85 protein-coding genes, 1 other RNA gene and 1 pseudogene (1 of these 87 cut by a window edge) are annotated in these 115,343 nt (G+C 43.9%); 45 read left to right on the top strand and 42 right to left on the bottom strand.

The genetic code is table 11. From position 1 onward, the window contains the following. Positions 1-132 precede the first annotated feature (132 nt). Together COR50_RS12805 and COR50_RS12800 are read right to left on the bottom strand one after the other, a co-directional pair. Positions 133-1,029 carry an SDR family oxidoreductase gene (locus COR50_RS12805; protein ID WP_232516163.1) on the bottom strand — a complete coding sequence of 299 codons (897 nt, stop codon included), beginning with the start codon at positions 1,027-1,029 and terminating at the stop codon, positions 133-135. A 24-nt stretch (positions 1,030-1,053) separates the two neighbouring features. After that, positions 1,054-3,132 carry a prolyl oligopeptidase family serine peptidase gene (locus tag COR50_RS12800; protein WP_232516162.1) on the bottom strand — a complete coding sequence of 693 codons (2,079 nt, stop codon included), beginning with the start codon at positions 3,130-3,132 and terminating at the stop codon, positions 1,054-1,056. Between the two features lie 196 nt (positions 3,133-3,328). On the opposite strand from COR50_RS12800, the gene pfkA reads away from it, so the two are divergent. Continuing rightward, positions 3,329-4,312 carry a 6-phosphofructokinase gene (gene pfkA / locus COR50_RS12795; protein WP_098194351.1) on the top strand — a complete coding sequence of 328 codons (984 nt, stop codon included), beginning with the start codon at positions 3,329-3,331 and terminating at the stop codon, positions 4,310-4,312. Positions 4,313-4,322: 10 nt separating this feature from the next. Further along, complete coding sequence (pyk, locus tag COR50_RS12790; RefSeq protein WP_098194350.1) at positions 4,323-5,813, top strand: pyruvate kinase; 1,491 nt, start codon at positions 4,323-4,325, stop codon at positions 5,811-5,813. Between the two features lie 150 nt (positions 5,814-5,963). Here the strand turns inward: pyk and COR50_RS12785 are convergent, their stop codons facing one another. Continuing rightward, a complete protein-coding gene (locus COR50_RS12785; protein WP_098194349.1) occupies positions 5,964-7,139 on the bottom strand; it encodes an MFS transporter in 1,176 nt (391 codons plus the stop codon). 167 nt (positions 7,140-7,306) lie between these two features. On the opposite strand from COR50_RS12785, the gene COR50_RS12780 reads away from it, so the two are divergent. The 3 genes from COR50_RS12780 (at position 7,307) to COR50_RS12770 (ending at position 9,806) form a co-directional block, all read left to right on the top strand. Then, positions 7,307-8,668: an NAD-dependent succinate-semialdehyde dehydrogenase gene (locus tag COR50_RS12780; RefSeq protein ID WP_098194348.1), complete on the top strand. Its 1,362-nt coding sequence runs from the start codon at positions 7,307-7,309 to the stop codon at positions 8,666-8,668. A 19-nt stretch (positions 8,669-8,687) separates the two neighbouring features. Next, on the top strand, positions 8,688-9,266 hold the full coding sequence (locus tag COR50_RS12775) for a Crp/Fnr family transcriptional regulator (protein ID WP_098194347.1): 579 nt from the start codon (positions 8,688-8,690) through the stop codon (positions 9,264-9,266). 69 nt (positions 9,267-9,335) lie between these two features. Continuing rightward, positions 9,336-9,806, top strand: a complete 471-nt coding sequence (locus COR50_RS12770) for a DoxX family protein (protein WP_098194346.1) — start codon at positions 9,336-9,338, stop codon at positions 9,804-9,806. 28 nt (positions 9,807-9,834) lie between these two features. Here the strand turns inward: COR50_RS12770 and COR50_RS12765 are convergent, their stop codons facing one another. The 3 genes from COR50_RS12765 to dnaK form a co-directional block, all read right to left on the bottom strand. Continuing rightward, positions 9,835-10,851: a dipeptide epimerase gene (locus COR50_RS12765; protein WP_098194345.1), complete on the bottom strand. Its 1,017-nt coding sequence runs from the start codon at positions 10,849-10,851 to the stop codon at positions 9,835-9,837. 45 nt (positions 10,852-10,896) lie between these two features. Continuing rightward, positions 10,897-13,551: a 4-alpha-glucanotransferase gene (locus tag COR50_RS12760; RefSeq protein WP_098194344.1), complete on the bottom strand. Its 2,655-nt coding sequence runs from the start codon at positions 13,549-13,551 to the stop codon at positions 10,897-10,899. A 120-nt stretch (positions 13,552-13,671) separates the two neighbouring features. Then, complete coding sequence (dnaK, locus tag COR50_RS12755) at positions 13,672-15,579, bottom strand: molecular chaperone DnaK (RefSeq protein WP_098194343.1); 1,908 nt, start codon at positions 15,577-15,579, stop codon at positions 13,672-13,674. Between the two features lie 431 nt (positions 15,580-16,010). On the opposite strand from dnaK, the gene COR50_RS12750 reads away from it, so the two are divergent. The 3 genes from COR50_RS12750 to argS all read left to right on the top strand — a co-directional run bounded on the left by COR50_RS12750 (position 16,011) and on the right by argS (position 20,278). Beyond that, positions 16,011-17,369 (top strand): OmpA family protein, encoded by a 1,359-nt coding sequence (locus COR50_RS12750; RefSeq protein WP_232516161.1) that lies wholly within the window; start codon positions 16,011-16,013, stop codon positions 17,367-17,369. Positions 17,370-17,505: 136 nt separating this feature from the next. Next, positions 17,506-18,090, top strand: coding sequence for a porin family protein (locus COR50_RS12745; protein ID WP_098194342.1), 585 nt, complete (start codon positions 17,506-17,508; stop codon positions 18,088-18,090). Between the two features lie 199 nt (positions 18,091-18,289). Beyond that, entirely contained in the window at positions 18,290-20,278 is a 1,989-nt protein-coding gene (gene argS, locus COR50_RS12740) for an arginine--tRNA ligase (protein WP_098194341.1), read from the top strand. A gap of 1,171 nt (positions 20,279-21,449) precedes the next feature. Here argS and COR50_RS12730 read toward each other — a convergent pair. From COR50_RS12730 to lepB, 4 genes are all read right to left on the bottom strand, one after another. Beyond that, positions 21,450-22,319, bottom strand: coding sequence for a tetratricopeptide repeat protein (locus COR50_RS12730; RefSeq protein WP_157760813.1), 870 nt, complete (start codon positions 22,317-22,319; stop codon positions 21,450-21,452). 117 nt (positions 22,320-22,436) lie between these two features. Beyond that, positions 22,437-22,922 (bottom strand): cytidine deaminase, encoded by a 486-nt coding sequence (locus tag COR50_RS12725; RefSeq protein WP_098196217.1) that lies wholly within the window; start codon positions 22,920-22,922, stop codon positions 22,437-22,439. Positions 22,923-22,989: 67 nt separating this feature from the next. Continuing rightward, positions 22,990-24,297, bottom strand: coding sequence for a sulfatase-like hydrolase/transferase (locus COR50_RS12720; protein ID WP_157760811.1), 1,308 nt, complete (start codon positions 24,295-24,297; stop codon positions 22,990-22,992). A gap of 117 nt (positions 24,298-24,414) precedes the next feature. Then, positions 24,415-25,638, bottom strand: coding sequence for a signal peptidase I (lepB, locus tag COR50_RS12715; protein WP_098194337.1), 1,224 nt, complete (start codon positions 25,636-25,638; stop codon positions 24,415-24,417). Positions 25,639-25,757: 119 nt separating this feature from the next. On the opposite strand from lepB, the gene COR50_RS12710 reads away from it, so the two are divergent. Further along, complete coding sequence (locus COR50_RS12710) at positions 25,758-26,657, top strand: MerR family transcriptional regulator (RefSeq protein ID WP_098194336.1); 900 nt, start codon at positions 25,758-25,760, stop codon at positions 26,655-26,657. 28 nt (positions 26,658-26,685) lie between these two features. Here COR50_RS12710 and COR50_RS12705 read toward each other — a convergent pair whose 3' ends face one another. Then, positions 26,686-27,342: an alpha/beta fold hydrolase gene (locus COR50_RS12705; RefSeq protein ID WP_157760809.1), complete on the bottom strand. Its 657-nt coding sequence runs from the start codon at positions 27,340-27,342 to the stop codon at positions 26,686-26,688. A gap of 44 nt (positions 27,343-27,386) precedes the next feature. Continuing rightward, complete coding sequence (locus tag COR50_RS12700; RefSeq protein ID WP_098194334.1) at positions 27,387-28,562, bottom strand: sigma-54-dependent transcriptional regulator; 1,176 nt, start codon at positions 28,560-28,562, stop codon at positions 27,387-27,389. 345 nt (positions 28,563-28,907) lie between these two features. On the opposite strand from COR50_RS12700, the gene COR50_RS12695 reads away from it, so the two are divergent. Then, the gene (locus COR50_RS12695; protein ID WP_232516160.1) at positions 28,908-29,726 is read left to right on the top strand and encodes a serine O-acetyltransferase; all 819 of its coding nucleotides are present in this window, start codon (positions 28,908-28,910) and stop codon (positions 29,724-29,726) included. A 10-nt stretch (positions 29,727-29,736) separates the two neighbouring features. Further along, positions 29,737-30,633, top strand: coding sequence for a cysteine synthase CysM (gene cysM / locus COR50_RS12690; protein WP_098194333.1), 897 nt, complete (start codon positions 29,737-29,739; stop codon positions 30,631-30,633). Positions 30,634-30,731: 98 nt separating this feature from the next. Here the strand turns inward: cysM and COR50_RS12685 are convergent, their stop codons facing one another. The 3 genes from COR50_RS12685 to COR50_RS12675 form a co-directional block, all read right to left on the bottom strand. Then, positions 30,732-31,292, bottom strand: a complete 561-nt coding sequence (locus tag COR50_RS12685; protein WP_098194332.1) for a hypothetical protein — start codon at positions 31,290-31,292, stop codon at positions 30,732-30,734. Positions 31,293-31,361: 69 nt separating this feature from the next. After that, positions 31,362-32,345, bottom strand: a complete 984-nt coding sequence (locus COR50_RS12680; RefSeq protein WP_098194331.1) for a pyruvate dehydrogenase complex E1 component subunit beta — start codon at positions 32,343-32,345, stop codon at positions 31,362-31,364. 212 nt (positions 32,346-32,557) lie between these two features. Beyond that, a complete protein-coding gene (locus tag COR50_RS12675) occupies positions 32,558-33,730 on the bottom strand; it encodes an acetyl-CoA C-acyltransferase (protein ID WP_098194330.1) in 1,173 nt (390 codons plus the stop codon). A gap of 200 nt (positions 33,731-33,930) precedes the next feature. Here COR50_RS12675 and dnaG point away from each other — a divergent pair, with 200 nt between their 5' ends. Further along, positions 33,931-35,880: a DNA primase gene (dnaG, locus tag COR50_RS12670; protein ID WP_098194329.1), complete on the top strand. Its 1,950-nt coding sequence runs from the start codon at positions 33,931-33,933 to the stop codon at positions 35,878-35,880. Here the strand turns inward: dnaG and COR50_RS12665 are convergent. From COR50_RS12665 to COR50_RS12655, 3 genes are all read right to left on the bottom strand, one after another. After that, on the bottom strand, positions 35,873-36,382 hold the full coding sequence (locus COR50_RS12665; RefSeq protein WP_098194328.1) for a dihydrofolate reductase: 510 nt from the start codon (positions 36,380-36,382) through the stop codon (positions 35,873-35,875). The genes dnaG and COR50_RS12665 overlap by 8 nt on opposite strands. 33 nt (positions 36,383-36,415) lie before the next feature. Beyond that, positions 36,416-37,210: a thymidylate synthase gene (locus COR50_RS12660; RefSeq protein WP_098196215.1), complete on the bottom strand. Its 795-nt coding sequence runs from the start codon at positions 37,208-37,210 to the stop codon at positions 36,416-36,418. Positions 37,211-37,350: 140 nt separating this feature from the next. Then, positions 37,351-38,532, bottom strand: a complete 1,182-nt coding sequence (locus tag COR50_RS12655; protein WP_098194327.1) for a proline dehydrogenase family protein — start codon at positions 38,530-38,532, stop codon at positions 37,351-37,353. Between the two features lie 227 nt (positions 38,533-38,759). Between COR50_RS12655 and COR50_RS12650 the strand changes: the two genes are divergently transcribed. Next, positions 38,760-39,587 (top strand): FecR family protein, encoded by an 828-nt coding sequence (locus COR50_RS12650; RefSeq protein ID WP_098194326.1) that lies wholly within the window; start codon positions 38,760-38,762, stop codon positions 39,585-39,587. A 138-nt stretch (positions 39,588-39,725) separates the two neighbouring features. Here COR50_RS12650 and COR50_RS12645 read toward each other — a convergent pair whose 3' ends face one another. The 3 genes from COR50_RS12645 to recQ all read right to left on the bottom strand — a co-directional run bounded on the left by COR50_RS12645 (position 39,726) and on the right by recQ (position 43,677). Beyond that, positions 39,726-40,073, bottom strand: a complete 348-nt coding sequence (locus COR50_RS12645; protein ID WP_098194325.1) for a hypothetical protein — start codon at positions 40,071-40,073, stop codon at positions 39,726-39,728. A 178-nt stretch (positions 40,074-40,251) separates the two neighbouring features. Further along, complete coding sequence (locus tag COR50_RS12640; protein WP_098194324.1) at positions 40,252-41,274, bottom strand: sugar phosphate isomerase/epimerase family protein; 1,023 nt, start codon at positions 41,272-41,274, stop codon at positions 40,252-40,254. A gap of 174 nt (positions 41,275-41,448) precedes the next feature. Continuing rightward, positions 41,449-43,677 (bottom strand): DNA helicase RecQ, encoded by a 2,229-nt coding sequence (recQ, locus tag COR50_RS12635; RefSeq protein WP_098196214.1) that lies wholly within the window; start codon positions 43,675-43,677, stop codon positions 41,449-41,451. A gap of 341 nt (positions 43,678-44,018) precedes the next feature. On the opposite strand from recQ, the gene COR50_RS22450 reads away from it, so the two are divergent. The 6 genes from COR50_RS22450 (at position 44,019) to COR50_RS12605 (ending at position 49,257) form a co-directional block, all read left to right on the top strand. Continuing rightward, a complete protein-coding gene (locus COR50_RS22450; protein ID WP_098194323.1) occupies positions 44,019-44,204 on the top strand; it encodes a hypothetical protein in 186 nt (61 codons plus the stop codon). Positions 44,205-44,311: 107 nt separating this feature from the next. After that, complete coding sequence (locus tag COR50_RS12625) at positions 44,312-45,049, top strand: response regulator transcription factor (protein ID WP_098194322.1); 738 nt, start codon at positions 44,312-44,314, stop codon at positions 45,047-45,049. Further along, positions 45,033-46,394 (top strand): HAMP domain-containing sensor histidine kinase, encoded by a 1,362-nt coding sequence (locus tag COR50_RS12620; protein WP_098194321.1) that lies wholly within the window; start codon positions 45,033-45,035, stop codon positions 46,392-46,394. The genes COR50_RS12625 and COR50_RS12620 overlap by 17 nt, the downstream gene beginning before the upstream one ends. Before the next feature lie 125 nt (positions 46,395-46,519). Continuing rightward, complete coding sequence (locus tag COR50_RS12615) at positions 46,520-47,011, top strand: hypothetical protein (RefSeq protein ID WP_098194320.1); 492 nt, start codon at positions 46,520-46,522, stop codon at positions 47,009-47,011. A gap of 52 nt (positions 47,012-47,063) precedes the next feature. Beyond that, positions 47,064-47,984, top strand: a complete 921-nt coding sequence (locus COR50_RS12610) for a bestrophin family protein (RefSeq protein WP_098194319.1) — start codon at positions 47,064-47,066, stop codon at positions 47,982-47,984. Between the two features lie 259 nt (positions 47,985-48,243). Next, a complete protein-coding gene (locus COR50_RS12605; protein WP_098194318.1) occupies positions 48,244-49,257 on the top strand; it encodes an LLM class flavin-dependent oxidoreductase in 1,014 nt (337 codons plus the stop codon). Between the two features lie 67 nt (positions 49,258-49,324). On the opposite strand, the gene COR50_RS12600 is transcribed toward COR50_RS12605, so the two are convergent. Next, positions 49,325-49,888: a hypothetical protein gene (locus COR50_RS12600; protein ID WP_157760807.1), complete on the bottom strand. Its 564-nt coding sequence runs from the start codon at positions 49,886-49,888 to the stop codon at positions 49,325-49,327. 520 nt (positions 49,889-50,408) lie between these two features. Here COR50_RS12600 and COR50_RS12595 point away from each other — a divergent pair. Beyond that, positions 50,409-50,816 carry a Dabb family protein gene (locus COR50_RS12595; RefSeq protein ID WP_098194316.1) on the top strand — a complete coding sequence of 136 codons (408 nt, stop codon included), beginning with the start codon at positions 50,409-50,411 and terminating at the stop codon, positions 50,814-50,816. 47 nt (positions 50,817-50,863) lie between these two features. After that, on the top strand, positions 50,864-52,804 hold the full coding sequence (locus COR50_RS12590) for a gamma-glutamyltransferase family protein (RefSeq protein ID WP_098194315.1): 1,941 nt from the start codon (positions 50,864-50,866) through the stop codon (positions 52,802-52,804). A 13-nt stretch (positions 52,805-52,817) separates the two neighbouring features. Here COR50_RS12590 and COR50_RS12585 read toward each other — a convergent pair whose 3' ends face one another. Then, positions 52,818-53,795, bottom strand: coding sequence for an ABC transporter ATP-binding protein (locus COR50_RS12585; protein ID WP_198405641.1), 978 nt, complete (start codon positions 53,793-53,795; stop codon positions 52,818-52,820). Between the two features lie 196 nt (positions 53,796-53,991). Continuing rightward, positions 53,992-56,316 (bottom strand): T9SS type A sorting domain-containing protein, encoded by a 2,325-nt coding sequence (locus COR50_RS12580; protein WP_098194313.1) that lies wholly within the window; start codon positions 56,314-56,316, stop codon positions 53,992-53,994. 789 nt (positions 56,317-57,105) lie between these two features. Between COR50_RS12580 and COR50_RS12575 the strand changes: the two genes are divergently transcribed. The 3 genes from COR50_RS12575 (at position 57,106) to COR50_RS12565 (ending at position 62,179) form a co-directional block, all read left to right on the top strand. Continuing rightward, positions 57,106-58,458: a hypothetical protein gene (locus tag COR50_RS12575; protein WP_098194312.1), complete on the top strand. Its 1,353-nt coding sequence runs from the start codon at positions 57,106-57,108 to the stop codon at positions 58,456-58,458. A 2-nt stretch (positions 58,459-58,460) separates the two neighbouring features. Next, a complete protein-coding gene (locus COR50_RS12570; RefSeq protein WP_098194311.1) occupies positions 58,461-60,848 on the top strand; it encodes a WG repeat-containing protein in 2,388 nt (795 codons plus the stop codon). A gap of 134 nt (positions 60,849-60,982) precedes the next feature. Continuing rightward, complete coding sequence (locus COR50_RS12565; RefSeq protein ID WP_098194310.1) at positions 60,983-62,179, top strand: IS256 family transposase; 1,197 nt, start codon at positions 60,983-60,985, stop codon at positions 62,177-62,179. Between the two features lie 73 nt (positions 62,180-62,252). Here the strand turns inward: COR50_RS12565 and COR50_RS12560 are convergent, their stop codons facing one another. Further along, a complete protein-coding gene (locus COR50_RS12560; RefSeq protein WP_098194309.1) occupies positions 62,253-63,233 on the bottom strand; it encodes an SRPBCC family protein in 981 nt (326 codons plus the stop codon). A 36-nt stretch (positions 63,234-63,269) separates the two neighbouring features. Beyond that, positions 63,270-63,575, bottom strand: a pseudogene (locus COR50_RS22760) (putative polyvalent protein kinase domain-containing protein). Here COR50_RS22760 and COR50_RS22610 point away from each other — a divergent pair. Further along, complete coding sequence (locus COR50_RS22610) at positions 63,546-63,698, top strand: hypothetical protein (protein WP_232516159.1); 153 nt, start codon at positions 63,546-63,548, stop codon at positions 63,696-63,698. The pseudogene COR50_RS22760 and the gene COR50_RS22610 overlap by 30 nt on opposite strands. Positions 63,699-64,080: 382 nt before the next feature. Here COR50_RS22610 and ssrA read toward each other — a convergent pair. The 4 genes from ssrA to COR50_RS12535 all read right to left on the bottom strand — a co-directional run bounded on the left by ssrA (position 64,081) and on the right by COR50_RS12535 (position 68,695). Then, positions 64,081-64,455: a transfer-messenger RNA gene (ssrA, locus tag COR50_RS12550) on the bottom strand. 89 nt (positions 64,456-64,544) lie between these two features. Beyond that, the gene (gene rseP / locus COR50_RS12545; protein WP_098194307.1) at positions 64,545-65,891 is read right to left on the bottom strand and encodes an RIP metalloprotease RseP; all 1,347 of its coding nucleotides are present in this window, start codon (positions 65,889-65,891) and stop codon (positions 64,545-64,547) included. Between the two features lie 41 nt (positions 65,892-65,932). Next, entirely contained in the window at positions 65,933-67,096 is a 1,164-nt protein-coding gene (locus COR50_RS12540; RefSeq protein ID WP_098196213.1) for a 1-deoxy-D-xylulose-5-phosphate reductoisomerase, read from the bottom strand. Between the two features lie 105 nt (positions 67,097-67,201). Continuing rightward, the gene (locus COR50_RS12535) at positions 67,202-68,695 is read right to left on the bottom strand and encodes a GH3 auxin-responsive promoter family protein (RefSeq protein ID WP_098194306.1); all 1,494 of its coding nucleotides are present in this window, start codon (positions 68,693-68,695) and stop codon (positions 67,202-67,204) included. 337 nt (positions 68,696-69,032) lie between these two features. Here COR50_RS12535 and rplU point away from each other — a divergent pair, with 337 nt between their 5' ends. From rplU to COR50_RS12505, 6 genes are all read left to right on the top strand, one after another. Then, positions 69,033-69,335, top strand: a complete 303-nt coding sequence (rplU, locus tag COR50_RS12530; RefSeq protein ID WP_098194305.1) for a 50S ribosomal protein L21 — start codon at positions 69,033-69,035, stop codon at positions 69,333-69,335. Between the two features lie 57 nt (positions 69,336-69,392). Continuing rightward, positions 69,393-69,641, top strand: coding sequence for a 50S ribosomal protein L27 (gene rpmA, locus COR50_RS12525; protein ID WP_098194304.1), 249 nt, complete (start codon positions 69,393-69,395; stop codon positions 69,639-69,641). 96 nt (positions 69,642-69,737) lie between these two features. After that, positions 69,738-70,217, top strand: coding sequence for a histone (locus COR50_RS22755; RefSeq protein ID WP_098194303.1), 480 nt, complete (start codon positions 69,738-69,740; stop codon positions 70,215-70,217). Between the two features lie 340 nt (positions 70,218-70,557). After that, the gene (locus COR50_RS12515) at positions 70,558-72,246 is read left to right on the top strand and encodes a DNA polymerase/3'-5' exonuclease PolX (RefSeq protein WP_098194302.1); all 1,689 of its coding nucleotides are present in this window, start codon (positions 70,558-70,560) and stop codon (positions 72,244-72,246) included. Next, on the top strand, positions 72,243-72,962 hold the full coding sequence (locus tag COR50_RS12510) for a PrsW family intramembrane metalloprotease (RefSeq protein ID WP_098194301.1): 720 nt from the start codon (positions 72,243-72,245) through the stop codon (positions 72,960-72,962). Before COR50_RS12515 ends, COR50_RS12510 begins: the two co-directional genes overlap by 4 nt. 9 nt (positions 72,963-72,971) lie before the next feature. Then, positions 72,972-73,604, top strand: a complete 633-nt coding sequence (locus COR50_RS12505; RefSeq protein ID WP_098194300.1) for a DsbA family protein — start codon at positions 72,972-72,974, stop codon at positions 73,602-73,604. Positions 73,605-73,611: 7 nt separating this feature from the next. Here COR50_RS12505 and COR50_RS12500 read toward each other — a convergent pair whose 3' ends face one another. The 3 genes from COR50_RS12500 to COR50_RS12490 all read right to left on the bottom strand — a co-directional run bounded on the left by COR50_RS12500 (position 73,612) and on the right by COR50_RS12490 (position 88,463). Beyond that, the gene (locus COR50_RS12500; RefSeq protein ID WP_098194299.1) at positions 73,612-73,827 is read right to left on the bottom strand and encodes a PLDc N-terminal domain-containing protein; all 216 of its coding nucleotides are present in this window, start codon (positions 73,825-73,827) and stop codon (positions 73,612-73,614) included. A 1,003-nt stretch (positions 73,828-74,830) separates the two neighbouring features. Beyond that, complete coding sequence (locus tag COR50_RS12495; RefSeq protein WP_157760805.1) at positions 74,831-75,745, bottom strand: PorP/SprF family type IX secretion system membrane protein; 915 nt, start codon at positions 75,743-75,745, stop codon at positions 74,831-74,833. Between the two features lie 43 nt (positions 75,746-75,788). Then, on the bottom strand, positions 75,789-88,463 hold the full coding sequence (locus COR50_RS12490) for a Calx-beta domain-containing protein (protein WP_098194297.1): 12,675 nt from the start codon (positions 88,461-88,463) through the stop codon (positions 75,789-75,791). 520 nt (positions 88,464-88,983) lie between these two features. On the opposite strand from COR50_RS12490, the gene ahcY reads away from it, so the two are divergent. Together ahcY and COR50_RS12480 are read left to right on the top strand one after the other, a co-directional pair. Then, on the top strand, positions 88,984-90,312 hold the full coding sequence (gene ahcY / locus COR50_RS12485) for an adenosylhomocysteinase (protein WP_098194296.1): 1,329 nt from the start codon (positions 88,984-88,986) through the stop codon (positions 90,310-90,312). Between the two features lie 114 nt (positions 90,313-90,426). Next, a complete protein-coding gene (locus COR50_RS12480) occupies positions 90,427-91,158 on the top strand; it encodes a pyridoxine 5'-phosphate synthase (RefSeq protein ID WP_098194295.1) in 732 nt (243 codons plus the stop codon). Between the two features lie 27 nt (positions 91,159-91,185). Here COR50_RS12480 and COR50_RS12475 read toward each other — a convergent pair whose 3' ends face one another. The 5 genes from COR50_RS12475 to COR50_RS12455 form a co-directional block, all read right to left on the bottom strand. Beyond that, positions 91,186-92,871: a hypothetical protein gene (locus COR50_RS12475; protein WP_098194294.1), complete on the bottom strand. Its 1,686-nt coding sequence runs from the start codon at positions 92,869-92,871 to the stop codon at positions 91,186-91,188. A 21-nt stretch (positions 92,872-92,892) separates the two neighbouring features. After that, a complete protein-coding gene (locus COR50_RS12470) occupies positions 92,893-93,690 on the bottom strand; it encodes an ABC transporter ATP-binding protein (protein ID WP_098194293.1) in 798 nt (265 codons plus the stop codon). A 259-nt stretch (positions 93,691-93,949) separates the two neighbouring features. After that, complete coding sequence (gene lon / locus COR50_RS12465; protein WP_098194292.1) at positions 93,950-96,352, bottom strand: endopeptidase La; 2,403 nt, start codon at positions 96,350-96,352, stop codon at positions 93,950-93,952. Positions 96,353-96,575: 223 nt separating this feature from the next. Then, positions 96,576-97,175 carry a porin family protein gene (locus COR50_RS12460; RefSeq protein WP_098194291.1) on the bottom strand — a complete coding sequence of 200 codons (600 nt, stop codon included), beginning with the start codon at positions 97,173-97,175 and terminating at the stop codon, positions 96,576-96,578. Between the two features lie 410 nt (positions 97,176-97,585). Further along, positions 97,586-98,857: a metallophosphoesterase gene (locus COR50_RS12455; RefSeq protein WP_098194290.1), complete on the bottom strand. Its 1,272-nt coding sequence runs from the start codon at positions 98,855-98,857 to the stop codon at positions 97,586-97,588. Positions 98,858-99,176: 319 nt separating this feature from the next. Here COR50_RS12455 and COR50_RS12450 point away from each other — a divergent pair, with 319 nt between their 5' ends. From COR50_RS12450 to COR50_RS12410, 9 genes are all read left to right on the top strand, one after another. Then, the gene (locus tag COR50_RS12450; RefSeq protein WP_098194289.1) at positions 99,177-99,857 is read left to right on the top strand and encodes a metal-dependent hydrolase; all 681 of its coding nucleotides are present in this window, start codon (positions 99,177-99,179) and stop codon (positions 99,855-99,857) included. 34 nt (positions 99,858-99,891) lie between these two features. Next, positions 99,892-100,713, top strand: a complete 822-nt coding sequence (locus COR50_RS12445) for a ParA family protein (RefSeq protein ID WP_098194288.1) — start codon at positions 99,892-99,894, stop codon at positions 100,711-100,713. Beyond that, the gene (locus COR50_RS12440; protein WP_098194287.1) at positions 100,697-101,611 is read left to right on the top strand and encodes a ParB/RepB/Spo0J family partition protein; all 915 of its coding nucleotides are present in this window, start codon (positions 100,697-100,699) and stop codon (positions 101,609-101,611) included. Before COR50_RS12445 ends, COR50_RS12440 begins: the two co-directional genes overlap by 17 nt. 10 nt (positions 101,612-101,621) lie before the next feature. Next, positions 101,622-102,359, top strand: coding sequence for a DUF5683 domain-containing protein (locus COR50_RS12435; RefSeq protein WP_157760803.1), 738 nt, complete (start codon positions 101,622-101,624; stop codon positions 102,357-102,359). 49 nt (positions 102,360-102,408) lie between these two features. Then, positions 102,409-103,125, top strand: coding sequence for a 4-hydroxy-tetrahydrodipicolinate reductase (gene dapB, locus COR50_RS12430; RefSeq protein WP_098194285.1), 717 nt, complete (start codon positions 102,409-102,411; stop codon positions 103,123-103,125). 133 nt (positions 103,126-103,258) lie between these two features. After that, positions 103,259-103,681, top strand: a complete 423-nt coding sequence (locus COR50_RS12425; RefSeq protein WP_098194284.1) for an RrF2 family transcriptional regulator — start codon at positions 103,259-103,261, stop codon at positions 103,679-103,681. Between the two features lie 161 nt (positions 103,682-103,842). Next, on the top strand, positions 103,843-104,529 hold the full coding sequence (locus COR50_RS12420; RefSeq protein WP_098194283.1) for a phosphoadenylyl-sulfate reductase: 687 nt from the start codon (positions 103,843-103,845) through the stop codon (positions 104,527-104,529). A 35-nt stretch (positions 104,530-104,564) separates the two neighbouring features. Continuing rightward, complete coding sequence (gene cysD / locus COR50_RS12415) at positions 104,565-105,470, top strand: sulfate adenylyltransferase subunit CysD (protein WP_098194282.1); 906 nt, start codon at positions 104,565-104,567, stop codon at positions 105,468-105,470. A gap of 57 nt (positions 105,471-105,527) precedes the next feature. Then, the gene (locus tag COR50_RS12410; protein WP_098194281.1) at positions 105,528-106,775 is read left to right on the top strand and encodes a sulfate adenylyltransferase subunit 1; all 1,248 of its coding nucleotides are present in this window, start codon (positions 105,528-105,530) and stop codon (positions 106,773-106,775) included. 139 nt (positions 106,776-106,914) lie between these two features. Here the strand turns inward: COR50_RS12410 and COR50_RS12405 are convergent, their stop codons facing one another. Continuing rightward, complete coding sequence (locus tag COR50_RS12405; RefSeq protein ID WP_098194280.1) at positions 106,915-107,871, bottom strand: NAD-dependent epimerase/dehydratase family protein; 957 nt, start codon at positions 107,869-107,871, stop codon at positions 106,915-106,917. Positions 107,872-108,093: 222 nt separating this feature from the next. Between COR50_RS12405 and kdsA the strand changes: the two genes are divergently transcribed. Further along, complete coding sequence (gene kdsA / locus COR50_RS12400) at positions 108,094-108,930, top strand: 3-deoxy-8-phosphooctulonate synthase (RefSeq protein WP_098194279.1); 837 nt, start codon at positions 108,094-108,096, stop codon at positions 108,928-108,930. Positions 108,931-109,082: 152 nt separating this feature from the next. After that, on the top strand, positions 109,083-109,484 hold the full coding sequence (locus COR50_RS12395; protein ID WP_157760801.1) for a tudor domain-containing protein: 402 nt from the start codon (positions 109,083-109,085) through the stop codon (positions 109,482-109,484). Between the two features lie 445 nt (positions 109,485-109,929). Here the strand turns inward: COR50_RS12395 and COR50_RS12390 are convergent, their stop codons facing one another. After that, positions 109,930-110,151 (bottom strand): PspC domain-containing protein, encoded by a 222-nt coding sequence (locus COR50_RS12390; protein ID WP_098194277.1) that lies wholly within the window; start codon positions 110,149-110,151, stop codon positions 109,930-109,932. A gap of 213 nt (positions 110,152-110,364) precedes the next feature. On the opposite strand from COR50_RS12390, the gene COR50_RS12385 reads away from it, so the two are divergent. After that, entirely contained in the window at positions 110,365-112,629 is a 2,265-nt protein-coding gene (locus COR50_RS12385; protein WP_098194276.1) for an aconitate hydratase, read from the top strand. A gap of 126 nt (positions 112,630-112,755) precedes the next feature. Here COR50_RS12385 and COR50_RS12380 read toward each other — a convergent pair whose 3' ends face one another. Next, on the bottom strand, positions 112,756-114,303 hold the full coding sequence (locus COR50_RS12380) for an IS1182 family transposase (protein ID WP_098194275.1): 1,548 nt from the start codon (positions 114,301-114,303) through the stop codon (positions 112,756-112,758). 159 nt (positions 114,304-114,462) lie between these two features. Continuing rightward, positions 114,463-115,343, bottom strand: the end of a protein-coding gene (locus COR50_RS12375; protein WP_098194274.1) for an RHS repeat domain-containing protein. 2,254 nt of this gene lie beyond the right edge of the window; only the last 881 of its 3,135 coding nucleotides appear in the window; its start codon lies beyond the right edge, outside the window; it ends in the stop codon at positions 114,463-114,465.

The following is a 115,343-nucleotide window of genomic DNA, read 5'->3' as shown; positions in this document are numbered from 1 at the left end:
ATCTGAACAGATGATTCTGACCAGCTGACCCATTCTGACCAGCTGATTCTGACCAGATGAATCTGAACAGCTGATTCTGACCAGCTGATTCTGACCAGATGATTCTGACCAGCAGATCTGGATCTACAATTGCTACAATTGCTCCAATAACCGAATCCCCTCATTAAATGAAATCGGTTGATAACCGAGTACAGCCTTCGCTTTTTCAATTATAAAACCAGTTTTGGCAGGTCGCATAGCGGGTTGTGTGAAAGAATCGGCATCAACAGGAATCATTAACCCTGCATCCAAACTGTAATATTTTGCAACCTGCTGAGCCATTTCGAATGGGGTAAGCATTTCCTCTCCACTGATATGAAAAATGCCTCCAGCCCTCTTCCCGGCAATTAAACGGCAAGCTTCCGCCAGATCTCCTGCATAAGTGGGCGTTCTCCATTGATCCGTTACCACCTTGATATTTTTTCCGGAGCGAAGGTTATCCCTCACCCAGGTAATGATATTGCCCCTTTTAGGATCATCGGCCAAACCGTATACCAATACGGTTCTTACGATAGCCCAATTCTTAGCGGTTTGCATGACGACCCTCTCGGCTGCCACTTTGGATGCCCCGTAATAATTAACCGGGTTTACCAGGTCTTCTTCACGGTAGGGTCCTGATAGCCCATCAAAAACAAAGTCTGTAGAGAGAAATACTAGGAATGCACCAACCTCGTTCGCAATCTTGACAATTTGTTCCGTTGCCGTAACATTCGTATTCCAACAAGCTTCCTTATTTCTTTCGCAATCGTCGGCTTGCGTCATCGCCCCGGCATGGATAATAACTTGTGGCCGGTGCTTTCTAACAAGGGTTTGAAATGCTTCTTCGCTTGTAAAATCGACCGGTTCGTAAACATACCCCTCGGTTTGTTTCAAACGGTTAGCTCCCCTGCTACAAGCGATGCAGCGGATCTCCTTCTGTTGGCTATATAACTGCACCAAGTATTTTCCTAGCAAGCCGTTACTCCCGGTAATCAATACTTTTTCCATCATTCAATTTATTATAGCTTTTTCTTATTAATCTTTATACTCCATTCCAAGGTTGTACATCGTGAATGCCCAAACATCCGTCGCTTCATCGATAACTTTGGATACCGGTTTACCGGCGCCATGCCCTGCTTTTTCCTCTATCCTAATAAGTACCGGGTTATTACCTGCTTGGTCAGCTTGTAAAGTGGCGGCGAATTTAAAAGAATGTGCAGGTACAACGCGATCATCATGATCTGCCGTAGTAATCAACGTCGCAGGATATTCAACGCCTTTTTTCAAATTATGAAGAGGGGAATATTTATATAAATATGGAAATTGATCAGCTTTATCACTCGAACCATATTCCACTACCCAGGCCCAGCCGATCGTAAACTTTTGAAATCTCAGCATGTCCATCACACCTACTGCGGGCAATGCCACTTTAAACAAATCGGGGCGTTGCGTCATACAGGCGCCTACGAGCAATCCGCCATTTGACCCTCCCCTGATGGCTATTTTATCTTTGTTGGTATATTTTTCTTGAACCAAGTAGCTGGCAGCGGCAATAAAGTCATCGAATACATTTTGTTTCCGTTCCAACATGCCCGCTTTATGCCAAGCTTCGCCGTATTCACCCCCACCCCTCAAGCAGGCAACGGCATAAATTCCTCCCTGCTCCATAAAAAACAGGTTCGATGTACTGAAGCTAGGCGTTAACGAGATATTAAATCCCCCGTAAGCATATAATAAAACCGGGTTATTACCATCTTGGACTAACCCTTTCTTATATGATATGAATAAAGGAACCTTCGTGCCGTCTTTACTGGGATAAAAAACCAATTTCGTTTCAAAATCAGCCGGGTCAAACTTTACTTCAGGTTGATAGAATAGGGATGATTTGCCGCTGGCGATTTCATATTTATACACTGTAGTCGGAGCGGTATAGGTCGAAAAGGAATAAAATACGATATCATCTTCAATCTTCCCGCTGAAACCGTTTGCTGTACCGAGACCCGGAAATTTGATCTCCCTTTCGCGGGTACCGTCTTTTTGATACTGCACCACTTTACTTACCGCATCCTTCATGTAACTAGCGAATAATTTCCCGCCGGATGATTGCACCCCGCTTAAAGTTTCTTCTCCCTCCGGAATTATTTCCTTCCATTGTTGCTTGCCTGGATTTCGCGGGTCAATTTGGACTAATTTATAATTAGGGGCATCCTCATTTGTATAAACAAGTAACTGATCACCAACATTATCAACAGCGGAAGGGTCATATTTAAATCCCGGCACCAGCACTTTCAGCGACTCTTGGGCAGGATTTTGTAGATCGCGATACAATAATTCGACACCCGAAGTACCCTCCGACGCCGATACAAACAGGAATCGCTCATCTTCAGTCACCCCTGCATACGCCGTGCGCAAAGGGTGTTCATTATCGACATATATTAATAGATCTTGTTCCTGTGCGTCACCGATCCTGTGGTAATACACTTTGTGGAACTCATTTTTCCCGGATAATTGACTTTCTTCCGAAGGTTCGTCGTAGCGGCTGTAATAAAAACCATCTCCTTTCCAAGCGATACCGCTAAACTTGATCCATTCGAGATGATCTTCGAGCAAAGTCTTGGTATTGACCTCCATTATAAAGGCCTCCTGCCAATCGGAGCCGGATTTTGAAATAAAATATACCATATATTTCCCATCCTTGGAAAAGCCCAGGTTCCCGAGTGCAACAGTACCGTCGTTTGACAATTTATTGGGATCTAAAAAAATTTCGGGTTCCCCCTCTAAACCCTCTTGCCGGTAAAGGATGGATTGATCTTGCAAACCATCATTTTTAAAATAATAATAATATTTACCTTCCCTCCAAGGATTGCCAAGCCGGGGAAAATTAATCAGTTCGGCCAAGCGCTTCCTAATTTTATCTTTAAAAGGGATTTGTGCCAAGTACGAATCGGTAACTTTATTTTGAGCATTAACCCATTCCTTGGTCGCTTCGCTATTATCATCTTCTAACCAACGGTAAGGGTCTTTTACGACTGTTCCATGGTAATTATCGACCGAATCTACCTGTTTTGCCTGTGGATATGCCAGTCTAATTTGCGCAAAATTGTTGCTAGTCATGAGAATCAAGGTTATACAACCAAATAAAAAGAATTTCATGCGAATATCACACATAGGGTTAAAATTTTAAAAATTTAAGTGACTTATTTGATTATTTTTAAAAATTACGGTTATTTCATGAGATAAAAATTAGAAACAGAAGTAAAAAATGTTATTTTTGTGCGCCCTGTCCGGGTATCATATATTAACGTAGTCTATGAAAAAAGTGAATAACATCGCGGTTCTCACTTCCGGTGGCGATGCACCGGGCATGAATGCTGCCATACGTGCAGTGGTGAGAACGGGAATATACCATCAGTTGAATGTTTATGGCGTAATGTACGGTTATAGGGGAATGTTGACTGGAGATATTTTTCCCATGGAAAATCAAACTGTGGCCAACATTATCCAACGCGGGGGCACCATCCTTAAAACTGCCCGCTGTAAAGAATTTTACGAGTATGAAGGTAGAAAAAAAGCTTATGAGAATTTAAAGAAATTCGGCATTGATGGTATTGTGGTGATCGGTGGTGACGGTTCTTTTAAAGGAGCCCAGAAATTCAGTACCGAGTTCGATATCCCTTGTATCGGTTTACCCGGCACTATCGATAAAGACATTGCAGGTTCCGACTTCACAATTGGTTTTGATACGGCCGTGAATACTGCGGTTGAAGCCATCGATAAGATCAGGGATACCGCGGATGCGCATGATCGCTTATTTATTATAGAAGTAATGGGACGTGATGCAGGCTATATTGCTTTGCATAGCGGGATTGCCACCGGCGCTGAAAATATCCTGATGCCGGAACGTAAAACAAATATTGAAGATATTATCGACGACCTCCAAGCTAACGAACGTCGTCAAAAATTGGTAAACTTAATCGTTGTAGCGGAAGGAGATGAATTTGGCGGTGCCAACGAAGTTGCCAAAGCTGTTAAAGAAAGATTACCCCACTTAGATACACGCGTTTGTATATTAGGCCACATCCAACGTGGTGGCAGCCCTACTTGCCTGGATCGCCTCGTTGCCAGCAGGATGGGCTACGCAGCCGTAATGGCGCTGCTTGATGGCGAACACCACAACAACATGATCGGTATCGTCAATAATCAAATTGAGTATACACCTTTAGACCATGCTGTAAAAGCTACACAAAAAATTGATCCTGAATGGTTCAAGATCGTTAAAATACTTGCGAGTTAAATTTTATGCTATGAGTACAAAAGATTTGTCTAAATACTATCACAAGCAAATGGACAATGCTGCCGCGCGCCAACACTCTTCCCACAAAACGAAGATCGTTGCCACGGTAGGTCCCGCCTGCGATACTTATGAAAAATTGTTGGAACTGGTACAAGCCGGGGTGAATGTTTTCCGTTTGAATTTCTCGCACGGAGATCATGAGAATAAATTAAAAATCATTTCTTACATCCGCCAAATAAATAATACCGAACCTTATAATATCGCCATCCTGGCCGATTTACAAGGCCCAAAATTACGCGTGGGTGAAATCGAAAATAATGCCCTTCCCCTGGTAACAGGTGATATATTGACTTTCGTCAACGAGAAGGTTGTTGGTACCAAAGAAAAGATCTACGTGTCTTACCATGATCTTCATAAAGATGTAAAACCGGGCCAGAAAATCTTGTTGGATGATGGTAAGATCGAAACCATCGTTCGAGAAGTTACCCCGAACCATGAAATTAAAGCGGAAGTTTTACTAGGCGGTATCCTTTCCTCCAAGAAAGGGTTTAACCTTCCTGATACAAAGGTGAATTTGCCTGCCCTGACGGAAAAAGATGAAATTGACCTACAATTCATCATCGATAACGAATGTGATTGGGTCGCCTTATCCTTCGTACGCAGCGCCAAGGATTTGATCCACCTCCGCAAGAAGATCGAAGAACGCAATTCAAAGATCAAGATCATCTCCAAAATCGAAAAGCCGGAAGCAATTCAAAATTTGAAAGAGATCATCTGGGAAAGTGATGGCGTGATGATTGCCCGCGGTGACCTCGGTGTTGAACTGCCGGTTGAACAAGTGCCGATGATCCAAAAAGATATCATCCGCAAATGTATCCACCGCGCGAAACCGGTAATCGTTGCTACGCAGATGATGGAAAGTATGATCGATCGTACCCGCCCCAACCGTAGCGAAATCACCGACGTTGCTAATGCCGTGCTGGAAGGCGCCGATGCGGTAATGTTGAGCGGGGAAACAGCTACCGGTCAACACCCGACCCTGGTTATTGAAACGATGACAAAAATCATCCAGGAAGTAGAAAAAGAATCTATTATTTATAACAGGAATTTGATTCCTCACCGTCACTCCCCTACATTCTTAAGTGATGCACTTTGCTACAATGCATGTAAGATCGCTGAAGATCTAGAGGCCGATGCATTGATCGGGATGACGCAATCGGGATACACGGGCTTCATGTTGAGTAGCTACCGTCCTAAATCACCGTTGTACGTATTTACCAAGGAGCAATCACTGGTAAACCAATTGAGCTTAAGTTGGGGAGTACGTGCCTTCTATTATGCAGAAGAACACAGTTTGGACGAAATTATTTTCGATCAAATCAATATCCTGAAAGAACGCGGCTTCTTGAAAACAGATGATGTAGTTGTAAATACAGGTAGCACACCTGTAAAAGAACATTTACCTACAAATATCATCAAGATTACCCGTGTAGAGCAATAGTTGACATTTTTAGATGGTAATAAAGATAAACGCACACCTTCAACCGGTGTGCGTTTTATTTTTTATGCCCAATCCAGGTATTTATTTTAATGCTGGGGGCAATACTGTTTATATCCTTAAAGACATTAAAAAAATGTTACCGCTGCGTAGCTATTTTAACGCCAATTTATTGCCGGGCTTATAAGTCAAGAAATAAATAAGAAATGCGCATCCGGCAAGTAAAAGCGCCGCAATACAAACACCGCCCCATTTAGCGATTCCCCAAACCCATAACCCGATCCCTGACCCCGCAGCAGTACCGAGGAAACTAATCGTCATAAAAACGGTATTCATCCTGTTACGTGCTTCCGGAAGTATCGCGTATATCCTCGTCTGATTCGAAACATGGATGCCTTGTAATCCCAAGTCTAAAAGGATAATACCTATAATAATTCCAATAACATTGGTCCTGGAGAACCAAAATAATACGAACCCGGCTATCATAAATGTAATCCCGTACCCGATCGCGATCCTGGGATTTTTATTATCTGCAATTTTGCCGATCAACGGAGCGCCCAAGGCGCCGAATGCAGCGGCTAATCCCATCAAACCGATTACTTCACTGCCATAATTAAATGGTGGCGCTGCTAATAAAAACACGACTGTAGTCCAGAATAACCCGAAAGTAGCGAAACTACAGGCATTGATAGCAGCCGCTTCCCTTAATAACGGCTGTTCTTTCGTGAGTGTCAGCAAAGATCGCATTAAGCTACCGTAGGTACCTTCGAACCGCGGCTTACTTAACGGGAAAGTCGCGAACATAACGATCAATAATACGGTCGAGATTCCACCGGCGATCCAAAACATGGCCCGCCAGCCGAAATGCGCACCGATGATACCACTTACGGTTCTCGATACCAATATACCCACCAATAGCCCGCTCATGATTGTACCGATAACCTTACCCCTCTTCTGCGGTTCTGCCAAATGCGCAGCCATCGGCAAGATTAACTGCGGCACTACCGATGTAAAGCCAATGAAAAAGCTTACAACTTTAAGGATAAGAATATTTCCGGACAATGCAGCGGCGAACAATGATACTACCGCCAGTGCCGTCATAATCAATATCTGCTGCTTACGCTCTAATTTGTCGCCCAAGGGTACGCAAAACAGCAAGCCCATCGCATAGCCAAATTGATTCAAAAATGTAACTTGTCCCGCATTGCTTTCAGATACGCCAAAATCTTGGCTGATCAAGACGAGCAATGGCTGGCTATAATATATATTCGCTACGATCAAGCCTGTCGATAAGGCCATGATCATGATATTAGATCTACTTAAACTCATAACTTATACTTTATTCCCCTTCTTTTTTGGATATGCAAAATTACGTAACTCCCGGATCTATAATTGTGTTATTTATACGACAACTTGTAGGATTGGTGACATTAAAGCTATAATTGCCGTAAATTTATAGTCTTGTAGCACCATTTCACTTAAAAAACCCTTGATTTATGAGTTTTAAAAGTATTAACCCGTATACGAATGAAGTTGTTGCGAATTATGTAGCGGATACTGCCGCCTCGATTGAAAAAAAACTCGGCCTGGGGCATCAACAATTCCTCGAATTCCAACATTCTAGCCTTGATTTGCGTAAATCTATGATGCTTTCATTGGTTAAACACCTGGAAGATCATGCAGATGAGCACGCGGCTATCATCGTTACCGAAATGGGTAAGACACATAAAGAAGCAAAGGCAGAAGTGCTAAAATGTGCAGCTACAGCTAAATATTACGTGGAGCATATCGCGGAAATGTTGCAACCGAAACCGCTACCATCCGATGATTCCGTCAAAAGTTATATCTCCTACGAAGCAAAAGGCATCATCTTAGCAATAATGCCGTGGAACTTCCCATTTTGGCAGGTTTTCAGGTTCGCGATACCCAATATCCTTGCCGGGAATACTGCCGTATTAAAACATGCTAGCAATGTGAGCGGTTGCGCATTAGCTATTGAGCAGATCTTCCTGGATGCAGGTTTCCCACCGGGAACATTCCAAACGCTACTCGTATCATCGAAAGACATTGAACCTGTTATCGCGGATGTGCGCGTACAAGGAGTAACAATAACCGGAAGTACCCCGGCGGGCATGAGCGTGGCTTCCTTGGCAGGAAAATACCTGAAAAAATCGGTATTAGAACTCGGTGGCAGCGACCCTTTCATCGTATTGAAAGATGCCGATATCGCCCAAGCTGCAAAGGTAGCAGTACAAGCAAGGATGCAAAATGCAGGACAGTCTTGCATCGCGGCAAAAAGGTGGATCGTTGAAAAAAGTATTTTAGCTCCCTTTACCGAACAGGTAACGAACATTATTCAAAATATTAAACAGGGAGATCCTACCAGTACCGGGACAGATATGGGGCCAATGGCCAGGCTGGATTTAGCCAACGATTTAATGAAACAACTGCAACAAAGTATAAGGCAAGGTGCAAAATTAGTTACCGGCGGACAACAGCAAGGCTGCAATGTGTTACCGGCGCTCTTAACCGGCGTACAACCGGGTATGACAGCCTTCGATGAAGAAACCTTCGGCCCTTTAGCTGCTATTACTTCCGCTAATGATGAAACACATGCTATACAACTTGCCAACACTACTAATTTCGGGCTCGGCGCATCCTTATGGACAAACGATTTGGAAAAAGCAGCCGCGCTGGTCAAGAGAATCGAAAGCGGGAACGTATTTGTAAACGCGATGGTTCGCTCCGATGCTAGGTTGCCCTTTGGCGGCATTAAACAGTCGGGGTACGGAAGGGAGCTTTCGGAAGTAGGCGCCCATGAATTTTTAAACATTAAGACGGTGTATTTGCAAGAATAATACCGTCAAAACAGGATCTATGAGCACCGCGATAGTTAAAGAACAAATACGGAAACTAACCAATTTGGAGGAGCAGGATTGGCAAGATTTTGAATCGATCTTGCAAGCTTTTGAATACCGTCAAGGTCATACCCTTGTAAAAATAGGCCATCCCGTTCACGCAATCTATTTTATAGCGGAAGGCGCTGTCAAGGTTTTTACTTTAAACGGCGAAGAGGAGATCAACTTGGACTTTGCATTTCCCAACATGTTTGTAACGGCTTACCATTCATTTATTACACGCACCCCCTCCCTTGTTGGCTTGGAAACATTGACCGATGTAAAAGGTTACTATTTTGAATATCAACATTTGCAGGAACTTTATCAAAAATCGCATACCGCGGAAAGAATCGGCCGGCTATTAGCCGAGCAGCAATACATACGCAAATACTTACGGGAGTTATCATTCCTAAAATTCACGGCGCAAGAACGCTACGTTCAATTATTATCCGAACATGCCGAGATTGCCCAGCAGATCCCAATTAAATACATTGCCAGCTACCTGGGCATCGCCCCCGAAAGTTTAAGCCGTATCAGGAAACAATTAAGCGGGAAATAATTCCTAACATTTGTTAGTTCGACCGGGTCCACATTTGATGGATATTTGTTTTTATAAAAACAAATATCCATGGTATTTTTTATCGGTTTATTGGCTATCAGTTCATTTTCGTGGTTAATAGGGCTTACCGGTTCGATTCCCTATTTGAAAGCATTCCCTAACTGTATGAAAATAGCAGTTGCAATATTATTTGTCATCATCGGGTTTATGCACTTATTAAAGCCGGAAAAATTTCTTTACATGCTTACTTGGACAAAGTATGCTCCTGCTTGCGTATTGATTTCCGGCGTTTTGGAAATTCTATTCGGCCTCTCCCTTTTCGTGCCAAGCTTGCAGACTGTTGCTGCTTGGGGAATCATCATTTTGCTGGTATTGATGTTTCCGGCTAATATCTATGTTGCGATAAAACAATTACCTGCTCCCGGCGGCTTGCCTGCAAAGCCCTGGTATACTTGGAGCCGGTTACTATTTCAACCTATCTATATTTTATGGGTATATTATGCAGCTATCCTGCCATTAGCGCAATTCAAAGCAGGTTAATTTTACCGGGTTATAGATTGATTTCATATTATGAACGGAGCAATGTGGCGCCGGTTCCCGGTAAATCTGCATAAAAAATTTTTCCGTTTTCAATGCGAACGCCCGTAGCGGTATCTTCTGCAAGTAATAGCGGGCCATCCATATCAACATGGTCAAGGTAGGGTAATAAATGCGCTACAGCCGAGGTCCCCACGGTACTTTCGTTCATGCTCCCGGTCATTACTTGCATTCCCAATGATTTGGCTTCAAATATCATTCTCCGCGCAGGCGTGATGCCGCCACATTTAGTCAATTTAATATTGATACCGTGAAACAGCCCGAAACATTTGCGCACATCTTGCTCCACGATGCAGCTTTCATCTGCAAATAACGGCAGCGCAGATTCGCGGTAGACTTTTTTCATACCTTCCCAATCTTCTGCCGGCATTGGTTGTTCTATAAACTCTACCCCTAGCTCCTTGAGTGCAGCGGCATTACGCAAGGTTTCATCTACGCCCCAAGCGCAGTTTGCGTCTACCCTGAAAACAGAATCCGTATGTTTTCTCAGCTCCCGGATAATTTTTATATCGTCCTTCGTACCTAGCTTAACCTTATAAATCGGCCATGGAAATTCAACTAATTTCTTCACCATGTTTTCCACTGAATCAATACCGATGGTATAATCTGTCAGCGGGTTATTTGAGATATCGAGATTCCATACTTCGTATAATTTCTTCCCGAGTAACCTTGCATGCAGATCATGTGCGGCGATATCCAGGGCACAAAGCGCAAACATATTATCTTTAAACTTGGGGTATAATTCTTCCCAAAATACTTCGGGACTTCTTAATTTATAAGATTCTATAAAATCGCGATGTTGCTCGATGGCATTCATCAGTATGGGGACGGTCATGTTATAATAACTATTGTCTGCTGTCTCGCCTAGACCGGTTTGTCCATTTTCTGACAAAGCTACTACCAATAATGGTTGCACATCTTTTGATTTCCTCGAGATGGTAAAAGTGTGCCGAAATTTTAATTCGTATGGATATAGATTCAGTTCCATGATACTTTCAATCTTATAATACTAACTATAACGACTAAACGACAATTATAGCCTACCTACATTTTTCAGTTTAGCCTGCCAGGTAGCCTGAAAATCCTTATCGGCAATTAATGAATCCAAGTTTACATGAACCCTGTATTTCCAATAATGCTCCGCATTCGACGGGATATTAATCCGCTCTCCCGACGGATCCGGGAACTGCCATTTAGAAGAGATTGCCAGGATATCTTGTATAGGAAAGATACACCACATTGCCGGTGATTGCAAGTGCTGTTGCAAGATGGTATCCAGGTGATTGACTTCGAGCTCCGCGGGTACTTCTCCTGTTAACTTTAGGAAATCACGCGAATACCTCGCTCTTTCTGTTGGCGTCAATTCCTTCCACCAGGCCCGTAATACGCTTACATCGTGCGTACCCGGCGCTACTACGGCGAGATAATCACTTTCCGAGAGGTTGGCGAATACCTGCCCTTCATTTTTGGGCATCCGCTGGATGTCTAAGCGTAAAATTCCTAAGCTGTTCAATACGCCGGTTACAGATTTCGGTATCATACCCAGGTCCTCCGCGCACATTAGCATATCGGCGGCATGGTATAAAGCCGGTAGTTTTAATAATGCGGAACGTCTCCAAGTCGCATCCGAACGTTGATAGTAATAATCATCGTGCATCTGCTTTAGCTTGTACCGGGTCGGGATATCCAGTTCATCGAAACCCAATGTATCTTCCAATTGAAACCTAGGATGGTAACGAAAGCCATTTTCATCTACCGACTCAATGAATAATACATTAGACAACAGCTGTAATATTCCGCTCAATAAAGATCCGGGGATATTGCCTTCATCGAATTGATCCAATACGCTCCGCTGGTCACTTAAACCGGGTTTAAGCTGGAAGGTGCCATCATATTGCTCTATCAAATATGCTTTTTTCACCTGCCCGGCAGCATTTCCAAAGATGCCCGTTAATACTTTGCCATTGATATACGGCTCACAAAATCTTTTCCTATCGAAAATGATATTAGCAGCTTCGAAATCTTCGTATTTAAAAGCATCCGCGGGAGAGAAATAACCCAGTATACCTTCTACCTGCTTGGCAGGTATTTGCCAAATCCTAAAAAAGCCTAGGATATGATCTACACGGTAAGCATCGAAATAGCTTGACATAAGCTGTAACCTCCGCCTCCACCAATGGTATCCATCTTTAGCCATTTCATCCCAATTATAAGTGGGGAATCCCCAATTCTGCCCCTTTTCGGCAAATAAGTCCGGTGGCGCACCCGCTTGGAAGCCACGGTTAAATAACTCGGGATGCGTCCATACATCGGCGCTTTGCGGATGCACTCCTATCGCGATATCTCCTTTTAGGATGATCCCTTTTCCATGCAAATACTTCGTGGCCAGCTCCAGTTGTAAATGTAATTGGTACTGGATAAAGGCATAGAATAATTGCCCCGTTGTATAAGCTGTTCCATGATTGTCGATATATTCCCGGTAAGTTCTAAACTCCCATAGATCGAACTTCGTATCACCCACTTGGTCGCGTAACACGCAAAAAGCAGTATAAGCATGGAGCCAATCCTGTGCTTCCAACCACGTTAAAAAGGCAGGCTCTTTTACGATACTTGCCATGTTTATATCAAAATAAGCCCTTAAATATTGCATCTTGAAGGACATCACCGCCTCGTAATCCAAACTATCCATTTGATTCAGCCTATCCTTGGTAGCAGTATAATCCTTCTGAAGCGGATGATCTTCCGGTAATAAACCGACCGCATGTAAATCCAGGTAGATCGGGTGTAATGCAAACACGGAGATCGCGGCATAAGGATAGGAATCTTTCCAATTCAAATTAGCCCCGGTATCATTAACCGGTAAAACCTGGATCAATTTGAAGCCACATGCAGCCGCCCAATCACCCAGCGGAATTAAATCAAGGAACTCCCCGCAACCGGAAGCATTGCTAGTACGTAAACTGAATACCGGGACAACGATCCCCGCGCCTTTCCAGGGATATTGCGGCACACGTATAAACCCGTCATGCGCAGAAAGGCTCATTCCACCCGGCAACATCAAATCCAACTTACGGTTCTCCCCTTCTTCATACCGTAGCAATTTAGCTTCCTTGGTATCGAAGAGAGCGTATTTATATTGCATTCCAGGATGATACTTATCAATGTAAGCGCGGTATTTGCCATTGCCGGCATGTTGCATCATTAGGGGATGATTTACATCCCAAGGAATGGCATCTTGTAGTTCCCCTAGCACGCATACATTTATATGCGCAGGTAATAAAGGGGCGATGATTTCCAATGTAACTTTCGCAGGTTCCTGCTGTGAAAGCACTTCCCTGGGTTGCAAGATACCGGGAAACATTTTCTTCGTGAGCGTATTCCTAAAATCACGGGGAGCGATCCAAGTATCCAGCAATACCATTCCCTCTTTTTCATGCCCCGGCAACCGGCATGAGAACTGTTGGCCGGATGGTAAAATTTCGCCCTGCTCTAATAATGCAAATTGATATACCAATTCTTCCCCTGCAAGGGTCTCCACATTACATTCTATGTACCAGGTATTTTCATCAAGGTATTGCATCGTCTTGGCATAATGCCAATTCATATTCCCGAGCCCGGGATCGGAGCCGACGAGCAGCATTTGCTGTCCCCATTTGGAAGAAAACCGGAGGTAAAATTTTATCAACATGAAATAAAACGCAGATTCAATAAGTTTCAACGAATATACTTTTTTCCACGCTGAATAGGCTGCAAAAAAAAGAACCTTCCACTGGGGAAGGTTCCTGTATTATTAACGGTCAATACCGTATTATTTCACTTCTTCAAACTCAGCATCCGTTACACCGGGATCAGCGCCTTGCTGACCGCCGCCAGCATTTTGTTGAGCGCCGTCAGCACCAGGTTCAGCTTGACCTTGCGTAGCTTTGTACATTTCTTCGGAAGCAGCAGTCCAAGCAGCATTCAATTCAGCAGTTGCCGCATCGATTTCTGCGAAGTTTTGAGCTTTATGTGCTTCTTTCAATTTGTTAGCCGCAGTTTCGATTACCGTTTTCTTTTCAGCCGGGATTTTATCACCATATTCTTTCAACTGTTTTTCAGTTTGGAATACTAAGCCGTCGGCTTGGTTCAGCTTCTCAATTTGCTCGCGTTGTTCCTTATCGGCTGTTTCGTTTGCTTTAGCTTCTGCCTTCATTTTTTCCACTTCCTCTTTGCTCAAACCGCTACCTGCTTCGATGCGGATATTTTGAGATTTACCGGTGCCTTTATCTTTAGCGGTAACGTGCAAGATACCGTTGGCATCGATATCGAAGATCACTTCGATTTGAGGAACTCCACGTGGAGCAGGTGGAATATCATTCAAGATAAAGCGGCCCAAGGTACGGTTTTGATTCGCCATTGGCCTTTCACCTTGCAATACGTGAATTTCCACGCTAGGTTGATTATCCGCAGCAGTTGAGAATGATTCGGATTTCTTGGTAGGGATCGTAGTGTTGGACTCGATCAATTTAGTGAATACACCGCCCATGGTTTCGATACCGAGAGACAATGGAGTCACATCGAGCAACAATACATCTTTCACCTCACCTGTTAATACACCACCTTGGATGGCAGCGCCGATAGCAACTACCTCATCAGGATTCACACCTTTATTCGGTTTTTTGCCGAAGAATTTTTCAACTACTTCCTGGATCTTAGGAATACGTGTAGAACCACCTACCAAGATCACTTCGTCGATATCGGAAGTAGACATGCCGGCATCTTGTAAAGCTTTACGGCAAGGTTCCAATGTTCTTTCAACCAAGCTATCGCTTAATTGCTCGAACTTGGCACGGGTTAATTTCTTCACCAAGTGCTTCGGAACACCGTCTACAGCCGTGATGTAAGGCAAGTTAATTTCTGTTTCAGCAGAAGAAGACAACTCGATCTTAGCTTTTTCTGACGCTTCTTTCAAACGTTGCCAAGCCATCGGATCTTTATGCAGATCTACCGCTTCATCTTTCTTAAACTCTTCAGCCAACCAGTCCATGATCACTTTATCGAAGTCATCACCACCTAAGTGAGTATCACCATTGGTAGATTTTACTTCGAATACACCGTCACCTAATTCCAAGATGGAGATATCGAATGTACCACCACCGAGGTCAAATACGGCAATTTTGCTATCCTGGTGTTGCTTTTCCAAACCGTAAGCCAAGGCAGCAGCGGTAGGTTCGTTGATGATCCTGCGAACGGTAAGGCCAGCGATCTCACCGGCTTCCTTGGTAGCCTGGCGTTGCGCATCGTTAAAGTAAGCAGGCACGGTAATTACCGCTTCTGTTACTTCTTGACCTAAATAATCTTCCGCAGTTTTTTTCATTTTTTGAAGGATCATAGCCGAAATCTCTTGCGGCGTGTACAACCTTCCATCGATATCAATACGAGTTGTATTATTTTCACCTCTCGCCACTTTGTAACTCCAGTGGGGGATTTCATTTGATACTTCATCGAAATGACGGCCCATAAAGCGTTTTACTGACATTATGGTATTAATTGGGTTGGTAATAGCCTGGCGTTTTGCCGGATCACCCACCTTTCTTTCACCGTTTTTCAAGAAAGCCACAACCGAAGGCGTGGTTCTACGTCCTTCGTCGTTTGCAATTACTACCGGTTCGTTACCTTCCATTACGGCAACGCAAGAGTTGGTAGTACCTAAGTCAATGCCTATGATTTTTCCCATAATTATAAATATTCTCCTTGTGTATGTTGTAAGATTTACCCCGCTAAAGGGTATGTCACTCAATAGTCAATGATTATGCCAAGCGAACAAATGTGCAATTATGACAGTTTTCAATAAAAATTAAGTTCTTCGATCAACAATCTGTCTGTTTTCTCCATGCATAGCTGCCTAATTTTCAGCATTTTTTGTCGTTAATACCCCCAAACACCCCAATTTTCATATGAAATGCCTACAATTTCAACTATTATGAATAGCCTTCCCATTTATTCAAACAGCCTAAATTTTCAATTTGTTGCTTCCCTGCCAAGTATGCAGCAACCTGTCATTTTCTCAAATAAGGCTGTTAATTATATACCAGGGACCAAGCGAGATGAACATTTTCGACAGATGATTGTTGCTTGATTATAAATAATTAATTGAATATCACAACTATGATGAAACCTTTTTTAAAGAATTTAGCAATCATTGTTGGTTTGGCCCTTGCTCCAAGCATCCTCTTTGCCCAAAACATGAACAATGATAATGACAATGCCAATGGCGGTGTATTTAAAGGCACCAAGGATTTTAGGAAATGGTCTATCGGTGTAAATGCAGGGTTACTGGCCCCGGTAGCAGTTACCGGTGGCAGTAATGATTTCACCAAGTGGAAGGTTTCCTATGGTTACGGCGCTTACGTGAAGTACCAAGTAATTCATTCATTTGGTTTGAGAGCCAATTTTACCGCCGGCGAATTGCAGGGAAATAATGATAACAAACTGGGTAATGGCCAAGCTCCCAATAGCCCTTACCAATCGTTTACAACCAAGCTCAACTGGTCCGGAAGCTTGAATGCCGTCGTGAACGTGTTTACCCTGAATTGGTTGCAACGCAGGAGCTACGTGCAACTTTATGCTTCCGTTGGGGGCGGACTGGCCGGTTATAAACCCAAAATAACCGACAACATGAATAACGAGATGGACTACAATGCGAACGGTGACGGCATCACGGAATTTTTCATCCCGGTAGGCGCAGGCCTAAAATTTAAATTGAACGATTTCATGAACCTCGACCTGGGCTATACCATGCACTACGTGGATGGTGATAACCTCGATGGTTACGTTAAAGGCCCCGATAAGGATAAATTCTCATACGGGTATGCCGGGCTAGAATTTAGCCTGGGAAAGAAAAACAAGCCGCAACTCGCTTGGACAAACTCCGCTGCCGTAGCATACGATGAATTGAAAGCTGAAAGGGACAACGTAATGCGGGAGCTGGATAACGTGAAGAAGGAAAATGCTCACCTTAGTAGCCAAATTGATAAGTTAAGCCAGGATAGCGATAATGATGGTGTCAGTGATATGTTTGATAAATGTCCCGATACGCCGCCAAATACCAAGGTTGATGGCTCCGGCTGCGAACTGCCCAAGCCGCCGCCTGAAAAAGTGGAAGTACGCGTTACGGAAGAAGATAACCGTATTGTAAGGGATGCCATCCATAACTTGGAATTCGAAGTTGGTAAAGCCGCGATTCATCCCTCGTCCTACCCAACGCTTAACAAGGTAGCTGAATTATTAAAAACTAAAGGTTTGAGTTTACGCCTGAGCGGACATACGGATAACACGGGTAATGCCCAGAAAAACATGATCCTGTCAAGGCAACGTGCCGAGGCCGTGAAGAGTTACCTGGTATCGCAAGGGGCTAACCCGAGCCGCATTGAGGCGATCGGTTTCGGGGAAACACAACCGATTGCTACAAATAAAACAGCGGCGGGCAGACAACAAAACCGCCGTGTTGAATTTACCTTGTATTAACTTAACATGTTGTTTTAGAAATTAAGATAAAATTAGATCAATTAAATTAAGTTGTTGTGGCGCCGCCTAGATTTTGGGCGGCGCTTTTTTATAGGCATATTTTTTGCCTTGAAGCGGTCATTAACCTAAACTTAATATGAAAAAACTGGGATTTTTATTTTTATCTATTTGTTTTGCTGGCCTTTCCGTTGCTGCACAAGAAATGCATTTCGGGCTGAAAGCGGGTCTTAATATCGCCAATATTACCAATACATCCAGCGACGGCAGCCGCGCTGCATTCCATATCGGTGCTTTCGCGAGGACTTACCTGGATGAAAAATGGGCGTTCCAGCCTGAAATCTTGTATTCCGGTCAAGGAAATAAATACGAGGTACTGGATGAAAAATTTAAAACGGCCTTGGGTTATCTTAATGTGCCCTTGATAGTGCAATACTATATTGTTCCTGCCTTTAACTTGGAAATAGGCCCCCAAGTGGGTTTTAAATTGGGCGCCAAAATTAAACATGAAGGAGATAGCGAGGATGTGGGCGAACAGTTCAAGACCGCTGATTTAGGCTTGGGATTGGGTTGCGGGTACGAAATATCCAGGGGATTAGGAGTTTCCTTCAGGTATGTATTCGGGCTGACCGATATTGCGGAGGCTTCATTTTTCGGCTTGGTAAACGATGGCTGCCAAAGTAACTCCTTGGCTCAATTCAGCCTATTTTATAGATTTAAATAATCGCTACATATTTATCACAACTAAAGAAACGCATCTCGGAACCTAGCTCCGGATGCGTTTCATCTTTCGGGCGATAGAAACTTTGAGCGGAAAATTATCCCCAGAACTACATTGTAGCCTCCCCTCCAGAGATAATGCTGCTTAAATTAGAATTTCGAATTACCTTTGCAATCCGCATTTAATGGATTAAATTCAATACATGAGTATAGTTACAGCTATAAGAAAAGCTGCCGTTGAGGCAGTACAATCGCTTTATCAACAAGCAGTTGGTGAACAGGACATCGCCGTAAATATTACTAAACCGGAATTTGAAGGGGAATATACCATCGTGGTGTTCCCATTCACAAAAATGAGCCGCCAAAAGCCGGAAGAAACGGGCCAGGCCATTGGCGAAACGCTGCTGCGCATTGCCCCCGGGCTGTTTAGCGGATTCAACGTGGTAAAAGGATTTTTAAACCTAAATATAGCCCATCAATTTTGGGCAACATTCTCCCAAAAGGCGCATTCAATTGAGCAATTAGGTCAAAAACCTGCTAACGGGAAGAAAATCATGGTCGAGTATTCATCGCCCAATACCAATAAACCGCTTCACCTCGGCCACTTGAGGAATAACTTCCTGGGCTACAGCGTAGCTGAAATCTTGAAAGCGAACGGTTACGAGGTGATTAAAGCGAACCTGGTAAATGACAGGGGCATACATATTTGTAAGTCAATGCTGGCTTGGCAATTATATGCCCACGGAGATACCCCGGCATCTACCGGTATCAAGGGAGATCACCTCGTAGGTGATTATTACGTGAAGTTTGAATCTGTATTGAGAGACCAGGCAGAAGGATTAAAAATCCGCGTGTTCGATGGTGATTTCAAGGATTTTGATGGGGACGACCGGGAGAAGATTGAAAAGTTGACCGCCGCTTTCCAAAAACTGGAAACAGAAAAAAGCAAGCTCGAAAAAGCCGGCAATGCCGATGATTCCAAAAACCCGGAGATCAACAAGCTGAAGGAAAAACTATCAAAGCTAAAAGACGAGATCAACGAGATGTGCCGCAACCGCACCGAAATTATGCAACAAGCCAAAATCATGTTGCAACAGTGGGAAGCCGGTAATCCAGAAGTTCGTTCTTTATGGGCAATGATGAACCAGTGGGTTTATGATGGTTTCGAAGAAACCTATACCCGCATGGGCGTAGATTTCGATAAATATTACTTTGAAAGCGATACTTACTTGCTGGGTAAAGACCTGGTTGAAGAAGGGTTGCGTAAAGGGGTGCTCTTTAAAAAAGAAGATAACTCTGTTTGGATCGACCTTACCGCCGATGGCCTGGATGAAAAATTACTTCTCCGCGGTGACGGCACATCCGTCTATATGACGCAAGACCTTGGTACAGCGCGGTTAAAATACAATGACTACCATATGGATCAAAGTATTTACGTGGTAGCCGACGAACAGAATTATCATTTCAAAGTCTTAAAATTAATCCTTGAAAAGTTAGGAGAACCCTGTGCCGCCGGTATTTACCACCTCTCTTACGGAATGGTAGAACTGCCTTTCGGGAAGATGAAAAGCCGTGAAGGCACCGTTGTGGATGCTGATGACTTGGTTGAAGAGATGATTGCAACAGCTGCACAACAAACTCAAGAACTTGGAAAAGTAAAGGATTTCAATAAAGACGAGCTGGATCAACTTTATTATACGATCGGGGTTGGCGCGATGAAATTCTTCTTGTTAAAAGTAGATCCTAAAAAGCGTATCGTATTTGACCCGAAAGACTCCATCGACTTACACGGATTTACGGCTCCATTTATACAATATTCTTACGCGAGGATTAAATCTATATTGCGAGATATCCCATCAGCAGAAATTGAGAAAGCGAATAGCTTCGTATTCGAAGGTAATTTATTACCGATGGAAAAGGAACTCATAATGATGTGCGAACAATTTGAAAGCATCATAGAAGATGCAGCCAAAGAAATGAGTCCATCTGTAATCGCAAATTATACATTTAACTTAGCGCAAAGCTTTAACTCCTTCTATGCAAAAAAGGAGCAAGGTAAATATGTTTATTCAATTGTTGATGCTGAAAATGAAGCAGCCAAATTACTAAGGATCCAGATAGCTATTTTAACCGCAAAAACGATCCAAAGAGCATTACAACTAATGGGCATCCTTGTTCCGGAAAGAATGTAATTTACTCTAGACATTAAAAAAAGCACATACCAATTGATAAACAAAAAATATAGAAAAACATTATTGTCCGACTAAATTTTAACCGGGGAGAACTTTTGATCCCTCAATAGTTCGATTCAATGTTCATCTGCTCGTTTCTTGTACTTTTTTGCTTGCCCAAAAAAGGTACCAAAAAAGGGCACAAATTGGCCATTACGGCCGCCAATTTGATTGCTCGATCCAGCTTTTGTACTACTGTATAGCCAAGCTGTGGTTCGCTATCAACAGTGCGAAGCTCCAGGGTTATTTTTGCAGGAGCCAGATTTTGAATTTATCATCCTTCGCTTATGTCCTTGACCAGGTAAGGAATCCAAGTTAATTTAATGCAATTTTAGTCGGAGAAAAATTATAGAATAGACGATAAAAAAGGGAAGGAAGAAATAGAAGATAGAAAAACATTATTGTCCGACTAAATTTTAGCCGGGGAGAACTTTTGATCCCTCAATAGTTCGATTCAATGTTCATTTGCTCGTTTCTTGTACTTTTTTGCTTGCCCAAAAAAGGTACCAAAAAAGGGCACAAATTGGCCATTACGGCCGCCAATTTGATCGCTCGATCCAGCTTTTGTACTACTGTATAGCCAAGCTGTGGTTCGCTATCAAGGGTGCGAAGTTCCAGGGTTCTCTTTGCAGGGGCCATATTTTGAATTTATCATCCTTCGCCTATATCCTTGACCAGGTAAGGAATCCAAGTATTTTAGCCGGACAACAAGGATAGAAAAATTATAGAATAGAAGATAAAAAAGGTAAGGAAGATTTAGAAGATATAGAATATAGAAAAGATAAAAAACCTTTGAGATCATTAAAAAAGTTCACAATCGCTTACATCACCGTGAAATCTGTAAATCCGATAAATCCGTGAACAAAGAACCAGGTGTTAGTGGAAGAAAGAAGTTGCTGGAACATTTCTCGAAATGTTGTTCTGCGCATGCTTCCCGGTTATAAGCAATATTAATTAATGATTGCAAAAATCGAAATGGCGTTTCAAGCCACTGCTAACACCTGGCAACAAATACCACAGCCAACACAAAGCAGTTTTCAAGTAAAAATGCTTGCCTTATTCCTACTCCACCTTGTGTTAAACAACTGCGGCGATATCATTTAAAGATCTTTATCAATATTTAACCTATCAACTACCTTGCATCTCCCAAATTCAGGGCTTGATCACAAATCAGTTGACCTTTTTCCACTTCGCCGTTTCCCATTAAAGATTTGCCAAGCATAAACATGGCAAAAGCATTCTGGGGTTGCAAAATTAAGATATTCTTCCATAGATGCACAGCCTTGGAAAACATTCCTTGCTTGAAATAAGCATCCGCCAAAACCTGCATTACCCGGATATCGTTTGTACGCAAAACTTGTGCCGATTCTAAGTTGGCAATACCTTCTTTGAAATTATTTTGATTAATTTGAGTTAGTCCCAGGTGGTAGAAATAATCGGCATCTTTCATCCTCCCCCAATTGGCGGCTTGTATAAAAGCCGGGGCTGCACCTTGATAGTTTGACATAAGAAAATACATCTTTGCCAACTGGTAACAAGCTTCTGCACGTAAGCTACTGTCTGCCAGGGCGGTTAAATAATAGGGTATGCTAAAAGCAAATTCTTGTTGCTTTGCATAAAGTGAAGCGAGGCGAAAAGCGATATGCGCATCTGATGGTTCTCTTTGTAAAGCTAGGGTATATTGCTGCAAGGCTAATTCAGCCTGTTGCATTGCCTCGTAACAATTCCCGAGAAAAGCTGTAGCAGGTTTACAATTCATCCTACCGGCCACTTTCCCGTAAGCCAAGGCCATGTCAAACTGTTCCCGTTCAAAATACAATTGCGCCAACTCGAAATAAGCGGCTGCAAATTGATTATCTTCATGAATGGCCGCTTCAAACTTGGCAATCGCCGCCCCTAACTTGCCTTCTTTATGCAAGAGCTGTCCTTCCTCGAAATATTCTCGTGCTTTATCTTCCCGCGGTATAGCGTGGAGTGATTGCCATTGACTGAACAATAGCATAATGCATAGGATATAGGTATTTCTCATGTAAGGATAAGGGGAAACCTCTTGGGGTTTCAATATCAAATATAATAAAATTTTAATTTAAAATCCGCGGGAGGGTAAATTTTCCAGGTATTATTTCATATCTGTAACCGAGAAAGTTAAGGGCAATAAATCTTCGGCATCATCTATTACGTACACTTCACCGCTTAAGCCTGCCAGTATTAAACGGATGGGATGGCCAAATCTCAACTGGTATTCCGTCAACGTTTGCCGGCAAATGCCGCAGGGTGAAATCGGGTGGGTACTTTGCCCGTCTAGGTTGCGGTAGCTGATGGCAATCGTCAGAATTGGAATACCGGGGTACAAAGATGCGGCTGCGGATAATGCTACGCGCTCGGCGCAAATTCCCACCGGAAAGGAAGCGTTCTCCTGGTTGGTACCTGCTACTATTTCCCCGTTAACCAACTTGATCACGGCCCCAACCTGGAAATGCGAATATGGAGCATATGCATGTTCTGTCACTTCCCTAGCTTCATTCAACAACCATGCATCATCCGGATCCAATTCGCTGCTATCCGGGTATTTTGTATAACTAAACGATTGCAGTACTTTTTCCATATGCACTCCGTATTTATCCTTGAATATAAGCATATTCCATGATAAATACGGGGCGCTAATAGAACAATTAATAACCGGTTTCTTCCTGGTGTTTCAATAATGCCGTAAGCTCTTCAACTTTTCCAGGATAACGGTTAGCGACGTTATGCCTTTCAGAAATATCGGATTTAAGATTAAACAATTGCACTTCGGCATCTTTAACTTTTGCAATTCTCAGTTTCCAGTCGCCCTTGCGTACGGCTTCATATTTTCCGCCGGCATTCAGGTAATAAATCGTGCGATCGCCACCTTTACTTTTTCCTGAAATTACAGGCCAATTGTTTACACCATCCAAGTCTCGGGGCAACTGGTTTCCGGGGAAACCGATCACATCTGCCAAAGTTGGCATCATATCAAACATCACCAATGATTGTAATGAATATTGCGCGGCAGGGATATGCCCAGGCCACCTGGCGATAAAAGGTACCCGGTGCCCACCTTCGTAGGTATTGGCCTTACCGCCGCGTAAAGGTCCCACGGAACCGTGATCCCAAGGTTGCACGATATTTTCCCCGAACATACGTTCCGGCATTTCGTTCCAGGGGCCGTTATCACTAGAAAACATGACCAATGTATTTTCATCGATATCCAATTGGCGCAGCAGGGTTAATATTTGTCCTACGCATCCGTCAATATGTTCGATCACGTCACCGTACTTCCCGGCGTCCGATTTACCGTTCCACTGGTCGGTGGTCCCAACGGGTGCATGCGGCATCGGGTAAGGTAAGTATAAAAAGAACGGTTGATCTTTTTTCGATGCTTCACTGATAAATTCTTTCGCTTTATCCGTATAATGATCCATTAACTTCGTAAAGTCGGGTTTCTCTATTACCCTTTTATTATCTTCAAAGATGGCGAGCGTTGTATCGGTCTTAACGAACGGATATTTATAATCGTGCGAGTACATCATCCCGTAATAATGATCGAAGCCATGGCCTGTTGGTTTGGTATCTGAACGATCTCCAAGATGCCATTTCCCGATCATCATGGTTTGATAGTTTTCCCTTTTAAACATCTTGGCAATGCTGAAATAGGTATCGTTTAAGCCGTGTTTATTCCCTGGACCCAAGGCATAAGGTATCCCGACACGGATCGGGTATTTACCGGTTAAAAAAGATGCCCTGGCAGGGGAACAAGTCGGCGCCGGCACCACGAAACTACCAGCTTTAAAGCCTTCTGCTGCCATCTGGTCTAAATGGGGAGTACGTATTTGCATATTTCCATAACAGGATAGGTCGGCAAAACCCATATCATCTGCCAAGATGAAGATTACGTTTGGCTTTTTAGATTTCTTTTGGGCAGGGAGCAATGTACTCCAGGCGGTCAAACTTATCAAGACTAAACATTTGAATACGTTCCGGGTAGATAACATTTGGCAATTGAAATTTAATAGTCAATAAAAAACGGTACAAGTTAATAACTCGTACCGTTTAATTTTTATCTAATAATAGTATTATTTTATAGCCTTAAAGAGCCTGCTCCAACGGATGCCGTTATCGCCGTAGCTCATCCAGATCAACCAGGCTTTACCTACGACATGATCTTCGGGCACAAAGCCCCAGAAACGGGAATCCAGTGAATCATTCCGGTTATCCCCCATCATGAAATAATAATTCATTTTAAAAGTATATTGGTTGGTAGCTTGACCGTTGATATATATTTGCCCGTCCTTGATTTGGAGGTCATTATCCTCGTATACATCGATAATCCTGCGGTACAAGGAAATATTTTGGAGGGTCAAAGTAATGGTGGCGCCTTTCTTCGGAATGTACAGGGGTCCAAAATTATCAAGGTTCCATTTATAATTAGCCGTGTCAGAAGGAAATACGCTCGGATCCACCCTTTTTTCAACCAGGGAATCAACCGACATCACATTGGGCGCCCAGGACCTCACCGTTTCTGCCATGCTTTTTGTCAGGTTATAAGTATAAAAGTTGCCGGGTTCTTGCTTGCCAGATGAATCATACTTTGCGAACATGGCCCTATTGGGATATCCTTCGCTCTTGGCATCGACATCCATCTCGTCTAACCGGGAGTTACTCAATTCCCCTTCAGCGGTTTGCACCACGTATACGCGCTCGCTACCTTCCGGTACCGGGGCCGCTTTCCCGTTGATATGTACTTGACCGCCAATTATTTGTAGCGTATCGCCGGCAATACCCATACAGCGTTTAATGTAGTTTTCCCTTTTATCAACCGGTCGCGCTATGATATGATACTGGTTCCAAACGGCTTCCCTGCCATATCGTCTCACCAGGTCGTAATAACTAACATCCTGCTGCTCCAAGGCTACGGTATCGCCCTCTGGGAAGTTAAATACGACAACATCATTATTTTTAATATCCTTAAAACCGGGAATACGCCTGTATTTCCAGTGAATGGCATCAGAGTAAGCCTTGGTATATTTGGTAAAAGGCAATGTATGATGTGTAAATGGTACCGCGAGGGGTGTCATGGGGATTCTCGGCCCGTAAGCGATCTTACTAACGAATAAGAAATCGTTTACGAGTAACGATTTTTCCATGGAGGGAGTCGGGATGGTGTATGCTTCAAAAATGAAGGTACGGATGAGGGTAGCCGCTATGATAGCGAATATCGCTGCATCTAACCATTCTCTAACGGCCGATTTTTTCTTCTTCGGCTTATCCTCTTTTTTCTTCCAAAATGCCCAATTCATTAATGTACGTTTAGAGTTTTAACAACAAATATAATATTCTGTAAATTGATAGCTAATTTTCTTCCGCAAAAGTTTTCTTAAAATGCTAAGGTCTAACGCTAGTTTATTTCTATTTTTGTTTGACCTATATCAAAACATTGAACAGTTTTACCATAAAAGACGTCGAAAAGCTAACGGGTATAAAGGCGCATACGATCCGGATTTGGGAGCAACGATACCAGATACTGCGGCCCAAACGCAAGGATACGAATCATAGGGTGTACGATAACGATGATCTGAAGCATATAATGAGAATAGCCTATTTGTACCATAACGGGTACAAAATCTCAAAATTAGCCCAGATGAGTGATGAGGAGATCATACGTTTATCACTTGAACAGCCAACGAGTAACAATTATTACCAATTGCAAGTCAACCAATTGGTGGAAGCGATGATTGATTTTGATCAAGCCAAGTTCGAGAAGATCTTCCATACCGTAATTTTACGCATCGGCTTCGAGCAATGCATCTTGCAAGTCATTTACCCCTATCTTGAGAAAGTGGGCCTACTTTGGCTCACCGGGAGCGTTGTGCCCGCACAGGAACACTTTGCCAGCATGATTATCAGGAAGAAAATGCTGGTAGCTATCGATGGGCTGGAATTGCCTACTAACGGCAATTACCATTTCCTGCTGTTCTTACCTGAAGGCGAACACCACGAGATACCTGTATTATTCGTTCAATATTTACTGAAGAAAACCGGGTTCCCCGTAATCAATTTCGGGCCGAACGTTCCGTTAGAAGACCTCAAATTTTACACGATGCATAAGCCGGTGAGCCATCTTTATGCACATATCGTTACCCATTATATGAAAAAAGAAATGGATCACTTCGTCCAGAATCTAAGTAGCCTCTTCCCGGGAACGACGGTCATCGTATCGGGTGCTTCCGTAGAAAATGTCAGCCAACCGGCGCCAGCCAATGTAATATTACTGAAATCTGTACACGAGGTAATGCAATATATTTACGCCTTGGCATAAATAAGAGCAACAAGAACGGTTAACCTACTTAGCTAAATAAGAATTTGGAAATCAATTCGCTGATCTCTTTAGCACGGTTTAATACCATGAAATGGCCGCCCCCTTCAATAATGTGGGTGGGATTGGAGCTCCGTACCGGGAAAGGTCGGTCTTTAGAGCCATGGATATGAATCATCGGCGCAGCCGGTATCCAGGTATTATCCCAATCCAATACGGCACCAACTGCCCAACGTAGGTAGCTGTAATCTTTCTTATTTAAATAATCCCTTACGAGGGCTTTTTCTTCAGCAGAATGTGATTGTAAGAATAACCTGACAAAGAAAGCACGGTTTTTAAAAACGAAGTTATCGGAAAAGTGATTGAAGAGGTACTGGGTAAACTTATTATAGAAATAAGGCTTTTCATCTTTATTCTTGATCGAAGAAATCAAGATAATTTTCTCGACGCGGATCAACTTGGCAATCTCGATACACATCATGCCCCCGAAAGAAACCCCGACGAGATATACTTCTCCTGGAGTATCAATTTTTTCAATCATCCTGGCAGCATAAGAAGCGATCGGTTCAAACGGGCCAAGAGGTTGAATCCACGGCAGGTAATGTACCTTGTAACCTGCCGGGAAAACCAGGTTATGAAATATCCTCTCATCCGCACCTAAACCACTGATCAAGTATATATTTTTCAACTCCATCAGGATTAAAATGATGAAATAACAAGAGCGATGCGATTTTAAACATTGCTCTTATTAGCAGGAAGGACGTAATTTTCTACATCATCTGCATTAATAGTTTTACCGGACAAGATCACCAGGCGTTCTACCACGTTCCTGAGTTCCCGGATGTTTCCCGACCAACGATGTTCCTGCAAAGCTTTCACCGCTTGTTTATCGATGCCTTTCTTCGCGATGCCGTATTCCGCGCAAACACTTTCGAGGAAATGATCTACAAGTAAAGGAATATCATCGGAACGTTCGTTCAATGCTGGGACGTGTATCAGGATAACGCTGAGGCGGTGATATAGATCCAGACGGAAGTTTTTCTCTTCCACTTCTTTTAACAAATCTTTATTGGTAGCGGCAATTACACGCACATCCACGCTAATTTCCTTATCGCCGCCTACGCGTGTAATTTTTCCTTCTTGCAAGGCGCGTAATACCTTGGCTTGTGCACTCAAGCTCATGTCCCCGATTTCGTCTAGGAACAGGGTACCGCCACTTGCTTGTTCAAATTTCCCTATCCGCTGCTTGATAGCGGAAGTAAAGGAACCTTTTTCGTGGCCAAACAATTCGCTTTCGATCAACTCGCTCGGGATGGCCGCGCAGTTAACTTCTATCATCGGGCCTTTCGAACGGTTGCTATACTCGTGTATCCATCTTGCTACCAACTCCTTACCTACCCCGTTCTCACCTGTAACTAATACGCGGGCATCCGTTGGGGCGACTTTTTCAATCGTGTCCTTGATCTTGGTAATGGGTACAGAATCCCCTATCATTTGCGGGGTTTTGTTCACCTTTTTCCTCAATACTTTCGTTTCTGCAACGAGCGAAGTTTTATCGAGTGCATTCCTCAACGTGATAAGCAGTCGATTCAAATCTGGCGGTTTCGAAATATAATCATAAGCGCCCTTTTTCACCGCATCTACGGCTGTATCGATATTACCGTGACCGCTCACCATAACGATGGGAACATCCGGGTTCGCTTCCTTTGCTTTTTCCAAGAACTCAAGGCCATCCATCTTTGGCATCTTGATATCACATAATACTGCGTCGTAGCTTTTCTCTTTAAACATTTTAAAGCCTTCAGCACCATCCGCCGCTTCATCTATTTTGTAACCTTCATAACTTAAAATTTCGGTTAAGGTCTTACGGATACTTTTTTCATCATCAATGATTAAGATATTAGCCATATAGTATTTTTAATTAAACAGTGCCAAAATTAGGGAAATGTTTACTGTATTAATAGTTTTATTCAAATTTTGCTGCCCCGTTAACAGATTGTTAAAAGTTTCTCCCCCTGCTTTCCCTGCCGAACATTCAATTCATAACGTGAAAGTGCATACGAAAAATTTATGGCAGCTTTGCTGTACCTTTAAATGGAAAATAATACATTTTTTTGATTAAAAGTATTTTACACTGCGGTCATTTGTACGCGAATAGTCGTTATTTCACTTTTATTTCAATAATAATAGTAGTCTACTATATTTACAGGGTAAATATGTAATTTTAATCCGCCATAGGTAACTATACATTTTATGATGGACAATTTTTTGCACTCGCTCCAAGAACGTCATGCGGCTGCCGCGGCGGCGGCGTATCCTTGTACCGAAATAGTGCATAGCTTCTGTAACCGCTTGATCAACTGGATGTTCCCCGAACATACCGGCAGGGTATTGCCCAAGGACGAGATTATTGCATATATGCAGCAATTGCAAACTGACTTGACCCATTTATTGGAGCCGATCGCCCAACAATTGCTTCAAAGTCCCGGCGTAACCGCCGCGGAATTCATGGAAATGGTACCCGGGATTTATGATGACTTAACAAAAGATGCCGAAGCTATTCTTGCAGGGGATCCGGCTGCAACTTGCCAATACGAGATCATCCGCACTTACCCCGGTTTTTACGCGGTTGCTTCCTACCGTATCGCCCATGCCTTGCATTTGTTGAGAATTCCCCTGATGCCGCGGATCATCACGGAAATAGCGCATACGCGCACCGGTGTTGATATTCACCCAGCAGCTACGATCGCCCCGTATTTCTGCATCGACCATGGAACAGGCATCGTAATCGGTGAAACAACAATTATCGGCATGCATGTAAAACTATACCAGGGTGTGACTCTCGGCGCCCTAAGCGTTGACAAGTCCATGGCTCAAAGCAAAAGGCACCCAACGATAGAGGATCATGTCGTGATTTACTCCGGGGCTACTATTCTTGGAGGAGATACGGTTATTGGTCACCATAGTATCATAGGTGGGAATGTATGGATGATTAAATCCGTTCCCCCCTATTCTAGGATTTACTACAGGCCGGATGGCAGTATGAATATTATAGAGAACAGGAATATTTAATTAATTAACAATGAACAACCTTCCCAAAACATCCGTGTTAGACCTCGTGGGTAATACTCCCATGGTTGCACTGAAGCATTTAAATACTAAGCCGGGTGTTACGATATATGCCAAATTAGAAGGCACCAACCCAGGCGGTAGCGTGAAAGACAGGGCTGCCTACGGCATGATCAAAGGAGCTTTGGACAGGGGCGAATTAAAACCCGGCATGAAGCTCATCGAAGCGACTAGTGGTAATACGGGCATCGCCTTGGCCATGATTGCCAACCTCTTCGGCGTGGAGATAGAAATCGTGATGCCGGAAGATGCTACCCGGGAACGCGTACTGACCATGCAAGCATTCGGCGCCAAAGTAATACTTACACCGAAAGAACAATCCATGGAAGGCGCCATTGATTACACGAACGCCCAAGTTGCCAAGGGGGGATATTTTAACCTTAACCAATTCGGCAACCCGGATAATTATATGATGCATTACCGGACTACCGGTCCTGAAATTTGGAAAGATACTTTGCAACAGGTTACGCATTTCGTCTCTGCCATGGGAACTACCGGCACAATTATGGGTGTTTCCAAGTTTTTGAAGGAACAAAACCCGGCCATACAAATCGTGGGCTGCCAACCTACGGAGGGCTCAAAGATTCCGGGCATCCGCAAATGGCCGGAAGCGTATCTGCCCAAAATATTTGACAGGAGCCGTATAGATCGCATCATGGACATCGATGAGAAAGATGCCCGTACCATGACCAAAAGGTTGGCTAAAGAGGAGGCTATTTTTTGTGGAATGAGCAGCGGCGGCGCTATTTCTGCGGCTACCAGGTTAGCAGCAGAACTGGAAAAAGGCGTAATTGTCGCGATTATTTGTGACCGCGGCGACCGTTATCTTTCCTCGGATTTATTTGATTGACATGATCCGGCTTCGCGGGTCAACCCCGGAGTCCCCATAAAATATATTACCCATTGCAGGTCTTGCCTTTCCAGGCAGCCCCGGCAATGGGTATATTTTTAGATTACAGGTTCATAATAAATGATCCCGAGGCGTTCGAAATGGGCAAGGTTGCCCTGGTGGTTAAACTCGCGCGTCTCCACGGTATTCCCATCCGCGATGGCGGTTGATAGGATAAAATCATTATCGAAAGAAATCTTCACCCCGAAAGGTTCCCTCCCCTTTAATTTTACATATTCAACCTTTTTAATTGTTTGCCCGCTAATATTAGCAAACAGCGGATCACTTGTTATCTCGAAATATTCGAAGCCGAACTGGTCTTGCATTTTGGATTCCATCCATGAGAGCATTCTCGGTTTGTATTCATTCCAATCGAATATTTTTCCCGGCAATGGCTCTGGGAAGATACAGGGCGACCAGTGGTCCCTTTCATCCGTGGCAATTACAATGAGCCGTTCGGGGTTGATCCGGAAAACGAATCCGAAAGAAATATCCAGTTGTGCCCAATCCGGTTCCCCGAAAGGTGGGTAAACGACGAGGAAAAGCCTGGCTATTTCCAACCCCATGATCCCTTCGAACCGGGTATCATATTCTGGTAAACCGTGTAGATGTTGATGCATGTTAACCAAATAAAAACGTCCCGCCTTTTTAAAGGTACGGGACGTTTGATATGATAAATTTACAGGAAATTACTTTTTCATGTACATCACTTCCTTCACCAATTTCACGGTACGCTCAACATCGGGAAGATATAACTTCACCAGGTTCGGCGCATAGTGCATCGGTGCGTCAGCAGCGGTGATACGGCGGATCGGGGCATCGAGGTAATCGAAACCTTCTTTCTGGATACGGTAAGAGATCTCGGAAGAAATGCTCGCGAACGGCCATTGTTCTTCGACGATCACCAAGCGGTTTGTTTTCTTTACAGATTCCAGGATGGTAAACCAATCCAACGGGCGGATGGTGCGTAAATCGATCACTTCTGCTTCGATACCTTCCTTGGCTAATTCTTCAGCTGCATCCAAGGCAACTTTCATCATTTTATTGAAGGAAACGATCGTTACATCTTTACCTGCACGTTTGATATCTGCTTTACCGATCGGAATAATGTACTCTTCTTCCGGCACTTCGCCCATTTCACCGTACATCACTTCACTTTCCATAAAAATTACCGGGTCATCATCCCTGATAGCGGATTTCAATAAACCCTTGGCATCGTAAGGGTTAGAAACAGAAATCACCTTGATACCGGGAATATTTGCATAATAACTTTCGAATGCAGTAGAGTGTTGAGCGCCCAATTGACCTGCGGAGCCGTTAGGCCCGCGGAAAACTATCGGGCAACCAACCTGGCCGCCGCTCATTGCCAGCATTTTAGAAGCGGTATTTAATATTTGGTCGAGTGCTAAAACAGCAAAGTTCCAAGTCATAAATTCTACTACCGGGCGTAACCCGTTTTGAGCAGCACCTACACCGATAGCAGCGAAACCGAGTTCCGCGATCGGGGTATCAATAACCCTACGTTCCCCGAATTCTTCCAGCATTCCCTGGCTTACTTTATAGGCTCCGTTGTATTCTGCCACTTCTTCTCCCATCAGGAATACGTTTTCATCGCGACGCATTTCCTCTTGCAGGGCTTCTCTTAAGGCTTGTCTAAAAGCTATTTGACGCATTTTACTCTAAATAAAGTTTGAACGTTAATCACCTTTCCTTCAAAAGGCTTGGCAAAAATATCGTTTGTTCGCGAAAATCCAAAGGAAAAAGGAGAAAGCAAGGGGATTGTTTGCCTGGAAACTATCATAAAATGAAAGCACGGATGCTTCCCTTACTCCTGGTAAAGACTTTCAGCATCCGTGCCTAAAATATTTTAATTTTTTGAATGAATTTATACCCGCTCGATGATCATCGCGCTAGCGCCGCCGCCGCCGTTGCAAATCCCGGCAACGCCATACTTGGCATTATTGGCATGCAGGATAGAATTCAACGTGATTAAAATCCTGGCGCCGCTACAGCCGATCGGGTGGCCGATAGCTACTGCCCCACCCCAAACGTTCACTTTAGCAGGATCCATGCCTAAGTCCCGTTCATTCGCAATAGGAACGCAGGAGAATGCTTCGTTGATCTCGGCAAAATCCATATCGGAAACTTCGAGTTTGGCTTTCTTCAAGGCATTGTTAACCGCTTTCACTGGGCTGGTAGTAAACCATTCCGGATCCTGGGATGCATCGGCAAAGCTGATGATCTTTGCCAATGGTTTTACGCCTAGTTCCTTTACCTTTTCCCCGCTCATAAGCACTACAGCCGCCGCTCCATCGTTAATATTGGAAGCGTTGGCAGCCGTAATTGTACCATCTTTCTGAAAACTAGGCTTCAAACTTGGTATCTTTTCAAATTTCACTTTCTTGAAATCTTCATCTTCAGCTACGGTAACGGGCGCTTTTCCCGGCACTTCTACTGGAATCACCTCGTTGTTAAACCAGCCTTTTTCCCAGGCTTGCGCTGCACGTTTGTAGCTTTCGATAGCGTAATTATCCTGGTCTTCGCGGGAAATTTTATACTCTTTCGCGCAAACTTCCGCGGCATTTCCCATATGGTAATCTTTATACGGATCCCACAATCCATCGCGGATAATACCATCGATTACGGTACCATGGCCGAGGCGGTAACCATTCCTAGCTTTATCCAGGTAATAAGGCGTGTTACTCATACTTTCCATACCCCCCGCGACGACGATATCGTTATCCCCTAACATGATACTTTGTGCACCCAGCATTATCGCTTTCATGCCGGAGGCGCATACTTTATTAACAGTAGTACAGGGTACATTCGTAGGGATCCCTGCATATATGCTGGCTTGATTAGCCGGGGCTTGCCCCAGGTTAGCGCTTAACACGTTTCCCATATACACTTCCTGCACCGATGCAGGATCTAGTTTGGCTCTTTCCAAGGCGGCTTTCATTACCAATGCGCCCAATTGCGTTGCTTGCAGCGGTGCTAAGCCCCCATTTAAACTCCCGATGGGGGTACGGGCTGTCGATACGATATAAACCTCTTTCATTTCTTTTAATTTTGAAGCAACCAAATTTAGGGAAAATGTAGCCCCAAAGAGCGTTTCTACCGGGAAATAGCCGATACTTATAAATATGCTTGGAATGGTAAATTTTATTCAATGTTTTGTAACAATCATTTGAGATGATCGAATTAGGAATGCAGCATTCGGTCAATTTTCCTTAAGTTTGCACGTTACACCTAATCATTTTGATTAAGCAAGAGTCCATACAACAGATACTAAGCCGGATTGATGTCGTTGAGATCGTCGGTTCCTTCGTTCGCCTGAAAAAAAGGGGAGCGAATTACCTTGGCTTATGCCCTTTCCATAACGAAAAAACGCCTTCGTTTACCGTATCTCCCAGCAAGGAGATCTATAAATGTTTCGGTTGTGGCAAAAGCGGCAACGCGATCAATTTCCTGATGGAGCATGAGAAATATTCTTATGTTGAAGCCATCCGGTGGTTGGCGCAGAAGTATAATGTTGAACTGGAAGAAACCGAAGTTAGCCCGGAAATAAAGGAGAAGCAACAATTAGCAGACAGCCTTTTCATTATAAATAATTACGCGCGGGATTATTTCCAGGAAACCTTATTTAATTCCGAGGAAGGTCAAAGCGTGGGTTTGAGTTATTTCGAAGAGAGGGGCTTTACCGAGGAAACGATCCGGAAATTCCAGCTCGGGTATTGCTTAAACACCCGGGATACCTTCGTTCATACTGCCCTTGCAAAGGGTTACAACCTGGAATATTTGCAGAAAACAGGCTTGGTAACCATCCGTAACGAGCAACCGGCAGATAATTACCGGGGCAGGGTCATCTTCCCTATCCATAACCAATCGGGCAAGATACTCGGTTTCGGGGCGCGTATTTTAGGGAAGCACGATCGTGCCCCAAAGTACATCAACTCCCCTGAAAACGAGATTTATATCAAGAGCCGCGTGTTATACGGCACCTACTTTGCACGGCACGCGATCGATCGGCAAGATGAGTGCTTACTGGTGGAAGGTTATACCGATGTTGTTTCTTTACATCAAGCCGGGGTTGAAAACGTGGTGGCCAGCAGCGGTACTTCATTAACGCAGGACCAATTACGCTTAATCAGGAAATATACTAACAACCTCACCATTTTATACGATGGTGATAGCGCCGGTGTTAAAGCCGCGTTGAGGGGCTTAGATATGGCCGTGGAGGAAGGTTTGAACGTAAGGTTGGTGCTGTTTCCGGATAAAGAAGATCCGGATAGTTATGTCAGGAAAATCGGGGCCGATGCATTCCGGGAATTTATTGCCGAAAATAAGCAGGACTTTATCCTCTTCAAGCTTCATACTTCCTTGCAAGATGCCGGGAATGATACACAAAAAAAGGCACAGCTCGTTAATGAAATCGCGGAAACGATTTCAAAAATTGATAAGGTCGAGGATTTCACCAAGCAGCAGGATTACATCCGTCAATGCAGCCAGCTACTCAAAATTGATGAGCAGGGTTTGGTTCAACTGGTCAATAAATTCATCCGCGAACGCATCAGCAAAATAGAATCCCAATTTAAAACTAAAGAGCCGGAAGCCCCCGTAGATGAAGAACTAAAGGACGAAGCGGTAGCTGATGCCCTGTTATTTAACTCCGATGAGAAACAGGAAAGGGAACTCGTTAAAATATTATTGCGGTTCGGTGATAGAAGTTTCAGCGAAGAAGACCGCAACACGGTAGCCGATTATGTTTTCAACCTACCTTACGATTTTGAGTCGCTGGCTGATAGCGAAATCGTTAAAAAAATTCTGAGGGAATATAAAAAGGTGTACGATGAAGGGAATATCCCGGATAAGAAATGGTTTTTATACCATTCCGATCAAGAGATCGCGCAGCATACTGCTTTAATTTTAGAAGATAAAGAAGCGGAACTTAGCCAAAACTGGAAAGATCGTTTCGAGATCGATACCGTTTGTGGCGATGATGCTTACTTGAAAGATACCCTTTCTACTACCAACTACCTCGTACTGCGGAAAATCCGCAAGCTGATGCAAGAAAACCAGTCAGAGATGGAGTTATCTCAAAAAAATGAAGATGCTGACGCCTTGCTAAAATGCATGGAGCTACATCAGCACCTAAAACAAATTGAACGGGAACTCGTACAAAATTTAGGTACGGTTATCTTCAGGTAGTTAAAAATCCATTTTTACGCTCCCACACTTGGAATTCGTACTCATAAGGATTCTTTTCATCGGCCTCATGTAACTCGCCGCGGCTCAACTCCCATTCACCGGTTGGTAGTTCAGGAAAATATGCATCCCCATCAACGATCGCTTTTACACGGGTTAAATAAACGCGATCAGTGATCGGCAAAGCTTGTTTAAAAATTTCCGATCCACCGGTTATAAAAGCTTCATTCACATCCCATGCGCGTGCCAAGGACAGGGCATTTTCTATGGAGTTGGTTACCTGCACCCCTTCCGCCTTCCAATCTTCCTGGCGGGTGATCACGATATTTTGCCTGCCGGGTAAAGGTTTTCCCAGGGAATCATAGGTTTTTCTTCCCATGATTACGGGCATCCCCCAGGTCGTATTCTTAAAATATTTCAAGTCTGCCGGTAAACGCCAGGGCAAGTCATTATTTTTACCGATCACGTTATTTTCGGATGCAGCCACGATGATAGAAACGATCATGATTTATAATTTTTACGGGTTCATTCACATTCATTACACAGCTACCGGGGCTTTAATGTGCGGGTGCGACTGATAATTTTCCAGCGTGAAATCTTCGAATTTAAAATCGAAAATATTCTTTACAGCCGGGTTTAGCTTCATCGTTGGCAATGGTAAAGGTTCGCGGGTTAATTGTAATGCCGCCTGCTCTATATGATTATTATACAAATGAACATCCCCGAAGGTATGTATAAATTCACCCGGCTCAAGATCGCATACCTGCGCGATCATCAAGGTCAACAAAGCATAAGACGCGATATTAAACGGCACGCCCAAAAACACATCGGCGCTGCGTTGGTATAATTGGCAATCCAACTTACCATCGGCCACGTTAAACTGGAACATACAATGACAGGGACTTAAAGCCATCTTGGGAAGATCACCTACGTTCCAAGCGTTGACGATCAGGCGGCGGGAATGCGGGTTGTTTTTAATTTGTTCAACCACATCGCTGACCTGGTCAATCACCCTGCCATCACTAGCTTCCCAGCTTCTCCACTGTTTGCCATATACAGGCCCCAGGTCACCGTTTTCATCAGCCCATTCGTCCCATATCTTCACACCATGCTCTTTCAGGTAAGCGATATTGGTATCTCCTTTCAAAAACCACAACAATTCATAGATGATCGATTTAAGATGTAATTTCTTGGTCGTTACCATGGGGAAACCATCCTGTAGATTAAACCGCATTTGGTAACCGAAGCAGCTGGTTGTTCCCGTCCCGGTACGGTCGCTTTTCTTGGAACCGTTATCAATAATGTGTTGCAGTAGTTGTAAGTATTGTTGCATCGGGTGAAAGGTTAATGAATTTAAGCAAAAATAATAGAAACGGGCATCTTCTATAACATGGGTTGGTAAAAAATAAAACGCACCGCCAAGATAAAACATCATGGCGGCCTTTCCTGTTCAATTTTAAGGTAAACAGGTCATTATCTTATACCGCGGCGTTTCATTTCCTCGCGGATCAATTTCAATTCGCGCCCCATTTGCCCCGACATCGAGGTATTTTCCTGCGCCCGTCTTAATAAATAAGGCAAAACATCCCTCACGGGACCGTAGGGTAAATATTTAGAGACCTTGTAACCCGCATGTGCCAGGTTAAATGAAATATTATCACTCATACCGTATAATTGGGAAAAACTCACATGCGGATGCTGGTGATCGTAGCCTTTTTCATGCAACAAACGGGCGGCCAACATGCAACTATTTTCATTATGTGTACCGATAAAAACGGCGATCTCGTCCAGGTGATCGAGGCAAAACATGACCGCCTTGTCATAATCCCGATCGGTCGCATCCTTGCTAGGTTGGATCGGTGAAGGGTAGCCCATCTCTTCGGCACGCTTACGCTCCTTTTCCATGTATGCGCCCCTTACTAGCTTGGCCCCTAAAACGTAGCCGGCGGATTTCGCTTTCCGGTACGATGCTTCCAAAAACGCCAGGCGATCATGGCGGTACATTTGGAAAGTATTATAAACGATCACTTCCTGCTTATTGAACAAGGACATCATTTCATCGGTCAAATCATCTACCGGCTGTTGAATCCAAGATTCTTCGGCATCAACCAAAACGGCCACATGGTGTTTGGCGGCAGCGTCGCAAATAGCGAGTATGCGTTGGCGCACCCTTTCAAACTCGGCAATTTCGGCACCGGAGAGCGCTTGCTTTGCATCGAGTTTTTCCAGTAGTTCCACGTTGGCAAAACCGGTTATTTTTATGCTGATATAGGGGATATTTGGTTGTGACGCAGCATATTGGATGGCCCTAATAAATTCCGGAACGGCAGCATCGTAATTCTCCTCCCCTTCCATCGCTTCCACACCGTAGTCTAATACAACCCCTACATGGTATTTATCCAGTTGGCGGGCCGTTGCAGCAGCCTCATCCAGGGTTTCTCCGCCGCAAAACTGTTCGAAAATGGTGTTTTTAATTATCCCCCTGATCGGGAGATGCAATTTTAATGCTATGGGAGTCATAATACCTCCCAGCTTTACAAGCCAGGGTTTCCCGATATTACTAAACAGGAAATTGGCTTTTTTTAAAGCCTTGTCCGACTTGCTTTCGAAAGCTATAGCGGTATCCTCGAAAGATAATGATAGCTGCTTATTCATGGCACGCAAAGATAGTGCAGTCCAAAATCATTAACAAAATCCCGGGAGAAGATGGCGGAACGATTAATATTCAGTAGCTTAGGAGGAAATTAAATGTCATCCAACCATCACAACTATTTATTAAAAAAATTACAACAATGCGGCGAAAAGATTGCAATTCATCATTTGTACATCCTTAAAAAAAATTGCAATTTTAGGTTTACGTTATTAAAACTGTGAAACTATCCATGGGAGAAGAACATCAACAACCTGTATCAAAGAAAAATTGGCTGCGGAGAAAAAAGAAGAACAAATGGCAAAGAAATGCTTACGTATTAGCATTCTTAGTGTTAGTCGTAGCCATCGCGTTATACTACCCCAGGATGCCGGCAAGCAACTCTTCCAGTTTGCTCGACAAGAACGAGCATTACGAATCATATGAAAGCCAGTGCGCCCATCGCAAGAAAGTGGTGCTGGCCGATGGTACGGAAGTAACTTTAAATTCCACTTCCCGTTTATACGTGCCCGAATCTTTCAGCAAGTCTAGGCAGGTGATCCTGAACGGGGAAGCCTACTTCAACGTCGTAGAAGAAAACGAGCGGCCTTTTGTCGTGAAAACCGATAAACTAACCGCCACTACGCTGGGGACCTCATTTAAGATCCGTTCGATGGAAAGCCAACCGGGCGCTACATTATATGTCCGTTCCGGGAAGCTGAGGGTAGTTAAATCTTACCATTCTTCCACCGATAATGAGCCTGCGACCTTAGGCCCGGGAGATATGATCTTGGCTAATAAACAGATCGACCTGATGGAAACAGAACATTACGAGGTTAAGGAGATGGATGACTGGTTGACGCAAAACCTGGAGTTACAGGATGTCTCTTTGCCTGTAGCACTGCGTAAGTTGGAGGATTGGTACGGAATACAAATCGAAGTAAGGGGGAATTACGATCCGGGAACGAAGGTCAACGCACAATTTAAAAATGCTGGTTTACAAGAAGTTATGACTGCTTTGGGTGATAAACTGGATTTCGATTTCAAAATTAAGGGCAATAAGGTTGTCTTGAAATTTTAATTCGCGGCGCTCTTGTTACGGAGCAATAGATCACTTATATTTGAAGAGCCATAGTTATTATTGTTATTTTTTATTTAAAACTTACCATATCCATTCGGCAATGCCGGTAGTTCAATCCTACCGGCATTGCCGTTTTTATTACTCTTTGAAAATCAAATGTTCTTCGCGATCTTCGATCGGCATGTTACGGATCATCTCGTCAAAATCATCCCCATCAAAATCACTGTACGCCCCGTAAGCATTAATGAGATAACCGATCTCCTCTTTTTCATTTTCGATTAAATATAGGATCGCGGCATCAGAGGGATTCGAATCTCCTTCAAAACGGTATGTCTTAATAATATGTAAATTCTTAGGATCGTACTTATTGCCGTTAGCTAAACATTCGAGGTGTCCGCCGGGAACCGGTTTATATTCCTTGTCATAGCCCCGCTCCTTTAATACTTCCAATACGCCTAATAATGTGGTCATTCCTTTTGGTTCCATTGATACGAGTTTTGAATGTTAAACAATCGAGGACATCTTAAAGTTCGTACTTATTCTTGTAATTTCCATCGGTGTTGAAAGCTTTTACCCTAACATGAAAGGCTGATCATAATTTCAAAAAAATCCCCGGTCAAATGTATGACCGGGGAGCAATAATTATCTCAAACAAATTATACGATTAGGACAGTGCACTTCCCGCGCGGATCAACAACTCCTTCGTCAAACGTACACCTTCATCTTCCGACACGCCTGAACCTTCAAACTCGATGTCTATATAACCGGTGTACCCTGCATCTTTCACGATCTTCAACATGCGGGAATAGTCCGTTTCAATACAGTTACCGTTCGCATCAAATTCATGTGTTTTCCCGCTAACACCTTTAGCATAAGGCATCAATTCGGTAACACCTTGGTAGCGATCATACTCTTCCAAGCACTTGGTCGCTGCCCATGCTTCGGGCGTATTGGCAGTAGGCTTCGTTCTTTCGATACAGAAGTTACCGAAATCGGGCAAGGTACCCACATTCGGCATATTAACCTGCTTCATAACATTGGCTAACCATTTACCATTTGATGAATAGCCACCGTGGTTTTCTACGATAACATTGATGCCATGATCTTTACCGAACGTTCCCAAGGTGGTCAGCGATTCGATTACGGATTTAGATACTTCATCAGCCGAACCTTCACCGGCAGCATTTACGCGGATGGCGTGGCATCCTAAATACTTGGCGGCTTCCACCCATTGATAGTGGTTTTCTACCGCTTTAACACGGGCTTTAGCATCCGCATCACCGAGGTTTCCTTCGCCATCGATCATGATTAATACGTTGGTAACGCCATTATCATCGGCACGTTTTTTCAATTCGGCTAAATACTGCTGGTCTTTAGCTTTGTCTTTGAAAAATTGATTAACATACTCCACCGCGCTGATATCAAAATCTTTTTTGGCTTTCACCGGAAAATCGAGGTTCGTCATCTTACCATCAAATAAGGACTTGTGGAAAGACCATTCTGCCAATGAAATTTTGAAGAATAACTCCTTGGCGCCGGCGGTAGCATCCTGGCCGGTAGAGTCCGTTCCGTTACTAGTTTTATTTCCTGAATTGCATGCAGCAAATACTGTAGGGACAAGAGTAGCTCCCGCGGCAAATAATCCCATTTGACGCAAAAATGCCCTACGATTGTTGTTAGTGGTCATTGATAAAATTTTATGCGATGATAAAAACGTGGAAATTTCTATATACCAATATACAATTAATCAGGAGTTTTTTAAAGAAATTTTCATCCCGCCCGTAATATTTAAAAATTTATAGGAAGTATCGTAACGCGTATGCAGCCGGCTCCCGGAAAATGTAGAAGAAAGCTTCTAACATCAATATTGCTCCTGTAACCACAAAAAATGTAGCTGCACCAATTTCAATTCATCGTAAGAATATTGGTTACCCAAAGCATCGCGCATACTTTTTAATGGCAACATCCCTTTTGTTTGTAACAAGTTCAACGCATCCCGTACTTTCATAGGCGGCATGATTTGGTTAACATCCAATTCGCCGCTGCGTACATAATTCCCGAGGTGATTATAAACAGTAGATTCTGTAATTCCCCTTTCTTGCGCAATGCGGGCTACCCGGTGCCCGTCGTTAAACATTTGCCAGCTTTGCTGTGTACTGGCATTCGGCCCTTGCGATGATTTGCGTTTAGTTGCAGGGGGCTCCTTCCCTGCTTTGGCGTGTACCTGGGTAGACAAATGATTTTTCAGGCAATAATCCTGGACTTCTTCTAAGAAAGCATCCCCGTACTTGGCGAGCTTATGTTCACCAAAGCCGCTGATCTGGGCAATATGGCTTGATGTTAATGGCAAAAACGTGGCTAACTCCTGCAAGGTTGCATCCGAGAAAACGAGGTACGGGGGTACGTTTTCTTTTACCGCGAACTCTTTTCTCAATGCTTTCAGGGATTGCAATAATTCCTGGTGTAAAGGAACGATCTGCGATGGTTCCACCCAGGTACTGCCGGGCAATGTTCCGATGCCGGCTTGAACTTTCCCCGTACTTGCAGCCGGTATTTCCTTCCTTGATTTTTTATATAATGCGAACTCTGCCAAGCAGGCCAACATAACTTTAGCATTTTTGAATAATACTTCTTCGCTGGCAGGCGTCAACATCAACACCGGGTATTCTCCCTGCGATTGTTGCAGGTAGCCTTGGTGTAATACCTCCCTGATGATCTCCCTCCATTCTTTTTTATTGTATTCCTTACCGATACCGAAAGTCTTGATAGCGCTATGTTCGTGCTTAACCGTGCTACTTCCCCGTAAAAAATCAATCACGTAATTGATACCGAAGCGCCCTTGCAAGCGGAAAACAGCGCTCAGTAATTTCTGAACGGGAATCGTCCCTTCCACTTTTAAATCCTTCTGCAAACAACGATCGCATTTACCACAATATTCCGGCGCCTCTTCATCGAAATAATTCAATAAATATTTCCTGCGGCACACGCGCGTTTCACAGAGCCCGGCCATCTGGTCCAGCTTCTTGAGCATGATGTCACTCTGCGCCCTGTTACCGTCGATCGTGGTCATGTTCTTCAGCTTGAACACATCCCCGGCGCTATAATACAATAAAGCTTCGCTGGGCAAACCATCGCGGCCCGCACGGCCCGTTTCCTGGTAATAGCCTTCAATATTTTTCGGAAGATCCACATGCACTACGAAACGTACATTACTTTTATTGATACCCATACCGAAAGCGATGGTGGCTACCATTATCCTGATATCATCCTTTAAAAACCTTTCCTGCCTTTCTTCTCGAACCTGGCGGTTTAAACCTGCATGATATGCTTCCGCGGCAATTCCTTCCGCCCGCAAATCATCCGCCAAGGTTTCGGTGCTAGCCCTTGAAAGGCAATAAATGATACCGGAATCATCACCCTTAGATTTTAAATACGGTACGAGGTGCGAAAAGTATTGTTTTTTAGGGCGTACATAATAGTTGATATTGGGCCGGTTAAAAGAGTTTTCAAACAACTTGTAACGCTTCAGTGCCAACTTCTCGATGATGTCCTTGCGGGTTAATTGATCCGCTGTTGCAGTTAATGCAATGATAGGAACTCCCGGAAACTGTGTTTTTAATTGTCCCAATGCCAAGTATTCCGGTCGAAAATCATGCCCCCATTGGCTGATACAATGCGCTTCATCTATCGCGATCAAGGAAATATTGCAACCTGATAAATATTCCAAGAATTTACCATCGCCACCGATTAATCTTTCGGGTGCCACGTACAGCAACTTGATATGTCCATCGCGGAGCTGATTATAAACAAAATGTTGTTCCCTTGTATTCAAAGTACTATTCAGGTAAGCTGCTTCGATACCGTTTTGCAAGAGTGCATCCACCTGGTCTTTCATTAATGCAATTAACGGCGACACCACTATGGTAACACCTTTCAGCGCTAATGCCGGGAGTTGGTAACAAATAGATTTACCTCCACCGGTTGGCATCAGTACCACGGTATCTTCGCCGGCCATTATATTTTCTATGATCGCCCTTTGATTGTGCCTAAACTCCGTGTAACCGAAGTGCTGCTTCAGTAATGTTAACATATCCTGCATAGTACATCTTTCCTCTTCGTTAAGATGGACAAATATAGTACAACCAAGAAACTTGGCTGTACCGAATTTCTCAACCGGAACCTAATATTGTTGTAAGCCCGTTTATAACTTTATACCAGGTATTCTTTTATAAGTTTTTAACGCGTTATAAAAAACTATTTCTTCAAATTATACATTATATATATACATACGTTTATATATTCAAATACAATGTTGTGCGAATAAAATTGCATTAAATGTACTTGAATTCATTACCTGGTCAAGGATATAAGCGAAGGAAGATATATAAAATCCCGGCTAACCCGCCAAGAAAAGGATGAAACTTCGCACCGATGATAGCGAAGCCCTACAGCAGTAGAGAAGCTAAATCGAGCGATCAAATTGACGGCCCTGATGGCCAATTTGTGCCCTTTTTTTGGGCAAGCAAAAAACTGCAAGAAATGAACAGGAGGACATTTAATATAACTGTTGAGGGCGGTTATAATTTCTCCACTGAAAAATTAGCCGGGCAATTATAATTCAAATAGATTGTTGATATTCTTGTTAATATCAACATTGAATAAAATCAACTGGCACTTTCTATCCTTTCATTGCTTAAATTTGTTTGTTTACCAGGTAAGAGTCCATGAAAATATTATTAATAGAAGACGAACCATCGGTTGTTTCCGTGATTACGCGCGGTTTACAGGAAGTCGGCTACGAAGTAAGCGTTGCCCTAGATGGCCATTCGGGTTACCAGATGGCCACGGAACACGCGTTCCAGTTGATTATCCTGGATGTCATGTTGCCGGGAATTAACGGGATCGAGGTCTGCAAAAGATTACGTAAACATGGATTGGAAACACCCATACTCATGCTAACGGCTCTTGGCACTACCGAAAATATTGTAATGGGCTTGGATTCGGGCGCGGACGATTACATGTTAAAACCCTTCAAACAATTGGAGCTTCAAGCTAGGGTTCGCTCCCTGTTGAGAAGGAATAATAACGGGCCGTCTCCTGCACCAGGACCGTTACAGAACCCTGCCATCCAAGCTGAAACAGAAGTCCTGAGATTGGCCGATTTACAACTTAACCTGGATACGAAAAGCGCCCAACGCAACGGGCGTGAAATCGCGCTAACCGCCACGGAGTACCGTTTGCTGGAATACCTGTTTAAAAACCCGCGCAAGGTATTATCTCGTATGGAAATATTGGAGCATGTTTGGGGCATAGATTTTAATATGAACACCAAGGTGGTGGATGTTTACATTAATTATCTCAGGAAAAAAATCAATAAAAATGAGTCGCCGGAGTTAATCCAAACCGTGGTGGGCTTAGGATACATGTTGAAAGAAAGTAAGGCCGATGAAAATACGCACTAAGATCATGATGCTTTTTGCCGCGTTGACCGTTTCCATCATCGTGGCCATGAGTTTCTTCGTATATTATTTTGCTACGCAATACTCGTTCGAGGATTTTTATAAACGGCTTGAGATCAGGGCTTACCTGACCGCGAAAGCGGCTATTCCTTCATCGGAATCATTCAGCTCCATATATAACGAGATCCGTGAAGAAAATTTGGAAGTGATGCCTTCCGAGCAGGAATTCGTACTAAGGGTAGATCCCGTGACCAAACAGGTTCAAACCAGCCATAACCTGGAGTTACCGGCTTACTTTTACCGGGAAGCCATCGCTTTGGGAAAAACATTTTACCGGGAAGGAGACCGTTTTTTTGCCGGGGTATATTATCATAATAACGAACATGCTTACCTGGTCATCGTTTCAGCTATCAACCATTATAGTGCGGAATATTCGCTGATGTTGAGGAAAATACTCGTCATCAGTTCCATATTTGCAGCGCTGATGATCATGGCGGGCGGATATTTCTTCTCCAGGGTTATTTTACGGCCTATCAGGAACATGATGACGCAGGTAAAAAGCATCAGCAGCCGGAACCTCCATTCGAGGTTGGAAACCGGGGGGAATAAAGATGAGATGAACGAGCTTGCAGCTACTTTTAACAACATGCTCGACCGCCTGGAAACATCTTTCGAAACGCAAAATAACTTTGTTAGTAATGCTTCCCATGAGCTGAGTACGCCCTTAACCGCCATCATAGGGGAAGCGGAGCTATCCCTATGCCGCGACCGCTCTCAAGAAAATTACGTGCAAGCCATCCGCAATATCTTGCGGGAAGCCGAAAGGTTAGAACATATCACTAAAAGTTTATTACACTTAGCACAAACCGGTTTTGACGGCCAGAAGCAAGATTGGGGACCGATCAGAACGGATGAGCTACTTTTTTCCGTGAAAGAAGTGGTAGATAAAATTCACCCGGATAACCATGTCGAGATAGATTATTCCCTTTTCCCAGAAGAAGATGAAAAGCTTGTCATACAAGGAAATTTCCAATTACTGGAATTAGCGCTTAGCAATATCGTTTTAAATGCTATCAAATATTCGGATAACCAACCCGTTTCCATGGCATTAGCCGCTACGGATAAGAAAAATTTCATCATCGTAAAAGACCGGGGCATCGGCATCCCGCAAGAGGATTTACCCTATATCTTCTCCCCCTTTTTCCGGGCATCCAATACAGGAAAATTCAAAGGTTACGGCATCGGTTTGCCACTGGCTCAAAACATTATCCGCATGCATAAAGGGGAAATCGTAGTATTCAGCAAGGTTAACATGGGCACTGAAATAAGGCTAGAACTGCCGATTTAAGTCGATTCTTACCGTTTTCTTACCGGCGCTTACCAGGTTCTTACCACTTTTTTAAACACCTTTAATATACCTCTAACGGCTTCCTAATATCACCGTGGTAGTTTTGTATCAAAATAAAAATTACCATGAAAAACATATTGATCCCAACAGACTTTTCAATCCGTTCTTTAGGTTACGTGCATGCCATCGCGGAGCAACATGCAGAGGAAACTATTAATATTATTTATTTCCATGCATTGAAGATGCCTTCTTCATTGATGGACTTAATGAGTTTCACCCGCGATAAAAGTCATATCAAGTTAATGAGCCGCGATTTTTGCGATGCTTGCGAAATCCTTAAAAACAAGTACGGCAAATCCTTCGGCAAACTGGATATCACTTACTTCCACGGAGATACTAAAGTTGCTTTCAAAAACTTCTTGTTGGCCAACAATATTGATGTCATCGCATTGCCGCAAGATTTCGAATACCATGCAGCAAGCCCGGAAAGTTATGATCCCAGCGCATTAATTCGCCGCTCGGGCTGGGAACTGATGACGGTAAAATTCCCCCAGAAGAGAAATTACATTACACGTGCAACGATTTCCGAGCTGTTGACCGATAACATCCATCAATAAATATCAAGGAAAGCTTATAAGCCAGTATTCGTAACCATTAAATGAAGAGGACATGCTGCTGAAGAAAAATATACCCATCGGGTATGTATATGGAAAAATAAAGTACGAAATTTTAGCCGTGGCGGTTTATACATTGATCATCAACGTGATGTATCATTATTATGATATCAATTATATCTCCATCCCGCTTGCAGTGCCGATGGTATTGGGAACGGTACTATCGCTGTTATTAGCCTTCCGCTCCAACCAGGCTTACGACCGTTGGTGGGAAGCCAGGACTATATGGGGCGCCATCGTGAACGATTCCCGCAGCTTGGGCAGGCAGGTACTTTCCTTGATGAACGAACCGATAGAATCGGAAGATCATAGGCAATTTCAAAGGCGGTTCATATTGCGGCAGTCAGCTTGGACTTACGCGCTGGCTGCATCACTGAGGAAACAAGACCCATTGAAAGGATTAGAGAATAAATTATCAAGGCGGGAACTGAATTACATCAGCCAGTTTAGCAATGTGCCAGCCGCCATCTTGAAATTGCATGCCAGGGATATCCGTTATGCCTTACGCAAACAATGGATCAATCCGTACCAGCAGGTAGCCATAGACCAAATACTTACTAGGTTATGTGATTCGATGGGTAAATGCGAGCGAATCAAGAATACCGTATTCCCTGCCACGTACAGCTTGTACACGCATTTCACGGTACTATTTTTTATTATGCTATTACCCTTCGCGTTGATTGATATCTTTGGCGCCATGGAAATACCATTGGTTATAGCGATCTCCGCTTCTTTCTTGTTAATCGAGAAGATGGCCATTCACCTGCAAGATCCGTTTGAAAATAAACCTACAGATACACCAATGACAAGTATATGCAATACCATTGAACGGGATTTGAGACAGATGCTGCACGAGGAAGACTGGAACATGCAAAAGACCGAAAATAAGCCACAGCCAGCTTATTACGTGATGTAATTATCAACTTTTTTTCTGCTACACTGTTTTAAATGACCCTAGTTCATGCAGGCTCCCATCTTCTGGTGGGAGTTTTCTTTTTTAACCGCTTATAGCAAAACCGGGATTAAAGCCCCGTATGTTTACTCCCCCGGGGCGACACCCAATAAAACCCGGCAGGTCTTCAAAGTTTTTAGACAATTCCTTTACATTCTTTTGCCTAAAAATGCTTCTCTTTGATAAATATATGGATAGATGCTTTTGATATAAACTTGAATGTATGGGAAAATTGAAATTAAGCATCCTCGATCAATCTCAAATTAGATTAGGAAGTAATGCCAGGGAGGCCGTGCAAGAGTCGAGCCAACTGGTTAGGCATGCAGACGAATTAGGATATACCCGCTACTGGGTTTCCGAACATCATAACATCCAATGGTTGGCAGGCTCCACACCGGAAGTTTTAATAGCGCACCTCGCCGGGGAATCTAAAAGAATACGGGTCGGCTCCGGCGGCATTATGCTGCCCAACCATAGCGCCCTGAAGGTGGCCGAAAATTTCAGGATGTTGGAAACGCTCTTCCCCGGAAGAATTGACCTCGGTATTGGCCGCGCCCCGGGGGGAGATAGGCTCACGGCTTATCTCTTAAACCCCTCGAACCAATTTAAAGAAGAGGATTTTGTTCAGCAAATCACGGATTTGAGGGGCTGGTTGACGGATAATGACTTAGCAGGTACCGTTCACCAAAAAGTAAAAGCGATACCGAAGGCTGAAACTCAACCTGGGATGTGGATATTAACTTCCAGCGGTGGAAGCGCCTTAATAGCAGCTCATTTCGGCTTGGCACTTTCTTTCGCGCAGTTTATTAATCCGCATGGCGGTCCTGAAACGATCGCGCAGTATTACCGCAACTTCCAGCCATCGGAACAACTGCCAGAACCGAAAGCTAACGTAGGCATATTCGCTTTCTGTTCGGAAGATGAACAAAAAATCTTGGATTGGCAGATGCAAATCGACCATAGGATATTGCATATCGAGAAAGGAAGAAACGGCCCGATGCCCAGCTTGGAAGAGATTAAAGAGATCGAATATTCCCTTGAAGAAATGGCCAGGATACGCTTCAACCGCGGCAGGATGCTTTGCGGTACGCCCGCAACTTTAAAGCCGAAGCTGGAAGCCCTCGCATCGAGTTACGGGGTCGATGAAATCGTTATCTCTACCATTAGCGACCAAGTGCAGGACAGGTTAGATTCCTATAGCTTGCTGGCGAATATGTTCGAATTAAGTGGATTATAACGTTATTTGAATAAAATCGGGGAACCGATAAAATGGAAAGTAGCAAGAAATCAAATCTTGCTACTTTTCATTCTATGAACTCTACATTTCCATCCGGGGCGATACAAAGAATAATTTGTTTTCCCATATTCGTTAAGGGGATAGATAAAACACAGTAGATATATAATTTACCATCTTCGAACCTGGTCTTATCAACATGTAAAACCAGGTAATCCATCCAGTAACCATTGATCCTACCGACAAAATCTTCACGAACGACCGGCATCTCGAAAGACGGGAACCCGTTTTTAGTCACCTTAACTATGCAAGAAGCTGCCTTAGCATCAAAATACGGGATATCATAGCCTTTTAATAAGTTTCGGGGGATCCTTATTTTCTGTTGTAAATAATGGTGTTGTAAATTAAAGCGGTACATATTTCCTTTCCAACGAAAACTCGTATCAAATACATAAGTATTGAGTTCCCTTTTCCTATACATAGCAATATTTCTAAGCAAGATTTCATCTCCCGTGGTATCTACCGAAAAACCACGGGCATACTTACCCACAGCGAATCCAATACGTGGTAGGAAAGCCTGTAGGAAAATGAATAATATTACATTACAACATAGAAAAACTACTATTCTAGGCAAGGGCGACAGATTTAAAATGTTGTACGTTTTGCTTACTACAAATTACGACATTTCTCCAGCATTTGACATTCAAAAGTCTTATCGTCAAACCATAGGTATCCGAAACCCCGGTTAATGGCTATTGGTATCGTTTGCAATTTATTGATACAAGATACTGGAATGTACGTTGGTTCGAGCTTAAAGTCTGACCCACGCACAACTGAAGACATTTACAATTGTATTGAAAAAAAGGTACGTACTCTATGTACCATAAACGGCCATTTGTTGGATTGCTAATCCTGCCGAGCACGGTATGCTATCAGTTGAACGTTGTTCCGCACGGGAGTCCGATCTTGGAAGCTCAAACTAGCAAGGGGGCGCAGATTATTTCAAGATAAAATTCAAAGGTCGGAACACGAAAAATCAAGTTTCCAGCAGCAAGGCAAACGGACCTATACAGGATATAGACAGATTTTTGTATTTTCAATCCACGGTTGTCGCTAAAGGCAATCATCTACGCAAATTTTAAAAATTCCAATGTATGAGTTCTACTAGCAGAAGAAAATTCTTAGGTACTGCCGCTGCACTATGCGCGGGTGGCACTGCCATGGCCAATACAAGCCATGGCGAAAAGCCCAAGTTACCGTTATCACACCATGTATTTTTTTGGCTTAAAAACCCCGATTCTATAGAAGATCGCGACAAGCTAATCGAAGGTTTACGCACTTTGAAAAAGATCGAAACCGTAAAAGTCTTACATATCGGCGTCGTGGCCAGCACGGAAAAAAGGGATGTAGTTGAAAACTCCTGGCAAGTTTCGGAATTAATGTTCTTCAAGAACTTGGAAGATCAAGCTGTATATCAATCACATCCCATTCACCTTGAATTCATTAAGAATTACGGGCATCTTTGGGACAAAGTGATCGTTTATGATACCATGGAAGTATAATATCCCTGCATATCGCAAGTAAATTCTATTTCAAACAAGTTACCACCATGAAAAAGCTCAGCGCCTTAATTTGTATTATAGCTATCCTACCGTTCAGTTTAAAAGCCCAACGCACACAGAAGCCACCGCTGCACGGGAAACACTGGATGGCCATTACAGGGAAACCCCTGGCTGCTACTGCCGGGGCGGGAATTTTTCAAAAAGGTGGTAACGCTGTTGATGCGGCTTGTGCTATGCTTGCGGCAACCTGCACGATGTGGGATGTATTAAGCTGGGGTGGTGAAACCCAAGCGCTGATTTACAATCCGCATACTAAAAAAGTAATCGCCATCAACGCGCTGGGAGTTGCTCCCAGCGGGGCGACACCGGAATTTTTCAAAAACAAAGGTTATAACTTTCCCCCGGAGTACGGCCCGCTGGCGGCGGTAACACCCGGTACGCCCGGCGGGCTCTGCCTGATGCTGGCCCGGTATGGAAGCCTTAGCCTGGAAGAAGTGCTCGCACCTGCTATGGAAATGGCAGCCGGTTATCCTATCGAAGCCCAAACAGCAAATAGCATCGAAAGAAATAAAAAGAGAATCAGTCAATGGCCGTATAGTAAAAAAGTTTTCTTGGTACACCAAGGCGAAAAACGCGAAGCACCCGAAGCCGGTGAAATATTTGTTCAAAAGGATCTGCTGGCTACCTTACAAAAATTAGTAGATACTGAACAAGCCGCACTTAAAGCGGGAAAAAGTCGCGAAGAGGCAATCATGGCCGCTTGCGATCGCTTTTATAAAGGTGATATCGCGGCAGAAATCGCGAGGGGATGCCAGGAGCAAGGCGGCTTGATTACCAAGGAAGATCTCGCCAACTGGAAACCGGTTATCGAAGAACCTTTGCATATCAATTATAGAGGTATTGAAGTTTATAAATTACAACCTTGGACCCAGGGTCCCAGCATGTTGCAAAGCTTGAATATCCTGGAGCAGTTCGATTTAAAATCGATGGGATATAATTCACCTGAATATATCCATACCGTATATCAAGCCATGAACTTGGCTTTTGCCGATAGGGATTTTTATTACGGTGATCCCGCCTTCTCTCCTACTATTCCCGTCAAGGGTTTACTAAGTAAAGGGTATGCCAAGGAAAGGGCAGCACTTATACAACCGGGCAAAAATCTAGCAAATGCAGCTCCCGGCAATCCATATCCCTATGAGGACAGGCAACAACCTTTTCAAAAACTACTGGATATAAGGGAGCAATGGGTTGAAAATCCGGGTAAAGATAAACCCGGTTCTTTTGTACCTAAACATGATGCCACCTACCATTCTGAAAATAAAAATGAAATGGGCTGGGCCACCACAAAAGACTTGGCGGTTGATAGTCTTTACATGGACAGGTTATGGCGCGGCACCACGAGTATTGAAGCTGCGGACGAAGAAGGCTGGGTTGTATCCGTTACGCCGAGTGGCGGGTGGGTCCCGGCATGTATTGCAGGAAATACCGGTGTGGGCATGAGCCAAAGAATGCAGAGCTTCGTTTTAGATTCTATACTGGATCCGTACAATGTGGTGGCGCCGGGAAAAAGGCCGAGGGTAACCCTAACACCTTCCATGGCATTGAAAGATGGATTACCCTATTTGTCATTTGCCGTACAGGGTGGAGATACGCAGGATCAAAATCTATTACAATTTTTCCTGAATATGGTCGAATTCAATATGACGGTACAACAAGCTGCGGAAGCAGCTAACTTCAACTCAAATCAACTGTGGCTATCCTTGGGTGGCACCCAAGTTAAAGACCGGCAGCCTAGGCCTGGGAGTTTATTACTCAACCGGTCAACCCCGGATGCAACACGCTCCAGCTTGGAAAAGATGGGATACAGCTTGCAATTTGGCGACCGTACCAGTGGGCCGATCAATGCCATATACCTGGATAGGAAACATGGATCTATCTGGGGAGGCAGTAGCAATAATGGTGAGGATTACGGTATCGGTTGGTAAATGCTTTGCTTAACTAAATATACCAGGTTTCTTGGCCGTTAATCGCAATATGCACCTGGCTTCCTTTCTGAACGTTCATGTTAGCCACCTGGATGTAAAACACTTCCTTGGAAGCAGTTAATACTTCGACAATGTAACAATTACCGTGGTAGTTAATCCGCTGAACGGTACCCGGCAAAGCCTGGTTGCCCCCCGCCACGATCCGCATCTGGTGTGGCCTGAGCAACAGATGCTTGCCCGGTTTCCCCGACGGCATTAATACGGCTGCATCCTGTTCATTGATCAAGTTATAAGGACCGAATAATGCGGCTGTATATTCTGATAAAGGTTGCGCGTAAATCTCATGCGGGGTGCCGGATTGTACGATTTTCCCTTGCTGCATCACTAAAATCCGGTCTGCCCAGGGCAAGGTATCCATCGGGTCATGCGATGTAAGTAAACAGGTGATTTGTAGTTGTTCGGACAGATCCCGGATCACGGCTTTCAGGATTTCTTTATGTATTAAGTCGAGGTTGGAATACGGTTCATCCAGTATAAATAATCCGGGGGCGCCATTTAGTAAACGCGCCATGGCGATGCGCTGCCTTTCTCCACCTGATAATTGGCTGGTATAACGTTTCAACAAATGATCGATCCTACAGATACGGTAGAGTTGCATCGCGGCATCTTCGGGCAGTTTATTTCCGTAAGAAAGCACATCTTCTACCCTATAGTTATTCCAAAGTTCGAAATGCTGCGATAAATATGCAATCCCCGGGTGGCCAGGCATCAACTTTTCATCCACTCCTTTCACCCGGCTCCCATCATAGAAAACAGCGCCTTCATCGGCTTGCGACAGCCCCGCTACAATTTTCAACAGGGTACTTTTCCCTGCCCCGGAAGCGCCAACTATAGCTACTTTCTCCAATTCATCCACCTGGAAATCCACCCCGTGCAAGATGGTTTTATCCTTTTCGCTCTTAATAATTCCCGAAACATTTAAAAAATCCATATGAGCTTTCCCTTTTACAATCTGTTGAAATGATAATATTGACCGCGGCACAAAAATAGGCATTAGCACTCTTTATCCAATAGAATTATATCAACCAGCGGCTCAGCCGGACTAAAAAGCAACATCCCCAGCTCTATGGAACCGGGGATGCGCCTGATGATTGCTAATTTGAATGATATTCAATTAGCTAGGTTCACTAAGGTAGTACAATTTTCTTCGTACTCCTCAAGTTCCCTTTATAACATACGACGAAATACACTCCTTTAGATTGTTTGTTTAAATCAATCGATGCGGATTGTTCAACAATTCCCGCATAAACTTTCATTCCTAAAGCATCGTATATCTCCACGAACATTTTCGGGTTCTTGGAGTTGTTACGGATCTTGACTACTTTATCTTGTACGGGATTGGGATAAATCTCGATACTTTGATCGAGTTCAACCTGCAAACTATCTACCTGTAAAACACTGGAATCAACCATCATACCTTTTCGAGCCGTTGTCATCAAGGCAGCGCTTTCATCGTAAGTGAAAGGGAAATCGATCCTGGCCTGGTTGAATTGGTCTTCATAAGTAGTTGACCAACCGAATGCATCGGTCGCTAATTCCTTCAGGTTTACACCGGCTGCACCGCTCCAGAAGTGAACAAATTCACCGAAGTTCATGCTGCGTGCGTAAATAGCATTTTGTTGGGGGAAATACTGGTACAAGAGATCAAAATAATTAGCTAATACTTGCCCGTGACCGTAATTACTCCAGATCGGGTAGAACCAATCTCGAAACCAATAAGTATTGGCTCTCGGGTAAGAATCGGAAGTACTCATCGCGCCGTTATAGTAATTTGTAGCCTCGGTAGTCCAACCTACCGCGTAATACAAGTCATACTGGTATATTTCACACCATTTACTATCGCCCCAAATACCGAATGCCGGTGAGCCTTTCACCCCCCTGGCGCCCCCTTCAACTATATGCCCGATCTCGTGTATGGTAGCATTCAAGTTCCAACCGGTATTGGTTGCCCAGGAACCGGAGCTACCTACACAGATTGCATTCCTGTAATCACGCTTGGAGTCGATATAAGTGGAAGGGTTACCACCTCCATATTTGTCCTGGTGGAAAATAGCGTATAACCTGGGATCACTGAAGCCTCCATAAAGTTGCTTGGTATAAGCCCAGGCCCTGGAAACGGTAGTATCCATCCAGTTGATAGAATCATCCATATCATCATCGAAATAAATACCTACGTGGCTGTCGGTATATTTCCTCGAAACCAGTTGAACGTGTTCATCCCAATGTTCTTGCCATGTGGCGGGGTAGTCGTTAGCAACGGTAGTAATATTAGCCGTATTCGAATAACCGGAATTAGCCGTGGCATTTTCAGCACGTACCCTATAGTATAATGTTTGCCCACCCGTTAAACCCGTATCGCGGTACTGGGATGTATTTGCGGGCAAATTATGTAACAAGCTCCATGAAGAACCATTGGTAGAGCGTTCCAAGCGGTATCGCGTTTCAGATGTTGCATTATCCGTCCAGCTAACTATATTCTGGTTGCCTGATACATTGTTGATAGACAAGCTAGTCGGCGCTGCCGGGCCAGGAATGCTACCGCTGCCGGTACCAAATATCTCCCACTCAGCCATTTGCGTAATGCTGGCGCCATTGTTAGCCGTGATATTCAATCGGTAATAAGTATAAGCCGTGGAATTAGAAAAGCTGAAATTGCTCTTTTGGAACCGGTTGATAAAACTGTGGTTGCTCACCGTGTGCAAAGTTGTCCAGGAACTGCCGTTGTTGGAACCTTCAAAAGTCCAGCTTTTAGGATCGCGGTCGGGATAATCATTTGCGGATGTTACGGAATAAGAGGTAACCGTAGAACTGTTGGCTCCTTGAAATTGTAACCAGGTAGTAGCGTGAAAAGTTAAGTACTTGGAATAGGTATTATTATCAATAACTTTGGCATTGCCTTCATTTCCGGTAACATTATATTGATCAGAGATAGCGCCCCCCGAGAAATCGGTGATATCAGCGCCTACCGTTGTAGCGGTAAATATCTCCCATTCCGCCAATTGCAAGATACTCCCGCTATTATTACTCATTTGCAACCGATAATATTGATATGCAGTCAAATTAGTAAACGTGAACTCGCGGGTTTGATAGCGGTTGGGAAAATCTTCATTACTGCGGGTATCTAATGTTACCCAGGTGGTACCGTTGGTAGAACCTTCAAAAGTCCAGTTTAAAGGGTCTCTCGTCGGCGCATCATTCGCAGAGGTAACCGTGTATTTATTCACGACAACGCTGCTGGTATTTTGGTACTGAATCCAGCCTGAACTATGGAAGGTTAAGTACTTAGTGGCCGATTGGTTGTCAATCACTTTGCTGATATCTTCCCCGCTGGGAGAATCCGAATACTGGGCGCTGATAGTTCCCCCGCTACCCGTTATGTCGGTTTGGGCAAATACTTGCACCTGGATTAACAGGATGCCGATTAAAGGAAGAATTTTTAGACTTCTTTTCATACGTACGAAGTTTTTGTTTGTTAATGAGGGTTTTACGATTTTGGTTATAGGATTTTATGTATGTTTTCAATTGATTACAGGGCATACAACGCTACCGATCCATCGAGGAATGGATCTGCCTTCATCACGGGTTTTCTACTGTTAATACGAGGTACTTTTATCCTTTTTATATCTACACAACTACACTTCGAGCGGGATTACAAAAACTTTTACACTATTCAAAACCTTTATCTAAATCGATTTAGCAAAAAGACAAAAAAATATAAATCCAGAATTTAATGCTCCGCGATCCATGTTGATTATTGGCTCAAACCAGGGATTGATTTTCATAAACTTTTCATAACATGGAACGTCAACGTTCCTACTAAAATACGATTTTCTTTTTGCTAAATCGATTTTGGTGTAAAAAAAATTAAAAAATCTTGTTATTTGTTGATATATAGGTCAATTAACAACCTGCAACTTCCCAATAATTTCATTTGGCAGCCTGCATATGCTAGCCCCCAAAGAAAGAAGTTTTCATAAGTTTAAAAAAGGGGCTTGACAGCCTATGACTACCCTACCCAGGGTATATTTCACCTCGCCAAAAGGATAAATTTTGAATAAACGGTTGATTATTCTTTATTTGTATTAATAATGCGAACAAAACCATTCTAACCACTCTTTATTGAAATCCCAAGTAATTACTGTCTACCCCCAACTTTGGGTTTGTGGAATGTCAGTATTCCGTGCATCATGCAGGAAAATTATTATTTACAGCGACATGGGCTCTTGAAAATTGAGTAAAGCATGAAAATCGTAACACTGGTATGCTTGGCACTACTTTTTGCTACCGGCACACAAGCACAAAAAGAAGCGCTTAAAAGCTTTAACAGGATTGAGTTTAATAATCTACGAGGCATGAATGGCTACGTAGAATTTTACAGTGCGCCTGCCAATAGCCCCGGCCTGGTAATGAGAGCTTCCGCCGGTAAAATGTATATCACTTCTTATATGGATGGAAAATATAACGAAGCCCTGAACGATGCCGGCATTACTATAGGAGCATTCCGTGGTTACCCGCTTTCCAGCTTTACCTTCCAGGTTAAAACGAAAGCCCGGTTTAAAGAGCCTAGTAAATACCTTCACTCGCTTACAAAATGGTATTACTCTGAAGAATTCACGCTCGAGATCATGAATGGTTCTGATGAAAAATCAGTCAATGACTTTTCTGCCGTAACATTCGATAAGCCTTCCATCGCTGTGTATCTCCAATACAAAAAAAACCAGGATAAAGACCTGTGGCTAGAATCGGGAGCACTCGCTTTTGAACGCGTTACCAGGATATGGTGCCCGGATTTTGATTGGAAATGCAAACAAGCAATCAGGGATTGGGAAGAAAAGCAAAGGAAAAAAGAAGAAAAGAAAGAAAAAAAGGATGATAACGAAAATGGTTCTAAAGAGAAAGATGAAGACTTCTGGGAATCCTCTGCCGACCAATCGTCATCTGACAAAAAACACACTAGGCAAAAACAAACCGCTTCGCGGGAAGAAAACGATGCTTTTTCATTTCCCGGTAAAAAAAAGGCCGCTGCTAAAAATAATTCGGAGGGCAATGAAAGCGATGATTTCTGGGATGTAAGTAGTAGTAGTAGTAGTAACAATAATAACTCGAAGGGCGACTTTTGGTCATCCTCCACCAGTAAACCAAAGGATAACGACAAAAAGAGCCGTTCCCGTATTCAATATGATTATAAGAAACACCAGGGTTGGGTCGAAGATGAAAAAGGGAACATATTGATCCCCAAAGGCAACTACCTCGTGAAATCCTACCATGACGGCATGGCTAAAGTATGGATTGTTCTAGGTAACGAAACTTACCATACCGATATTAACAATTATAAACATTACATCTCCCTTTATCAAGAACAAATCATTGATAAAAATGGGAAAGTAATTATCCGCGGTGACAAAGGGTATACGTTGGGCGATAACCGGCCCAAGGTTTTTCTTACCGTAAAACATCATTATGATAATTACGATGAAGAAAAAGCGGCGGAAGCAGCGGCGAAAAGAAGGAAACAACAGAATGAAAATCAAATCAACAAGGCCCGGGATGCTATCGTTAGCAGGTATAAAAGCTTAGGCTATAAACGTTTTTGATCATGGAAATAAGACAAATTTTACTCGTACTAATATTTTCTGCCCTTGGACTACCCCTTTTTGCACAAAGTAAGCAGGAAAAAGCCAAGGCGTATTTCTTCGAGGCATTGGATGCTTTCGAGAAGCAAGAATATAAATCTTGCATAGAGAACTGCGATAAGGCGGAAACTTTACTAGGAGAAAAAAAGGCTAAAATAGAATCATTACGCATCCGCTCAAACTTCAACCTGGGTAACTACCGCGAAACGCAACGTTTACTAAATATCTTCACGACTCTTAATGCTGATGACGGTTTGAAGGAAGAAGTCTACCCTATCGTTGTTCGCATGGAAGAAAAGATGCAGGAAATAAAAGCGAAAGAAGAAGCTGACCGGCTAGCCGCGATTAAAGCACGGGAGGAAGCGGAACGCAAAGCAAAAGAAGAAGCGGTAAGATTGAAAAGAGAGGCTGCGATTGCTGCCGAAAAAGCCAGGCAACAGGCTATCGCAGATTCTATTGCCGCCATCAAAAAAGCGAAGGACGATGCCATCGACAGGGCTAAAGTTTATTCCGCGCATCAATTCGGCGTTTACTGGGTAAAACATGAAGGGAAATACGCCCTTTTTAATGAATCGCAACAGCAGTTAACGCCTTTTAAATATACTTCCGTTTACCAAGGTAAAGATCTGAGCTTATTTAAAGATGGCTTAGCCACGGTGAAATATTATGATAAAATCGGCATGATCGATCCTAAAGGCGAAGAGGTGGTACCTGTTGATTACGATGCCATCGAGCCTTATTCCCATGATTGGTTCCTCGCTAAGAAAAATGGAAAATATGGCCTGATCACGAAAGATGGGAATATAAAAGTTCCCTTTCAATACGATTTTATTTACCCTGTTAACAATAATAGGATCCCGGTTGGCAACCATAACGTGATCGGCTTATTAAATACTGACGGGGCCATTATAGTTCCTGTTAAATATCAAGCTATTGCTGCATTTGGAGATGATAATGTGCGCTTGGCGGAAGTGGTTTATAACAATAAACACGGGATGATTGACATCAATGGTAAAGTTGTTATACCGATCCGGTATGATGATATTGTAAGCGCTCCATCTGGTGGATATCAAACGAAATATGTACGCGAAGGCAATGTAATTGTAGTTAAATCGGCCGGCAAAAGAGGCTTAGTGACCGTTGAAGGGAAAGAAATCATTCCTCCTCAATATGATGGAATCAACTTAAAAGACGGGATGATTGAAATTAAAGATGGTCAATTCAACGGTTTAATGAGCAAGGATGGCCAACTGGTGCTGCCCGCAAAATTTAAAAGCATTCATAAACAAGGGAGTATTTACAAAGTTTATGACGGTAAATATTTTGGGATGTATGATTTGACCGGGAAGGAATTAATTCCCGTGAAATATGAAATCATCTATCCTAATGCATATCAAGAAAATATCTATATCGTAAAAGATGCAAACAACCATTACGGCGCTTATAGCAAGCAGGGACAACTTCTGATCCCGGCAAACTATGATGAGATCGTGGAATCTTCCCAGCCTTTAATAAAAGTTGGGAAAAATGGCTTATACGGTTATTACGATATGAACGGGAAGATGCTTATTCCCGCGAAATACGCGGAAATTGATTTTATTCTATACAAGGATGGTTCTTTTGGAAGTGATAATATTGCCAAGTATAAAAGGAATGGTAAATACGGGGTCGTTGATCAAAATGGTCATGAAATACTTCCTGCCGAATATGAAAATATCGGCCATGAAATCCTCGATATCTCCGGCGGAGCTGTCGTGGTACAACAGAATCGTAAGCTGGGTATGGTTTCCCTTCAAGGTAAGATCGTGCTTCCTATTGAATATACCCGGATCAGCCCGGTAAAAAATAACGGGGCATGGATCTTTAAGGATAATAAATTCGGTCTTATCGATGCACATGCAACATCGATACTGCCATTAGCTTACACCGCTATCGAAAAATTAACTGGGGATGCGAATTGGTACGCGGTGGGCAAAGGTAAATATACCGGTGTTTGGAGTACCCGGGAGCAGCAATTCGTGATCCCAATCAAATATGATAAGATTGAAATCAACCGTTCATTCATCAAAAACTCTGTAATAGTTAATCTTTACAATGGCGACAAAATCGGCTTGTATGATTTAAAGAGGGAGGTGCAAATCGTGGAACCGAAATATGATTATATCGGGCCAAGGGATGAATACTTAATGAAGCACGTCCTGGTTAAGAAAAACGGTAAGATCGGTTTCATGAACTTGGATGGACAGGAAATTATCTCGGTAAAGTATGATAAGGTAGAGAAATTGGGACAACAGAAAAAGGCGGTGATGGTTTACAAAGGGAATAAGGGGAAAAAAGTGGTTATTCCTTAAATTGCTGTACATCTGCCACGGGGTTGGGAACAAATATAGGTTCACGGATTTTTGGACACTATCTCAAAAACTGTGTAAATTATAAAAATCGGGGTTTCACTCCGATTTTTTAATTTTAAAGTATATACAGTTTTATGCAGACAGAAGATTTTTTATCAGACGACTTTCTGAAGCAGTTTAAAACGGCCGATCAACTAAACAATTTCCTGGCCCAGATTCAGAAGCGGGGCATTGAAAAGATGCTGGAAGGCGAACTTGATAGCCATTTAGGCTATGATAAGCATGAGCCCAATGAAAGTAACAATAGCCGTAATGGGTACGGTAAAAAGAAGATTAAGACCAGCTATGGTGAATCTGAAATAAAAGTTCCCAGGGATCGTGATGCCAGTTTTAACCCTATGATAGTACCTAAACGCGAAGGAATGGTTCAGGGGCTGGAAGAGATAATAGTGTCTTTTTATGCCAAGGGGATGAGCGTATCTGACATAGAAGAGCAAATAAGGGAAGCCTATAAATTTGACGTTTCCACGGCCACTATCAGCCGCATCACCAGCCGTGTGACTGAAGATATTGTCGCCTGGCAAAACCGACCGTTAGAACCGGTTTATCTCATCGTTTGGATGGATGGCATTGTGTTCAAGGTACGGGAGAACAGCAAAGTAGTGAATAAAACCGTCTATATCGCTGTGGGCCTGAAGCGGGATGGCCTCAAAGAAGTGCTAGGGATGTGGCTGGGTAAGAATGAGTCAGCCGCTTATTGGATGACTGTACTTACTGATCTGAAGGCCCGTGGCCTGGAAGATATTCTAATAACGGCCACCGATAATCTTAATGGCTTCACTCAGACTATCAAATCAGTGTTCCCTCAGTCTGCCACCCAGGTTTGTGTCGTACACCAGGTCCGTAACAGCTGCCGCTATGTTGTCTGGAAAGATAAAAAGGAATTTACCGCAGACATGAAAGATGTTTATGCCGCACCGACCAGGCAGGCTGCGATGGCGGCTCTTGATGCCCTGGATGCTAAGTGGAGCGCAAAGTATGCCTACGCCATCAAAAGCTGGCGTGAAAACTGGGAGGAACTGACTGTCTTTTTTGACTTCCCCCTGGAGATCAGGCAGATCATCTACACAACAAATCTCATCGAAAATCTAAACGGTAAGATTAGAAAATATACCAAAAACAAGCTATCCTTCCCTACAGATGAAGCCGTGCTTAAATCCGTATACCTGGCTTTGCGGGAAGTATCAAAAAAATGGACCATGCCCATTAGAAACTGGGGCATGATCCTGAATCAGTTTTTAACTATTTTTGATAAAAGGGTGAGAATCTAATTATTACTCTGATTCCCCGATTTTTAAGTTTACACACTTATTGAAATAGTCCCTTTTTGGGGATGCATGGGTTTCACATGTTTGTTTTCGGTTTAGAGGATTCTGCTCTCTTTTTTTCTATTTGCAGTATATTATTTTGAATGTCTTTCATGATCCATTTAGCCCACAGGCTGGCGTAAAAATTGAAGGTAGTTTTTAGTTCAAAATGACTGTAGAGATGTAATCTTATGGTGCTGTCGTTTAGCTGTTCCAATTCGTAGGTTCCGTTCAGGACATCGAAAAATTGGCCGCCGATTACAACATGTTCATCCAGGGTTGTAGATGGTATTTCGTGTGGTTTAGCTTTGATGTTGAAACTCATCTTTTTCAGCGCTTCGTATTCCGTTACTGTTTCGTGAAATACTAATCCGTTCGTAAAGATCGCCTCGCGGGATGCGCCTACCCCCAGGTAATTTAATTCTGCTTTTACCGGCCTGGGAAAGCCTAAACTCCTAGTTAACCAACCTTTATCTTCTGCTCCGGGTATTTCTTCTACACGGGTTATTTCTTCCCAGATTACTGCTGCCGGGGCATGAATATCAATATAAGTGTATGCTTTATAAACTCCTGGAATGGCGCCGATACTTCTTTCTATCGGTCCTGCTACCAGTGGAAGGAAACATAATAAAGAGATATAGGTCTTTTGATGCTTTTTCTCTTTCAATTTATAGTACCCCGCAATCAGTCCGCCTATGGAAGCTATAATTAAAAATATAGGCAAAATCATGATCCAACAAGCCCAACCTTCAATATTAAATAACAGTGTAATAATTGCGAATATGAATATAGGCGCCCAGGGAGCAAAAAAACGGTAAATAAATTTCTTGACGGACTCCATTGGAGATAGGGCAATGGTTAGCATACCGACTATCAAGGGTAAACAGAATAGAAAAGAAATCGTCATAACGTAAAACACCTTGTCCCAAGAATCGATTCCGAATAAGAGTCTTAATATGAGGGCGTACAATACCGGAATGAATACGATAAGTAAAGCTCTTCTAAGTTTATTGTTCATAGGTTGGGTATAAGTTCGGTGCGTGGCGCCCCGTGTTTACATTATATAAAATACAGTGTCCATAAAGAATAATACATAATTGCTCATCATCACATTATCATCATGCATATCTCCTGGAAACAATCCAAATTCTTTATCTTAGTCTTACCATTTAACATTTACGAACCCATTAAAAGTAAGCACTTCCCTGGTAATTTCAAGATCAACATGCCCACCTTCTATTAAAGGCTGTTGTAATTCGATACAAACATCTTTATTCTTATTTTCTATAAAGCCAGTTAAAATAAATAAACTTGAAGGAAATAATAAATTATGGATTATAAGGCTATTAAAATATTCCATCCAACTGGCATAAAAGACACCATCATTGACCTTAATCAGGTCGGCATTATCTTCCTGCCCCTCAATGATAACTCCTCCAATGATATTCTGAAGTTTTTAGCGGATTTCATCGCTAAGTATTAATACTATAACGTGAAAAATAAGAATACTGAGCTAACTTAGCTTCTTACCCGGTTAACAAACATTTATATCATTATTGTCCGGCTAAATTTTCAATAAAAAAATTATCGTCTCCTCAAAAGTTCGGTTCAATGTCCCCCCCTGCACATTTCTTTGTACTTTTTGCTTGCCAAAAAAGGGCACAAATTGGCCATCACGGCTGCCAATTTGATCGCTCGATCCAGCTTTTGTACTACTGTATGGCTTCACTATTAAAAGTGCGAAGTTCCACGGTTTTGTTGGCGGGGCTGAATAGAACATCCTTCGCTTATGTCCTTGACCAGGTAAGGAATCCAAGTAAATTTAATGCAATTTTAGTTGGAAAACAATGATTTATAATCAAAATTTGTGGAGTCGGCGGGATTCGAACCCGCGTCCAAACATATTCTCCGATAGCTTTCTACATGCTTATTTGTGCATTAGTTTGTCGGGACTTGGCAGGAACACAACACACCAACTTCGTCCTTATCCGTTTGAGTTTCAGCCCTCACTCACAGAAACCATGAAAGCCTATCCCACTAAGTTTTATGATTCAGCGGCGGACACTGCAGCGGGCGGCAGTAATCGGCGGCTATAATGGTGTCTAATCTCTGATTAGGCAGCCATGGCGTAGTTATTTTCGCCATTTAAATTTTGAGCATTCAGATTTACGTGCTAATTACACAACGCACGACATGCTTACACTATCAAAGACCCTATGCTGTCAAAACCGGTCGACCCCAGTTTTATGTTTACAAAGAAACAGCTTGCAAATATACGAATATTTCCGCAATCTGCAAGCTGCTTCAAAAGCTATTTTATGAGTATCAATTACTTAAATAAGTTCCGCCACACATCCAAACCGTTGGCAAATAAAAGCAATCCGAACAGGATCACCATACCTACAATTTGGGCGTATTCCATGAATTTCAAACTCGGTTTCCGGCCTGAAATCATCTCGTACAACAGGAACAACACATGCCCCCCGTCCAATGCCGGGATCGGTAAGATGTTCATGAAAGCCAAGATCAAGGATAATAAAGCGGTCAATGTCCAGAAACTCTGCCAATCCCAAATGGAAGGAAACAGGCTGCCGATCGACATAAATCCACCCAACGATTCAGTTACCTTCACCTCGCTCTTCACGAAAAGCAATTTCAACTGGCGAACATATTTCACCAAGGTTTCTATGGCTTTATTAAAGCCGGCGGGAATTGCTTCTGCGAAAGTATATTGATGCGTTACAGTTTTGAAAATTTTACCGTATTCTTTACCGCCAGCCCACATGCCCAATTTACCATCTTCCGGAACCGGGGTTTTGATGAGCAATGTATCTGCCAGGTTTCTAACTACTGTCAAGGTTACTGCGCCACTCTTATTGGCTTGTAAATTGCTAACCACGTCAGACATGTACGGTGTTGGATTGCCATTCACCGCTACGATATGATCCTCTTCCTTTAAACCGGCTTTCTTACCCTGGGAGTCCTTGGTAAACTTACCGATATAAAACGGCCCCCTCAACTCGAAAGTTCCCACGCCTTTTGTTGAGATCAAGCCCCCGATAAACCCGGGTTTAATCGGTACGTTTACTTCCTGCCCATCACGATCAACCTGGATGGACTGGGAAGTGTTCAAGATAATATAACCGGGAATTTGGGTGAAGGATTCAATCTTGTTATGATCCACGCTCAAAATCTTGTCGCCATCCTGCAAACCGGTACTCCTACCCAGGGAATCGGTGGAAATACCGTAAACGGCATTCTCCGTAGGTAAATATTCTTCACCGTAATGCCAAAGGATCATCGAATAGATAAAGAAGCCTAGGAACAAGTTCACCGTTACCCCGCCGATCATCACGATCAGGCGTTGCCAAGCAGGTTTAGAGCGGAATTCCCAAGGTTGGGGCGGCTGTGCCATCTGTTCCTTATCCATACTTTCATCAATCATCCCGGCAATTTTTACATAACCACCGAGAGGCAACCAACCGACACCATATTCGGTATCACCTTTTTTAAATTTGAACAAAGAAAACCCGGCATCGAAGAAAAGGTAAAACTTCTCCACCTTGATTTTAAATAAACGGGCAGGGATAAAGTGCCCCAGTTCGTGCAGGATCACCAGGATCGACAGCGACAAGATCAACTGTCCTGCTTTCACTAATATTTCTTGAATAGCCATGTGCTTTAATGCGCTTTATTGTGCTAGTTAAATTTGGATGATTAGGATAAAGAATTAATCAAAGATGTGGCATGTTCCCGCGCTGCCGTATCAGTTTGGTAATAATCATGCAAACTTGGCAACTCTATATGCGGTATTTTTTCAATCGTTTCTTCGATTATTTCAGTCATTTGCAGGAAGCCGATGCGATTTTTCAGGAAAGCATGGACCACTTCCTCGTTGGCAGCGTTCATGATACAGGCGGTATTCCCTCCTTTCTTCAGTGCTTCTATTGCTATTGCCAAGTTACGGAAGGTCTTTACATCCGGCTGTTCAAATGTGAGCGCCGGGTAATTTTTGAAGGAAAAACGGGGGAAATCATTATCCAGGCGACCCGGATACCCCATGGCATACTGGATCGGTAGTTTCATATCGGGAAGTCCCATCTGGGCCTTAAGTGAACCATCGGTAAATTGCACCATGGAATGGATAATTGACTGCGGGTGAATCACCACTTCTATTTGATCCGCGTCCAAGCCGAAGAGCCATTTTGCCTCGATCATTTCCAAACCCTTGTTCATCAGGGTAGCGGAATCGATGCTGATCTTCGCCCCCATGCTCCAATTGGGATGTTGCAAGGCATGATCTTTCTTAACATTAATCAGGTAATTCGTTTTCTTCCCGAGGAAAGGTCCGCCAGATGCGGTTAAGATAACTTTTTCGATCTTGTGCAAAGGTTCTCCTTGCAAGCATTGGAAGATGGCGGAATGTTCGGAATCAACCGGGATGATAGGCACCTGTTTCTTCCTAGCGGCAGCCATCACGATATCCCCGGCAACCACCAGGGTTTCCTTGTTGGCCAAAGCCACGGGCGTTCCCTGGTCAATTGCTGCCAAGGTCGGCGCCAAACCGGCGAAGCCAACAATAGCAGCCAGTACCAAGTCGATCGTGTTCCAAGTAGCCACTTCAACCATGGCTTGGGGACCGGCGAATACCTTGATACCTTTATCAAATAATACGTTTTTAACTTCTTGGTATTTACTTTCATCTGCAATTACTACCGCGTTGGGTTTAAATTGCAAGGCTTGGGTAATTAACAAGTCGGCGTTGGCATGGGCTGTTAGCACTTCCACCTCGAATAATTGTGGATGGGCCGCGATCACCTCTAAAGCCTGCTTTCCGATAGACCCCGTGGATCCGAATATTCCAATTCGTTTTTTATTCATGTCAAGTATGTCAAACAAAATACGCTTGGCTGCGTATCAAACTGATTTTATTGTTTAAAACTTCCGTAAGATAGGGATATGCTAAAAAAACGCCAAACCTTGTTTTTAAGCGATGTAGGTTCCTAGCCCATCGGCGACTTTACGGTCATTGCTTAAGCGGGGCACCTTGTTTTGCCCGCCCAGCTTGCCGATGGAACGCATATAGTCTATAAACGCGTTTTTTTGCAATGACCTGATCTTCAAGGGTTGCAAAATATTACCGGTCAGCAAATCATCATAATATATATTCTTTTGACGCATCAATTGATCTACTTTCATCGCGAAGCTTGCCAGGTCTGCCGGGGCTTCTTCAAACTCGACAAACCATTCGTGGTATGGTAATTCACCGTTGACCTGGATCTTCGGCGCAACCGTGAACTCCGTAACCCGTACGTTTTCAGCTTCCGCGATGGTCATCAGGCTCTGTTCTACCTCCTCCCCGATCACGTGCTCACCGAAGGCCGATATATAATGCTTCGTTCTACCCGTAACCACGATGCGGTAGGGCTCCGTTGAAACAAATTTCACCGTATCGCCTATATTATAAGCCCAAAGCCCGGCATTGGTACTCACTAACAAGGCATAGTTTACACCCACTTTAACATCCTTGAGGGAAAGACGGGTAGGATTTTCATTAAAAATTTCTTCCGCCGGCACAAATTCGAAGAAAATACCTGAATTGGTGTTCAGTAATAAGCCTTCAGATTTCTGGGAATCCTGGAAAGCCATGAAACCTTCCGATGCGGGATATGTTTCGATGGTCGGGATTTGCCTACCCAACGCATCCATCAATTTGGCCTTATAGGGTTCAAAGTTGACGCCACCATGCACGATTACGCCGAGATTCTTGAACAATTCACCCACTTTTTTGCCGCTTTTCTCGATAAGCAGGTCAAAATACATCTGCATCCAAGGCGGGATACCGCTGATGAGGGTCATGTTTTGATCGATGGTTTCGGCCACGATCTTCTCAAGCTTGGTTTCCCAGTCATCGATGCAATTCGTTTCATAAGTCGGCAACTGGTTCGTTCTCAAGTAACGCGGTACGTGATGGTTCACGATGCCGCTCAACCTGCCGGTGGGTATGCCCCCAATCCTTTCCAGTTCGGGAGAACCCGATAAAAAGATCAGTTTACCGTCGGCAAACTGGGTTTGCCCCGTTTCAGCCATGAACATTAGCAAGGAATTACGGGCCGTATCGATATGGTTCGAGATGGAATCCTTTGAAATGGGTATATATTTAATACCGCTGGTGGTACCGGAAGTTTTGGCAAAATAAATGGGTTGCCCTTTCCAAAGTACGTTGTGTTTGCCTTCTTTTATCTTTTCTATATACGGTTTAAACTGTTCGTAGTCGCGGATCGGGACTGCCTTCACAAAATCCTCGTAAGAATTGATCGAGTCAAAATGGTGATCCTTACCAAAGATAGTCTTCTTACCAACTTTTACGAGTTCCTCCCAAATAGCTTCCTGGTCCTCTACCGCCCTGTACATTTCCTTCTTAATCCGGCTCGCGATAATAGAAGCAAATGGTTTGGCTAGCAGTGCTTTTAACTTCATGCCCCAAATTTTTAGTATTCAAATAAAATGAACGTAAAAAACAAAAGTATAAAAATTGTAACGCATTCAACCCATCCATGGTACTTTTTGGGGATGCCCGTCCCGGGTCGATTTTACAGATTAATTGCAAATAACAGCAGGGCACACGGTTACATATACAAGAAAACAATTGTTAAAAAAATCTAAAATTGTAAAAACTGCGTATCTTTGTGGGTGTTAAAGTGTTATTCCTAGGGGAAAATTCTCACCAGGAGGCACGTTGCTTTAAAAAATATGCAAAATCTTTGTTCTTTACAAAACAAAGCATACCTTTGCAGGAAATTATTTTTGGAATATTATGTTCGCAGTTGTAAAAATCGCAGGTCAGCAATTTAAAGTACAAAAAGATCAGGAGATCTTTGTTCACCAGTTACCTGGCAACGTAGGTGATAAAGTAGAATTTCCTGAAGTATTACTGTTAAACAACGGTTCTCAGCTGACAGTAGGATCTGATGTAAAATCAGTGATCAAAGCAGAAATCTTAGCACATGTCCAAGGTGACAAAGTGATTGCTTTCAAAATGAAGAGAAGAAAAGGCTTCAGAAAGAAAATCGGTCATAGAACTCACTTTACAAGAATTAAGATCAACGAAATCGCGTAATTGTACTTTTTTACGTAAATTTTCATTAATTGTAATTATTATTAAAGTTATTATACAATGGCACATAAAAAAGGTGAAGGTAGTGTAAAGAATGGTCGTGACTCCCGCAGTAAAAGGTTGGGAGTAAAAATCTTTGGTGGACAACCTGCTATCGCTGGTAACATTATCGTTCGCCAGAGAGGTACTGTTTATCACCCGGGAAACAACGTAGGTATCGGTAAAGATTTTACCATCTTTGCTATGACTGATGGTGTTGTGGAATTCCGTAAAGGTCGTGAGAACAAAACTTACGTTTCCGTAAATTAATTTTGACACCATCACATAGGCGAAAGTCTTTGTGATGTTTGCCATAAAGTTTTTTATAGCCCAAATTTTTATTACTAACCCAAAATTCAAAAAACAATGGCAACAATCAGAAAAGGTAAAGCGGCTACCAAAAAAGCTGCACCTAAGAAAGCTGCTCCTAAGAAAAAGGCCGCTGCTAAAAAAGCTGCTCCTAAGAAAAAGGCTGCTGCTAAAAAAGCTGCTCCTAAGAAAAAAGTAGCTGCTAAAAAAGCTGCTCCTAAGAAAAAAGTAGCTGCTAAGAAAGCTGCTCCTAAGAAAAAGGCTGCTGCTAAGAAAGCTGCTCCTAAGAAAAAGGCTGCTGCTAAGAAAGCTGCTCCTAAGAAAAAGGCTGCTGCTAAGAAAGCTGCTCCTAAGAAAAAGGCCGCTGCTAAGAAAGCTGCTCCTAAGAAAAAGGCTGCCGCTAAGAAAGCTGCTCCTAAGAAAAAGGCTGCCGCTAAAAAAGCTGCTCCTAAAAAGAAAGCTGCAAGCAAGAAAAAAGCATCTAAAGCCCCGGCTGCTCCTGCACCGTCTTCAGATTCTTCTTCTTCAGCAATGTAAGATCGGATTTACAAACTGTAAGATAAATACCTTGGTTTACCACCAAGGTATTTTTTTGTCCCAGCAAGCCCAATAGGCTTGGCTAACAAGATGGTCAATACCCCCAAATAATCCCCCCCTAAGACAGCATATCCAAATATCCAAATATCCAAATATTACAATATCAATAAGCCCCAAGTACAAAAGATAAGATATTAGCCCATACATCATAATCTATAATCAACAATCGATAATCTATAATACCCAAAATCAACACACCAAATCTCCCCCCAATCCGTGAAATCCCTAAATCCAAAAAAATCCGTGAACAAAGATGAGAACTTCTTCCTAACTTTCCCCTATGGACAATCATGTTATCGCAGATCAATTCACCTTGCTGGCCAAGCTGATGGACGTGCATGGCGAAAATTCATTTAAGGCTAAATCATATGCCAACGCGGCATTCCAGATCGATAAATTAACCGTACCCCTGTCTGAAACTCCGAGGGATGCGATTTTCAAGATAAAAGGCATCGGTGACTCAACCGGCAAGAGTATCATTGAAATGCTAGATACCGGTAGGTTCAAGATGCTGGAAGACTATATCGACAAAACACCGGCAGGCGTCCTGGATATGATGAAAATCAAGGGACTTGGCCCGAAGAAGATCGCCACGATTTGGAAAGAGCTAGAGATTGAATCGCTGGGAGAGTTACTCTACGCTTGTAATGAAAACCGCCTGTTGCTATTAAAAGGCTTCGGTGAAAAAACGCAGGCCAGCACCAAGCAGAGCATCGAATTTTTCTTGTCGAACAGGGAAAGACATCTATATGCTGAAATAGAGCCGCTTGCAATGGATCTATTGAACAAATTTGAGGAAACATTTTCCCCTAAGTCCGTAAGTTTAACGGGCGCCTACAGGCGTCAGCAACCCGTTATCGACGAGATCGAATTTGTAATAGCCGTCCCGGTGCAAACAATTAAAGATCAATGGGTACAAACCGGGATATTTACTGAATTAGAAACAACACCACAATATTTACTGTTACAACATGAGCAACAGGTGAAAGTAAAAATCTATACCACGAACGAAGAAGATTTTGCCAACACCTTATTTGTAACTTCAGCAACAGAAGCATTTCTCGATGCATTTTATGGTATTGACGGCGGAGAATCAGCCCTTAGCAATGTTTCATCAGAAACCGAAATTTTCGAAAAGGCCCGGTTACCTTATATAGAGCCCTGCCTACGGGAAACGGCGGATCAACTAAACCGTATCGCGAGCAAAGGGGCGCCGAAATTAATCCATACCAGCGACATCAAGGGGATTATCCATTCCCACAGCCAATGGAGCGATGGCTTAAACAGTTTGCAAAACATGGCAGAAGCAGCCAGGGCAGAAGGCTTCGAATATCTCGTGATCAGTGACCACTCCAAATCAGCATTCTACGCGAATGGATTGCAACCCGAAAGGATTACCGCGCAACACCAGGAGATCGAGGCATTGAACCAACAATTAGCTCCCTTCAAAATTTTTAAAAGTATCGAAGCCGATATTCTAAATGACGGAAGCCTCGATTACCCGGATGAAATATTGGCCAGCTTCGACCTCGCGATTGCATCCGTCCACACAAATTTGAAGATGAGCGAAACCAAGGCCATGGAAAGATTGTTAAAAGCTATCCAGAATCCTTATACTACCATTTTGGGACATCTAACGGGGCGTTTATTATTAAGCCGCAATGGCTATCCCCTGGATCATTCCGCAATAATAGATGCCTGTATTGAAAATAATGTTATTATTGAGCTGAATGCCCACCCTAGAAGGTTGGATATCGATTGGAGCTACCTGGCAGAAGCGGTTGAAAAAGGCGCGATGATATCGATCGATCCGGATGCACATAGCATAGAGGGGTATAAAGATATTCGATACGGGGTATTAGCAGCACAAAAAGGAGGCTTGCCCGCATCGCAAAACTTTAGCAGCTTTAACCGGGAAGCAATAGAAAGTTATATCCAGGAAAGAAAACAAAAGAAAGGCATCATATGATCTTACTCCTGGCATTGGCAATAGCTCCAGGAATAGCCATCTCCATATTTATCTATTTTCTAGATAAATATGATAAAGAACCGCTTTCCCTACTGGTAAAAAGCTTTTTACTGGGATGCCTTTGCACAGTTTTCCCCTTGCTGCTGCAATTACTTGCAGTGAACAACGGGATCAAACTGGATCCTTCTAATACTTGGCAAACATTTTCTTATTCCTTTATCATCATCGGGTTCAGTGAAGAATTTGCCAAGTTCGGGATACTGTTGATTTATCCATTTCGTAAGAAAGCATTTAACGAACCGTACGACGGCATCGTTTATAGCGTGATGATCGGGATGGGATTTGCCACGGCGGAGAATGTCGCGTATGTATTAGAATTCGGAGCCAGGACAGCCGTAGTGCGGATGTTCCTGTCTATCCCGGCACATGCATGCTTTGCTATAATTATGGGTTATTTTATAGGTCTTGCCAAGTTTGTCAACAAGGAAAAGAGCCTATTATTAGCGCAAGGTATTATTTGGCCGGTCTTATTGCACGGGGGCTTTGATTTTTTCCTATTACTTGATAAAGGAGCCTATTTATTAATCGGCTCATTATTTATCTTATTCGTAGCTACCCGCCTATCTATTAAAGCCGTTCGCAGGCACCGGGAGATCAGCACCTATTTACATCATAAAAATGCTTATAACGAACGAAAAGACGATTATATATTTTAATTGATCATTATGGAAATTATTTATGTCTACGACGCTTTATGTGGATGGTGCTATGGGTTTACACCTGTGATGATGGAGTTCCAAAAGCGTCATCCCGAATACGAATACCAGGTTTTATCGGGTGGGATGATGCAACAAACACCGGCGCGAAAAATGGCGGCTTATATACAGCAGGCCTACAAATCAGTAGAACAAGCAACCGGCGTAAAATTCGGCCCGGGATTCCTTGAAGGGATACTTAACTCCCCGGCATATATTATGGACTCATTAAAGCCCGCTATTGCATTAACTGCATTTAAAAGTATGGCTGCCAACGAAGCGCTGGCATTTGCACATGAAATACAGGTAGCATTTAATTACGATGGGAAAGATCTCAATAAAGATGAAACCTACCTTGAGATAGCCTCTAAGTTCAATATAGATGCCGGTAAATTCGCGCAATTATTAGGAGATCCGGACACTCTAAAGGCCAGTATAGCGGAGATTGAACAAGTTCAACAATGGGGTATAACAGGATTTCCAGCCGTGATATTCGGTACCGGGCAACAACTTTACCTGGTTGCCAGGGGTTTCCTTCCCTTGGAAAACCTGGAAGAAACTATTCAAAAGATACTAGCGTCAGAACGGGAAGGAGAAGGTTGATGTATAATTATGAATCAGCCGCATTTCCCCTGTTATAGCCGGCCGTGATATAGAAATACAACAGGTAGCCTAAATAGGGTAAGAAAAAAACCAACATCAACCATTTTAAATGGTAAGGCCTATGATTATCGGTGCTCTTAAATGTATGCATAACCACGAAACGGGACACTAACCACATATGCACAAGGAATGCAAGCATCAACCATATTTCAGAATTTAGCATATAGATAGAATTTTACTTAAGTTAATAAATCCACGGGGATAGACCTAAAATACCGGGAAGTAATTTGATATGATTATGTTAAAAAATGGCCCGGTTGAATAACCAGGCCCAGAATCTAATTAACTAGTAATGCAAAGTGGATAAAAATTTATATAAAGTAAATATTTTTTCAATTAACCCCTATTCCCGATAAATGTACTAAAAAAAACTTATCGTTAGGACTGCGAAACAGAACATTGTACGTGTTTGTATAAAAAATAGTCAGAAGGCCAAGTACGGACATCTATGACCGTTCCTATTATAAATAGAAAAGCCCGGTACGATTACCGGGCCGAAAATTTCTGTTTTAGATTAAAGTATTGCCAACTAAACTCATTGTTTATGAGAATCTTAAATATCTTATATTATAATAATCATAATTGTTGTTTTACCATTCACGCCAAAAAAACTCAACACACCCACATAATTTTTTATTTCAATAGAATGAAGATTTATTAATTTAATAAAATCATTCAACGATATAATTAATGTTGCCCTTTTAATTAAAAAGAGGCCCGATAGGAGTACCAGGCCTATCCAAGTTAACTATTAAAGACACAACTTAAGAATATTTTAACCAGAATATTCTATCTGTAAAATAATTTTTGACCCTCGAAAACATTATATAACATTAAACTGTAGTGTAATCGAACTAGAGGCTACCGGGTACTGCAACAAACGTTTCACATACTTTTAGCTCAAATTGTTCACTACTGCCCGTGATTTCAATCACATTGTAAAAGAACTAACTTTTATCGACAATTTCGTTAAGCGTACGTTAATGGAACTAACAAATATTTTAAAAATCCTCCATACTTCTTTATGTCATTTACGTAAGGGCGTTGATTTTGGATTTTTGACCAACTAGGGCATTTGTAAAAATCCTGCTAATAAACGGCATAAAAAAGCCTTCCCCGGCATTTCGAGGAAGGCAAAAACCATCAATATTAAAAAATACTTTAAACTAAAACATTCGCTGGGTAACAGGCTTGTCCTTCTTCCATGAAAAGCGGTAATTGACGCTTAATTCATGGGTTCCGGATTGATATGATTTCAGGTAGTTATTATTATCAAAATCGTATGAATATCCAAATAACAGGTTTTTATTGATTTGAACTTGGGCGAAAGCCGCGGTTGTTTTCTCCGTTCTCCAATTCAAACCGAGCCAAATAACATCTTTAAGTAAACAGGAAGCGCTGATATCAAAATTCACTCCTGCCCCCGGCGCCTGGCGCATGAGAAGCCCGGGTTTCAGCTTCACATCTTTATTCAAGGTAAAGATGTAGGCAGTTTGTAAATAAAGATGCCGCTTAAACTCTACCTTATTTTCGGAAGTACCCAGGTCGAAATTTTGGAATGAAGGTGCGGAAAACCCGACGAAGAAATGTTCATTATACAGCATGAAACCAAAACCTATATCGGTTTTCCAATAACGCTTGTCATCTGCAAAAACGTAATCGTCCCCGGCAGCAAGTTGCGAGTTGTCCTCTTTAAATTGTTGCATCCCGCCCTGGATACCTAATGCCAGGTTAAGATGATCCGACAACTTCACTTTCTGGGATATATTGAAATGGAAACCCGTTTGGGAATAAATCGTGATCTTATCTTGAAACACCATTAACCCAAGACTCGTATTCGTGGCTTTTACCGGGGTATAAAAGGAAAATGTACCCGTTTTAGGTGCACCTTCCATGCCTACCCATTGATTACGCCCCACGAGCGTAACGCTCGCCGCAGTATCCAGGGATGGATAAGCAGGGTTGATCACCATCCCATTACTCATGTATTGCGCGTATAATGGATGTTGCTGGGCCATCAAGGACATATTAAATGCCATTATGACTACCGTTAGCGCAAAAATCAATTTACATGTTTTCATAACCATAGATTAAACATGATTATCATTAAGTGAATACATTTCATCAACCTCTTTTAATTACAATATATCCTGAGAACCTTTTATGCTTGCCTGTTGAATCCCACACATTTATTATATAGAAATAGCTACCGTCCGTTACCTGCCTACCATCTCCTCCACCGTTATTAGACTTACCATCAAACCTCACGCTTTGGTTGTTGTAGCCGTAAGCTTTGAAAACTACGCCTCCCCAACGGTTGACAATCACGACTTCATTCTTCGGATATGATTCGATATTGTTAATCTTCATATAATCATTTCCAACCCCGTCATTATTTGGAGAGATCGCTTTCGGAACATCGATATGAATCTCGTTACCGCCGGGAAGTATATCTCCTACAATAGTAAGGGTATTGCTCCTGGAGAATGTGAAGCCGGTGGCTTGCCCTCCCAAGATGATCGTTTCATCTTGCTCCGGCAGCCCATCTTCCTGGATATTCAAATCAAATGTTACTTCGCTGGCCCCCGCTGGAATAGTTAACTCGAGCGGGATTCCGTTGTAATCCATAGCATCAACAGTGGAGGTACCATCTACCAGCACCTTGATAACAATCGGGTTCACCGAAGTAATACCCGGAGCCAAGCTATAAGTAACCTTTGTACTGCTCCCTTCATGGATCTTTGAAGAATCTACGTGGACAGATATATTTTTATTTCCGCTATTATTGGCCGTAGCATCTTTTATTTGAATGATGGCCTGGTTAAATGTGAAACCTGTCAAAGAACCGTTCAATTTCAAAGTTTTCGAGTTGCCGATAATATTATCCATATATGCATTCACACTAAATGCCTCGCTAATATTCTGACCAGCCGGAATCATGATTGTTGTAGGAATTGTGGCAATGTCGCTAGGCGCAGCAGTTGAACTTGCATCCATCGCAATATTTACGACCAGCGGGTAAGCTGCTACAATATTACCTGGCAACTTCACTTGTAAGGCAATGGAGCCTCCTTCATCTATCGTAGCATTTGCAGGGCTAAAGTTTAAATGCATGTTCTGCTCCACTTGCGAAGTTTTATCTATTATCTCCAGGCTCAAACCATTTACCGCGTAACCACTTGCCGAACTAGCCGAAAGGACAAGTATTTCCTTATGTTCCAAGATATTATCAGCTAATGCCTCGAATGGAACGCTAGCCGAATTACTACCTGCCGGAATAGTTACTTGCAATGGTAACGTACTATAATCATTGGTACTTGCAGTTGAACCAGCATCAATGGTAAGATCAATCACTATGTCATGGTCCGGTGCAATACCTTGAGGGAGGGAGAATACAATCTGCTGTGTTGGATCGCCTTCGGTAATTGAATTGTTACTAGTGGTCATAGCAATTACCAACCCGGTTCCATCCGCATCTATAACATCTATATTGACATTTCCTACTATGTTGAATCCAGCCGCACTTGCCCCGAGAATCAATTTCTCAGTAGATTCAACCAGGTTATCAGCTATAACATCAAGTGAAATTGAAGCGCTGTTTTGATTTGCAGGAATGGTAATGCTGGAAGGGATACCTCCTGTAAAGTCTGCATCTATAGTCGTGCTGCCATTATCTGTTAATAAGACCGTTACCGGCGCCTCACTAGTTATTCCGCTTGGTAAACTAGCCGTGATTATTACACTGTTGCCCTCTGTTACAGTACTTGGACTTGTTATATTAATTACAGCATTTGAAGGAATAGTACTGGTATGATCAATAATTTCGAGCACAGTTTGTGTACTTGATAAATTTCCAGCAATATTGCTTTCTGCATTGATTTCCAAGTGTTTCGTAGGTTCTAAAACCCCATCATCAGGACTTGCTGTCACCGTGAAGTTAGCGCTGTTACTACCTGCCGCTATCGTTACGCTGCTTGGGAAGCTGTACTCGCCGGGAGAAAGATCCGCGGAGGTGTTCGTTCCGCTCGATAACGCCACCGTGATATCGCTGCTGCTTGTGATACCGGCCGGTAAGCTCACCGTGACCGTGCTGCTACCTCCTTCCGCTATGCTGGACGGGGAAGCCGATAAACTCAATGCGCGGTTCGCGGCGATCGTACCCGTTTTATCGGAGATCGTTACCGTCGTGCCGATTACCGTGTAACCGTTGGCGTTAGTGCCGTTTATTACCAGTGTTTCGTTACTTTCTATGATACCGTCTTCCGTGGCAGGCACCGTGAATGTCGCGCTGTTATCCCCGGCTAAGATCGTCACGCTCGATGGGATAGTCCCGTGGTCGGAAGAGCCCGCAGTGGAAGCCCCGCCTTTAGATAAGGATATCTCCATGTCTGTTCCGGCGATTAGACCGCCCGGTAAGCTCACCGAGAACGTTGCCGATGCTCCTTCAGCTATGCTGGAAGGGCTTGCACTTATCGTGATATTGCCGCTGACCGCTTCATCGGTTACCGTCATATCTATACTACCGCTGATCGTGAAGCCGCTTGAGCTGCCGCTCAATTTCAATGTTTCATCACCTTCAATACTGTTGTCTGCTATTACTTCTATGCTCACGCTGCCGCTGTTGCTACCTGCCGGGATCGTGATACTGGCTGGGATACCGCCGCTGAAATCCGCTCCCAGGGCACTGCTGCCGTTATCGACCAAGGTTACCGTGATAGCGGTGGCCGAGGTGATACCACTTGGCAGGCTCGCCGTTAGCGTGGCAGCCGCTCCCCCTTCGGAAATGGTTGCACTGGAACTGCCCAGCGTGATCTCCTTGTTCGCCGGGATAGTACCCGTCGCATCCGTGATGCTCAACGTGGACGCCGTGCTCTCGCTGCTGCCGCCAACTGTTGCTTCCGCGAGTATTTCAAGGTCCTCGGCGGGTTCTAAAATATTATCGTCTGCACTGGCAGTTACCGTGAAGGTAGCGCTGTTGCTACCCGCAGCAATTGTCACGCTAGCCGGGAAGCTGTACTCGCTGGCCGAAAGACCCGCTGAAGTACCCGCACCGCTCGATAACGCCACCACTATATCGCTACTGCTAGTGATACCGGCCGGTAAACTTACCGTGAACGCGCTGCTACCACCTTCCGCTATGCTGGACGGGGAAGCCGATAAACTCAATGCCCGGTTCGCGGCAATCGTACCCGTTTTATCGGAGATCGTTACCGTCGTGCCAATTACCGTGTATCCGTTGGCGTTAGTTCCGTTTATTACCAGTGTTTCGTTACTTTCTATGATACCGTCTTCCGTGGCAGACACCGTGAATGTCGCGCTGTTATCCCCGGCTAAGATCGTCACGCTCGATGGGATAGTCCCGTGGTCGGAAGAGCCCGCAGTGGAAGCCCTGCCTTTAGATAAGGATATCTCCATGTCTGTTCCAGCAGTGACGCCGATCGGTAAGCTCACCTTGAACGTGGCTGACTCCCCTTCAGCTATGCTGGAAGGGCTTGCACTTATCGTGATATTGCCGCTGACCGCTTCATCGGTTACCGTCATATCTATACTACCGCTGATCGTGAAGCCACTTGAGCTTCCGGTCAACTTCAAGCTCTCGTCCCCTTCCACGCTGTTGTCTGCAACCGCGGCGATCGTCGCGCTGCCGCTGTTGCTACCTGCCGGGATCGTGATACTGATTGGCATACCGCCGCTGAAATCCGCTCCCAGGGCACTGCTGCCGTTATCAACCAAGGTTACCGTGATAGCGGTGGCCGAGGTGATGCCACTTGGCAGGCTCGCCGTTAGCGTGGCAGCCGCTCCCCCCTCGGAAATGGTTGCACTGGAACTGCCCAGCGTGATCACCTTGTTCGCCGGGATAGTACCCGTCGCATCCGTGATGCTCAACGTGGACGCCGTGCTCTCGCTGCTGCCGCCAACTATCGCTTCCGCGAGGATCTCCAGGTCCTCGGCGGGTTCTAAAATATTATCGTCTGCACTGGCAGTGACCGTGAAGATAGCACTGTTGCTACCCGCAGCGATTGTCACGCTCGCCGAGATGCTGTACTCGCTGGCCGAAAGACCCGCTGAAGTACCAGCACCACTCGACAACGCCACCGTGATATCGCTACTGCTAGTGATACCGGCCGGTAAACTTACCGTGAACGCGCTGCTACCACCTTCCGCTATGCTGGACGGGGAAGCCGTTAAGCTCAATGCACGGTTCGCGGCGATCGTACCCGTTTTATCGGAGATCGTTACCGTCGTTCCGATTACCGTGTAACCGTTGGCGTTAGTGCCGTTTATTTCCAGTGTTTCGTTGCTTTCTATGATACCGTCTTCCGTGGCAGGCACCGTGAATGTGGCGCTGTTATCCCCGGCTAAGATCGTCACGCTCGATGGGATAGTCCCGTGGTCGGAAGAGCCCGCAGTGGAAGCCCCGCCTTTAGATAAGGATATTTCCATGTCTGTTCCGGCGATTAGACCGCCCGGTAAACTCACCTTGAATGTGGCCGACTCTCCTTCCGCTATGCTGGAAGGGCTTGCACTCATCGTGATATTGCCGCTGACCGCTTCATCGGTTACCGTCATATCTATACTACCGCTGATCGTGAAGCCACTTGAGCTGCCGGTCAACTTCAAGCTCTCGTCCCCTTCCACGCTGTTGTCTGCAACCGCCGCGATCGTCGCGCTGCCGCTGTTGCTGCCTGCCGGGATCGTGATGCTGGTTGGCATACCGCCGCTGAAATCCGCTCCCAGGGCACTGCTGCCGTTATCAACCAAGGTTACCGTGATATCGGTGGCCGAGGTGATGCCACTTGGCAGGCTCGCCGTTAGCGTGGCAGCCGCTCCCCCTTCGGAAATGGTTGCACTGGAACTGCCCAGCGTGATCTCCTTGTTCTCCGGGATAGTACCCGTAGCATCCGTGATGCTCAACGTGGACGCCGTGCTCTCGCTGCTGCCGCCAACTGTCGCTTCCGCGAGGATCTCCAGGTCCTCGGCAGGTTCTAAAATATTATCGTCTGCACTGGCAGTTACCGTGAAGACCGCGCTGTTGCTACCCGCAGCGATTGTCACGCTCGCCGGGAAGCTGTACTCGCCGGCCGAAAGACCCGCGGAGGTGTTCGTTCCGCTCGACAACGCCACCACTATATCGCTACTGCTGGTGATACCGGCCGGTAAACTTACCGTGAACGCGCTGCTGCCACCTTCCGCTATGCTGGACGGGGAAGCCGTTAAGCTCAATGCCCGGTTCGCGGCGATCGTACCCGTTTTATCGGAGATCGTTACCGTCGTGCCGATTACCGTGTAACCGTTGGCGTTAGTACCGTTTATTACCAGTGTTTCGTTACTTTCTATGATACCGTCTTCCGTGGCAGACACCGTGAATGTCGCGCTGTTATCCCCGGCTAAGATCGTCACGCTCGCGGGGAGGGAACCGTGATCCGCTGAACTGGCCGTAGACGTGCCGCCCTTCGATAGGTTCACCAACATGTCCGTTCCAGCGGTGACGCCGACCGGTAAGCTCACCGTGAACGTGGCTGACTCCCCTTCCGCAATAATAGTTGGGCTGGAAGTAATGCTGATGTCACCGCTGACCGCTTCATCGGTTACCGTCATATCTATGCTTCCGCTGATCGTGAAGCCAATTGAACTGCCGGTCAATTTCAAGCTCTCGTCCCCTTCCACGCTGTTGTCTGCAACCGCGGCGATCGTCGTGCTGCCGCTGTTGCTACCTGCCGGGATCGTGATGCTGGTTGGCATACCGCCGCTGAAATCCGCTCCCAGGGCACTGCTACCGTTATCAACCAAGGTTACCGTGATATCGGTGGCCGAGGTGATGCCACTTGGCAGGCTCGCCATTAGCGTGGCAGCCGCTCCCCCTTCGGAAATGGTTGCACTGGAACTGCCCAGGGTGATCTCCTTGTTCTCCGGGATAGTACCCGTAGCATCCGTGATGCTCAACGTGGACGCCGTGCTCTCGCTGCTGCCGCCAACTGTCGCTTCCGCGAGGATCTCCAGGTCCTCGGCGGGTTCTAAAATATTATCGTCTGCACTGGCAGTTACCGTGAAGGTAGCACTGTTGCTACCCGCAGCGATTGTCACGCTCGCCGGGAAGCTGTACTCGCTGGCCGAAAGACCCGCTGAAGTACCCGCACCGCTCGATAACGCCACCACTATATCGCTACTGCTAGTGATACCGGCCGGTAAACTTACCGTGAACGCGCTGCTGCCACCTTCCGCTATGCTGGACGGGGAGGCCGATAAACTCAATGCGCGGTTCGCGGCGATCGTACCCGTTTTATCGGAGATCGTTACCGTCGTGCCGATTACCGTGTAACCGTTGGCGTTAGTGCCGTTTATTACCAGTGTTTCGTTACTTTCTATGATACCGTCTTCCGTGGCAGGCACCGTGAACGTCGCGCTGTTGTTCCCCGCGCTGATCGTCACGCTCGCGGGGAGGGAACCGTGATCCGCTGAACTGGCAGTAGACGTGCCGCCCTTCGATAGGTTCACCAACATGTCCGTTCCAGCAGTGACGCCAGCCGGTAAGCTCACAGTGAACGTGGCTGACTCTCCTTCCGCAATTATAGTTGGGCTGGAAGTAATGCTGATGTCACCGCTGACCGCTTCATCGGTTACCGTCATATCTATACTACCGCTGATCGTGAAGCCACTTGAGCTGCCGCTCAATTTCAAGCTCTCGTCCCCTTCCACGCTGTTGTCTGCAACCGCGGCGATCGTCGTGCTGCCGCTGTTGCTGCCTGCCGGGATCGTGATACTGGTTGGCATACCGCCGCTGAAATCCGCTCCCAGGGCACTGCTGCCGTTATCAACCAAGGTTACCGTGATATCGGTGGCCGAGGTGATGCCACTTGGCAGGCTCGCCGTTAGCGTGGCAGCCGCTCCCCCTTCGGAAATGGTTGCACTGGAACTGCCCAGCGTGATCACCTTGTTCGCCGGGATAGTACCCGTCGCATCCGTGATGCTCAACGTGGACGCCGTGCTCTCACTGCTGCCGCCAACTGTCGCTTCCGCGAGGATCTCCAGGTCCTCGGCGGGTTCTAAAATATTATCGTCGGCACTGGCAGTTACCGTGAAGGTAGCACTGTTGCTACCCGCAGCGATTGTCACGCTTGCCGGGAAGCTGTACTCGCTGGCCGAAAGACCCGCTGAAGTGTTCGTTCCGCTCGATAACGCCACTACTATATCGCTACTGCTAGTGATACCGGCCGGTAAACTTACCGTGAACGCGCTGCTACCACCTTCCGCTATGCTGGACGGGGAAGCCGTTAAGCTCAATGCCCGGTTAGCGGCGATCGTACCCGTCTTGTCGCTGATTGTTACTGTCGTACCTGTTACTGAGAAACCATCAGAATTAGTACCTTTTATTACTAAGGTTTCGTCTGACTCTATAATGTCATCTTCTAATGAGTTAATTATAAAGGTGGCTTCTGAATCCCCTTCCGCTATCATTATATCACCCGGAATAGCTAAATGATCTGCTCCTGAAGCCGTTGAAGCTCCATCCTTAGAGAGATCGATTATAATCTGTTTACCAGCGCTATATCCTGCCGGTAAACTCACTTTAACAGTTGTCGAGCCTCCTTCTATTACCGTGGATGGTGAAGCGGTAATTAAGATGTTACCAGCTACTACTTCATCCGTGATCGTGATATCGATGTTGCCACTGATCGTGAAGCCACTTGAGCTGCCGCTCAACTTCAAGCTCTCGTCCCCTTCCACGCTGTTGTCTGCAACCGCGGCGATCGTCGCGCTGCCGCTGTTGCTACCTGCCGGGATCGTGATGCTGGTTAGGATACCGCCGCTGAAATCCGCTCCCAGGGCACTGCTGCCGTTATCAACCAAGGTTACCGTGATAGCGGTGGCCGAGGTGATACCACTTGGCAGGCTCGCTGTTAAGCTCACGCTGCCACCTTCAGCTAGTGATGAACCGGAGCTACCCAGCGTGATCACCTTGTTCGCCGGGATAGTACCCGTCGCATCCGTGATGCTCAACGTGGATGCCGCGCTCTCGTTGTTGCTGCCAACTGTCGCTTCCGCGAGGATTTCAAGGTCCTCGGCGGGTTCTAAAATATTATCGTCTGCACTGGCAGTTACCGTGAACGTCGCGCTGTTACTACCTACCGCTATCGTTACGCTGCTTGGGAAGCTGTACTCGCTGGCCGAAAGACCCGCTGAAGTGTTCGTTCCGCTTGATAACGCCACCGTGATATCGCTACTGCTAGTGATACCGGTCGGTAAGCTTACCGTGAACGCGCTGCTACCACCTTCCGCTATGCTGGACGGGGAAGCCGTTAAGCTCAATGCCCGGTTCGCGGCGATCGTACCCGTTTTATCGGAGATCGTTACCGTCGTGCCAACAACCGTGTAACCGTTGGCGTTAGTGCCGTTTATTGCCAGTGTTTCGTTACTTTCTATGATACCGTCTTCCGTGGCAGGCACCGTGAAAGTCGCGCTGTTATCCCCGGCTAAGATCGTCACGCTCGATGGGATAGTCCCGTGGTCGGAAGAGCCCGCAGTGGAAGCCCCGCCTTTAGATAAGGATATCTCCATGTCCGTTCCAGCAGTGACGCCGACCGGTAAGCTCACCTTGAACGTGGCTGACTCCCCTTCAGCTATGCTGGAAGGGCTTGCACTTATCGTGATATTGCCGCTGACCGCTTCATCGGTTACCGTCATATCTATACTACCGCTGATCGTGAAGCCGCTTGAGCTGCCGGTCAACTTCAAGCTCTCGTCCCCTTCCACGCTGTTGTCTGCAACCGCGGCGATCGTCGCGCTGCCGCTGTTGCTGCCTGCCGGGATCGTGATACTGGTTGGCATACCGCCGCTGAAATCCGCTCCCAGGGCACTGCTGCCGTTATCAACCAAGGTTACCGTGATATCGGTGGCCGAGGTGATGCCACTTGGCAGGCTCGCCGTTAGCGTGGCAGCCGCTCCCCCTTCGGAAATGGTTGCACTGGAACTGCCCAGCGTGATCACCTTGTTCGCCGGGATAGTACCCGTAGCATCCGTGATGCTCAACGTGGACGCCGTGCTCTCACTGCTGCCGCCAACTGTCGCTTCCGCGAGGATCTCCAGGTCCTCGGCGGGTTCTAAAATATTATCGTCTGCACTGGCAGTTACCGTGAAGGTAGCACCGTTGCTACCCGCAGCGATCGTGATGCTGCTTGGGAAGCTGTACTCGCTGGCCGAAAGACCCGCTGAAGTGTTCGTTCCGCTCGATAACGCCACCGTGATATCGCTGCTGCTAGTGATACCGGCCGGTAAACTTACCGTGAACGCGCTGCTACCACCTTCCGCTATGCTGGACGGGGAAGCCGTTAAGCTCAATGCCCGGTTAGCGGCGATCGTACCCGTCTTGTCGCTGATTGTTAACGCTGTACCAGTAATCGTGTAACCGCTAGCGTTCGTACCAGCTATATTTAAAGTTTCATCATCTTCAATTATATCATCTAAAAGGGCGCTTAAAGATATGGTCGCACTATTTTGACCAGAAGGAATTGTAATAGAGCTTGCACCAAAAGAATAATCCCCGCTCGCTACAGTAGATCCACTTCCCGCTGAAAGATCTATCACTATATCCTGTCCTGCCGCGATGCCGCTAGGTAACTGCGCCGTAACCGTAGCCGGAGCATCATCTTCCATCATTGATAATTTATCAATAGACAGAACGATCATAGGATTTACATTTTCTATCGCGATGAGCACATGATCCGTGGCATCAACATTGCCAGCAAAATCAAATCCGGCGGCCGACAATAAGAATTTCAAGTTCTCGGTCGCTTCATTAATACCATCTTCCTTTACCTCCATAGTTACAAATGCGGAATTACTTCCAGCCGGAATAACAATGCTTGTTGGAACCGGGTTAACAAAATCACTCGCATCAGCAGATGGAGCATCCATTACCTGGGTTAGATTCACAGTAATATCATAGCTTGCCGTTATTCCCGGAGGTAATGACGCCATTAATTGCGTTGTATTTCCTTCCGATACGTTTGCGTCTGCCGAGATCGTGATTATTGTATTGGCAGGGTTGATGCCGGTAATATCTGTTATAGTTACCGTACTTTCTGCCGTGGAACTATTTCCGTAAACATCACCTTCGGCATGAATCACTAAATCCCGGTTTAAATCCAGCACGCCGTTATCAGCGCTAGCCGTTAATTGAAAAGAAATACTTGTTGCACCTGTTGGTATCGTTACGCTTGCCGGGAAGCTGTAGGCGGCAGCATTTAAACCAGGATCTGTACCTGTGCCTACCGTCAAATTAAAAGTGAGATCTTCCGTTGCAGGTGTACCGCTATCCAAACTTAACCAAACAGTTGTCGAACCTCCTTCCGTTATGGAAGTAAGATCCGGTGTTAAAGTGATATCAAAATTAGAACCTGTGGTTGTTTTATCAACAATTGTTACACCGAATGGAGCATCATAGCTGCTGAACGTTGAGCCAGTGAAAGTAAAATCTAAACGTTCGTTCGCTTCCACTTCAGTATCGGTGGCAGCGCTAATTGTTACCGTAACTTGACTTTCGCCCTTGTGCAGTATGACCGGGTATGTGCTGATTGTATAGTCGGAAGCTCCTGCCGCGGAAGAAGCCACCCTACCAATTTCCAGGTCAAAGTCGCTCCCTGCAATAAGTCCTCCATCAAGCGTTAAAACGAAAGTAGCTGTTCCGGTTCCTTCATCAATCAGAGCATTATGATCACCGGTAACATTTACATATACGGGTAAGAATCCCGGATCCAAATACCAATCGTTGATGGTTATTTCTGTCGGGTTCACTGTGAAGTTCACGGCAGTACCGGTAATCTTAAACATCTCTTGTTCTTCCAAATACGAGTCGAAAGAAACAGACATGAAATAGGTACCATTATTGTTTTCCGCATCTGCCGGAATGATAATTTCAGTTGGCAACGCGTTATCAAAATCACTTAGATCGGCAGTGCTGTTTAATTGATCCCAGTCGATGCTAATCGTTATGGGCTCTTCGCTGGTGATTCCCGCCGGCAATGCAGCATTCAAATAATAACCATCTCCTTCATACAGGGAAGCTGACTCCAATGTAATCACCATATTCGCGGGATTCTCCTTCGTGACATCTTCAATCTGTATATTGGCTGCGGCTGTTTTTGTTAGCCCAGTAATGGTGGCCGTAGCAACCAGTGACAGCTGCTCATGTGTCGGCTCAAGGATGTTATCCGCATTAGCTTGAATAGTAAAGCTAGCTTCGCTGCTTCCCGTAGGGATCGTAACGGTCATAGGAAATGCAGCCGGCATCGTATAATCGCCATCTTCCGCATCCGTGGTTAAGTCGTCCTTGGTGATCGTAACAGTTATAGGAGATGGCGCGATACCGCCATTTAACATCACTTTCATCGTCATCGAATTCCCTTCTCTCAAAATGGTATCAGAGGGTTCGAAAGTTAGTTTCCCATTATCATCATCCAAAATTGTATAGGTAGCCGTGGTATGGGCTGCATCCAGGGTGATTAAGGGGCTAAAGGTTTGCAATTCCAATTGCATGCCCCGGTTAGATTGTAAAGATGTATTTCCTTTTATGATGATATTGGAAAGATCAATATCCGTCTCGCTGCTATAAATACCGGCAGGGATCCAAAGATCCCCAAGGTATTCGTAATCTGACGCGGTAACACCATCACTAGGCGTTGGTGTTACTAATATTTTTACGAGCTGCGGGCTTCCCAAGATTCCTGTAGACAGATGTAATTGTAAGCCTGTTATAACATGGGAATCATCCCCTTCCGCATCACTGGCCGTGGTAGCGGTGAGTCCTACCGTAAGCCCGGTACTGTTATCTGCTACAAGCGGATCTTCATAACTTAATCCATGAAATGCAGTATCGGCGCCGTATCCGATCAAAATCCTTTTCGTCTTAGCCTCGTAATTAGAACCGACTAGATTCCCGTTAAATTCGATGGCTTTATGAACTGATATCCCTTTTTCGGCATCGGGATATAATGATTCGTTATAAACGCTTTTTAGCCGGTACCCCGGGGTAATCTTTTCATTCCTTTCATCGGGGGAAGAAGCGTAAAAAGAGGTAAATCCGCCTTTCGTTCTATAGATATGTCCATCAAAAGAAGTGGCGCTACATTCTCCCACGGGCCTGTACACCCTAACAATGTCCGGTAAGTCTACATTAATGCCCTGGTAATCATCCCAACTATCAAATTTCGCGGCTTGACCATAAGCGCAATCACTCCCGCCCATCGCGACCCGCTCACTATGATACAGGTGAACGTAGTAAGATTCGGAACCCGGCGAAGCTAAAATCACGTAGTCGAGGAAAAAATAATTATCCCCTGCTATGTAAGAAAGCGTAGTATTAACGGTGTAGGTTTTACCATCAAAGTTGTTCAGGGTATCGGTCAGCATCACTTGCCAGGGAGCACCCACGGAGCCGTCCCCTGCAACGGAACTTTTCAACCTATTTTTCAAGAAATGTGCTACCGGTGCGCCGGAGGCAGATAATCTTTTTTCGAAGATGATGTATGGCCTGATCCCATTATCGAGATAAGAGCTCTGCACACCGGGTATTTCCCAGGTACCGTTGCGCTTAACTACGAGGTTGGTATCCGTGATCTTGATGCTGAGGCCATCCCCCGGCCCGTTACCACCATCGGGATTAATGATAATGTCCTGCGCGGAGGCAGCACCAACCGAACCTAACAGCAAACTCAAGAGCATCCAAACGGCAATTGCCCACGCACGTAGGGAGGTACGCGCAGGCTTTACCTGCTTTTTCAAAGGATAGGATAGGACAAACATAAATTCTAAAATTTCTTTATACCGAAATACTATAAAGTCCTTTTTTCTCGTTATTACCCGGTTAATCTAAAAGATCATATCCAGGTAATTTTTCAAGGGAGCAAACCCACCCAGGCCCATCATTAAAATTTGAGGGCTTTCACTAATTCGCTTTCTCGTAGCGACTAATCATAAATTAATTAATGCTAATCCAGGGGTATAACGCTTATGCCGCGCAATCAATACTTCTTACTAAGAGCCTTTCTGCCGATCCTTGAGAGAATTTTTAATATATATTTAATACATTTACTGCATTATATATAATATAATTAGCAAATCTATAATATTTATTATATTAAAACAAATAAACCTTTGTATTTTTTAGACTTCGTTACTCCCCGCTGCGGGGATTGTCATTAAATCGCCTGCCAGGGCAATTCAGTGCACCTAACTATTTTTATATCATCCTGATAGGTCGGCAAAAACATTATGCTAAAAGGTAAAATAAAGGTAGATTTGCAAAAAAATATATAATCTAAGGATGTCAACAGTTACAAGATCAAAAATAGACTTTAGCTTACCTTACAAGGTGAAGGATATGAGCCTTGCTGAATGGGGTCGCAAAGAAATTGAATTGGCAGAGGCAGAAATGCCCGGCTTGATGAGTTTAAGGGAAGAATATGGTGCTTCTCAACCACTTAAGGGAGCGCGTATCGCAGGATGCTTGCATATGACCATCCAAACCGCGGTATTAATTGAAACATTAGTTGCTCTCGGTGCGGAAGTGCGTTGGAGCTCCTGTAATATCTTCTCTACCCAAGATCATGCTGCCGCGGCCATCGCTGCTGCCGGTGTCCCTGTTTTTGCTTGGAAAGGCTTATCTGAAGAAGAGTTTGACTGGTGTATAGAACAAACATTGTTCTTCGGTAGCGAGGAACGCCCGTTGAATATGATCCTCGATGATGGTGGTGATTTAACCAACATGGTTCTCGATAATTATACCGAGTTGATCCAGCATATCAAAGGTTTAAGCGAAGAAACAACTACCGGTGTTCACCGCCTGTATGAAAGGATGAAAAACGGTACCTTACCGATGCCGGCTATCAATATCAACGATTCTGTTACCAAATCTAAATTTGATAACAAATACGGTTGCCGCGAATCTTGCGTTGATGCTATCCGCCGTGCTACCGATGTTATGATCGCAGGTAAAGTTGCCGTAGTTGCTGGATTTGGCGATGTGGGTAAAGGTTCTGCCGAGTCTTTGGCCGGCGCAGGCGCCCGTGTTATCGTTACTGAAATCGATCCGATCTGTGCGCTGCAAGCTGCCATGGAAGGTTACGAAGTAAAGAAAATGGTGGATGCCGTGAAAGAAGCGGATATCGTTGTGACCACTACCGGTTGCCGCGACATCATTGCCGGTGAGCATTTCAAATTAATGAAAGACAAGTGCATCGTTTGTAACATCGGTCACTTCGATATAGAGATTGACGTTGCTTGGCTGAATAACAATTACGGCCATACGAAAGTCGTGATCAAACCGCAAGTTGATAAATACACGATCGATGGTAAAGACATCATCTTGTTGGCTGAAGGTAGATTAGTAAACTTGGGTTGTGCTACCGGTCACCCTTCTTTCGTTATGAGTAACTCTTTTACGAACCAGACCTTGGCACAGATCGAGTTGTGGACCAATAGCGGTAACTACGAAAATAAAGTGTACGTATTGCCTAAACATCTCGATGAGAAAGTAGCCCGTTTGCATTTGAAGAAAATCGGCGTGGAACTAGACGAATTAACACCCGCACAATCTTCTTATCTCGGTATTCCGGCAGCTGGTCCTTACAAACCGGACTACTACCGTTACTAATAAAGAATGGTTCAAAATTTGTTATAAAAAAAGCATTCCGGGCAGATCCGCCTGGAATGCTTTTTTGTTAGGGCCGGTTTCTATTTTCATTCTACATCCCGTAATTTTGTAAGTATGACAAAGCTTAGTGTAAACATTAATAAATTTGCTACCCTCAGAAATGCCAGGGGTGGCAATTTACCTGATATATTAAAAGTTGCTGCCGATTGTGAAACGTTCGGCGCCGATGGTATCACGGTACACCCACGACCCGATGAAAGACATATCCGCTACCGGGATGTAAGGGAATTAAAACCATTGGTCACAACCGAGTTTAATATAGAAGGCTACCCTTCGAAAGAATTTTTGGATTTGGTCCTGGAAGTAAAACCAGAACAATGTACGCTGGTTCCGGATCCCCCGGGTGTACTTACTTCGAATACCGGTTGGGACACCATTCAACATCAATCTTTCTTAAAAGAAGTGATCGGCACATTAAAGGCAGCAGGCATCAGGGTTTCTATCTTTTTAAACCCCGAGGTGGATAAGGTGGAAGGCGCTAAAACTGCGGGGGCAGACAGGATTGAACTGTATACCGGGCCTTATGCTGAAGAGTATCACAATGCCCTGACCCAACCGCAGAACCTCGCCTTGTTTAACGATTATAAAAATACGGCTGTAAAAGCCACTGAAATAGGACTTGATATTAATGCAGGACACGATTTGAACCTTGATAATTTGCGCTATTTCAAATTGCATATCCCGCAGCTTAAAGAAGTTTCTATCGGCCATGCGCTGGTATGTGACGCCATCTATTTCGGTTTGGAAAATACCATCCAGATGTATAAACGTTTACTAGTAGATTAATGACTGTTAATCTCGTCAGCATGGGAACTATTTTTTGGCTAATTGTTCCCATGTTGTATTTCTATAAGAAGTATATACCAACCAAAAAAGCGCTGCCGAGATTGGCATAAACATATATACCAGGTAAATATTTTTGACCACCAAATAATGCACTAAGCCGATCGAACCGGGGATAATCATTATTAAAAAGCCCTTCAGGTATGTTGCCATCCCTTTGTTAGCCTCTATCTTTAAGGAAAAAGGTAATTTTCTCATGAACACGTAAGCGTACATGATGGCGATCGTAAATACATTGATAATACCCAATAGCAGGTTCGGCAAAATCTTAACGCCCCAAACGCTTAATGATAATACCACGATCATTAAATAAAACGGTAAAAAATATTTTACGAACAATGATTTGAATGCGCCTGCCATAATCGCACCGGGTTTTTGAACGGGGCTGCTGAAAAACACCCAGGCAGACTGGAACTTTTCAGAATATGGCAATGTTGATGCGGCCGTTATAAAAACGAAACTCGAAATGTAGATCAATAAAATATAACTGTTCGTACCCGGTAGATCTTGTAAAGCCTGCATCAAATTACCACCGCGGCTCCCCGGTAATATCAGTACGACAAAATACACCAGTACATAACCAAAGGAAGGATATACTTTCAATCTAAATTCCCTACTCCTGCCACTTACCAGCCATGTAAAATCGAAACCCGCCTTTTCGAGGTAATCCTTGGAAAGCCATCGGCTCAATCGTTGGGCGAATGTTTGTCCTTCTCCTTTCAACTTTTTCAACTTCGATTTATTTCGTTCCGTATCCCCTTGTAAACTGCTTATGTTTTTATTGAAGCTCGGCGCAAAATATTTTATAACTATCCATATACTGATGATGGGCACCAGCAAAGCTAAAATAAAACATACCCATAACAATACTGAATGATCTCCATAAACTAAAAATTTAAAGGCGCCTGCAAACCAGGTTGGTGGTAGGAAATATAAAAAAGGGTAATCATCCACCGTCATGCTGATATCCTTCTCTACCAAACGGGGAATTAAATAGTAAGAAGCAAAAATCAAGATTGAAAAGACTACCTGTATGGAACTAATGATCTCCTTGAACCGCGTAGGCGTCAAGAATTTCATCATCACCAGGTACAATGCATTGACCAGGAAGAGGGTAAATAAACTGATCAATACAACTAATAAGAAAAAAACTACCGCGACGAAAAATGATTTCCTGTTTATAGCCAAATACACCAAGGTAGGGCATGCCAAAGGAAATACCACCGTTGAAATATGTATAAAAATATGTAATAGCCGGGCGACTAAAACAGTCCTGTCATTGACTGGTCGCGGTAATATGATATAATTATCTTTTACATCTAATAGTACTTGTGTAAAATCTGAGATCAGGGTAATGGCCATCATGCTTACGAAAGCACTGAAGAAGATGAGCAATTGCATCACCGGGTCTGTTATAAATTTGAAGATGAGTAAAAACAATAGGCCCATCAGCAATGAAACGCCCATCGTAAACAATGTAGCGTAGTTGACTTCTTTTGTTTTACCACTATTGCCGCCCATCAACCGGTAAGCCGGGCGGCGGTTATCCATGATCAACTTTATTCTCAAAATTTCATTTAGCTGGTAAATATCTACCCCCATCTTCCTCCAAACGGGATTCAGGACAGACAAAAGCGATAATATGATAGCGTTCATACGGTCGGGTTAAAGGTTCCATCAATTAAAGGCATCCATAAAGTCATCTGCTACAGAAGAAAGGTTGTCCTTTCCGGTGAGATGCGCGAATATTTTTTCAAGCGTATCTCCTTCCTGTTGCTTCAACTGGCTAAAACTGCCATCGGCAATAATTTTTCCATCATTGATTAACAGGATACGGTCAGACACCTTCTCAACTACATCCATCATATGACTGCAATAAAAGATGGTTTTACCTTCCTTTTTCAGCAAGGACATGATTTCTTTGAAAATGATTACAGCGTTAGCATCTAATCCACTTAAAGGCTCATCGAAGAATACAATTTGCGGATTATGTATTAAACCAGAAATGATTAATACCTTTTGACGCATGCCCTTGGAAAATGTATCCATGCGGTCATGGCGGTTTTCAAAAAGCCCGAATGCGGTTAACATCTTTTTGGCGCGATCCTCGATCTTGGCATCTTCCATATAATACAAACGTCCAACGAAATACAAGTATTCCATCGGCGTCAAGACATCGTATATTTCAGCGTTTTCAGGAATGTACCCCACCTTCTTTTTCAAGGCTACCGTATCATCCTTCAAATTCATCCCATCGATGATGATCTCGCCTTCATAATCGGATAGCAGCCCGATCAGGATTTTCACCGTGGTAGATTTCCCGGCGCCGTTAGGCCCGATATAACCAATTACCTGCCCGGCAAATACATCGAACGAAATTCCTTTCAAAATTTCCTTATTACCGTATGATTTTCTCAAATTTTTTATTGTAATAATCGGCTTGGGTTCTATCACCGTTTCACTTATTCCTGGCATCTGTAAGGGTTTTACAATTTTTTTCAGAAAATTCCCGGTTTTATTTTAACCGGATCATTATGAAAAATACTGATTTAATTTAATATTCAATGGAATATCCTGGGGGAAACGGGGAGCAACAAATATTTTCGACCTACGTATCTTATTGATTATTAAAAGAATAAAGCCATCCTGTTTTGAACAAGATGGCTCTACTCAAACCCTTAAAACAATCAACATGAATGTGTACAGGCTTTGCCAAGATTAGCTGCTCGTACCGCTATTTCTTTAATAACGCAGTTTCGAGCACTTGGTTCATTTCTTTTACATAATGAAATTTCACCCCCTTGATATAAGCCGGGTTAATTTCTTTTACATCCTTTTCATTTTGCCAGCAAAGCACGATTTCCTTGATACCTGCCCTTTTCGCAGCCAGGATTTTTTCCTTGATCCCGCCAACAGGTAAAACTTGCCCCCTGAGGGTAATTTCTCCTGTCATAGCCAAGTAAGGCTTCACCTTCCTGCCCGTTAATACGGAAGCCAAGGCTGTAACCATGGTAATCCCCGCACTTGGGCCATCCTTGGGCACGGCTCCTTCCGGCACGTGGACGTGAATATTTTTCGTTGCAAATAACTTAGAATCAATATGATATTTCTTGGCATTGGATTGTAAATAACTTAAGGCTGTCGCGGCAGATTCTTTCATCACGTTGCCCAGGTTCCCGGTCAACTTCACCTCACCTTTCCCTTCTGCCAAGCTGGATTCAATCGTCAAGATATCACCGCCAACATAAGTCCAAGCCAATCCTACGGCCACTCCCGGCGGATAACCTACCTTGTACATCTCGTTGCTGTACCTGGGTTTACCGAGTATCTCCCCGACGATTTCATCGGTTATCGAGCTGGGCACTTTTTCTTCCATCGCAACTTTTTTCGCGATCGCCCTCATGATGGCAGCAAACTGGCGATCCAGTTCCCGCACACCACTTTCACGGGTATAATCCGCAATTAACTTTTCAATACCGGCTTTCGTGAAGGTAAATTTCACTTTATCGAGACCATGGGCTTCTTTTTGCTTGGGTATCAAGTGCCGCTTGGCGATTTCAACTTTTTCTTCGATCGAATAGCCGCTCAGGTCGATAATTTCCAAGCGGTCCCTCAAAGCGGGATGGATATTATTAATATTATTGGCCGTAGCGATAAACAACACTTTGCTCAAATCGTATTCCAATTCGAGATAATTATCGTAGAAAGTATTGTTCTGTTCAGGGTCGAGTACTTCTAATAAAGCAGAACCCGGATCTCCCCTAAAATCACTGCCGATCTTATCGATCTCATCCAAAATCATTACCGGGTTAGAAGTTTTGACCTTGCGGATCGATTGCAAAATTCTTCCGGGCATAGCACCGATATATGTTTTGCGGTGACCGCGGATCTCGCTTTCATCATGTAAGCCACCCAGGCTCAAGCGCACGTATTTCCTTCCGATGGCGTTAGCGATAGATCTTCCGAGGGATGTTTTACCGATCCCCGGGGGACCAACGAAACATAAGATCGGGGATTTCATATCGCCTTTCAGCTTCAGTACGGCCAAATATTCCAAGATCCTTTCCTTGATACGATCCATACCGTAATGATCATGATCCAAGATTTTCTTGGCTTTCTTCAGATCATATACATCTTTTGTATAGTCGGCCCAAGGTAAATCAAGCATCAGGTCCAGGTGATTGTACACAACCGAGTAATCCGGTGTGCTGGGATGCATCCTTTCCAACTTTTCAATGCCTTTATTAAAGGCTTCTTTCGCTTGCTCCGACCATTTTTTGTCTTCCGCTTTGCGTTTCATTTCGCGCAGCTCGCGGTCGTTCGTATCACCACCCAGCTCTTCCTTGATCGATTTAAGCTGTTGCTGTAAGAAATATTCCCTTTGTTGTTTATCGAGATCAGCCTTGGTTTTATTGGTGATCTTGTTTTTCAGCTCTGCCAGTTGCAATTCTGTTTGTAGCAACCTGAGCAATAATTCAGCCCTGATATGCAGCTGGTTCGTTTCCAGCAATTTCTGCTTATCCTTCAGGTCGCTATTCAGGTTAGAAGAAACGAAATGGATCAAGAAAGATGCATTTTCGATATTCTTCAAGATCATGCTGGCCTCGGAAGGGATATTGGGGGATAAAGCGATGATTTGGCTGGCCAGATCCTTGATGGAAGAGATGTAAGCATCAAATTCTTCCTGGTTTTCCGTGGGGATATCAGCTAAGAGGTCGTATTTCATTTTGAAATATGGCTCCTCCGAGATGATTTCAGTGATTTTAAAGCGTTTTTTACCTTGTATAATGACCGTGGTACCGCCATCGGGCATCTTAATTAATTTCACGATTTTGGCTATGGTACCAACATCTGATAAATCAGCAACCGTAGGTTCTTCTACATTACTGTCTTTTTGCGCTACGACACCTACCAATTTGTCAGCTTTATAAGCATCGTTTACAGCCTTGATGGACTTGTCCCTACCAACGGTAATTGGAATTACAACACCGGGGAACAAAACTGTATTTCTTAATGGTAAGAGGGCTAATTCATCGGGAAGTTGCCCATCATCCTCATTCTCGCTATCTTCTCCCAAGGGAATCAATGGCATAAATTCCATCTCTTCCTCCGAGTTTCCTAAAAAAAATTTATTCATCTGATTAATTTAAAGCCTAAAAGACAAGCTGTCAGTCAACATAACTAGAAGTCTTCTTTTATGGTTTTATACTATATTGACAACTTTGATGCCAATAGGATTGAACTATTAAACCGGGCGAAAGATAGCTAAAAAAAGCGTTTCACTTGGCAAATTGCTATAATACCAAGTGAAACGCTTATAAATATTTTCTTATAAATTAAAGAGGTGTTGTGAAGACATCTTATAACGTGACGCCTACACCCAGTTGGATAGTTTGATTTTTCCAACTTTTTGTGTCTGTTAGATCGTTGATATCATTTAAACCGATACCGTAACGGGCGCTTAAGTTAACGATCGGCAATTGTAACCAAAGTCCTCCAACCACGGCGAAATCACCGCTTTTGAATGCATTTTTACCATTTTGCCAAAGGTTATCTTTTTTGCTAAGCAAGATGCTGTATTGCGGACCAACTTGCAATTTCAGCCTTTGGTTCATAGCGATCGGAATGTTAGCTAAGATGGGAATACTGAGGTAATTCAGTTTAACGTCTATATCGTCTGATGTAGGATCCGTTTGATAAATGGTTGAGAACTGGTTCGTCGTTCTTTGTTTGGATTCCGAGAAGATAACCTCGCCCTGAACACCGAAACCTTTGGCGATATTCACCTGGACCAAGCCACCCAAATGGTAGCCCCATTTAAAACCGTTTTCGAAACCGTCTGCATCCAATTGCTGGATATTGGCTCCACCCTTGATACCGAATCTAACAAATCTTTGGGCATTAACTGTAGATATGGCTACTACAGACATCAGCAACGCGGCGATGAATAGTTTTTTCATAAAAAAATAGTTTAATCCTTTGTTTGTAATTAAGACGAATAAATACTGTTCCACCCCCAGTCACTTAGACATAATTCTTTGATTTGTTAAGATTTTACAAAATTCATGCTAAGAATTAATAAAGCTGTCTAGAATGGGGCTAATATTTACACAAGGTATATATTAACAAGCAATTTTATATTACAAAAAAATTAATTCATAACTATTTTTAATGTACTTTCCGAGATGATTAACTTTCAATCGTATTTAAGCAGATGTGGGAGTATTGGGGTAAACCGGGAAAACTTGCAAGTTTAAGCACTTTTTAGCCCGAGTACCCAAGCCATTGGAGTAACCGGGGCATCAACTTCAGAGTTCAGAACAGCAGTGTTGGAGCCCGGAACACCGACATTGGAGCGCGGAACACGCTCTTAAGCCAATTCGATCACCGTAATTTCCGGTAGGATACCTACCCTGCCGGGATAGCCTAAAAATCCGAAACCGCGGTTAACATATAGCATTTGTCTATTTTCTTTATATAATCCGGCCCATTGTTTATAAAGATATTGGGCGGGACTCCATTTAAAATATGGTATCTCGATGCCGAATTGCATTCCATGGGTATGCCCGGCAAGCGTCAGATCCACATCGGGATACTCCGGCCTCACTTGGGCGTCCCAATGCGAAGGATCATGCGACATTAATATTTTAAATGGAATACCTTCCGTACCTGCCATGGCCTTCGGCATATCACCTTTCCGCGGGAATCGGTGATTGACACTCCAATTTTCGATACCTACCAGGGCTATTTTATCTTCACCCCGCTCAAAGATGATATTTTCATTCATCATCAATCGCCAGCCAAGTTCGGCATGCGTATCCTTAACTTGCTGCAAGTTGGCTTCCTTCTGGCGGCTGTGGTGGAATTGATCATAATCGGGCCAAGGGTAATAATCACCGTAATCATGATTTCCAAGGGTTGAATATACGCCCATCGGCGCTTGGATCTTGTTAAAAACATCCATATAATGCTCCATTTCAACGGCACGATCATTTACCAAATCACCGGTAAAGAGGATCAAATCTGCCTTCTGCGCATTGATCATGGCAACACCGCGCTCAACGGCTTGTTTATTATTAAAGCTGCCGGAATGGATATCTGATACTTGGACGATCTTAAGTCCTTTAAAAGCTTGGGGCAAGTTAGAGAAATGCAGTTTCACCCTGCGGATATGATAATTATACTTGTTTGAAAAACCATAAGCCAAGGTTGCAAACATGCCGCCACCCATTAACAAGCCCAGGCTGGTAATGAATTTCGAGCGGCTGATACCTTCCCTTAGCTGCTGCTGCTCCCTCGGTGTTCGGAAACGTTTGAAACGATCGATGGACCAAATAATAAACCTCCTAAGGTCATCAACGATCATAAATAAGATCGCGATTGCCTTCGCAAAAAATTGCCCCATCACCAAGCTGATCACGTAGCTGCGGGCTTCAGGATGTTGCTCCCAATGCACCGATTTAAAATTAAATGTCAGCATCACGATATACACGATCGCAGCAAATCCCCAGTAAGCAAAATATACAATTCTCTTGTTACGTTCCGACCTGTTCCTAACCACGGCCCGCACGGCCATGAAAACGTACAGATCTATAATCAATAATACTAAAACGATCAACCAGTAATTAAGTCCTTGGCGCATTAATAATCAGAATATTGGTTCCTAAAATGATCGAAATTAAATGCTTGGTGTTGATTTGAAAAGTTAAATTCAACCCGGGCCTTTCCTTTCGTGTCATGAGAAGACGGATGAGCTCAAAAAAAATTGTATATTACTTGCAAAAGTATCGATTATTCAAGAATGTAAGAGGGCTATGTGCATTGATAACCAATCTTTGAATATTGAAACCCGGTTGAGAACCGTTTTCCATTGTGAATAAATAATACGATCTCCTTGGCCTGAATTTTGGGTATTCGTTGTATTTTTGTCCGATTGGGTAATTATAAACTATTTTTACAATATGAAGCTTACCTATTATGGCCATTCTTGTTTCAATGTAGATATCCAGGGAAAGAAAATTTTATTCGACCCATTTATTACTCCGAACGAGTTGGCAAAAAAAATTGATATTTCGAGCATTGAGGCTGATTATATTTTTGTTTCCCACGGTCATGAAGATCATGTAGCCGACCTGGTTAGTTTAGCGAAGCGCACCGGTGCGAAAGTCGTTTCGAACTACGAGATCGTGATGTGGACACTGAAACAGGGAATTGAGAAAGCCCACCCAATGAATACCGGCGGGCAATGGAATTTCAGCTTCGGTACGGTGAAATGTACCGCGGCACAGCACTCCAGCGGGTTACCTGATGGTTCTTACGGCGGGAGCCCGATGGGATTTATATTCAAAACCACGGACGGAACGTTTTATTTCAGTGGAGATACCGCGTTAACGCTGGATATGCAATTGGTTCCCAAATATGCCGAACTGGGTTTTGCCATCTTACCGATTGGTGATAACTTCACGATGGGGATTGATGATGCCATTGAAGCGGCCAAGATGATTCAATGTAATAAAATTGTCGGGGTACATTACGATACATTCGGCTATATCAAAATAGATCATGCAAAAGCGGTACAAGCATTTAAAGAAGCCGGCTTAGAGCTGATATTACCTGGAATCGGGGAAACAATAGACGTGTGATCGTCCTTTTAACTTTGAACACTTATAATATACAATGGCAAGAATTATAGCAATCGCCAATCAGAAAGGGGGCGTCGGTAAAACGACCAGCGCTATTAACCTGGCCAGCAGCCTAGCAGTACTGGAATACAAGACATTGCTCGTGGATGCTGACCCCCAGGCCAATAGCACCACGGGTTTGGGATTTGACCTTCGGAATGTTCAACAAAGCCTGTACGATTGTATGGTCAACGATGTGCAAGCTAAAGATGTAGTCCTGGAGTCCGATACACCGAACTTAAAGGTTTTACCTTCGCACATTGACTTAGTCGGTGCAGAGCTGGAACTGATCAACCATCCTAACCGCGAGCGCGTGATGAAGCAGGTGATCGATTCGGTGAAAGATGATTACGATTTCGTAATTCTTGACTGCTCCCCTTCCCTCGGTTTAATTACCGTGAATGCCCTGGTGGCTGCCAACTCGGTAATTATCCCGGTACAATGTGAATTCTTCGCCTTGGAAGGACTGGGTAAATTACTCAATACCATCAAGATCGTTCAAAGCAGGCTAAATACCGACTTGGAAATTGAAGGTATCCTGATGACCATGTACGATGGCAGGCTACGACTCAGCAACCAGGTGGTGGATGAAGTAAAACAGCATTTCGAAGAAAGCGTATTCAATACCATCATACACAGGAATACCAAGCTGGGCGAAGCGCCGAGCTTCGGTAAATCCGTTATCATGTACGATGCTTCCAGCACGGGAGCCATCAACTACCTTAACTTGGCCAAGGAAATATTGCAAAAGCACGATTTCACCAAGATCCAAAACAAAGATAAAATTCTAGTTTCCAAAGATGACCAATCCGAATAAGAAAGCGGCGTTGGGTAAAGGTATCCGCTCGCTGTTACAAAACATCGATACCGAGTTGAAACAAACTTCAAGTGCATTGGACAAACAAATTGTTGCCACTGCAACCGGTATCGAGCGCATCCCGCTGAAGGATATCGATGTCAACCCGAAGCAACCCCGTAGGGATTTTGATGAACAGGCATTACAGGAATTGAGTCATTCTATTAAACTGCACGACGTGATCCAACCGATCACCGTTGCCAGGGTAGGAAAAAAGTTCCAACTGATTGCCGGTGAAAGAAGGCTCCGCGCCAGTAAGATGGCCGGCTTGAAAGATATCCCGGCATACATCCGCCAAGCCAACGACCAAGAATTATTGGAGCTGGCTTTGCTCGAAAATTTGCAGCGTGAAAACTTGAATGCTATCGAGATAGCCTTGAGTTATAAGAGGCTAATGGACGAATGTGTATTTACGCAAGAACAGGTGGCCGACCGGATGGGGAAAGAACGCAGCACCGTTACGAATTATATGCGCCTGTTAAAACTGCCCCCAGACATCCAGGTGGCCGTTAGGAACGGGACAATTTCAATGGGGCACGCAAGGGCTTTGATCAGCATCGAAAACGTTGACAAGCAACTTTTTGTTTATAACGAAATCACGAAAAACGGCTTGTCCGTTCGTCAAACCGAAGAGCTCGTGCGCAGGATGCACCAGGCCAATAAGGGTAATGAAAAAAAGACCCTCCCTGGCTTACCACCGGCATACAAGAGGATCGAAGATAAACTGGCTTCCCATTTTGCAACGAAAGTTAAACTAGATAGGAGCAAGAACGGGAAAGGAAACATCCAGATCGAATTCTATTCAGATGAAGAACTGGAGAGTATCCTGGAAAAAATATCTTTATACGGTGAAAAATAAGGCTCAAAGGATGCAAAAAAAATTCATCCAACGGGGGTTTTCCCTGTTGATGATACTTTTAATTACAGGGCAGGCACAGGCACAGAGAATGGATTCGGCACGCAAGGCCAAGATAATGCAAGATTCTATCGATTTGGCCAATACGGCAAAGTTGAGGGATACTTTATCGCAACCGGTAGTTGACACGTCTTTAATTATCAATTCGATCCAACCGGACTCTTCCGTAAAGGCTAAAGTTAAACTGAACCCGAAAGGCGAACATGATCCCGGGAAAGCAGCATTTTACAGCGCGGTTCTACCGGGCATGGGCCAGGCTTATAACCGGGAATACTGGAAAATACCGATCGTGTATGCCGCCCTGGGTATCAGCGCGGGTTTCTTTATATCGAACCTCGATAATTACAAGCTTTATAGGGACGCGTACCGGATGCGGATCGCCAACCAAGGCAACCCGAATTATACAGATGATTTCAAATATACGAATTCGGATCTCGTTTACCTCCGGGACGCCTACCGGCAATATGTCGATTACTCGGTACTAGTTTTTGCTTTGGCATACGGTCTGAATATCGTGGATGCAACCGTTTTTGCCCACCTCAAACAATTTGATATTTCGGATGACCTCAGCATGTATATCACCCCGAAGATTATCAATAACCAGGCAATCGGCATCGGCATCAACCTCCAGATTGGCAATAAACGCGGCCGCAAGTACAACCGGGGCGGATTTGCCAGTTTAAGATTCTAAATCAATAATAACAGTTACACTAAACTCATTTGCGCTAAATACCAGCACTATGAAAATTGCATTGATCGGCTACGGGAAAATGGGCAAAGCGATTGAAAAAATCGCCTTGGAAAAAGGACACGAAATCATATATAAAATTGATTTCGACAGTCAACATTTATTAGAAAAAGAAGCACTATCGAAGGCTGATGTGGCAATTGAATTTACGACGCCCGCTACGGCATACGGCAACATCATGAAATGTTTTGCAGCCGGAGTTCCCGTTGTTGTCGGAACAACCGGTTGGTTAGAAAAACTTCCGGAAGTAGAAGAACAATGCAAGGCAGGTAATCATAGCTTCTTATGCACGAGCAATTTCAGTATCGGGGTAAATATATTCTTCGAGTTGAATAAAAGGTTGGCGGAATTGATGGCCCCCCACCCCGAATACAACGTGCGTATGCATGAAATCCATCATACACAAAAAAAGGACGCCCCCAGCGGAACAGCGATATCCTTGGCCAAGCAAATAATCGAAATCAACCCACGAAAAGATTCCTGGGTCGATGGTTTTGCCAGCGAGGTGAAAGAATTGGGCATCACTTCCGAAAGGATTGATCCAACACCGGGAACGCACAGCGTAACTTACACATCCAAAATCGATGATATCGAGATAAAACATACCGCCCATTCCCGCGAGGGATTTGCCGCGGGAGCAATAGCAGCAGCCGAGTTCATCCATGATAAGAAGGGTGTTTTCACGATGAAGGATGTATTGCGGTTCTAAATTCGATACTACAGGCAAACGACAAGCTGTCATATATTGAGTGCAACTATTGCAGAAACCGTTATATTTGCAACAATTGTGCATTCATGTTGCGGTAACCCGATCGGGAATGCTATCAATCTAGGAGAAAATTATGTTATCAAAGAAAACACAGTACGCGTTTCACGCATTGATTCATTTGGCCGAAAACTCAGATAAAGGCCCGATCCTGATATCGGAAATTGCGAAGGAAAAAAATATCTCCATCAAGTTCTTGGAGAATATCCTGCTGGAATTAAAAAATGCAGGTATTCTCGGCAGTAAGAAAGGAAAAGGTGGCGGTTATTACCTGATGCGTACCCCGAAGGAGATTCCTTTAGCTAGAATTATACGCTTACTCGATGGCCCCATCGCATTACTCCCCTGCGTGAGTTTAAACTATTATGAACGTTGTGAAAATTGCCGCGATGAAACCATTTGCGGCTTACACGAAGTCATGAGCCGTGTAAGGGATGCCTCGCTTAAAATATTAGAAAACAAGACCTTGAAGGATTTAGTACATAAATCCCCGGCTTAAAATAACTTCCTTGGTACCGCGGCATACACCGCGGTATTTTTTTACCTCCCAGGCCCCCCTCCCAACCCCATTTATCATTTTTTTTAAATATTATCTCCCTTTAGTCTATCTTTTTTATAGGATTTATGTAATTTTGCCCTACGGGCTTTTAAAACAGATACATGCAAGAATTAGATAGTTTACTAGCAGATCAACCTTCCATAGCGGAAACGATTGCCAGGTTGACCCGGGAATTTCCCGGCCAGGTGGCATTTTCGTCTTCATTCGGGCAGGAAGACCAGGTAATTGCGGATATCATCTGGAAGAACAACTTACCGGTAAGGGTATTTACCCTGGACACGGGTCGCTTGTTCCAAGAAACATACGATGTCATGGACCTCACCCGTGCGAGGTATAAACAGCCCTTCGAGGTGTATTTCCCCCGGACGGAAGCCGTGGAGCAACTCGTGCAAGAAAAAGGGCTGAACAGTTTTTACGATTCCGTGGAAAACAGGAAAGAATGCTGTTTCATCCGCAAGGTGGAACCACTCAACCGGGCATTGCAAGGGGTGAAAGTTTGGATTACTGGCCTGCGGGCGGAACAATCCGATAACAGGCATGATATGAAACCCATTGAATGGGATGAACACCGCCAACTTTATAAATACAATCCCCTGATCGATTGGTCATACGAACGAATGTTGGAATACTTAGACCAGCATAATGTTCCGTTCAACAAATTACATCACAAAGGATTTATCAGCATCGGTTGTGCCCCCTGTACCAGGGCTATCGAACCGGGAGAACACCCCAGGGCAGGCAGGTGGTGGTGGGAACAATCGCATAAAGAGTGCGGGCTCCACGGTTAAAAAATCCTTTCAGGCATTTATAAAAAAATTATTCAATGAGCAAGATACAATGGCAATTTCCAAGAGCCTTGGAAGATGAAGCAATCTACATCCTTCGTGAAACGGCCGCGCAGTTTGAAAAGCCCGCCATCCTTTTCTCCGGCGGAAAGGACTCCATTACCTTGGTTCGTTTAGCTCAAAAGGCATTCGCACCCGGCAAAATCCCGTTCCCTTTATTACATGTGGATACGGGTCATAATTTTCCTGAGACCATTCAATTCAGGGATTGGTTAGTAGAAACCCTGGGCTTGGAACTGATCGTGAGAAATGTTCAAGATTCGATCGATCAAGGAAAGGTGAAGGAAGAAACCGGCAAATACGCCAGCCGTAACGCCTTGCAAACCGTTACCCTGCTGGATGCCATCGAGGAGTTGAAATTTGACGCCTGCATAGGTGGCGCCCGGCGCGACGAGGAGAAAGCCCGTGCCAAAGAACGCATCTTCAGCGTAAGGGATGAGTTTGGTCAATGGAATGCCAAGATACAACGCCCTGAACTGTTCGACATGCTGAACGGGAAAATCAACATCGGTGAAAATGTCCGCATATTCCCGATTTCCAACTGGACCGAGCTCGATGTTTGGAATTATATACGCGAGGAGAACCTTGCCATACCGAGCATCTATTTTTCGCACGAACGTGAAATCATCGAAAGGGATGGAATGTATTGGCCTTATTCTCCCTTCCTGAACACGACGGAAGAAGAAAAACCATTCAAAGGAAAAGTACGCTTCCGCACCGTGGGCGATATGACTTGTACGGCCGCGGTAGTATCAGAAGCCAGCAAACTGGAAGATATTATCGAGGAGATATTAGCAGCCAAGATATCTGAAAGGGGCGCCCGTATTGATGATAAACGATCCGAAGCGGCCATGGAAAGAAGGAAACAGGCAGGTTACTTCTAAAATATTAGCAATTATTTCGACAGGTTCATCACCTACCGGTGATTAAAAATATTGAATATGGATGTTTTAAGAATTACAACTTCTGGAAGTGTAGACGACGGTAAAAGTACGTTGATCGGCAGGTTGCTGTACGATACCAATTCCATCACCCAGGATAAGCTGGAAGCATTGCACGCTGCCAGTAAAAGGAAAGGGCTGGACTTTACCGACCTTTCCCTGCTTACCGACGGCTTAATTGCCGAAAGGGAACAAGGTATCACGATCGATGTAGCCCACATTTACTTTTCCACGCCGAACCGTAAGTATATTATCGCCGATACACCGGGCCATTTTGAATATACCCGCAATATGGTCACCGGCTCTTCCACGGCACAGGTATCGTTGATCCTGATCGATGCCAGGAAGGGAATCGTGGAGCAAACTTACCGTCACTATTACATCGCGCAAATGTTGCGCATCCCGCACCTGGTAGTATGTGTCAACAAGATGGATCTTGTGAATTACGACCAGGCGAGGTTCGATGCTATCGTGAATGACTTTAAGCAGTTGATAGAACAATCTACTTTTAAAGAGCAAGAAGTTCATTTCGTTCCTATTTCATCCATCTACGGGGAAAACCTCGTGACCCAAGGAGAGAAAATGCCTTGGTATCAAGGTACGCCGCTCCTTCCTTACCTCGAACAAGTAGAACATGCAGAAAATGCGCAGCATAGACCTGCAAGGTTCCCCGTGCAATATGTGATCCGTCCAAAAACAGAACAATTTCACGATTTCCGTGGATTCGCCGGGAAGGTGGCCAGTGGCGTTTTCAGCGTGGGCGATGAAGTGGTTTCATTGCCATCGCTGCACAAAAGCAAGATTAAATCCATCGAGAAATTCGACCAGCAGTTACAATCGGCAAAAGCACAAGAAAGCATCGTGATAACCCTGGAAGATGAGATAGATGTAAGCCGCGGCAACTTGTTAGTGAAAAGTGATGAAGTACCGGGGGGGTTGAAAGAAATCAAAGCGCAGGTTTGCTGGATGGATCAACAAAAGTTAACGGCGGGGAGAACATTTCTATTACAACATGGATCCAACCGTGTGAAAGCGAAAGTGCAGCAGGTTAACCATGTAGTGGAAGTGACGACCCAAAGAGTTTTAGACGGGCAACATGAACTAGGTTTAAACGACATCGGCGCTATCACGCTTAAAACAGCGCAACCGATATTTGCAGATACATATGCAAGCAATCCATCAAACGGAACTTTCATCTTGATCGATGAATCAACGAATGCAACCGTTGCGGTGGGATTTGTAAGGTAGATATTTATATGTAAGCTATTACACTAAGCGGCTGCCGAGCGTAGCCGCTTTTCCCGTTTATAGGGCAACGTTATAAAATGAAAAACCCGGTACTGCACCGGGTTTTCATACTTTTATAGGGCTGCTTTTCTTGCCTTGTTTATTTGGAATACTTTGGTCCTAAGTGCGCCAACATATCAACGGTCATCTTCTCGAGGTCATATTCATGTTTCCAACCCCAATCTTTACGTGCAAGATCATCATCGATAGAACCCGGCCACCCGTTGGCAATCGCCTGGCGGTAATCCGGTTCGTAGCTGATCTTGAAACCCGGGATATGCTTTTTAATTTCCGCCGCTATTTCTTTCGGGGAGAAGCTCATGGCGCCGAGGTTGTAACCGGCACGGATGGAGATCTTCGAAGCATCTGCTTCCATCAACTCGATGGTGGCACGGATAGCATCCGGCATGTACATCATCGGTAAATAAGTATCTTCAGATAAGAAGCATTCATACTTCTGTTCTTCCAAAGCTTCATGGTAAATTTCCACCGCGTAATCAGTCGTACCGCCACCCGGTGCGGACTTATAGCTAATTAGGCCGGGGTAGCGCAAGCTGCGGACATCCACGTTATAACGTTCGTGGAAATATTCGCACCAGCGTTCACCTGCAAACTTGCTGATTCCATATATGGTGGTAGGTTCAATAATCGTATGTTGCGGAGTTTCTTCCTTCGGAGAGTTAGGGCCAAATACGGCGATAGAGCTAGGCCAATACACTTTATCCAAACCTTCTTCCTTGGCGATGTCGAGGACATTCAACAAACTTTGCATATTGATATGCCAAGCCAGCAGCGGGTTTTTCTCACCCGTAGCCGATAAGATAGCAGCCAGTAAATATACCTGCGTGATATTATGCCTGATGATCAACACGTGGAGCATTTCTTTATTCATCACATCCAACGACACGTAAGGACCGGTGCCTTTCAGCAAATCATGCTCTTCCCTTAAATCGGAAGCAACCACGTTTGCATCTCCGTACATCTTTCGCAAAGCCAGGGTAAGCTCCACACCAATTTGCCCACAGGCGCCGATGACTAAAATCTTATCTTTCTTCATATATAACTGCTAATTAAAGGCCAAATTTAGTTTGTTGACTGTAATATTAACGCGCTCTGCCCTATTTTTAATAACATGACCCCATCGCTTTACAATATCTTCAACATTGCCACACATCCTTTGATACAGAATTGTCATAAAACTATCATGCAATTACTTTGTAAAGCCTTCATAGGGCGATCTACGTAACCAAGTTGACTTTAAAATCCGTAATTTTGCGCCATGAAAATTTTAAAATCTTTATTTAAAGAACAATATAACCCCGACAATTTCTTTTTAATTGCCGGACCTTGTGTTGTTGAGGATGAGGCCCTGCTAATGACCGTTGCCGAGAAGGTTAGCACCATCTGTAAAAGGTTGAATATACCATATGTATTCAAGGCCTCTTACCGCAAAGCAAACAGAACGAGTATCCACTCCTTTACCGGTGTGGGCGATGTGGAAGGATTAGAGTTATTACAGAAAATCGGTCAAACTTTCAACGTACCGGTAACTTCCGATATTCACTCGGCAGCAGAAGCGGCCATGGCAGCAGCCTATGTAGACATTTTACAGATTCCGGCTTTCTTGTGCAGGCAAACCGACATCCTGTTAGCCGCGGCAGACACAGGTAAGTTTGTAAACGTTAAGAAAGGTCAATTCGTAAGTGGCGAAGCGATGAAGTTCGCTGTAGAAAAGATTGAACAAGCGGGGAATAAAAATATTATGCTCACTGAAAGGGGAACCACGTTCGGTTACCAGGATTTAGTAGTGGATTACCGGAATATCCCGATCATGAAATCGCATGGCGTGCCTGTCGTGATGGATGTAACCCATTCATTACAACAGCCGAATCAAACCGGTGGTGTGACGGGTGGTAATCCTCATATGATCGGAACAATTGCGAAAGCTGCTATCGCAACCGGTGCAGATGGATTATTTATAGAAACGCATCCCGATCCGGCTAATGCGAAATCAGACGGCGCCAACATGCTCCGTTTGGACCTGTTGGAACCCTTATTGGAAGACTTGGTGCGTATCCGCCAAGCAGTGTATCAACCGGGTGTACAACATTCTTAAGCAATATCGGATAGATAATCCGTGGGCTGAGCAGGGCAACTTGTTCAGCCCATTTTTTTAAAAGGAGATTAAATTTTAAGCCGCGACACCCTGTCCGTGAAAATTTTAAATATAATTCCGTAAATTCATATCACACCAAAAAAATGCAAGCTATGATTCCATTAAACGAGTTAAAACCGGGAGATTGGGTAATGGCGAAATACGAAGAGGAAACCAAACAAGGCAGTATCGTTCAAGTTGACCACGAAGCCAAACAAGCCTGTGTTGCATTTGAAGAAAATGATACCGAGTATTGGTACGAACCCCAGGATCTTTCCCCCATTCCATTAGATGAGGCCCAATTGCTGAAATTACAGTTTACCCTGCAAAACGGGAATACGCCCAACGGGAAATTGTATGTCAAAGGTCCCTTTTCAATTATTTGGTATGCACCGGGGCATCACCCACAATTAATCTTGCATTATAGGGATGAGAGTCGCCAGCTTGGAGAAGCTATTATGGTTCATCAATTGCAGAATCATTATCATGGAATGACTAATTATTCATTGGCTTGATTTTTTTAATTGGGAGAACAAAATAATTTGTTAATCGCCGGGATTGATTTTCCTGATGGGGAGGAACAAGATAATTTGTTAATTGCCGGGATGGATTTTCCTGATGGGGGAACAAAATAATTTGTTAATTACCGGGATGGATTTTCCTGATGGGGGGAACAAAATAATTTGCTAATTGCCGGGATGGATTTTCCTGATGGGGGAGAACAAAATAATTTGTTAATTGCCGGGATGGATTTTCCTGATGGGGAGAACAAGATAATTTGTTAATTGCCGGATGGATTTTCCGGATGGGGGAACAAAATAATTTGTTAATTGCCGGGATGGATTTTCCTGATGGGGAGAACAAGATAATTTGTTAATTGCCGGGATGGCTTCGCGAAGCCATCCTAACAGCAGCCATCCTAACAGATCTATCCTGCAAAACAGATTTCATAATTGCAGATTATAGATATTTCAATGGATTGCGGCGACCATAGCTAATATAATTTTTCATATTTACCCAGAATGCGAGAATCATGTAAATAATTACCGGGGAACCCATGGTCAGGAAGCTGGCATAAATGAAAAACAATCGAATCCGGGAGCTTGCGACGCCCAGCTTGTTACCGATGGTAGAACATACTCCAAAGGCTTGCCATTCGATAAAATCTCTCAACCTGTTCATATATCAAATTTATCATAATTATTTTTCATTTCAAAATACCTCTTACCAGGTAATCCAGGAGGTAATTTATGACGGTAAGGTTAAAAAGGCTTATTTATAACTGGCTGGTATCATAGATTTAAGGCCAGGAACCAGGTTGAAAAGTTTAAAAACTGTCCAAATTTGATTAACTTCGCGGTGCATTTTTTAACCGCTCTTAAATTCTTAATTTCCATGGTGTTTGATATTGACATGATTAAAAAAGTGTATGCGGAACTGCCGGGTAAAGTGGAAGCTACCCGTAAAATGTTAGGTCGTCCGCTGACACTGTCAGAAAAGATTTTGTATGCACACTTATATGCACCAACCACTGCTGCTTATGAAAGAGGTAAATCTTATGTGGAGTTTGCCCCGGATCGCGTAGCGATGCAAGATGCTACGGCGCAAATGGCGCTTTTACAATTCATGACTTGCGGTCGTGATCAAGTAGCGGTTCCATCTACGGTGCATTGCGATCACCTCATTCAAGCGAAAGTAGGTGCTGAACAAGATTTAGCGGTTGCAATAGATACCAATAAAGAAGTTTACGACTTTTTATCTTCCATCTCAAATAAATACGGCATCGGTTTCTGGAAACCGGGCGCTGGTATTATCCACCAAGTAGTGATCGAAAACTACGCTTTTCCAGGCGGTATGATGATCGGTACTGATTCCCACACCCCTAATGCCGGCGGTATGGGTATGTTGGCAATCGGCGTTGGTGGTGCTGACGCGGTAGACGTGATGGCCGGTTTACCATGGGAGCTGAAAATGCCAAAACTAATCGGTGTGAAACTGACCGGTAAATTGAGCGGTTGGGTTTCTGCCAAAGATGTAATCTTGAAAGTAGCTGGTATCCTGACCGTAAAAGGTGGTACCGGTTGCATCGTTGAATATTTCGGTGAAGGCGCCGATAGCCTGAGCGCTACCGGTAAAGGAACCATCTGTAACATGGGTGCTGAAATCGGTGCTACTTGCTCCGTATTCGCATACGATCAAAAGATGTCTGACTACCTGAAAATCACTGCCCGCGAAGAAGTTGCAACGCTAGCTGATGGCGTAAAAGATCATTTACGTCCCGATACAGAAGTGTATGCAGATCCTTCTAAATACTACGATCAAGTTATCGAAATCAACCTGGATGAATTAGAGCCATATGTAAATGGTCCTTTCACCCCGGATTTAGCATGGCCGATCTCTAAATTTGCTCAAGCCGTTAAAGAAAACAACTGGCCGGAGAAATTGGAAGTAGCCTTGATCGGTTCTTGTACGAACTCTTCTTACGAAGATATTTCCCGCTCCGCTTCCTTAGCTGAACAAGCGGTTGCTAAAAATCTGAAAGTAAAATCTGAATTTACCATCACCCCGGGTTCCGAGCAAGTTCGCTTTACCATTGAAAGGGATGGTTTATTAAAGACTTTTGATAAAATAGGCGGTATCGTATTAGCCAATGCCTGCGGACCTTGTATCGGTCAATGGGCACGTCATATTGACGATCCTACCCGTAAAAACTCCATCATCACATCTTTCAACCGTAACTTCGCAAAACGTAACGACGGTTTAGCTTCGACCCACGCTTTCGTAGCTTCCCCGGAAATCGTTACCGCTTTGGCTATCGCGGGTGATTTAACTTTCAATCCTTTGAAAGACACCTTGAAAAACGAAGAAGGTAAAGATGTTAAACTGGATGAACCTAAAGGATTTGAATTACCTCCGAACGGTTTCGCAGTGGATGATCCCGGTTACCAAGCTCCGGCAGCGGACGGTAGCAATGTTGAAGTTGTAGTATCTCCTACCAGCGACCGTTTACAGTTATTAGCTCCATTTAAAGCTTGGGAAGGTACTGACCTAAAAGGGTTGAAATTGTTGATTAAAGCCAAAGGTAAATGTACCACTGACCACATCTCTATGGCTGGTCCCTGGTTGAAATACCGCGGTCACTTAGACAACATCTCTAATAACATGTTGATCGGCGCCGTGAATGCTTACAACGATAAAACAGACAGCGTTAAAAATCAATTGACGGGTGAATACGGTCCTGTACCGGCTACAGCCCGCGCCTACAAAGCTGCCAATATCGGTTCTGTTGTAGTGGGTGATGAAAACTACGGAGAAGGTTCTTCCCGTGAGCACGCTGCCATGGAACCCCGTCATTTAGGTGTTCGCGCGATCCTGGTGAAATCATTTGCCCGTATCCACGAAACGAACCTGAAGAAACAAGGTATGTTGGCATTGACATTCGCTAACAAGGAAGACTATGACCTGATCCAAGAAGATGATACATTTGACATCAATGGCTTGACCAGCTTTACACCTGGACAACCTTTGACTGTTGTTGCACATCATAAAGACGGTTCCAGCTCAGAAATAGTTGCGAACCATACTTATAATGAGCAACAAATCGAATGGTTTAAATCCGGTGGTGCTTTGAATGTGATCAGGGCGCAATTTGCTAAGTAAGAGCATAGATCTGAATAAATTCAAAAGAAGCTGTCCCATAAATATTGAGGCAGCTTCTTATGTTTATAATAATATTTCTATCAATTTGATGTTAAAATTGAAAAAATAAAGGCTTCGCCTGTCATTTTAAGCGGTCCTCTTACGCAGATTATGTGCTAATGCTAATAATCCCGCCTCAATACTCACTTTATCCAGACCACGCATCATAAATCGTTTAAATAGGTGATTATGCTTGATATTGGCAAAAACGGGTTCAGTGTCATGGCATCTTTGCTTACGTTTTTGGATGCCCCGCTTCGTTTTCAATCTCTTTTCCGCTTGTCTTTTCAGGCGATTTAGATTGTGATTCACCTCTATTATTCGATTACCCTTTTGTCCATGGCAATCACTGCGCAATGGGCATCCATTGCAGTTCCCAGCCCTGTATTTTGTGATTGTTTGTTTAAAGCCCGCCTTGGTAACATGTTCATAACTACCTATATTTTTCATCGTTTTGCCACACGGGCATATATAGCTGTCTTTTTCGTGGTTATAGGTAAGTTTGTCTGTCCGGTATGGGTTTTTAGCACGGTTTTTTCTACGCTGATCGCGGTCAAAATGATTATACTTTACATAAGCGGTAATCCGCTTTTTTTCAAGCCACTCGTAGTTTTGTTCGCTTCCGTAGCCTGCGTCAGCAGTGATGTTGGCTGGATTCTTACCATACTGATCCCTAAATATATTTAAGTGTTGCTGAAGGGTGTTGGTATCGGTAGTATTCTGATGAAGACTGTAATTAACAATGTATTGGTTATTAGTACTTATCTGTAAGTTATAAGCAGGTTTTAACTGGCCGTTTTTCATATGATCTTCCTTCATCCGCATGAAGGTGGCGGCTTCATCTGTTTTGCTATAACTGCTTCTATTATCGCCAATTATCCTTTCCTGTTCAGCATAACGTTCCAATGCAGGTGGCCAGTTTTTCTTAGCATAGCCCAGTTTCTGACGTATTTTTTTGTCGATTGGTTTATCCTTCAGTGCCGCATTTATTGTGGCTATTGTTTGCTCAATTTTTTCGCTATCAATTTTATCAAAGCCGGAAGGATCATGGTCATCGTCTAATTCGGCGGCGGCAATAGTTTGAGCGTATTTCCATAATTCATTCAGCTGCTGCTGCATCTTTGCTTTATTGGTTTTTATGGAGTTGCCCCATACAAAAGTGTACCTGTTTGCATTCGCTTCGATTTTAGTGCCGTCGGTGTAAAGCTCTTTCAAACTCAAAACACCTTCTTCGCATAATAGTAATACTACCTGTGTAAAGATGGGTTGCAGAGATTTTTGAAGACGTTTGCCCCGGAAACGGTTAATTGTATTGTGATCGGGCTTACTCATCCCGCTTAACCACATAAAGTTTATATTCTGATGGAGGGCTTCCTCTATCTTTCGGCTACTATATATATTATTTATATATGCAAAAACCAGCACCTTCAGCAACATTCGGGGATGATAATTACTTGCACCGCCTGGTTTATACTGCTGAATTAACTGCCCTATGTCTACTTTATCCAGAACATCGCTGACCACTCGTACAGGGTGGTTTTGACCAACCAACTCGCTTAGATCGGGGGGAAGAAGCATTCCCTGGTGCTGGTGATTACTTTTAAAGGACACTATTAATGATTTTCCTCTTGCCATACATTAAAAATAGGCAATCATTCTGGGTGCGGATACAAGAAAATCAAAATACTTCTCCACCTGGAACGTGGATAAATGGGGCTAATTTGAAAAATTAAGAGGCTGCATCATTTATTTATGATACAGCCTCTTTTAACTTATACACGAAATCAGAATTCATTACATACCACTACAATCTTGCGGCTCCCCGGCATAGTTGTAGCAAATCATCTTGATAATCTTACCATTTTGATCTTTAACTAACCAAAGTCTTCCCCTGTTATCATATTCATAATAAGTAGTAACACCGCTAGCTGATGTTTCACTCGTCATCCCAACCATAGCTTTATAAGTATAAGTAAATACTTGTGCATTCGTATTAGCCAATCCGGTTCGAATTTTGTTTAACTCTGTCCTGATCTGCTCATCAGTATAATTGTGAGCATTGTTCAACATATCCTGATCAATAAATCCCTGCACTGTATTATAATCACTCCCAATAACTTTAGCTACAGGGTATAAAGATTTGTATCCCCATATATAAGTTTCCGTTATATCATCGGCTTTACGTTGTTCCAGGATATTACCGGTATCATCGTAAAGGTTCATCTGGATCTTTTTCTCCAATGGGTTATTATTGATTGACGTGAGGATTGCCGATGGATAAATTCTGGATGCAGAATAACTGTTGTATTGCCGTTGAACCGTTTCCAATAAATCCCCTTCCTTGTAGCGTCGAATCTCCACCGGTTGATTTATACGGTTAATAGTTTGCAATGAGTTTAATAAGGTAGCTTGCCCAGCTGGTAAATCCGTAAGTGAACCTTGTTGGAAAGGATAATAATAATTGGTACTTAATACCTCATTCTTACTTGTTAACGTCGAGTCATAACTTTTATAATAATTTGTCGGCTCGTAACCGGTAATAGTCCTTTTGGCAATAAATTCTGCCGGGTTGTCCGGGTTAAATAATGTATCATATACGGCCGTTTGCTTGTGAACGCCTGAGTAAATATCATATTGAATGCGCGGGAATGGGTCAGTAGTATAAGTGTAAACAT

This window comes from Chitinophaga caeni (assembly GCF_002557795.1).
In the GTDB taxonomy this organism is placed as follows: domain Bacteria; phylum Bacteroidota; class Bacteroidia; order Chitinophagales; family Chitinophagaceae; genus Chitinophaga; species Chitinophaga caeni.
This window is presented reverse-complemented; position numbering and strand designations above follow the sequence as displayed.

Bases quoted from the DNA above. Each gene is read 5' to 3' on its own strand.
- COR50_RS12805 (WP_232516163.1), bottom strand. From the start codon at position 1,029: ATGATGGAAAAAGTATTGATTACCGGGAGTAACGGCTTGCTAGGAAAA.
- COR50_RS12800 (WP_232516162.1), bottom strand. From the start codon at position 3,132: ATGACTAGCAACAATTTTGCGCAAATTAGACTGGCATATCCACAGGCA.
- pfkA (WP_098194351.1), top strand. From the start codon at position 3,329: ATGAAAAAAGTGAATAACATCGCGGTTCTCACTTCCGGTGGCGATGCA.
- pyk (WP_098194350.1), top strand. From the start codon at position 4,323: ATGAGTACAAAAGATTTGTCTAAATACTATCACAAGCAAATGGACAAT.
- COR50_RS12785 (WP_098194349.1), bottom strand. From the start codon at position 7,139: ATGAGTTTAAGTAGATCTAATATCATGATCATGGCCTTATCGACAGGC.
- COR50_RS12780 (WP_098194348.1), top strand. From the start codon at position 7,307: ATGAGTTTTAAAAGTATTAACCCGTATACGAATGAAGTTGTTGCGAAT.
- COR50_RS12775 (WP_098194347.1), top strand. From the start codon at position 8,688: ATGAGCACCGCGATAGTTAAAGAACAAATACGGAAACTAACCAATTTG.
- COR50_RS12770 (WP_098194346.1), top strand. From the start codon at position 9,336: ATGGTATTTTTTATCGGTTTATTGGCTATCAGTTCATTTTCGTGGTTA.
- COR50_RS12765 (WP_098194345.1), bottom strand. From the start codon at position 10,851: ATGGAACTGAATCTATATCCATACGAATTAAAATTTCGGCACACTTTT.
- COR50_RS12760 (WP_098194344.1), bottom strand. From the start codon at position 13,551: ATGTTGATAAAATTTTACCTCCGGTTTTCTTCCAAATGGGGACAGCAA.
- dnaK (WP_098194343.1), bottom strand. From the start codon at position 15,579: ATGGGAAAAATCATAGGCATTGACTTAGGTACTACCAACTCTTGCGTT.
- COR50_RS12750 (WP_232516161.1), top strand. From the start codon at position 16,011: ATGATGAAACCTTTTTTAAAGAATTTAGCAATCATTGTTGGTTTGGCC.
- COR50_RS12745 (WP_098194342.1), top strand. From the start codon at position 17,506: ATGAAAAAACTGGGATTTTTATTTTTATCTATTTGTTTTGCTGGCCTT.
- argS (WP_098194341.1), top strand. From the start codon at position 18,290: ATGAGTATAGTTACAGCTATAAGAAAAGCTGCCGTTGAGGCAGTACAA.
- COR50_RS12730 (WP_157760813.1), bottom strand. From the start codon at position 22,319: ATGCTATTGTTCAGTCAATGGCAATCACTCCACGCTATACCGCGGGAA.
- COR50_RS12725 (WP_098196217.1), bottom strand. From the start codon at position 22,922: ATGGAAAAAGTACTGCAATCGTTTAGTTATACAAAATACCCGGATAGC.
- lepB (WP_098194337.1), bottom strand. From the start codon at position 25,638: ATGAATTGGGCATTTTGGAAGAAAAAAGAGGATAAGCCGAAGAAGAAA.
- COR50_RS12700 (WP_098194334.1), bottom strand. From the start codon at position 28,562: ATGGCTAATATCTTAATCATTGATGATGAAAAAAGTATCCGTAAGACC.
- COR50_RS12695 (WP_232516160.1), top strand. From the start codon at position 28,908: ATGATGGACAATTTTTTGCACTCGCTCCAAGAACGTCATGCGGCTGCC.
- cysM (WP_098194333.1), top strand. From the start codon at position 29,737: ATGAACAACCTTCCCAAAACATCCGTGTTAGACCTCGTGGGTAATACT.
- COR50_RS12685 (WP_098194332.1), bottom strand. From the start codon at position 31,292: ATGCATCAACATCTACACGGTTTACCAGAATATGATACCCGGTTCGAA.
- COR50_RS12680 (WP_098194331.1), bottom strand. From the start codon at position 32,345: ATGCGTCAAATAGCTTTTAGACAAGCCTTAAGAGAAGCCCTGCAAGAG.
- COR50_RS12675 (WP_098194330.1), bottom strand. From the start codon at position 33,730: ATGAAAGAGGTTTATATCGTATCGACAGCCCGTACCCCCATCGGGAGT.
- COR50_RS12665 (WP_098194328.1), bottom strand. From the start codon at position 36,382: ATGATCGTTTCTATCATCGTGGCTGCATCCGAAAATAACGTGATCGGT.
- COR50_RS12660 (WP_098196215.1), bottom strand. From the start codon at position 37,210: ATGCAACAATACTTACAACTACTGCAACACATTATTGATAACGGTTCC.
- COR50_RS12655 (WP_098194327.1), bottom strand. From the start codon at position 38,532: ATGAATAAGCAGCTATCATTATCTTTCGAGGATACCGCTATAGCTTTC.
- COR50_RS12650 (WP_098194326.1), top strand. From the start codon at position 38,760: ATGGGAGAAGAACATCAACAACCTGTATCAAAGAAAAATTGGCTGCGG.
- COR50_RS12645 (WP_098194325.1), bottom strand. From the start codon at position 40,073: ATGGAACCAAAAGGAATGACCACATTATTAGGCGTATTGGAAGTATTA.
- COR50_RS12640 (WP_098194324.1), bottom strand. From the start codon at position 41,274: ATGACCACTAACAACAATCGTAGGGCATTTTTGCGTCAAATGGGATTA.
- recQ (WP_098196214.1), bottom strand. From the start codon at position 43,677: ATGTTAACATTACTGAAGCAGCACTTCGGTTACACGGAGTTTAGGCAC.
- COR50_RS22450 (WP_098194323.1), top strand. From the start codon at position 44,019: ATGATAGCGAAGCCCTACAGCAGTAGAGAAGCTAAATCGAGCGATCAA.
- COR50_RS12625 (WP_098194322.1), top strand. From the start codon at position 44,312: ATGAAAATATTATTAATAGAAGACGAACCATCGGTTGTTTCCGTGATT.
- COR50_RS12620 (WP_098194321.1), top strand. From the start codon at position 45,033: ATGAAAATACGCACTAAGATCATGATGCTTTTTGCCGCGTTGACCGTT.
- COR50_RS12615 (WP_098194320.1), top strand. From the start codon at position 46,520: ATGAAAAACATATTGATCCCAACAGACTTTTCAATCCGTTCTTTAGGT.
- COR50_RS12610 (WP_098194319.1), top strand. From the start codon at position 47,064: ATGCTGCTGAAGAAAAATATACCCATCGGGTATGTATATGGAAAAATA.
- COR50_RS12605 (WP_098194318.1), top strand. From the start codon at position 48,244: ATGGGAAAATTGAAATTAAGCATCCTCGATCAATCTCAAATTAGATTA.
- COR50_RS12595 (WP_098194316.1), top strand. From the start codon at position 50,409: ATGAGTTCTACTAGCAGAAGAAAATTCTTAGGTACTGCCGCTGCACTA.
- COR50_RS12590 (WP_098194315.1), top strand. From the start codon at position 50,864: ATGAAAAAGCTCAGCGCCTTAATTTGTATTATAGCTATCCTACCGTTC.
- COR50_RS12585 (WP_198405641.1), bottom strand. From the start codon at position 53,795: ATGGATTTTTTAAATGTTTCGGGAATTATTAAGAGCGAAAAGGATAAA.
- COR50_RS12580 (WP_098194313.1), bottom strand. From the start codon at position 56,316: ATGAAAAGAAGTCTAAAAATTCTTCCTTTAATCGGCATCCTGTTAATC.
- COR50_RS12575 (WP_098194312.1), top strand. From the start codon at position 57,106: ATGAAAATCGTAACACTGGTATGCTTGGCACTACTTTTTGCTACCGGC.
- COR50_RS12570 (WP_098194311.1), top strand. From the start codon at position 58,461: ATGGAAATAAGACAAATTTTACTCGTACTAATATTTTCTGCCCTTGGA.
- COR50_RS12565 (WP_098194310.1), top strand. From the start codon at position 60,983: ATGCAGACAGAAGATTTTTTATCAGACGACTTTCTGAAGCAGTTTAAA.
- COR50_RS12560 (WP_098194309.1), bottom strand. From the start codon at position 63,233: ATGAACAATAAACTTAGAAGAGCTTTACTTATCGTATTCATTCCGGTA.
- COR50_RS22610 (WP_232516159.1), top strand. From the start codon at position 63,546: ATGGATTATAAGGCTATTAAAATATTCCATCCAACTGGCATAAAAGAC.
- rseP (WP_098194307.1), bottom strand. From the start codon at position 65,891: ATGGCTATTCAAGAAATATTAGTGAAAGCAGGACAGTTGATCTTGTCG.
- COR50_RS12540 (WP_098196213.1), bottom strand. From the start codon at position 67,096: ATGAATAAAAAACGAATTGGAATATTCGGATCCACGGGGTCTATCGGA.
- COR50_RS12535 (WP_098194306.1), bottom strand. From the start codon at position 68,695: ATGAAGTTAAAAGCACTGCTAGCCAAACCATTTGCTTCTATTATCGCG.
- rplU (WP_098194305.1), top strand. From the start codon at position 69,033: ATGTTCGCAGTTGTAAAAATCGCAGGTCAGCAATTTAAAGTACAAAAA.
- rpmA (WP_098194304.1), top strand. From the start codon at position 69,393: ATGGCACATAAAAAAGGTGAAGGTAGTGTAAAGAATGGTCGTGACTCC.
- COR50_RS22755 (WP_098194303.1), top strand. From the start codon at position 69,738: ATGGCAACAATCAGAAAAGGTAAAGCGGCTACCAAAAAAGCTGCACCT.
- COR50_RS12515 (WP_098194302.1), top strand. From the start codon at position 70,558: ATGGACAATCATGTTATCGCAGATCAATTCACCTTGCTGGCCAAGCTG.
- COR50_RS12510 (WP_098194301.1), top strand. From the start codon at position 72,243: ATGATCTTACTCCTGGCATTGGCAATAGCTCCAGGAATAGCCATCTCC.
- COR50_RS12505 (WP_098194300.1), top strand. From the start codon at position 72,972: ATGGAAATTATTTATGTCTACGACGCTTTATGTGGATGGTGCTATGGG.
- COR50_RS12500 (WP_098194299.1), bottom strand. From the start codon at position 73,827: ATGCTAAATTCTGAAATATGGTTGATGCTTGCATTCCTTGTGCATATG.
- COR50_RS12495 (WP_157760805.1), bottom strand. From the start codon at position 75,745: ATGAAAACATGTAAATTGATTTTTGCGCTAACGGTAGTCATAATGGCA.
- COR50_RS12490 (WP_098194297.1), bottom strand. From the start codon at position 88,463: ATGTTTGTCCTATCCTATCCTTTGAAAAAGCAGGTAAAGCCTGCGCGT.
- ahcY (WP_098194296.1), top strand. From the start codon at position 88,984: ATGTCAACAGTTACAAGATCAAAAATAGACTTTAGCTTACCTTACAAG.
- COR50_RS12480 (WP_098194295.1), top strand. From the start codon at position 90,427: ATGACAAAGCTTAGTGTAAACATTAATAAATTTGCTACCCTCAGAAAT.
- COR50_RS12475 (WP_098194294.1), bottom strand. From the start codon at position 92,871: ATGAACGCTATCATATTATCGCTTTTGTCTGTCCTGAATCCCGTTTGG.
- COR50_RS12470 (WP_098194293.1), bottom strand. From the start codon at position 93,690: ATGCCAGGAATAAGTGAAACGGTGATAGAACCCAAGCCGATTATTACA.
- lon (WP_098194292.1), bottom strand. From the start codon at position 96,352: ATGAATAAATTTTTTTTAGGAAACTCGGAGGAAGAGATGGAATTTATG.
- COR50_RS12460 (WP_098194291.1), bottom strand. From the start codon at position 97,175: ATGAAAAAACTATTCATCGCCGCGTTGCTGATGTCTGTAGTAGCCATA.
- COR50_RS12455 (WP_098194290.1), bottom strand. From the start codon at position 98,857: ATGCGCCAAGGACTTAATTACTGGTTGATCGTTTTAGTATTATTGATT.
- COR50_RS12450 (WP_098194289.1), top strand. From the start codon at position 99,177: ATGAAGCTTACCTATTATGGCCATTCTTGTTTCAATGTAGATATCCAG.
- COR50_RS12445 (WP_098194288.1), top strand. From the start codon at position 99,892: ATGGCAAGAATTATAGCAATCGCCAATCAGAAAGGGGGCGTCGGTAAA.
- COR50_RS12440 (WP_098194287.1), top strand. From the start codon at position 100,697: ATGACCAATCCGAATAAGAAAGCGGCGTTGGGTAAAGGTATCCGCTCG.
- COR50_RS12435 (WP_157760803.1), top strand. From the start codon at position 101,622: ATGCAAAAAAAATTCATCCAACGGGGGTTTTCCCTGTTGATGATACTT.
- dapB (WP_098194285.1), top strand. From the start codon at position 102,409: ATGAAAATTGCATTGATCGGCTACGGGAAAATGGGCAAAGCGATTGAA.
- COR50_RS12425 (WP_098194284.1), top strand. From the start codon at position 103,259: ATGTTATCAAAGAAAACACAGTACGCGTTTCACGCATTGATTCATTTG.
- COR50_RS12420 (WP_098194283.1), top strand. From the start codon at position 103,843: ATGCAAGAATTAGATAGTTTACTAGCAGATCAACCTTCCATAGCGGAA.
- cysD (WP_098194282.1), top strand. From the start codon at position 104,565: ATGAGCAAGATACAATGGCAATTTCCAAGAGCCTTGGAAGATGAAGCA.
- COR50_RS12410 (WP_098194281.1), top strand. From the start codon at position 105,528: ATGGATGTTTTAAGAATTACAACTTCTGGAAGTGTAGACGACGGTAAA.
- COR50_RS12405 (WP_098194280.1), bottom strand. From the start codon at position 107,871: ATGAAGAAAGATAAGATTTTAGTCATCGGCGCCTGTGGGCAAATTGGT.
- kdsA (WP_098194279.1), top strand. From the start codon at position 108,094: ATGAAAATTTTAAAATCTTTATTTAAAGAACAATATAACCCCGACAAT.
- COR50_RS12395 (WP_157760801.1), top strand. From the start codon at position 109,083: ATGATTCCATTAAACGAGTTAAAACCGGGAGATTGGGTAATGGCGAAA.
- COR50_RS12390 (WP_098194277.1), bottom strand. From the start codon at position 110,151: ATGAACAGGTTGAGAGATTTTATCGAATGGCAAGCCTTTGGAGTATGT.
- COR50_RS12385 (WP_098194276.1), top strand. From the start codon at position 110,365: ATGGTGTTTGATATTGACATGATTAAAAAAGTGTATGCGGAACTGCCG.
- COR50_RS12380 (WP_098194275.1), bottom strand. From the start codon at position 114,303: ATGGCAAGAGGAAAATCATTAATAGTGTCCTTTAAAAGTAATCACCAG.